The sequence below is a fragment of the Paraburkholderia sp. GAS33 genome (assembly GCF_050436645.1).
Classification (GTDB): domain Bacteria; phylum Pseudomonadota; class Gammaproteobacteria; order Burkholderiales; family Burkholderiaceae; genus Paraburkholderia; species Paraburkholderia phenazinium_B.
Genome location: NZ_JBNDMP010000001.1, coordinates 571,126 through 685,506, shown reverse-complemented (window position 1 = coordinate 685,506; position 114,381 = coordinate 571,126). Strand labels below are relative to the sequence as shown.

Genomic DNA, 114,381 nt, shown 5'->3' with positions numbered 1-114,381 from the left:
AGAATGATTTCGCCCTGCGGCCCGATGGTGCGCTTGCCTAGCTTACCCGCGTCGAACGACTCGCCTTCCTTGCCGGTAATCGTCCCCGATGAGAGCGCCGCAGCGGCATAGGCAGCGAGGTACCCGAGCTGGTTCGGATCCCACAACTGGAACGCTTTCACGGTGCCGTTCTTGACGAACGCGCGCATCTGGTTCGGCGTGCCCAGGCCAGTCACATCCACTTTGCCCTTGCTGGACGACGTCGAGATGTAGCGTGCCGCCGCCGCAATACCCACCGTCGTCGGCGCAACGATCGCCTTCAGATTCGGGTAAGCCTGCAGCAGGCCCTGAGTCTCGACGAACGACTTCTGGTCATCGTCATTGCCGTAGGCAATTTTCACCAGCTTGATCTTCGAGTATTCCGGCTTCTTCAACTCCTCCTGCATCCACTTGATCCAGGTGTTCTGGTTCGTCGCATTGGGCGTGGCCGAGAGAATCGCAAACTCGCCCTCGCCGCCCATCAGCTTCGCGACCAGCTGGACCTGCCCGCGCCCGATGCCTTCCGCGTTGGCCTGATTGACAAACAGTTGCCGCCCTTCCGGCGCCGTATCCGAGTCGAACGTGACGACCTTGATGCCTTGCGACATCGCCTTCTTCAGATAAGGCACGACCGCGTTCGCGTCATTGGCGGCGATCACGATCGCATCCTGACGCTGCGTGATCAGCGTATTGATGTATTGCACCTGGGACGAAGCGCCCGCATCCGACGGCCCCACCACCTTGCCGACGCCACCGAATTCCTTGATCGCGGCCATACCGCCGTTATCGGCGATCACCTCGTACGGGTTGTTGATCTGCTTCGGGATGAATGCAATCTTCAGGCCGCTCTTGAGATCGGCCGCGCCGGCCGCGAGGCTGATGCCCAGCAGCGTGGCGCAGAGCGCGACGGCTCCGGCCTGACGTAGGGGTTTGAACATGAAGTGTCTCCTGGCTAGATAATCGGACGTTAATGCGTCCGGGTTGTTGATATCAGGAACGGCACACCGTACAACAGCCGTACGGCAAAACTAGGACGCCGACGACCTGGCGATAAACCGCCGGTCGCGCATCGCGCGCCAGCGGGCCACCAGATTGGGGATCAGCACCGACGCCAGCAACAGCACGCCGGTGACGATCGTGAGCGTTTCGCTCGAGACGTCATCGAGCGTCAGCGCGTTTTTCAGCACGCCGATAATCAGCAGCGACAGCAACACGCCGACCATCGAGCCGCGCCCCCCAAAAATACTGACACCACCGAACAGCACCGCCGCGATCACGGAAAGCTCGAAGCCCTCGCCGTTGTCGCCACGCGCGCTGGTAAAGCGCAGCGTATAGACCACGCCGGCTAGCGCGCTCATCGCGCCCGACAACACAAACAGGCGCAAGCGGATTTTTGCCACTTCGATACCGGAGAACGTCGCGGCAGTCGGATTGGCCCCGATCGCATAGAGGCTGCGGCCAAATGCCGTGGCCTGCAACAGCACCGTGAAAATCACGGCGCCGACGATCACGATCACAAATGGCAGCGGGATAAACGTCGGGCCAAGGTTGTTCATGCCAAAGGCCGTGTAGCCAGCCGGAAAATCCGCGACCGCCTGATCGCCGAGCAGCACATAAGCGAGGCCGCGAAACAGCGCGAGCGTGCCGATCGTCACAGCAAGCGAAGGCAGGTTCAGCTTGACGATCACGAGACCATTCAGCAGCCCGGCCAGCGCGCCGACGATCAGCACCAGCACGATCACGACCGGCATCGGCAGACCCATATGCCACAGCACGCCCATCAGCGCGCTCGATGCCCCGAGCACCGAAGCCACCGAGAGATCGATTTCAGCGGCGACGATGATCAAGGTCATCGGCAGCGCCATCAGCGCGATTTCGGTGAGATCGGCGAGGACGTTGCTGATATTCGCGCCGGTCAGAAACACCGGCGACAGCACACGGCCCAGGGCCAGCGACAACGCCAGCACAATCACAAGCAGCAGTTCCCAGCGCAACGGCGTCTCGCGTTTGCGGGTTAGCAGCGCGGAATCGGGTTTAGCCATGATCGCGTTTCCTTATCATGCGTTTGGCGACGGAGCGGGCCAGCAAGGTATCGGCTGCGATCGCCACGACGATCAGCGCGCCCTGAATGGCCTGTTCCCAGAATGGCGACACGCGCAATACCACCAGCGCGATACTGATCACGCCCAGCACCAGCGCACCCAGTGTCGCGCCGAGGATGGTGCCGACACCACCCGTAATCGCGACGCTGCCCACCACCGCTGCGGCTACCACCTGCAGTTCGATACCTTTAGCAGTACTGGCATCCACAGTGCCGAAACGCGCGAGCCATAGCGCGCCCGCAAAGCCCGCAATCGCACCGGACAACAGAAAGCCCGACATCACGCGCCGCTCGACATTGACGCCCGCGAGCCGCGCCGCCTCCGGATTCGAACCGATCGCATAGTGCTCACGGCCGGCGCGAAACTGTTTGAGATACACCGACAAGCCGATCAGCACCACAATGGCGATCAGGGCGAGCGTCGGCACGCCGAAGAACACGCCGGTCGCGAGCCGCGAATAGGCATCGGGCAAACTGGTCGCGTTGATCTGTCCGCCATGCACCCACGCATAGTCCGCACCGCGGAAGATATAGAGCGTCGACAGCGTGGCGACCAGCGACGGCACGCGCCCTACCGCCACCAGCAGCGCATTGATGCCACCCGCTACCAGGCCGATCGCGAGACCAGCCGCCAGCGCCACGATCACCGGCATATGCGGAAACGCGACATACAGACTGCCAACCGCATAGGCGCTGATACCGACCGTCGATCCCACCGAGAGATCGATATGCCGCATCAGGATCACGACCGTCATGCCGGCCGTCAGCAGGCTGATAATCGACACATTCAGCAGCACGTCGCGCAGATTCTGCAGATTCAGAAACTGCGGCCGCGCGAGTGCCGTGCCCACGATCAGCAATATCAGCACGACGAACAGCGTGGTTTCGCGGCTTTTTGCCAGTGCGGAAACCAGTCCGCCCGTTTTCGCAGGCGGACCACCGGCGACGGGAGGCCGCACCGGCGCCGGATGAGGATGAGTATGGGAGTGGCGCATCATGCGGCGTGCCCTAGTGGGTTCATAGGCTGGCCTAGCGCGGCGCCCATGATCCGTTCTTCGTTCGCATCGGCGCGTGCAATCTCGGCGCTGATACGTCCTTCGTGCATCACCAGTACGCGGTCGGCCATGCCGAGCACCTCTGGCAATTCGCTAGAGATCATCAGCACGGCCATGCCGTTCGTGACCAGTTCCGCCAGTGCGCTATACACCTCCGCTTTGGCGCCGACGTCGATGCCGCGCGTGGGTTCGTCGATGATCAGGACCTTGGGGTCGGTCGCGAGCCATTTGCCGAGCACGACCTTCTGCTGGTTGCCGCCCGAGAGCGTGCCGACTGGTGCATTGGCGTCACCCGCTTTCAGACGCAGACGCGTGCCCCACTGCGCCGCAAGTTGCGTTTCGCTGCGCGTGGAGATGAGTCCGTGTTTGACGAGGCGCCCGAGCACCGTCATCGACGCATTGCGCGCGATGCTCAGTTCAAGCGCCAAACCTTGCTGACGACGGTCTTCCGGCACCAGCGCTAACCCGGCGCGCACTGCTGCGGCGGGGCGTCCAGTGGCAAGCGGTTTGCCAGCAATCTGCACCTCACCCGCATCGAGCGGATCGATACCGAAGATCGCCCGCGCCACTTCGCTGCGTCCCGCGCCGACCAGACCCGCCAGCGCCACGATTTCACCCGCGCGGACTTCGAACGAGATGTCCTTGAACACACCCAACCGCGTCAGTCCACGCACCGACAAACGCACTTCGCCAGGCGCGACATCCGCCTTCGGGTAGAAGCTCTCCAGATCGCGCCCGACCATCTTGGCCACAATCGCCGCCGTCGTGAGATCCGCGGTAGGCGCGTCGAATACCTTCGCACCGTCGCGCATGATGGTGACGTGCTGCGTCAAGGCAAATACTTCGTCGAGACGGTGGGTAATAAACAGGATCGCGACATCGCGTTCACGCAACTTGCGCACGATCGCAAAGAGCCGCTCTACTTCGGTCAAGGACAACGCCGCGGTCGGCTCATCCATGATCAGCACGTTCGCATTCAGCGATAGCGCCTTGGCAATTTCAATCACCTGCTGGTCGGCGATCGACAACCCGCGCACGAGTTGATCCGCCTGCAGATCGACACCGAGCGATGCGAGCAGGCCATTCACTTCGCTGCGCATCGCGTCGTACTGAATCCGTCCAATACGGTCCACCGGCTGGCGGCCCATGAAGATATTCTCGGCAATCGAGAGATCGAAGAACAGCGTGGGTTCCTGATAGATCACCGCGAGACCGGCATCGCGCGCCGCGGCGGGCGTCGCAAAGCTCTGCGCGACGCCATCGATCAGAATCTCTCCGGTATCGGGTTGATGCACCCCGGCAAGAATCTTCACCAGCGTCGATTTGCCCGCGCCGTTTTCGCCGAGCAGCGCATGCACTTCGCCCGGCAATAGCTTGAGGTCGCCGTCGGATAACGCGCGCACCCGCCCGAACGATTTGCTCGCATGCCGCAGTTCAAGCCGGGGCGTAGCGGTTGTCTGTTGCTGCACTGCCTGTCTCCTCCATCATGCGGCGTCGTAAGCGCGCCGCGTTTCATCGGGGATGCTGTGTTGCCACGTCGCCGGGTGACGACGTCAAATCCGCATCAGATCCGGTACACGCGCTCAGCGTTGCGGCGAAACAGCGCGTCCTTTTCGGCAACGCTTGCATCCGCAACGATCGATGCGTAGGCGCGCCAAAGATCTTCGTACGAGCCAAACAAACGGTCCACCGGGAAATTCGATGCAAACATCGCGCGCTCGACGCCAAACGTATCGATTGTCTCGAGCACATAAGGACGCAGGCTTTCCACCGTCCATTGGTGATCGAACATCGCGAAGCCACTGAGTTTCACGGCCACGTTCGGGCAGCCGGCCAACTTGCGCATGCCGTCGCGCCATGCGCGGTATCCGGCCACGCTACTGCGGTCAACGAACATTCCCGCGTGATTGATGATGAACTGCGTATCCGCGTGGGCCTGGGCCAGCGCCACAGCCTCGTCCATCTGCGACGGATAGATTTGCATATCGAACGACATGTCATAGCGCCGCAACAGCGCGAAATTCTCGCGCCATACGGAATCGCGCATCAGATGGCGCCCGATGTAGTCGAACAGCTTGTTCTCGTGCACGTTCAGGATCTGCCGGATGCCGCGCGTATTCGCAAAGGCCGCGTGCCCTTCTAAAACCTGCGCGGCATTCGGCGCAGAGAGATCAACGCCCGCGACGATGCCATTCGGCATGCCGCGCGACCCAGCCTCATTCGCGAGGCCTTGCAACCAGCGAGTCTCCTCGACCGGATCGGCGGGGTCGTGATTCGCCTCCACGTGCACCACTTTCAGAATCTGGATCTCGCCCGCTTCGCGCAGCAGATCCGCCAGCAGATAGTCGTGCTTGAGTTCGCGCGCGTCCCCAACAAACGACACGCCCGGATTCGCAAGCCACGGGTAATGGTGCGTCTTCAGATCCCACAGATGGATATGCGGGTCGACAACTTGCATGGAATAGCCTCCTCGCTTCAACCCGCCGTCTGCAGATGAAACACCGGCTCCAGCGCCTGCTGCAGCGGCGTGTGATTCGGGGCGGTCTGCATGATGTCGGCCATGTGATCCCACCATTTGCGCATGACTTCGAGCTCGGGCAAACGGTCCATATGATGATCGGGGGTACGTGTCAGGATGGCAAAGAGGTGGTGGGTGCCCGCGTCGAAGAAGATACGGTAGTCGCGCACGCCCGCCTGCTGCAACGCATCAACCAGCTCGGGCCAGATCTGCTGATGCCGGCGCTCGTATTCGTCGCGCATGCCGGGGTTAAGCACCATCCGGAAAGCGATTGTCTCCATTGCGGCCTGTCTCCCGTGTTGGGTTTTGATCTGCCGGGGCGCTTTCTGGGGGAAGCGTCTGAACCGACTATAATTCCTCGATCGATAGCATCTCAATCCGTTGTTGGGATTGGGCGATCCAGAAACCGGATCGCATGCCCGGCGATTGCATTTGCAAGCCGTGTCTTCCGACGCACTTTTCACCGCCTCAGTCACCGCATTTGCCCAATGAGCCAGAACGCTGCCACCGTCGCCCTCGTCAACCGGCTCAAATTCAAGCATCTGGCGCTGCTGGTCGCGCTCGACGACGCCCGCAACCTGCATCAGGCCGCCGATGCGGTCAATGTCGCGCAACCCAGCGCGTCCCGCATGCTGGGCGATATCGAGGAAGCGTTCGGCTTCCTGCTGTTCGAGCGCAACGCGCGCGGCATGCAGCCCACCTCGCTTGGCGTCGTCACCCTCGCCTATGCGCGCCGCGCGCTGGCGGAGCTGACCCGCTTTGCCGAAGACCTCGACGTCAAGCGCAAAGGCGGCCATGGACAGTTGACGGTAGGCGCCATCATGGGCGCCGCGCCCGACCTGCTGGCCATGGCGGTCGCCGCGCTGAAGACGGAACGGCCGCTGCTCAATGTGCGCATCCTCGGTGAAACCAGCGATCAAGTGGTCCAGTTGCTGCACCGCCGCGAAGTGGATCTGGCGCTTGGCCGGCTGACCAGCCCCTTGCAACACAACGACTTCAGCTTCGAACCGCTCGCCCGCGAAACCTTGATGCTGGTGGTGCGCGCCGCTCATCCGCTGGCGCAGCGCTCGGCCATTACCTTGCGCGAACTGATCGACTGGCCGTGGGTCGCACAGCCCGTGACCAGTCCGGCGCGCGTGCTGTTCGAAGAGGAACTGGCCCGCGCGGGGCTCGCCACGCCGGTCAATCTGACCGAATGCGCCTCGATCTTCGCCACCCTGCAATTGCTCGAAAACTACGATGCCGTCGCGATGTTGCCCGAGTCCGTCGTGCGCGATCACGTGCGCGGCAAACTGCTGGTGGCGCTGCCCGTCGAAATCGGCAAAAGCCTGTCCGGCTTCGGCATTCTGACTCGCAAGGAAGAAGCGCTCGCTGAACCCGCGCTGCATTTCATCGACCTGCTGCGTAGCGTCTCGCATCAGCTTGCCCGCGACGCGAATGCGCAACCGGAAAGCAGCAAGGGAGCAGCGGTCGCCGCTCCCGCCGGTCACATTGCGCCGCTGCCCGCCCACTGAGCCTCGCACGTTCACTGCAGGTTGACGAACAGACCGCCGTCTACCAGCAATGCCGCGCCCGTCACATAGCGGGCGTAGTCCGAGGCGAGGAACACCACGCAGTCTGCGACATCCTCCGGACGCCCTAGCCTGCCTAGCGGTATCCGTTTCTCGAAGTAGGCTTTCTTGCTTTCGTCGGCCAGGTCCTCGGCGTTCAGATCCGTTGCGATGGTGCCCGGCATCACCGAGTTGCAGCGGATGCCATACGGTCCCAACGCAATTGCGCACGACTGCATCAGCGAATGCACGCCGGCCTTGGTCGGCGTGTAATGGGTCTGCATGCCGCCGCCCACCAGCGCGCTGATCGAACTGGTCGCGACGATCGCGCCGCCTGTTCCCTGCGCCTTCATCTGCTGTGCCGCGGCCTGCGTCACAAAGAACGCGCCATTCAGGTTGACCCCAACCGTCGTTTCCAGCACCTCCGGCGGCATGTCGAGGAACGCGTGAAACGGACAGATGCCCGCATTGCTCGCCAGCACGTCGACCTTGCCGAACGCTTCCACCGTGCGACGCACCAGTTCCGTGCCGGTTTCATGCGCGGCCACGTTGCCTTCCACTGCCAGCGCGCGCCGGCCCAATGCCTCGATCTCGGCCAGCACTTCTCCGACGGCCGAGCGGCGTCCGTACGACGCGTCGTTGTCGCCCCAGTAGTTGATCGCCACATCGGCGCCTTCGCGAGCGCAAGCCACCGCGATGGCCCGGCCGATGCCGCGCGATCCGCCTGTGACGATCACCACCTTGTCCTTGAGCAGCACTTCTTTCTCCTTGATCGATCGGATTGCACCGTGCGCCTTTCGACGCACGTTTCGACATGCCGTTCAACGTGCCCGGCGCATCTGGCGCATTTCAACGCGGATAAGGCCGCACCAACGCGCATTCCGGATTGAGCCGCACGCCAAAACCCGGGGTGTCCGGCACCTTCATGCGGCCATTCACGGGCACCGGTTCGTCGAGCAGCAGCGGTGTGAACATCGGCACCACCTCATCGGCCTTTGGCGCCATCATCAGAAACTCGGCGAACGGCGAGTTATGACGCGTCACCACGAAGTGATAGCTGTACACCGACGAGCCGTGCGGCACCACCATCACGTTATGCGCATCGGCCAGCGCGGAAATCTTGATCAGCTCGGTAATGCCGCCACACCAGCCAACGTCCGGCTGGATCAGATCGCAGCATTCCATCTCGAGCAGCATGCGAAAGCCCCAGCGCGTCGCCTCGTGTTCGCCCGTGGAGACCATCATGCCGCGCGGGACGTTGCGGCGCAGTTCGGCGTAACCCCAGTAGTCGTCCGGCGGCAGGCATTCTTCCAGCCATTTCAGACCGTACTCGTGCGCCGCGTGTGCGAGTTTGGTAGCGTACGGGACGTCGAGGCTCATCCAGCAATCGAACATCAGCCAGAAGTCGTCGCCGACTTTCGAGCGCATATCGGCGAGTTTCGCGAGATTCTTCTTGAGTCCTTCAGCGCCTTCGGCCGGGCCGTGTTGCAGCGGCAGCTTGCCGCCGATAAAACCCATCTCCTTGGCGAGATCGGGCCGTGCGCCGGTTGCGTAGAACACCAGCTCGTCGCGCACCGGACCGCCCAGCAGTTGATACACCGGCTCCTTGCGGACTTTGGCGAGCAGATCCCACAAGGCCAGGTCGACACCCGAAATCGTATTCAACACCACGCCTTTGCGACCGTAGTAGAGCGTGGAGAAATACATCTGATCCCACATTTTCTCGATGTCGGTGACAAGCTGGCCTTCGAGGAAACGCGCCAGGTGCTTCTCGACGATAAACGCTCCGATCTCGCCACCTGTCGTCACAGCAAAGCCGACGGTGCCGTCGCTCGCTTCGATCTCGACCACCAGCGTGCCCAGCACGTTGATGCCGAACGACTGACGGCTCTGGCGATACTCGGGGTAACGCGCCATAGGCGTCGAGATGTGATCGTCGATCCAGTGGCCGTCGGGCTGGTCGTGATAATCCGCGCCGCCGCCACGGACGATAAAGGCACGCACGTGCTTGATAGTAGGCATGGCCATAAGAGAGGCTCCGTTTGTAGTGCAGTAAAGCGCGGCCGTCGATGCCTGGCGGGCGCGGTGTCTCGGTGATGCGTCAGTGATGTGTCAATGGGGTAAGCGGTTGGGGCGTCGGCGCGCTATCCCGGCGAAACAGCGTGCCGATCAGCAAGGCAGCCAGCAGACTCGCCGCGCCGAGCACCAGCAAGCCCGCTGAGGTCGAAGCGAAGTTGTGTTCCGCCGCGGTGCGCAGCGACGGCGCGATAAAACCGCCCAGGCCGCCAAGCGAGTTGATCAGGGCAATGCCGCCTGCTGCCGCTGCGCCGGTCAGATAGCGCGTGGGGAAGGTCCAGAACAGCGGCTGCGCGGCGATAAAGCCACTGGCCGCGCAACATAGCGAAAGCAGCGCAAACAAGGGGCTATGCGTCAATCCCGATGCACCGATGCCAAGCCCGGCAAGCACCAGCAACGCAACGGCCCAGGCGCGATGTCCGCCGGTGCGGTCAGCGCGGCGCGGCACGAGCCACGTCACAACTAGCGCACACAGCCACGGCAGCGCCGCGACCAGGCCGACGCGCAAACCCACCGTCGTGCCCAAAAGCGCGGCCACCTGTTGCGGCAGGTAGAAGATCACGCCGTAGACGCTCATCTGGATCAGCAGATAGATCGCGGAGAGTCCCAGCACGCGGCGGTCGAGCAGCGCAGCGAGGAGATTGCGAGGCCCATGCGCGGCGGCATCGCGAGCGTTTTCGTCGAGTGCGGCGCGTAAGGCGATACGTTGCGCCCTATCGAGCCAGCGCGCGTCTTCGGGTTGATTGTCTAGATACCAGAACGCCCATACGCCGACAGCCGCGGCCATCGCGCCTTCGATCAGAAACAGCCATTGCCAGCCCGCCAAACCGGCGGTGCCATGCAGTTCGAGCAGCAGGCCCGAGAGCGGACTGCCGAAGATAAACGCGAGCGGCGCGCCGAAATAGAACACACCCACGGCACGCGCCCGCGACGATTGCGGGAACCAGTGCGTAAGGTAATAGATGACACCCGGGAAGAAACCAGCCTCCGCGACGCCGAGCAGAAAACGAATCGTGTAGAACGCGGTGGGCGTGGGTGCAAGACACATCGACGCTGACACAAGGCCCCACGTCACCATGATGCGGCACATCCACAGACGTGCGCCCACCCGATGCAGCAGAATATTGCTTGGCACTTCGAACAATGCATAGCCAATAAAGAACACCCCGGCGCCAAACGCAAACGCAGCGTTCGACAAACCGGTATCGTGCTGCAGCGCTTTTTGCGCGAAGCCGATATTGGCGCGATCGAGGAAAGCCAGCACGTACATCAGCAAAAGAAACGGCAACAAACGCCGCATGACCTTGCTGTTAATCGCCTCGAGGGATGCGGGCGAATTCGGATTCATGTTGTCTCCTGCTCCTGATCCGCTCGTGGGACGTGGCGGCTTGACTGCCGTACGCCCCAGCGACCGGTGTCACTACCCCGTCTACGCGGGCTAGGCTGGCACGACAGCGTGCTGACGGCTTCGCCCTCATGGCGCGCTGCGATGCGCGTCCAGGCTGCCACATACGTTGATGAGCACGCAGCACTCGCGTGCTCAACGTCTGACTGAACATCAGTAAGTCGCGCGCCCACCCGACAAATCGAACACCGCACCGGTGCTGAACGCGCAGTCTTCCGACGACAGCCACAGGATCAGCGAGGCCGCCTCTTCGGGCAGCAGGAAGCGGTTCATGGGGATCTTCGAGAGCATGTAGTCGATATGCTGCTGCGACATCGAATCGAAGATTTCGGTCTTGGCTGCCGCCGGCGTGACGGCGTTGACCAGAATGTTTTTGGTGGCGAGTTCTTTGCCGAGAGATTTGGTGAGGCCGATCAGGCCGGCCTTCGAGGCGCTGTAGTGCGACGCGTTCGGGTTGCCATCCTTGCCGGCTACCGAGGAGATATTGACGATGCGGCCGTAGCCCTGCTTGAGCATCTGCGGTACCACAGCGCGGCAGGTCAGATACGGGCCGATCAGGTTCACGTCGATCACGCGGCGCCAGACATCGGGCTCCAGCTCCCACGTGGTGCCGTTACCGCCGGTGATGCCCGCGCAGTTGATCAGCACGTCGATCGTGCCGTGGGCGGCAAGCGTTTCGCTGACCGCCTTATTCACCGAGGCCTCGTCGGTCAGTTCGACGATCGCCGTCGAGACTTTGCCGAGTTCGGCCAGCTCGCCGCGGCTGCGCTCGAGACGCGCCGCGTCGACGTCCCACAGCGCCACCGAGGCGCCCGAGTTCAGCGCGCGCTGCGCCACTGCATAGCCAATTCCACGCGCCCCGCCAGTAATGACGACGGTACGCCCCTCCAGATCGATTCGGTTCATCGCTTGTCTCGCTCCTATGACACCCAGTCGTACCCGGGTCACAGTGTGGTTGTGTTGGTGTCAGCCAATATACGGCGTGGCCGATACCGGAACAATTCGAGTATTGGAAGATGCGATAACAAAAGTGGATCGCGAGAGCGCGAACGTCAAGCCGCCGCACTCACCCGATTCCGCCCCGCCGACTTCGCGGCATACAACTGCGCATCGGCGGCAGCCATCAACCCGGAAGCACTCGCCCCCTGAGCCGGCACACAAGTGGCGCAGCCCACACTCACCGTTACGCTGCCGTGGCCGCTCTGCCCATAGAACAGGCTCATGCCCTGGACCCTTTTGCGGATCTTCTCAGCGACACTCGTCGCCCCAGCCGCCGGGGTATCCGGCAGCACCACGGCAAACTCCTCGCCGCCATAGCGTGCCACCAGATCCACCGGACGCCGCACCGCCGACGCGATGCATTCGGCCACCGCGGTCAGCACTTCGTCGCCCGCGGCGTGGCCGTAGGTATCGTTAAACTGCTTGAAGTGATCGATGTCGACAAACAGCACCGACATCGGACTGCCATGACGCCGCGCGCGCAACCATTCTTCGTCGAGCCGGCGGTCGAGCACGCGACGGTTGCTCAGGCCGGTCAGCGGGTCCGTCGCCGCGAGCCGGATCAGTTCTGCCTGCGCCGCGACCTTGTCCTGAAGGGTAAATGCAAGCAACCACGACAGCACCACGAACACCGCGCCCAGCGCGAGCGTGAGGCCGCCGGCAATCAGGCTGCGCCGCCGCCATTCGGCAAGCACATCGTCGAGCGACGGCGCCACCACGGCGATCAACGGCGTGTTGCGCACACGCGCATAGGTGAACATGCGCCGTACGCCGTCGACGGCCGAACTCGCGATATACGACCCCTCCGCGTGCGCCGCCATGATCGTGAAAGTGGGAGACTTGGCGATGCTGGTGCCGATATCGCTTTCGGCAAACGGTTTGCGGGCCAGCAAGGTTCCGTCGTCGAGGACGATAAACACAGACCCGGACGTGCCCGTGTTGATCCTGTCGAGCAGGTGCTGAAAATATTCGAGCCGGATAGCCAGCATCGCAACGCCCGCGAAGCTGCCGTCGGGCGCGTTGATACGCCGGGTCAGCCCGATCGACGGATTGCCGCCGCGCCACCGCGAGCGGTACGGATGCGATACGAACAGGCCCAGCGACGGATTGCGCTGCTGAGCGACAAAATAGTCGCGGTCGCTAAGCGGCACCACTGGATTGCGGTCGCCGTTCTGGGAAGCGCGCGGGAGGCCGTCTATGCCCAATACATAGGCGCCACCGAGGTAGGCGGCGGTGGTCGCCCGATCGAACAGCACAGCTTGCCGCAGCGCCGGCGACAGGCGCCAGGTGGCCGGGTCCTGCGCGTTGTCGACCATCGACTGCAACGACAGATCGTAGATCTCGACATTGCGCGCAAGGTCGCTGGAAATCAGCGATACGAGGTTCTCCGAGGTTTCGTGGGCATGGCGCAGCGCGTCGGCCCGGCCATCGTAGAGTGTCAGAAAGGTCAGGCTCGCCATGGCGGTCGCCACCACCGTCCCCGCGAAACCCGCGAGAAACGGGTGGCCGCCCACGCTCTGCGCGACCAGCGCTCCGTACGTGCGGAATGCTTTGCGCCAGCGTCGACGCAGGGAAAGCTTTCGATGCCTCACTCGTCCCCCTTCGTCGTGAGTAGAGCGCGCGTTCGCGGCTCGCGGCTGGCCCGCCGCGCCTTCCCGGCAGACGGTCGCCCTGCCGGGCGCCTGCCGTACCTCGTCTGCGTTACAGCGCACTACTTCGACCGCAGTAGTTCGACCGCAGTAGTTCAACTTTAACCGCTTCGTGTCGCCACGGGAAATCCGCATGTCCCCGGTTCGGACCCGCCTTGCCCGCCCGGCGAGGCCAATGTGAGCGAAGAACACCAGTTGTCGTTAAAATCCAGCCATCCGTCCAAAGACACCGAACACCTAGCAAGGAACCTGTCGATGACCGGCTCAGACTTACCCAGCCAGCTACCGGAGTTGCTGCCGCGCCTGTGGTCGTTCGCGTTACGCATTTCAGGCGACCGGCACGATGCCGAAGACCTGGTGCAGCGCGCCTGCCTGCGCGGGCTCGAACGCGCCCACCAGTTACAGCCCGGCACCTCCACCCTCAGCTGGATGTTCGCCATCGTGCACTCCACCTGGATCGACGAGTTGCGCGCCCGCAGCCGGCGTAACCGCTCCAGCACGGAGTGGGACGACGACATGCTTGAAACCGTCGCCGATCCGGCGGCGCGCACGCCGGAGGAAAACGCGATCAATAACCAGATTGTCAATGCGGTCGGACAGTTGCCGGAAGCGCAGCGCGTCGTCATGCTGCTGGTCGCCGTCGAAGGGCTTAGTTATAGTGAAGCGGCGGAGGTGCTCGAGGTCCCGATCGGCACCGTCATGAGCCGCTTGTCGCGCGCGCGCCAAACCATCGGCACGCTGTTCGGGGTTCGGGACAATCAAAAAACAAAAGTCGCAGTTGCGAGTAAGGACCCGGTCTCATGAAAATGGACTCTGTTTTGTTGATGGCATATGTGGACGGCGAGCTGTCTGCGGAAGAATGCCAGGAGATCGAAAAGGAGATCGCTGTGTCGCCTGATACCGCCGAACTCGTCGCGCAGTTGCGCGCGTCGCAGTTGCCGTATGCGCAAGCGTTCGCCCAGCAAAAGCTGCCGCCGGTGCCGGACAGCCTGACCGAAGCCGTTGCCGCGATGGCGCGCGCCCATGCACAACGCACCGCCACGCCGGGCGCCAACGACGCCGCCGTCACGCGCGACGCCTTTACGGCACCTTCGGCGCCCATCCGCTCGCGCCTGCGTATCGCGCCGCAGTGGCTCGCGGTCGCGTTTGTTGCGGGGGTAGTCTGCTACGGCATTGGAACGCGCTTCCTGCCGGGTTTTGGCGCGACCCCGAACAGCAGTCCCACTGCGACGCTCGCGGCAGCCAATCCCGAAGAGCCAGGCTGGGTCGCCGCAGCAGCGGGATATCAGCAGCTCTATTCGCGCGAGACCGTGGCACAGGTGCCGGTCAATGCCGAACTCACGGCGCAAACCGTCGACGAAATCCAGCATCAGGACGGTCTGAACGTACGGATTCCGGATCTGAGTCAGGCGGGCCTGACCTTCAAGCGAGTGCAACGGTTGCGCTTTAAAGACAAACCCCTGGTGCAGATCGTCTATCTGCCGCAGCAGGGCGCGCCCATCGCGCTATGCGTCATGAAGGAAGGCAAGCCTGACACCACGATCGCAGAACGACGCGTCGAGAGCATGAACGTCGTGACCTGGCGGCACGCCGATCTCAGCTACGCGCTGATCGGCAAGCCCGAAGGGACCGACCTGCCTGCACTGGCCAAACGTATCTCCGATAACGACGTGCAGACGCTGTTCGGCGATGTGGGCATCTCGATGCTGGCGGCTAACTGAACCCGGCAAAAAAATATCGTTGCGGCAGGGAATAAGCCGGAAACAGCGAGCGTTCAATGGAGTAACCGGTGACGCACCGCATGGCCGCAAGGCCACGCGGCGTCGGAGGTTACATCCTGTCCATTTCAAGAGACGTCCATGAAAATGAATCGAACGCTTACCGCACTGGTGTTGTCTCTGAGTCTCGCCGCACCTGCGCTCGCCGTTGCCGACACGCTCAACCTGCAAGCCCACCTGCTTGCCTCCTCCGAAGTGCCGCCCAAAACCAGCGACGGACACGGCGAATTGACGGCAACCTACGACACCGCGTCGAAGGTGTTGCATTACAAGGTCACCTACGCGGACCTCACCGGGCCCGCCAGCATGGCGCATTTCCACGGCCCGGCACCGGTCGGCAAGAACGCGCCGGTGGCGGTTCCGATCCCGATGGACAAACTGGCCAGTCCGATTGATGGCGACGCCACGCTGAGCGCTGCGCAGGAAAGCGATCTGCTGGCCGGCAACTGGTACTTCAACGTCCATACCGCGAAGAACCCCGGCGGCGAGATTCGCGGTCAGGTCGAACAGGTGAAGTAAGGCATTCGCCGCCTGGCGGCCTGAGCGCTGTATCGCTTTGCGGGACACCTAAGGCTTCGTCTGGCTGCTGTTGTCAGGCGCCTTCGTAACCCGCTTGCCGATTCTGTGCAGCGTTGCGCAAACGAGGTGCACCCGCGATTCGTAGTCCTGCGGGTCACCCACTTTCAGCGACTGGTATTGGAGCAAGGTGGGGGTGGCCCGCTGCCATCCGTAGTCCCATTGCGTGTCGAAGCTGGGCGGCGAGGAAAGCGAGCGCTTCAGATTCGCCTTGTAGGTCGCGATTTGCGCGGCCGTGAAGCCGCACAGATCACGTCCAAGGTGCGCGCCGCGGCCGGCCGACTGGATGCGGTCAGCGACGGCCTCGTCATCCGCGTAAGCGCTCGTCGTACCCAGGCTGCCCACAGCCAGGCACAACGCGACGATGACGGAACCTGTATGGGCCATGGGTTACCTCCTTCAGCAATACGCCTGCGCAACCTGCGCCGCCCTCGTTGCCGGTTCGGCTCGCGTTTCAACCGGCCGTCAGAACCGATAGCCCGCACCAGCAAATATCACATCAGAATCGCGGTTGTAACGGGTCACCACCCGATTCCATTCAAGCCGCGCATCCCAGCTTCTGGTGAAACGATAGGAACCTGCAATGGTGACGAGACCGGAGAATTTGCCAGCTCCTGGTCCCGGTGATTCGCTGTTCTCGTTTTCGTTGATCGCGTAGTAGGCGCCGGCGCCCACGCCGAGCGTCACCTTGTCGTTAAAGAACGCACGGGTTGCCCAGAGCTGACTCGTAATGCCATCCCGGCGCGCCAGTTTGCTGCTGCCTTCATGCAGATAGCCGAGCGTCACATCGAGATATCTGGCAAGACCGCGCCGGTACTCGATGGCGCCGCCCAGCGCAGACGGCGAGCTGGTCGAGTTGACGATAGTCTTGCCCAGATACACAGCCACCTCGTTATTGGTCACGTTAGTGCTGCTGCCGGCTGCCCAGTCTCGCGGGCCTGGCGTATCCGGTGCGTCGAGCTGATAGCCTACGCCGAACATAACGCTGGTCGCATCCGGACCACGCTGTACATGCACGCGATTGAGCTGCAGCTGCGTAATCCAGCGACTCGATGCGTAATATGCTGCACGCACGCTATAGACCACGCCCCAGCCGTGGGTGTCGGAATAGCTGCCGCCCTGATCGGCGGTGGTCGTGTCGAAATAGCGATACGGGCCGATACCCGCCTGCAGAACGAACTTAGGATTGCCGACGGGAATGCGGCCCCAGAGCTGAACCAGCTGGCCGTCACGATGATGGTCGGGAATATGGCCTTCGTTCAGCCAGCTAAAGCTGGCTGCAAAGTATTGTCCGAGACCTTCCTGGTAATTGAAGGCCCATGTGTAGGTATTGGTGCTGCCGGCGCGGGAACCCCCACCGAACAGTGAGAACTCCTGTGCATCGGCCGCCGGAGCACCGAGCAATCCACTCGTGACGAGCGCGACGCCTAGCACCGCATTGCGGACTGGGCGTGCCGCGGAACGCGCAGCGGCAGCGGCCTCGAGCGCCTCTTGCGCGTCCGCGGGCAATTCCTCTTTGGCGGCTCGGGCATGCCGGTAGACCTCTTCGCGCGCTTCACGGGCAAAGCGCTGCTTTTCCACGAGTTTGAGTTTGCGGGTGCGGTCTGCGCCGAGCACCGTGTAATAACGCTCGGCGTGCAGACGCTTGAAGCGGGCGTAGAAGTCCGGGCCCGGCAAACCCGAGTCAGTGCAGAGGAGCGATGCGTAATCGGCAAGCTGCAAATCGCAGATGGATGCAGCCGTGCGCTCCAGGGCGGCATAGCGCCTGTTTAGCGCGTAATCCGCGGGGAAAATAGCATGGAACGCGCCGTACGGAACCAGTTTCCTGTGCCGCGCTGCCCGCAAAAGCAACTGTGCGATCCTCGCCTCGAAGTCGATTGGCATCTACAGTCCCTATAAAGACAGCGAGCGTGAGCAGGCACCGCTGCAGCGCGCGGCCTGGACCTGGCCGGCGCGCGGGTTCAGCGTTTATCGGGGCGGCGTGACCACCACGTATTTCACCGTCGGGCCCACGTATTGCGGCTGATACCAGTTCGGCCCGCACTGCTGATACAACACACCGCCGACCATCACGCTATTGCAGCTCGGCGGTAAAGCCGCGACGGTCGTTCCGACTACGACTGCGGTCGTCACGCCCACTGCCACGCCGACCGCCACCGGGTCGACGTACCAGCCGTCGTCGTGATGATGGTGATCGTAGTCATCGTCGTGATGATCGTGGTCGTCGTCGTGGTGTCCGTCGTCGTGGTGTCCATCGTCGTGGTGATCGCTGCCGCCGTTGTGGTCGCTGCCGCCGTTGTGATCGCTACCACCGTTGTGATCGCTACCGCCATTGTGGTCGCTACCACCGTTATGGTCGCTACCACCGTTATGATCGCTACCGCCGCCGTTGTGGTCACTGCCACCGCCGTTGTGGCTGCTGCCACCGCCGCCGCTGTGTTCGCTGCTGCCAACGCCGTGCGAGTTCTGGCCGCCCCCTCCGCCGTTGCTGCCGCCACCGCCTCCGTGCGCAGATTGACCGCCGCCACCATGAGACGGACCACCGCCCTGCGCCCCCCCGAAATTACCGCCACCATGAAAGCCGCCTCCGCCTCCTCCACCACCGCCCTGAAATCCGCCACCGCCAGCGCCACCGCCAGCACCTCCATGGAAACCACCGCCACCGCCGCCATGAATGCTGGTCCGCGCGCCACCACGAAAACCAAAGGCAAACGTCGAGGTTGAGGTTGCCGAAAACATCACGGCGAGCGCAATACCGGTCAATCGCGTCAGTGGTTTCATTGCGCGTCTCCCTGTTGGTCGTCGCCCGTCGTGGTCGGTGGCCGCATCGGAATCTCCCTCGCGCCAGGGCTCGGATGGAACGTGAAGGTGCCCGCTTCGAAGGTGGGGTTCAACGTCCACTGATAGTTGACCGCATGCTGCGGCCGCGATGGCTGGGTCGTATCCGTCACGACAAACCGGCACGGCAATGGCCGCGCGCCGGTCTGGATCCAGAGCTCCCAGTCGAGGCCCGGCTGTTGATAGGCATAGTGGTTGCACCATTTGCCGTCGACCTTGTCGAGGCCGATAAAGAGCGCGCTCGTCAGCGACTTTTCGTCGTCCGACTGCTCGCCCCAGTAGAACAGGTCGACGAGCGGAAGCTGGACGCCGTACTTGTCGTCGGCGTCGGCAATGAGTTCGCGAATGGTGGGTGGCGCCGGCACCCGGCTGTAGTAGTGATGGGTGTCGTTGAACAGCACGAACGTGTGACCGTCGTAGATCAGGCCCTTCGGCGCGCGGCTCCCTGTGACCACGACCCTGACCTTGTCCGGACGCTGCACCGACATCTCCGTGCGATGCAGGAAGCCGACGTTTTGGCCCGTTGTCAGCACGGCGTCCGTCACGCTATCGGCCTCGATACGGAAGCTCTTCAGGGTGCGCAAGTAGTTGCCGAGCTTGTTCAGCGCATCGACGGCCTGCTGCTGCATCTCGGGTTGCGCCTGCGCCGGCGCGTTGCTCCCGGACGCAGGCGCCTGGGCGAGCACCACGGGGGCACCGGCCAGCGCCGCCAGCGCGGAGCCCATCAGGACCATGCGCCGCACCCGCAAGGCAGTCTCGCCGCCATCACGCGAAATAAACAGGTTCACTATGCTCTCCTAACTCATTGAAACGTTGCACTGACCCGGCATTCCGGCAGACAAACCCCTATACGGCGCTCCGCCCGCGCCTGCGCTTAAGCGCGAATTGCCATTTCCGACTCCGCAGTCGCTCAGGAGTCAAGCGATGGCCAAACGGATAAATCTGTTTATATCGAATCTCAAAACAATTGATGTTTTCTGTCAGAGAATGACGGTGAAACCGAAATTCGCGATGGGAAGAATAGATAAAACCGCGATATCTCATGTTCTTCCATCAGTCGCGCATTAAAATAGGAGAATGCGGTGATGAAGCGCCGCACAACGTTTCTCAACGAGACGTGGCAGACAGACGGTGAGCCCGGTGTGGATTGAGTTTCTGCGACATTCTGCAGACCATGTAAAAGTGTTACTGGATGCTAGCAAACGTCTTGCCGAACATCAAGCACCATTAAGGTGATATCGAAATCAGAAATAATCAGGAGGATTGTTTCAATCCGACTGAACCGCCAATTCCCCACACACCTCTTCATAGGAAAAATGGAAAAATCACGACCGCAATTATTTTTATCCCATTCCAACACATTCAATAAAAAATCATTTATTAGTAATGCTATCCGCCCCTGCGCGGCCGTTTCTGGGTTCAATGACAACGGCTGGGCATGGTTTTCCAGATGGAACGCTCGCATTGCCTATGCGCCCGGACTTTGACGGACGGTCAATCTATGCCATCCCGAACCGAAGAGCTTCCCACTGTTGTCCGGCGCATGAGCGCGGGCCAGATGCTGATGGCGGGTTCTTCGGTCAGCGCAGTGGCCGATGCCCTTCATCTGTCTAGCGCCACCGTCAAACGCTATAAGGCCATGCTGGAGAGCGGCGGCCTCGACGCGTTGAAGAAGATGAGCGTCGGTGGCCGGTCGTCCGCGCTCGACGCCGCGGCGCTCGAGTGGGTCGCCGCCGCGCTGCGCGGCTCCGCGCGCGAGCACGGCTTTCCGAGCGATGCATGGACCAACGTGCGCTTGCGCGAGTTGATCGCCGCGCGCTTCGGGGTGCAGTACTCGCGGGTCTACGCCTGGCAGATCGCGACCAATCTGGGACTCGGCCACCGGCTGTCGAAATCGAGCCGTTGACCGAACCCGTTATCCTCCTCTGCTCGCGCTCCTCACAACCGCCAGATGTCCTTCAACCTGCCGAATTCCGCGGGCCGGGTAAAGGAACGGTACAACTCGCCCACCGTGCCGATTGCGTGGGCCGGCTTGAGCGTCGCGCCGGGTAGCGCCTGGGTGATCCAGTCGTAGGCATTCATATCGCGCTGTTCGGCATGTACAGCGTCGGTCAGTGCGATCAGCGCCTTGTCGGCCGAATGGCTTCCAAGGTCCATGAAGCAACTCTCGAACGGGTGTTTCGCAGCAATCGTGGGGCGTACATCGGTAGTTCGGATGCTCACATCGGTCTCCTACGAGGGTTGTCCCTTTCCATGTACCAGATCGATGTGACAACGGATCGAATCTCTACAGGAATTCGCCCTGATTTTATGGGCGGGTTGCCGGCGCGCCACAGGTTTAAGGCCATTCGAGCCAGCGCGGCGGAGCGCCGTATTCTGGAGTTCCATAAAAATGCATGCCGCATGCGAAACCGTCCTTATTATTCGAGCGATTATGTCAGCACGTTGACACAGCACACCTGCCTCACCCTATCGGACGGCCCGGAAGCACACGCCGCAAGCGATTCGAATATTTTCGACCCGGAATGCATGATTCCAAATAGTTAAATCGAACCGATGATTACCCGTCATTCCCGCAAGGGCTCGGGATCTCCTTACGATTATTTTCCCGCTGACTTTTAAAAATCAAAAAATTAAATCAATATGAGAGCGAGCGCATATAAAATCGCGACTCAAAATCCAGCAAGTCTGTGAGTTTTACTCAAGATGAATAAAAGAAAGCATCCGGCCCTGCGAGGTTCCAGAGGGAAATCGGCAGCGAAAGCCATGCTCCTGCCGCTTACAGTCCAGTCGATCCGAGAACGGTCGTTACGCAGCCATCTCGCACTGGAAGCGTTGCGTGCCGGCTCGGGAAACGGCCATCTGCTGAGCGAACTGATTCATGTCCTGTATGTGGCCTGGTATCTGCAGGAAGCGGGTTTCGGCACGGCTGACGCCACGCTCTATACGCATGCGGAGCAGGCACTCGAGCGCAGTGCGGCGCGGGCCACCGGGGCAGATATCTGGCACCTGGAAGACGCCGAGGCGCATGCGCTGGAACGGTTGCTGGCGCTGCACGACCAGCAGTTGCAGGAGACCCCCGTCAAGGTGATACAGGACGTGCACAAACGTCTCGCCCGCTTTGCGCAAAGCGACCGGGTTGCACCGTGGCAAAAAAATGGCCCCGTCATCTCGCGATAGCGGGGCCGAGACCCATGTCAAGGAGTTAGTCATGGAGGAGACGGGCCAATCATAGCGGCGCCCCCAGCCGACAGCCAACGAAGCGTTTTCGCTTTGCTTATCCATGCCCGCTTCAGGTGCATTTCACGGCAGCCCTGCGTCGATAACCCTCCCGGCGTATATCGTTAGAACGAAAAGTCGCTTCGTGCTGCTAGTATCGATCACTAAGATGGCGGTTTAAGTCCCGCGGGCCAAGTCCCGTTTGCCGGGCGAGTTTGCGCGCAGCCCTGCGCCGCGCCCCCGGCAGCCGCTACCGAAGGAGCATTTCGTTGACCAGTTTCGATCACCAACGCCGGCCGCTCGTCATCGGCATCGGCGGCACCACGCGTGCGGCATCGTCGACCGAGCGTGCCCTCGGTTTTGCACTGCGCGGCGCAGAAGCAGCCGGTGCACGTACCCGGCTGTTCGGCGGCACGTTCCTGCATAGCCTGCCGCACTACGCCCCTGAAGATCCGCAACGCACCGACGCCCAGCTCGAGCTGATCGAAGCCGTGCGCGAAGCCGACGCGCTGATCATCGCCACCCCCGGCTACCACGGCGGTGTCTCCGGTCTCGTGAAGAATGCGCTCGATACGCTCGAAGAACTGCGTGGCGACGAGCGTCCTTACCTCGACGGCCGTGCGGTGGGCTGCGTGGTCACGGCCTATGGCTGGCAGGCCGCCGGTTCGGTACTGACGTCTCTGCGCTCGATCGTGCACGCCTTGCGCGGCTGGCCCACGCCGTTCGGCGCCGGTATCAATACGCTCGAGACGCGCTTCGAAACCGTCGATACCTGCTCTGACCCGAAAGTGGTCGACCAGCTTGCTACAGTCGGCCAGCAGGCCGCACAGTTTGCCCTCGCGTTCAGCACGCAGCACACATCGGTGCCTCGCGGCGCGGCGCCCGAAGGCCGCACGGCCAAGGTGTTCACGCTCGCCAGCTGACTGGCAGGCGAAGGTACGCGGCGCCCCGGCGCCACGCGGCCGGTCAAACGGCGCCGCTACCTGCATCGGCATACGCCGCCAAAGCCACAGCACGCCCGAATCAACCCTAAAAAGCACCCCTACGCTGCGTGTGCCAAGTAACAGACAGGCGGCACGACGCGCCGGATAGTGGTCTCGACGCATCCGGGGTCGCCTCATCCGAAATTGCGAAGACAGTTCCAGGTCGAGCGTAATTTGCTTGCGACGAATGATTGGTTCACTGGCGAGGCTACCGCGCCTACGCTTGTTCCTGCCCGCCGACCCTCCGGTCGACACTATGCGTCTGGCTTCCCTTGCAACGCACATGGGCAGAATCATCGCCAAAATCATGAATCGACAAGCTATCCAATACAAAGGTTACGAGGTCGCTCCGGTCGCGCAACAGTTGCCCAACGGGCTGTTCGCCGCGAATCTGACCATCGGCAAAACCACTGCAGATCCGAGCCGGGCGCATTCGTTCGATGCGCTCGATTATTTCTTCGACGAAGAACATGCGGTGGCCTACGCGTATCGTTGGGGACGTATGTGGATCGACAATCATCAATGACCAATACGTGACACGCACCAGTGGGAGCTGGTGTACCGGTTGGGTTTGACCTGAACAGAACGGCTTGCGCCGGTCTGCTCGATGACGCGCCTGGAATGGCTGTGACAGAATAGGCGTCATTCGAGGAGATCTCACGCATGACATGGACCGTCGACGAACAGTTGGCCCTAACGGCAACGCAAGCGGTGACTGCGATCCAGACCGGCCGGCTGAAAGCCACGGACTATGTCGCCACACTACTCGCTCGCGCTGCGGCGCTTTCGACCCTCAACGCCCTCACTGCGCTCAACATGGAGGGCGCACTCGATGCGGCCAGGCGGATCGACGCCATGACACCTGAAGCGCGCTCGGCATTGCCGCTTGCGGGTCTGCCAATCGTTGTCAAAGACAACATCAATACGGAAGGGCTTGTCACTTCGGCCGGCACGCCCGCGCTGGAGAACTTCGTGCCGCGCGCGAACGCGCCCACCGTGCAGCGCCTGCTCGACGCGGGCGCAATCGTGCTCGGCAAGGCCAACATGCACGAACTGGCGTGCGGCATCACCAGCACGAACTTCGCGCCGCATGCCGGTCACGTTCGCAACCCTTACGATCCGGGCCTGATTCCGGGCGGCTCCTCGGGCGGCACCGCCGCTGCCATTGCGGCGCGCATCGTACCAGCCGGACTCGGCACCGATACGAGCGGGTCCATCCGCATTCCTGCAGCGCTAACCGGTACTGCGGGCCTTCGTCCATCGGTAGGCGACGGAGGCGCAGAGCGCCGCTATCACGATCCGGACGCCGTGGTGCCGATCTGCCATACACGCGACACCGTCGGGCCTATGGCGCGCGACGTCGCCGACATTGCGCTGCTGGACGGCATCGTGACCGGCGCAGGGCCGTTGCCTGAGGTTGCGCTGAGCGGTCTGCGCATCGGCTTGCCGGCGCCGCTATGGGACGGCCTGGAGTACGCGCTGGAAGACGTCGTGCGGGACGCGCTGACGCGGCTCGAAGCGGCCGGTGTGACGCTGGTGCCGGTCGAAATGGACGAGTTGTTGCCACTGAGCAGCAAGGTCAGCTCGGCGGTGGCGATTCACGAAGCTCATCTGGATGTGCCGGCATGGCTCGTCGCCAACGATGCGCCGGTCAAAACGCTGGCCGAGCTGGCGGCACGCATTGCCAGTCCGGATGTACGCGACATCTACGATGCGGTGCTTGCCGACCCGCTCGCCCATGAGTATCAGGATGCCCTGACCATGTGGCGGCCGCAGCTTCAGCAACTGTATGCCCAGACCTTCGCCACGCAACAGCTCGATGCGCTGTTGTTCCCAACCACCCGCCTCGCCGCGGTGCCGATCGATGACCTCGCAGGTTCGTCGGCCGTGTCGATCAACGGCGGAGTACCCATCGACGAAATGGACGCTTATCTGCGCAATGTTCAGCCTGCCAGCAACGCAGGCATTCCGGGCCTGTCGCTGGCTGCAGGCTTGACCGCTGAAGGTCTGCCGGTCGGTCTTGCACTGGACGGACCGCTTGGAAGCGACCGGCGGCTGCTGGCTATCGGCGTAGCGTTCGAGCAGTTGCTCGGCGCGCTACCGGCGCCGACCCTTTGATGCGCGCGCGGAAAGTTTCAGCGGCCGCTGACGGCCGCTTGCGCGAGTCAGCTCGCGTGGTAAGGACCGCAAGCAGATTCAGCGGCCGCGCACCTCTCGTGATGGCCAGGGCAGCCGCTCTGGTGGCTGTCGCCGTCGTAGCGAGCAGTTGCGCCGAGCTTGCTGCGGCCGATCCCGACGCGCTATGGAAAATCGTCGGCGGACAATGCGTGCCCGAAGCGCGCGCCAGCGGTCATCCCGGCCAATGCACGAGCGTGGATCTGGCCGACCACTACGCGATTCTGAAAGACATCAGCGGACGCAGCCAGCATCTGCTGATTCCGACTGAGCGTGTCACCGGAATCGAAAGCCCGAGCATCGTGGCGCCCGATGCGCCGGACTACTGGGCCGACGGCTGGAGTTCACGCAATACCGTGGAAGCATCGCTCAAGAAGCCGCTCGCCGCCGATCAGTTCGGACTGGAAATCAATTCGGAGTTCCGCCGATCGCAACAGCAATTGCATATTCATATGGATTGCATGCGGACGGATATCATCGACGCGTTGGCGCCTTACCGCCGCGATCAACCTGGCCAGTGGCACTGGGAGACGATAGACGGCGTTCGCTACCGGATCATGCGCGTCACCAGTCTGTCGCAGGACAACGACCCGTTCCGCATCGTGGCGCGCGATCACCCGGACTCGCAGTCGATGGCGACGCAGACGATCCTCGTCACCGGCGCGGGGCCTTCCGCCGATCAGGACGGCTGGCTCGTGCTCAATAGCGGACTGGATGTGGACAACGGCACGGGCACGGCAGAGGGGTTGCTCGATCATGAGTGCCATCTGGCCGACGCACATTAGTGCGCAGTCGGCTGCTGGGCGGTTGGCTGCCGCGAGGCTGACGGCCACCTGGTCAGTCACGCGCCAGCCACGCTAATAAGCCGCGCTCGTCAGCCACGTTTACTCGGCCACGTTCGAGCCGCCCTCAACAGCAACGCTCACTAGCCAGCGGCGAATCACACGCTCCTCATCGGCGCTGAAGCCCGCGAGAATCTGCTGCTCGATCGCTTTCACGCGTGAGCGGCATTGCTTGAGCAGCGCCTTGCCGGCCTCGGTGACATCGATATGCTGAATGCGGCCGTGAACCGCATGAGGCCGCCGGGCGATCGCGCCACTGCGCAGCAGATTCGCGACGATCACGCTGACGGTTTGCGGCGTGAGCATGGCAAGGCGGGCGACGTCCGCATTTGACAGCCCGGGGTACGCCACCAGCATCGTCAGCACCGTGAACTGCGGCGGCGTCACGCCGAGGTCGGCGAGCGCCCGCTCCATGCGTAACCGGTGGGCGCCCCCCGCCTGACGCAGCAGGTAGCCGATATACCCCTCCTCACCGCGCTTGCCCTCGCCGATGCGGGGTATGTCAGGTCGATCGTGTGTGGTGGCCGGTTTGTGCATGGGTATCAGAGGTTTGGAAAGTATCAGAACTCGAATATTTTAACGTTCGTGCTCTGATATTAACCGGTAACGCCGTGCGCTGACAGCGGGCTCCGACAACCGCCCTACCGCCCTAAGCGCTTTTTTGCAGATGCTTTGCGCAACAAATTGGTTCGTCACCGGCGCAGGTCCCCGTACGATCGGTTTTAACGCGTCTGCTGACGCTCCCTGCATCCCGATCCGGTCCGACCCGTACTCTGCCGATGGCGATTTACCTCGACGACAAGCAACGCGAAGCCCTGACGCGCATGAGCGCGAGCTGGACATGGCGCACAGAATGGCCGACCTGGGTGTTGATCGTCACGATTTACGGGGGATGGTTCAGCGTCGCGACGCACGCGCGCAGCCTGGGACTGCCGCTCACCACCGGTCTGCTGGCGCTGCTGAGCGCCTGGTACATGTCGCTGCAGCATGAACTGCTACACGGCCACCCTACCCGCTCGCGCCTCGTCAATGGTCTTCTCGGTTTCGCTCCGCTCGCTGTCTGGTTCCCGTATGGCATCTACCGCAATTCGCATCTGCGGCATCACGACGACGTGCATTTGACACGGCCCGAGCACGACCCGGAAAGCTACTTCGTCACCGGCGAAACGTGGCAACGTGCAGGCACCGCGACACGCGCGCTGCTAATGTTACGCAATACCTTTGTTGGGCGCCTGCTGGTAGGGCCGGCCTTCGCGATTGCCGCGACGACCATCGACGCGATGCGCAAGGTCGGTCGTGGCGACTGGCGCGAGGTTCCGTTGTGGCTTGCGCATGGCGCGTCACTCGGTGGCCTTGCGTGGTGGCTGCACACAGCCTGCGGAATACCTGTGTGGCTGTTTATGCTCGGCATCGGCTACGGCGCGCTGTCGTTGAGTTCGATCCGCTCGTTCTACGAGCATCGTGTCGCCGAGGCTGTCGAGCACCGCACCGTGCTCAACGAAGCTGCGTGGTTTTGGCGTCTGCTGTTTCTGAATAACAACTTTCATCTGGTGCATCATGATCTGCCGCAGGTGCCGTGGTTTGCGCTTCGGGAAGTTTATGAAGCGGCCCGGCAGCAATATGTGGAGCGCTCCGGAGGCTTTCTGGTAAAGGGTTATAGCGAGTGGTCCAGGCGATATGGACTAACTACGGTGGCACATCCAGTAGCTGGCGTTAGCTCCGATCGCTTCCGAGGAAATCCGCCAGCTTCCGTCGGCTTTGCAGGTAAATCGCAGGCAAAATACATGGTAGTTGCCCGTGACGGAACCCGCCATGAAGCTCACCTATCCGCTCCTGCTGAACGCGAAACCACAAGTCAAGCCCTATAAGCTCACCGATCGCGATTCGATGTATTTATACGTATCGATCAAGGATACGAATACGTGGAAATTCGACTACCGACTGGACGGCAACGCTTGCCGTACACTCTGGGGCACCTCCCCGATCTATCGCTTCATGACGCACGAGAGTTGTGAAGCAATGCCGCCACGCTGGTCGCGGCCGGCATCCATCCCAGGGCTCATGAAAGCCGACTTCAGCAGCAAACCATCACCCATCACAAGAACACGCGTTGGCCTATCCGTGAGGAATAGCTGAACAACAACCGCGGAAACTGGGCTGCCTACTATCACGGTCAAGCCACGCGTTTCCTCACACGCTACGTAAAGAGTTCACCACTTGGCACCACGCCGGTCCATGTCATCAAGGTGACGCACATCTATGACCTGCGGCAGTCGATTGCAAAGCGCAAAGCCCTTGCAGGCGATGAACGCTCTCCACGCAGTCTCGGTTTCCGTTTGCATCTTTGGTGGGTTCGCTCCTGGCAATCCTTGCACTGCTACCGTCGCCACCAACTCATCAGCAGTCATCCTGCCATCGTCGGTCTCAACGATGTACTTCGGTGCAACAAGCGCCAACACCGTCGAACACGGGGGCGACCGCGGAATAAATCGCGGTGTGCACGTGTTGTTTGGTCATCTAGCGTCGCGATGTCCTTCCCACCCACCTTGACACGGAAATTCCTGATGCAGAACAGCCCTTCCAACCCCTCCGCCTACCTCGCACAACTGCTTAAAAAACCTGATGGAGTGAAAATTGGAGTCGGCGTGACATCGCCTTCTCCGGAACTTGTGCAGATGTTCGCCAACTCGGGATTCGACTACATCCTGATCGACATGGAGCATGGCCCAATCTCGATCGAGACGGCCTACCGAATGATCACGGCGATGATCGGTACACCCGCACAACCGTGGATTCGCGTCTCGCACAATGACCCGGCCCAGTTCAAACTGGCGCTGGACGCCGGCGCCAAAAACATCGTCGTACCTATGATCACAAGCCGTGAAGAGGCGCAGAAGGCGGTGTCATACGCAAAGTATCCGCCTCAAGGCGTCCGCGGCTGGGGGCCGTTTCGCACACAATACCAATGGCAAACCAACATGCTCGACTATGCGAAGCGAGCCAACGCCGAGACCGGCGTCATTGCGCTAATTGAACATCCCGACGCGGTTCGCGACATAGACGCCATCCTGGATGTCGACGGGCTTGCCGGCGCGATCCCAGCACCGTTCGACTTATCGGTCAACATGGGCTTCAGCGATGGTCCCAACCACGATAAGGTGCGACATGCCATCGAGTTCGTGATAAGCAGGATCAAAGCAAAAGGCATGGAAGTCACCTCGTTTGCGGTGACTCCCGCGCAGGCTGTAGAAGCGATGCGGTTAGGGGTGAAGAATCTGTTTCTAGGCTTTGATCCCATGTATATCCAGGCTTCGCTGCAATTGTTTCTGTCGACGGTAAGCGACCTGAACGTTGCGCGCTGACTGAGGGACTGCTCTTCTGTCGTCGACCATCTTGTGGGCGCGGCGGCGACCCAGGGGATCGATCAAGGGACGTCCCCTGATCGGTCGCTTACCTTTCTAATAATGGCATCCCGGCGAATACATCGCTAGCGGTACATACAGCTTCGCGATCGCTCGCACAATTTTCAACCACGAATCCACGTTCAAACGCAATAGCCCCGGTGAGGGCCGCACCAATATCCTTTAATGCGCCAGCATTAAATGGCAACCTTTCTGGAATTTCGTTTCATTTGTAATTATTCCGTTTTACGTAATTTAATAAGTAATCCGACACAACGTCAGATTTAAAATTTCGCCCCTGGAATTTTCTCGATGCGTCCGCTGTTTACCTAGGAAATTCGAAATGCATGGGTCGGCTACTCGAATCGCAACCGATGCAGTTAGTGTCGAGGCAAACACAGCATGAAGTGAAAACATCGCGACAGCCTCGCCGCAGTCTGCCTAACCGATAGATTCAGTCATTCCTTTCATAACGATATGCCTCTACTTTCCAAGATTCCCGGACTGTTCGCCAAAAGCACCGATGTGGATATGACGCTTACTCGCGCCGGTCGATCAAGTCTGACCGCATCGATCGTGTGGGCATTTTTCGAACTACCGTTCGAATTGTCTTCTGCACAGACCTCAACCGCGACCGCCTTGCTTCTGATGGAGACGCTCCTGTCGGCATGCGTCGCCTTGCTGACGCTCCAGGGCGTTGCGTGGGCAAGGTTGGTATTTCTCTTCCTCTGCGGCACAACCATTATGGTCATCGCGTCTGACCTCGCAACGGAGACCGCGTTCTACCCAGTCTGGTCCACGTTATCGTTGATTGAATTGATCACGAAGGTTGGCTCGTTCATTCTGGTTACTCGCAGCGGATCCAGATCAACGTGATCTGTTCCCTTTCCCCCGTTGCATGCAAAGCGACCGCAATGCCGCGCTCCTATACAGAAGGCCTCGTACGGAAAAATTGGTCCTGCCACATCGCATCGCCGCCGAGTGACGGTAGCCAACAGACGGGCGAGAAATCATGCAGATGACCGCCGCAGACGACTTACCTCAGTTGCTGCCACGCTTGCGGCCGAAGCTCTGGGCATTCGCATTGCGTTTGTGCAGCGATCGTCATGACGCTGAAGACCTGTTGCAACGCACCTGCCTGCGAGCCCTCGAACGCCCGCACCAGATTCGCCCGAATACTACACCGCTGAGTTGGATGTTTTGCATCATGCACACTACCTGGATCAATGAGTTGCGAGCTCGCAAGATCCGTGGTCGCTGCCGCGTCGAATGGAATGACGTGCTTCTCGATACAGTCGCAGACCCAGTCACACCTACGCCTGAACAAAATATGATGACTGGGCAGGTCATCGAAGCAGTCGAGCGGCTGCCCGAAACGCAACGGATTGTCATGATTCTGATCGTCTTCGAGGGTCTGAGCTACAGCGATGCTGCAGAGGAGCTAGGCGTACCGATCGGGACCGTCATGAGTCGGCTATCGCGCGCACGTCAAACCTTGGCGAACGCTTGTAATCCCTTGAGAAGCCTTCGAACGGTGGTGGGGAAATGAGCCTCCTAGAACAACCGATCAATGCCGGGAAGGTGCGAGCATGCGCTCTATTCATCGTGGCCGATTTATCGGCAGCCAAAGCGACCGTCGCCACGCGATTCAATGCAGTTAGCGTCACAAATCCGTTCATGTTGCTGAACGTAAAACAGCCTACCAAAGGATAAAAATGAAAGTTCTTTTTGCCTCAACCCCTGCTTCCGGACATGTCAATCCATTGCTGGTGCTCGCACGTATGTTGCGAAATTCGGGCCACGAAACGGCAATTTTCACGGGCTCGGTGTTTCGTAAAAAAGTGCGGGCGGCGGGGATTGACTTCTATCCACTCCCTGCGGACGTCGATTTCGATCTCACCAATGTCGACGCAGCCTTTCCGGAGTTACTGCAATACGCCCCTGGTCCGCAGCAGGCGCTTTACGCCATGCAACATGTATTTGCCAACCCCATCCCGTCCCAATTCCATCGGCTCAAGGCTATCCTGAACAGGTTCCCAGCTGACCTGATAGTGCACGAGACTGCTTTCTTCGGAGTGCTACCGCTATTGCTCGGCGCGCGCTCTTCTCGTCCCGCCAGCGCCTGTCTCAGCATCTCTACCCTGCCACTGCCTCGTGAAGACGGCGCGCCGTCCGGTCCAGGCTTGCCACCGGCCACCGATGCAGCTCAACGCGAACAGTACCGGTCAACCGCCGAGCAAATAACCAAAATACTGACGGATCCGGTGCGCCAACATACGAATCGGATTCTTCACAAGCTCGGTGCACAAAGGCTCCAAAGGCCGGTCCTTGAGTCGTCAGCTCTCCTCTCCGATCTGATTCTTCAACCGTGCGGTCCCAGTTTCGAATTTCCTTACCGCGAACCGTCTGGCAAGAAGGTGCAATTCATTGGTCCACTTTTTCCGGAAGGTTCTGGGGCCGTACCTCCGCAGGTGAGCGAAGCGCGTAAAGCAAAACGTAGCATCGTTCTTGTCAGTCAGGGAACTGTCGCCAACTACAATCTTGGGCGACTGGTCGCGCCTGTCATAGAGGCGTTCGGAGCCGACGCAGACAAGCTGATTCTGATTACGACAGGGGGCAGGCCGATTGACAGCATACCGTGCCCGCTAAGCCCGAATTCGGTAGCCGTGCCATTTCTGAATTTTGCAGAGGTGTTCCCGCACGTCGACGTGCTCGTGGCGTTGGGTGGCTATGGAACAGTGACGCAGGCACTCAGTTGCGGTGTTCCCATGGTGCTGGCGGGCAGCAGTCAGGACAAGCCTGAGATTGCAGCACGCGTAGCATGGACCGGCAGCGGCGTCCGACTTGACACGGAAACACCTGGGGTTGCCCAGTTGCGCGAATCGGTTGAGCAAGTGTTGTCGAATCCCGCATATCGCGCTAACGCGAAAAAGCTTGCACTTGAATTCGCAGCCTTCGACGCTGAGCGTGAAGTGCCGCGTCTCTTCGAAAAACTGGTCGCCAAGCGGCTGTCCGTGGCCGATTGAGTTTCGACGAGAACCTCTCGGTTATCCGAGCGCATCGAAACACCTGGGGTAACCGCTGGGTCGCGCAATATTCGAGGCCGACGCTGCGTTACCCTCGCAAAAACCGTAGCAACTCGGCCGCGAATTTCTCGGGTTCCTCGATCCATGGAAAGTGGCCGCTTTCCTCGAACGTCACCAGCCGGGCGCTGCGGATCCCCGCATGCAAGCGCTCCGCGACCGGCACCGGGCAGAGCCAATCATGCCTACCCACCATGACAAGTGCAGGGGCGCGTACCTGATCAAAGAGCGTTGTCTGATCGTCTTCAGCCGCCTGGTCTGCTGCGTTCTGCGCCTCGAATGCATAAAGGGAGATTTGCTCGACCAGCAACTGCTCCTTGGCTAATGCAAGATTCTTTTCCGGATTCTTCAAGAATAGCGGCAAAGTCTCCGCGACGAAACCCGATAGATCTGCATCGCTCATAAAGGATTTGCCTTTACCGGAAAAATGGCCAATCGCCGCCTGAACCGCCGCCCTATAGCGGGGATCTTCAGCTCTCGCCTCCAAAAATGCCTGAGTATGACCGCCCGCACTGATGCCACGCACTTCGCTGTCGATGAGTACCAGTTTGTCGACGCGATCCTGATACCGTCCAGCGTAAAAGAGTGCGATGGATCCGGAGTTCGAATGACCCAGCAGTTGAAGAGCAGATAGCCCCAGATACTCGCGTAGTGCCTCGAGATCATCCGCCATATCGTTGCTGCTCATCTTCGTGTGGTCAGCCGGGCGGCCAGACAGGCCACTTCCCCGGGTGTCAACGAAAACCAGGCGGAACCTCTCCCGCAGAAAGCTGAAGCCCCTTTGCAAGTAACCGCTACCCACTCCCCAGCCTGGAGAAATCAGAAACAACAGCGGCCCGTCGCCACACACGCGGTAATGGAGATCGACACCATTGAGATTGACCGTGTGGTCGCCCGGTTCGAGTGAACTTTTCAGATTATCCGGTCCCGCAGCCTGCGTTGTCGTACCCATAATTCACTGCTCCTTGCATTCGTGGTGCTCGCGTTCTAAAGGCACCGGCACCGCCCTACCCTGCATAGCGCCCCGCAACCCCCTTGGATTAGCGGAGCGCGAGTTGATCGCGCGATGGCACGGGCTACTTGCCGAGAACAGTTGAAAGCGGCGAAATATTCCATGCCCGCTCGGGGACGATCGTTGTTGCGCTTACTGCTACAACTTCCCTCTCCTCGCATGTGGTGGCGAAACTTGTTCAGCGCCCTGGGAATAATTCGATTCGCTGGCTGTTTCCCGTGTATGGCCTTGTACGGTAGAGCGCGTCAATGTCGCGTGTTCGCGCTCTCCAAAATGACGAGGCTTACCACTTCGAACGGAATTTTGACGCCACCCCAAGTGTTCTAGTCGGTAATCGTCACGGCTTCTTTCGCCGATACCATTTTCCAGGAGCATGTCATGCGCTATAAGATGTCGATTAACGGCAAGCTGGTTGGCGGTGTCAGTACCATCGGCATTGAAGACCGAGCGAGCGGTACGGTGTTCGAACAATGTCCTATCGCCGACGAAGCTCAGCTCGATCGGGCTGTCGCCGCGGCTAAAGCGGCTTTTCCCGCATGGGCCAGCCGTACGTATGCCGATCGCGGCGTGAGCCTCAACCAATTTGCGGACGCGCTCGAAGAGAACGCCGGCAAGATGGCTACGCTACTCACGCGGGAGCAAGGGAAACCGCTTGCAAAGGCCCATGACGAAATCGCCTGGTCAATCGCTCTCTTGCGCTTTAGCGCGACTCAGGATCTGCCGCACAAAACCGTGCGCGACAATGAAACTGGGTTCATTGTCGAGACGCGGACACCGCTCGGCGTTGTCGCCGCTATCACCCCTTCGAACTACCCGGTGCTGATGCTTGTGATGAAAGTCGCCCCGGCCCTGTTGAGCGGCAACACGGTAGTCGCCAAACCGGCGCCAACTACTCCCCTCACCACACTGCTCCTTGGCGAGCTCGTGTTGCCTGTCTTTCCGGCAGGTGTACTAAACGTTATTACCATTAAAAACGATCTCGCCACCAGATTGACATGCCATCCAGATGTCGCCAAGGTATCGTTCACCGGTTCCACGCGCACCGGCATTGAAGTACTTCAAAGCGCGTCGAGTACACTCAAACGCGTCACACTTGAACTCGGCTGTAACGATGCGGCAATCGTTCTGGACGACGTCGACGTAGATGAGGTCGCGCCGAAGATTTTCATGGCAACAATGGCGAACAGCGGCCAACTCTGCCTTGCAGCGAAGCGAATTTATGCACCGCGCTCCATTTCCGACCGCCTGTGCGACGCGCTTGCTACGCTGGCGAAGCAAGCGCTAATCGACAACGGGATGGGACCTTCAAGTCAATTTGTGCCGATTCAGAACCGTGCGCAGTATGAGCGTGTGAAGGAACTCATCGAGGATTCACAGGACCAAGGAAACATTATCGCCAGCGGCACGCCTGCGGACGGATCCGGTTACTTCATTCCTCCAACAATCGTTCGAGACGTGTCGGACGATGCGCGCCTGGTACGCGAAGAACGGTTTGGACCGACCATGCCCGTGCTCGTGTACGACGGCATCGACGAACTCATAGAAAGGGTGAACAATTCCGGGTACGGGCCCGGTGGCACCATCTGGACCAAGGACACGAAACGCGCATTCGAGATCGCTCAGAGGGTCCAGACGGCCACGACATGGATCAACTGCCACGTGAACTTCAGTTTCGATGTCCCGCCTGGCGGAGCCGGGCAATCGGGCATGGGTGTGCAACTGGGGCAAGAGGGACTCGAGGAGTTCACGCAGTTGAAGGTGATTTCGGCTGTGCGCTAGAGATGGTCAATCCCATACAGCGAGAGTCGGTTACTTGCCCGCGTCCCCCCTGCGATACTCAATGCTGACTTCGTCAAGCTGCGCCTTCACCGCGCTCTCGAGGTGATAATCCGCGGCGGCGAGCGTGTCGGTAAGGTGCTCGAGCCGACTCGCGCCCAGAATGGCCGAAGTGACCGCGGGGTTGGCGAGCACCCAGGCAATCGACAAAGTCGGCAAAGCGATGCGTTGCTGCTCCGCGATCTGCTGGACTTTCCCGACCGTCTCAAACTCGCGCTCGTGCCAATACCGCGCGTGATACATCGCACCAAACCCCCCGAGTTCTGGCGAAAAGCGCCCCTTCTCAGGCGTATCGCCATGCCTGTATCTGGCGCTCAACAAGCCTCCCGCGAGTGGATTGAAAGGGATGACCGCAATGCCGTCTTCCTGCGCCAAGGGGAAAAGCTCACGCTCCACCTCGCGAAACAACAGGTTGTAGCGCGGCTGAGTGGACACGAAACGTGTCAGCCGCAACGTGTCCTGCCGTCCGAGAGCCTTCGCCAAACGGTAGGCGAGCCAGTTCGACACGCCGATATACCGCGCCTTGCCCGAACGCACAATCGTGTCCAGCGCTTCTGCCACTTCGTCTAGTGGCGTGGCGGGATCGTCCATATGCAGTTGATAGAGGTCGACGTAGTCCGTCTTCAGGCGACGTAATGACGCGTCGATAGCGTCGAGCAGGTGCTTTCTCGAGTTGCCCACATCCCAGGCGGCAGGCCCCATGCGACCGCCGCCCTTTGTCCCCAGAATGAAACTCCCTCGCTTGTTGCTGAGCCAGCGTCCTGTTATGACTTCCGCGCCGCCGACCTCCGCTCCCGGCGGATAGATGTCTGCGGTATCAATGAAGTTCACCCCTGCCTCAGCCGCCTTATCGAGCATTCGATGGGCTTCTGCTTCATCTGTCTGCTTGCCAAATGTTCCGGTGCCAAGGCACAGCCGGGATACCATCAAACCGGTTTGGCCGAACTGTTTGAACTGCATGTTGGCTCCATCGTAGAGAAAGAGGACCGAGCCCAACGGCAAGGTCACTGATTATCCGAAATCGTTTCGGTCGATCGTAATGTATCGATCAATACATTATCACATCAAAACCGATCCGGAAAGAAATATAGCGAATGATATAATCTCACCAGATTGTTGAGGAGGCGTACGACTGATGGCACGAACAAGGGTGTTCGAGATTGACCGGGCGATTGAAATTGCAACTGATCTGTTCTGGCGCAACGGGTATGAGCGCACGTCGCTGGCCGACCTGACCGGTGCGATGGGGATCACCCCGCCAAGCTTCTACTTTGCGTTCGGCAGTAAGGAGGGACTCTTCAAGAAAGTCCTCGAACATTACATGCGCACCCGTCTGAGCTATGCCGAAGACGCGTTGAACCAGCCAACCGCACGAGGCGTAGCAGAACAGATGTTGCTCCGGCTCGCGGATCTTTATACGGACCCCAAGTGCCCGCCCGGCTGCCTTGCGGTGAACTGCTCCTTTCCCTGCAGCGACGAAGCGACACCTTTGCGCGATGAGCTTGCCGGCCTTCGCAGTGCGCGCCGAGGAAGACTGCGTGATCGCCTCAAGCGCGCCCAGGCGACAGGCGATCTCCCCGTTGATTGCGATCCAAACGCATTGGCACAATTCCTCATTGTCGTTGGGTGGGGAATGGCTCTCGCGGCGCAATCGGGAGCAACGCGCAACGACCTCCGTCGCACCGTGGCGACAGCACTCAAGGCGTGGCCGAGTTGACCTCGTCCGCGCCTTGAGTGCATCTGACTGCATGACGGCTCCAACCTCGTTCGAGCCGCATGGCGTCGCCTCAGGACCCGCTTGCCGGTAGTGGAATCGTCGAACGGAAGACGTTGCTGGAATCGTATTGCCGCTTGGCCCTGATCAGGCGTTCGGCGTTCGGACCGTAGCTTTGTGCCACGCGATCCGGCTCGCTGTCGAAAAGAATGTTTGGGTACCCGCCGGGAAATGCCATCGCATCGAGTGCCTCGCGGGTGCTCTTCGCCCATTGCTTATGCCGTTGCTGCTCCGACTCGTCGCAACCATCGGCGCAAAGAGCGATGATCTCCACAAGCACGTGATCGCGGCGAAGACCGAAGGCGGTGGCCTCGGCCGGCACCCGGGAAGCGGCACCTTTAAAGTCGTGCGTGAGGATCGCGCATCCTGGCGACACAGCCGCATCGATGGCCTCACGAAGGGCATCAATGCTAGCGCTATCTAGCGCTGGCAGCCAGCACGTCTGCATGAAGACGTGCTGGCCATTCACGATATGCGCGTCGAACGCGGTCAGCGAAGCGCCATAAGTCGTTTTCCCTAGCGTGTCGACAAGCAGCGTTCCCAGTTCGCGGAACGGCGCCAGCCGCCTTTCGCCCTCTTCCGGCCGCCCGCACCAGGTCGGCACGATGAAGACTACGTGAGCACCGTCTGGACCCGCAATAAAGCCTGTCTGAACCGTCAGTTCTTCGGGTCTGAGAGACGCCATCGCGGCACAGCGTCCGAGCACCTCGCCGGCCTCAGACAGCGGATAGATGAGGATGCCTGACCACACACTCGCCAGCTCATGCAGACGATGCCGCATCGCGGTCACGACACCAAAGTTTCCCCCACCGCCACGCAACGCCCAAAAGAGTTCCGCCTCATGCCCGGCGTCCGCAAGCACGATACGTCCATCTGCGAGAACCACCTGGGCGGAAAGCAGATTGTCGAGTGCGAGTCCGAAGCGGCCAATCAACGGTCCGTAGCCACCGCCCAGAGTAAGTCCGGCTATGCCGACGGCTCTGCTCGAACCGGTCACGGCCGCGAGTCCAAGCGGATCTATCGTAGCGAGCAGATCTGCCGCGCGCGCGCCTCCCGAAACCAGCGCGGATTGCTTGTCGGCACTGATCGCTACGCCGTTCATACGGCTCAAGTCAATGACGATGCCATCGCAGAGCGCGCGACCCGCCCAATCGTGTCCTCCACCTCGCACGGACAATGGAACATCACAGTCGCGCGCGGCGCGAATCGCCGACTGAACGTCTTCGGGCGTCAGGCAATGTACGACGGCGCGTGGAACACGACCGACCGGCTTTGGCCAGATTGCCGTCGCGCTGTTGTACCCGGCATCACCAGGCATCGACACGCAGTTGGCAAACCGATCTCCGAACGAGCTCCGGAGAGTCTTGCTGATCAACTCACTCATTTTTTCCCTGCTCCTGTTTGGGTTCGCGGCGTGAGCGCGTTGGTAGCGCGCTTCGGTGAATCCGCGCACTTAACAGAACACCTTTGAACGCTGCTCTATTCCCCACTGAAGGAGGCTACGCTCGCATGCCGCGTTCCGGCCACGGAATAAAGTCGCACTGCGGCGTGTTTAACGTTCTGAGAGGTGTCTCAACCAGTCAAAGGAACGATATGAATGGTGCAGAAAGTCTCGTCCGGTCGCTCGTAGCTAGCGGTGTCAATGTGTGTTTTGGTAATCCGGGGACGTCCGAGATGCAATTCATCGCGTCGCTGGACCAGGTTCCGGCCATGCGCCCAGTGCTGGCGCTTGAGGAAGGTGTAGCGACCGGCGCTGCCGATGGCTATGCACGCATGACAGGAAAGCCTGCGTGCACATTGCTGCATCTCGGCCCGGGACTCGCGAATGGACTTGCTAATCTGCATAACGCGCGGCGCGCGGCTAGCCCTGTCGTTAACATCGTCGGCGATCATCCCGCGTCGCATTCATTGTTCGACAGTCCGATCACGTCCGACATTGCTGGATTCGCGCGACCCGTTTCCAACTGGGTACGTGCATCGAGACGCGCGCTCGATCTCGGGGACGATGCTGCCCAGGCGGTGCAGGCCGCGCGCAAGGCACCGGGCCATATCGCAACCCTGATCGTACCGGCCGACACCGCGTGGGATAGCGCCGACGGCGTGGCGGCCGCGCTGCCGGTAGAAAAGCCGGATATCGTGGCAGGTGACGTGATCGAGCGCGTCGCGGCGCTGTTGCAAAAAGCCACCAAGGCCGCGCTGCTGCTGCGTGGCGAGGCATTGCAGGACATCGGCCTGCGGGCTGCCGGCAGGATCGCACGGCAAACAGGGGCGCGCCTGCTCTGCGACACATTCACTCCGCGCCTCCAGCGTGGCGCCGGTCGTGTTGAAGTCGAACGATTACCGTATTTTGGCGAAGAGATGGTCGAGTTCCTGCGTGGGGTTGATCTGTTGATTCTCGTGTGCGCGCGGCCCCCCGTGAGTTTCTTTGCCTATCCGGGTAAGCCGAGCTGGCCGATACCGCCGTCCTGCCGGATAGCCACGCTAGCGCAATCGCACGAAGACGGCGCAATCGCGCTCGGCGAACTCGCCGATTCCCTGAGCGTACGCGCGCCGGCCGCTGTGATGGCGCCGCGGCCGCACACAAGCTTTGATGCCGCCGCTGTGCTGTCGGCTGAAACCCTCATGCACGTGGTTGCAGCGGCGTTACCCGAAGCGGCGATCATTGCCGACGAATCCGTCTCGGCCGGATTTTCGTGTTACGGACTAACATCCAATGCCGCGCCTCACGATTATCTCAACCTCACCGGTGGCGCGATCGGCAGCATGATGGCGGTATCAACCGGCGCGGCGGTGGCCTGCCCTGATCGCAAGATCGTCACGCTGCAAGGCGATGGCAGCGCGATGTACATACTTCAGTCGCTTTGGACACAGGCGCGGGAACAGCTTGATGTCGTCACGGTGATCTTCGCCAACCGCGGCTACAAGATTCTCAGCCACGAGCTCAAACGCGTCGGCGCGTGCGCCGACGCCGGCCGGGCGGCGTCCATGATCGATCTTGGCGATCCGACTCTTGACTGGGTGAAACTAGCTGGTGGTATGGGCGTAGAGGCCGTGCGTTGCGTATCGCTTCGGGCGTTCGAAGCAGCGTTCGTTTCGGCTATGTCCACACGCGGACCGCGCCTTATCGAAGCTGTTATCTGAGCGGGATCGATCATGAACCGGCGTTCCGCTTTGCGCCTGCTGGGATCAGCCCCCGCGGCAGCAGCCCTGGGGTTGGCCAGTCCCCGCGCCTCGCATGCAAAAACCACCGGGGCGGTTCAGCTCAACATATATAGCTGGCCTGACTATTTTTCGGCAGTTGACCTGCAGGGCTATGCCCGCATGGCCGGCTTCACGCCGACCATATCAACCTATGCATCGAACGAGATGCTCTTTACCAAACTCCACAGCCCGGCTGGAGCCGGCTATGACCTGGTGATCCCATCGTCGAGCTGGATCGGGCAGTTCGCAAATCATGGTCTGCTGGAGGAAATCGACCACCACAGGCTCAATCTTGCCTCGCTCGATCCGAACCTGATGAACCGCGTCTACGATCGCAACAACAGGTACTCGATTCCAAAGGACTGGGGCCTGCTAGGCGTCTTGTACAACCCGGAGGCGGTCAGAGACGAGATCCACACCTGGGAAGATTTCTTCAAGGCCGGCGAAAAGCCGGGCGTGTCCGGCAAGGTACGTCTGTCGGTTTCAGGCTGGGAAACCATCGGCCCGGAACTCTGGCTGCAAGGTAAGGACTGGAACACAGTGGGCGCAGCCGACATCCGGGCGGCAGGCCAGCGCCTCACGCGTTTTGCCCGGCACGTCAAAACGTTTTCCGGACTCGATCCGAATGCTGTCGCGAACGGCTCGATTGTGCTCGCGCAGACGCATCAGAGCGCCGCTCGCGCCGCCATCACGTTGAATCCGAAGCTCAAATGGGTCGTGCCGGGTCCCCGCAGCGAGCTTTGGGTCGACAACTACGCGATAGCCAGATCAGCGCCGAACCTGGACCAGGCCTACGATTTTCTCGCCTATCAACTACGGCCCGACGTGCAGGTTCACGAGACGGAATATCTCGGCTTCCCTGCGGCTTTGGCGGGCCTGCGTGCGCGGATCGGCCCCGCCGTGCCCTACGCCGACCTCATCTTTGGTGGCAAAAATCTCGACTTCCAGAAGCTCACCTCCTTCGTCGTCAATCCCGGGACGATCGGCATCTATCTGCAGATGCAAGCCGAAATCCAGGCAGCGGCGGGTTAAGGCGTGTTATTTGCCGGTTCAACTTCACTCACCAGATCCCGTGTGGAGACCGGCGCCCGTTCCGATCTGATCGCCGATCATCTATTGGCGGCTGTGCCCTCGGTCTGGCTTGCCGCCTTCTTCCTGGCACCGCTGGCGTTCACCGTCGTGTTCTCGCTCGGCCGCTCGACCTTCGGCGGAGTCGACCTCGGCTTCACGTTTGACAACTACACAGCCGCGCTTTCAGGATTTTACGGTGCCACTTTCGCGAGAACCCTGGCCCTGGCGGTGAGCGCCTCGGCGCTCTGCCTTCTGGTGGCCTTCCCCGTCGGCTACTTCATCGCGAGACATGCGCGAAGACGTCTGCTGGCGATCGTGCTTGTCCTTGTTCCCTATTTCTCCAGCTTTCTGATTCGCGTGATGTCACTAAATATGCTGATGTCGCGGGGCGGCTTTTCGCAGGCCATCCTTAATACGCTTCATCTACATCAAGGCCCGCTCGATGTGCTCGATACGCGGACGGCGGTCTTTATCGGCATGGTCTACGCCTATCTGCCGATTGCGATCGTGCCGCTATTCGTTGCGCTCGACCGGATACCTCGAGTACTTCTCGAGGCAAGCAGCGACCTCGGCGCGTCACCCTGGCAGACCTTCTGGCGCGTGACTTTGCCCTTGAGCCGGGCTGGGATCGCGACCGCCGCCCTGTTGACGGCGGTGCCGATGTTCGGCGAGATGGTCATTCCCACACTGCTCGGGGGTGGCCGCGGCCTGTTAGTCGGTCAGGCGATATCGGCGCAGTATATGCAGGCGCAAAATTATCCGCTGGGCTCCGCGATGGCCGTGCTGGTGCTGCTTGTCGTGAGCTTTGCGGTCGCGGTTCTTGCCCGGATGACGAAGGGTTTTGCCGAGGTCGGCCAGTGAGCGCGTGGCGAGATAAAACCGTTCACTGGCAGCAGCGTGCGACCGATGCCGGGCTGGTACTTTGGTATTTCGCGGTGGTTGTCTTTCTGTTCACGCCCCTCGCTGCCGCCGTTGTCTATTCTTTCAATATGGGAGTCCTCAACAAACAAACCGCCGCACTGACTGGCTGGACGTGGAAATGGTATGCGGCTGCCTGGAACGACATGTCGTTGCGCCGCTCGGTTCGGGTGAGCCTTCTTGTAGCACTTTGGAGTGCGCTGCTTTCGGTCATAATCGGCTCGGCGCTCGGCTATGCGCTCGTACGGCACCCCCGAAGCGGCATACGTCGCTTTCTTGCGATGCTGGTCTACAGCTTGCTCATCGTGCCCGAGTCGGTCACCGGCGTCTCACTGCTGCTGTTCTATTCGGTCACACGCGTTCCGCTCGGCTTAGGCACGCTGATCGTTGGGATCACGCCGGTCGCGATCGCGGTTGTTGCGCTGATCGTGCGGGCGCGGATGCTTACGCTCGACCGGCAACTGGAGGAAGCCGCAGCGGATCTCGGTAGCGCGCGTGCGCAGACACTTTGGTTCATCGTCCTGCCCCAGCTTGTCCCGTCCATTGCCGTCGGCGGCGTCATGGCCTACACCCTTTGCTTCGACAATCTGGTGGTGTCGACCTTCCTCACGACGCCGCAGTTCACCACCCTGCCGGTTTACCTTTACGGTAGCCTTCAGTATGGACCTTCACCAGCCGTGTACGCAGCTGCCAGCATCGTGTTCGCTTTATCCGTGCTGATGCTTGCGCTTGTCGTGGCGCTACACCAGCTGACCCGGCCACTCTAACCGACATATAGAACGAGGTTCTCCCTCATGTCGATACTTGTCCAGCAATTCCTTGCCGATGCTCCGATCTTTGCGCGGATCCCTATGTGCCGCTCGCGGATCGTTTGAAGAAACCGTTCGCCGCGACTTCCGACGTTGTCTTCGTCCAGGCAGAGGCCATACCGGCCCTGGAGGCCGCGGCGTCCCGCATCGTGCGGCCAGACATCATGGTGCTCAACATCGTCACCTCTCAATACGGAACCCACTTTGGCGCATGGTTGCGGCGTGGACTGAGACGCCGTCAACTTGGCCAGGCCTTGAGGGCCGTTGCCACCGTGCGATGAAGCTCTTCGCGCGTGGCGCCTGACCGAGCAGCGAGAGCCATGCCCGAATCGAAAAGAAGAATGAATTCCGCCAGTTGATCCGGATCGCAGTCAGCGGGCAGGTCGCCGGCGGCCTGGGCTTTCTCGAGGCGGTCACGTAGTCTCCTCCGCCGCCCTTCCCGAACCTCAGCAAATTCATGCTGCAAAGCCGTCGTACTGGCGTGGCCTGGAAGTGAGCAGTTCACTGCAAGGCAGCCAGGCGGATACCCGGGGTCCGCATAAAGATCCGCGAGCCGGAGCAACATCTGTTCCGCCACGCCCCGTGCGGTCGGCTCGTTCAACGCCTCCTCGGCGTAGCCAAGACGGGTGCGCATGTAATGTTCGAGGACTTTCTTGAAGAGCCCTTCCTTGCTGCCGAATGCAAAGTAGAAACTTGGCGGGGTGATCCCCATCGCCTGAGTCAGGTCGGCCAGCGACGTGCGCTCGTACCCGTTGCGCCAGAACAGATCAGTTGCAATTTCAACCGCCCGTTCAATCTCGAACACCCGTGGTCGTGCCATCAGTCGCACTCCTCTTCTTTGGCCCCATCAACATATATCGATAACTATATATCTATTCAGAGCGGTTTGGCTGTGATAATGTAGTGATCGATACATTATGACGGAACAATGATTACAGTCGCCGGATTGCTGCCTGAAATCGCGCGCGATTCGACGTAGAGACAAGACGTGGCCTGAACCGGCGCTACGAGAAAGCTACGGAGCACAATACTAGGAACGCCCCAATGACCGGCACAGACTTACCCTGCATGCTTCCCACAATGCTACCCAGGCTCTGGGCTTTTTCTTTGCGCCTCTGTCGCGACCACCACGACGCGGAAGACCTCGTACAGAAGGCGTGCTTACGCGCCCTGGAAAGAGGGCATCAACTGCAGCCTGACACGACCCCTTTGAGCTGGATGTTCAGTATTGTCCATTCAATCTGGCTCAACGAGCTTCGCGCACGACGAGTGCGAAGCCGTTCCAGCGTTGAATGGGACGACGATTTCCTCAACCTCGCGGCTGATCGCACCACAGGCACTCCAGAAGAACACGTAATGCATAGCCAAATAATTGCTGCCGTCCAAACGTTGCCGGAAGCCCAACGTTTAGTTATGCTGCTAATTGCGGTTGAGGGCCTCAGCTATAGCGAAGCAGCCGAAACGCTCTGTGTACCGGTCGGCACGGTCATGAGCCGCCTGTCGCGGGCACGTCAGAGAATTGGCAAATTGCTAGGTGAGCGGGAAGACCAGAAAACAAAAAATACCGGAAGCAAAAAGGAATCGCGTTTATGAAAACGGACGATATCCAGCTAATGGCGTATGCGGACGGGAATTTATCGCCGCATGAGCGCGAGGAAATAGAGGCGGAGATCCGCGGGTCGGTCGAGACTGCAATGCGCATAACGCGATTGCAAGCGTCGCGCTTGCCCTACAGGGAAGCGTTCGCGTATCAAAAGTTACCACCAGTCCCACAAAGTCTGATTCGAAAAATCGCGGAGATGGTGCTCGCTGCCGCAGAACCAAGCAAGTGAGATTGTCCCCCTAGTCCATCGGCACGGTGATGACCGCACGTCCAACGGCGCGTTCCACAAGCGCCACATGGCGTGATGTCTTACCCCACCACCTTGCTAATCCACGCGGATTGCGGTGCCCCAGCACAAGCAGGTCCGCGTTGAGCAAGCCTGCATACCTGGCCATGCTATCGACCACGTTACCTGTTGCAACATGTCCGAGCGCGGCGATTCCGCGTTCTTCCAGATGTTCTAACGCGTCGTTTAAGACCCGCCTTGCCTCTCCTTCCATCTGCAAACACGCAATGTTCGAGATGAATCCAACACAGTAGCCGAGGGCCGCCTCGACATCCACGACCGACAGCACGTGAACCGTAGCAGCCAGCGCATATCCCAAACAGGTCACGCGCAGCAATGCCGATCTGGATTCAGGAGATCCATCGTAGTAGAGCAGAAGATCGAAGTGATCAGGCATAGTGGCCTCGAATCGCGTGACGAAGGGGGTGGGACTGAATCTTCAATCTCCATAACACCCGGCCAGACGCGATATTCCAAAGGGCCGCAAATCTCCTTACTCGGCTGCGTGTTTCAACAATAGCGGCACAAAACTGTCTGCCAGTGCGTGCAGCCGATCCCGCTCGCGGTACACCCGCTCGATCACCGCGAGCCCGCGCGTAAACGCGACCATCACTTGCGCTGCCTCGGCTGGAGATGTGCTGATCTGCGTGCGCATTGCTTTGCTCGACAACGCCTTCGTTACTACCGCCTCCAGATCGTCGAGCAGCACTCGCAGGCGTTGCCGGATCTGCGGGCCCGCTGCGTCGCCCTCCGCCGCGGTCTTGGTCGTCAGGCATCCGCGAGCAGGTGAACCGTCCGTCATGTTTGCGATCGCGACATCGAAGAACTGCCGCAGCGCGAGATCGGCTGACGGTGCAACCAGGGCCTTCTGCGCTTCCGCGAGAAAGCGTTTTGCGTATCTTTCGAAAGCAAGCTGGAACAGTTGTTCCTTGCCTCCGTACGCGTGGTACAGCGAGCCGCGCTGGATGTCGGCCGCTTCCGCCAGATCGGCCATTGACGTCGCCTGCCAGCCCTTTTGCCAGAACGTCTCCAGGACTTTGCTCAATACCGTTTCCTCGTCGAACTGTCTGACCATTGCCATGAAAAAGGTGCTCCTGTCGGGATTCATAAAAATCGTTGACATACTAGTCAACATTGACAATACTGACATTGTACTCGCTGAGAGTGCATTTTCACCAGTGAGAGAACTCTACGCGCCGTTGCGCACCGCGAGGAACACATGATCGATCTACATTACTGGACGACGCCGAACGGGCACAAAATCACGATCGCGCTCGAGGAACTGGGCGTGGAGTATCGGATCGTGCCCGTCAATATCTCGGCTGGAGAGCAGTTCCGCCCCGAGTTCCTGCGCATCAGTCCGAACAACCGCATTCCAGCGATCGTCGATCACGATCCACGAATGGGCGGTGATCCACTATCGGTATTTGAGTCTGGCGCCATCCTCGAATATCTGGCCGACAAGACCGGACGACTGCTTCCTTCTGAGACCCGGGCGCGGTTCGAGACGCTTCAGTGGCTGTACTGGCAGATGGCCGGGCTCGGGCCGATGGCCGGGCAAAACCATCACTTCACGCACTATGCCCCTGAACGCATCGCCTACGCGACGGAGCGTTATCAGAAGGAGACTGGCCGGCTGTACCGCGTACTTGACGAACGCCTCCGCGATCGGGAGTACATCACGGACACGTTCTCGATCGCCGATATAGCGTGCTATCCATGGATGCGGATGCACGCACGCCAGGCACAGGACCTCGCAGATTTCCCGCAGGTGCACCGCTGGCTGGACTCGATGTCCAGACGCCCTGCTGTCGTTAGCGCGTACCGGATCGCGGAGACCATCAACACGACGCCGACCGTGACGGAGAGCGCACGCGAGCATCTGTTCGGGCAGCAAACGCCGCGTCGCGCGGGAGGATACGCATGAGCGAACGAAGTCTGGTGCTGTTCGAGTTGGCCGGCGCGGATCAGGCGGTGCGCTTTAGCCCGCACTGCTGGAAGACCAGAATGGCGCTCGCTCACAAAGGACTGACGGCACAGAGCGTGCCGTGGCGATTCACGGATAAGGCAGAGATTGCGTTCTCGGAGCAAACCTGCGTGCCCGTGTTGATCGACAACGGCGTCACGGTTAGTGATTCGTGGCGCATTGCGCAGTACCTGGAGAGGCACTTTCCGCAGATGCCTTCTCTGGCTGGGGACAACGGTGATCTGGCAGCCTGCGCCTTCGTCAACCAATGGGCCGACGCAACACTGCTACCTGCGTTGGCCCGCCTGCTGATTCCCGACGTCTATCACGCACTGCACACGAAAGATCGCCAGTATTTCCGGGCGTCCCGCGAAGCACGTCTTGGCATGGCGATAGAACAACTGCCGCAGCACAGACAAGACTACCTGAACGAGCTAAAGCGCGTGCTCGCTCCGTTGCGGGCAACGCTGAAAAGGCAACCGTTCCTTGCCGGTGATGCGCCGAACTATGCGGACTACTGTGTATTCGGCATGTTCATGTGGAGTCGCTGTGTAAGCGACATCGCGATCGTGGAGCCGGACGATCCGATCCACGCATGGCGCGAGCAGCTGCTCGACCTGTTCGATGGCCTCGCGAGAAAAGCGCCCGTCCACCACTTAACGACTGGCGATAACACGCACGACCAACCGCGCCGCTGACGATTTGTCGAAGGGAACTTCGACATGACGAGCGCCGCTACGGTAGCGACGAGCAACTGGGTAATTTAATTAATCAGGAAACCTTAAGTGTCTGGCTACGACTTTGATCTTTTTACCATCGGTGCCGGTTCTGGAGGAATTCGGGCGAGCCGGCGAGCGGCTGCCTTCGGAGCACGTGTCGCGATAGCGGAACAACGCTTTCTAGGCGGTACCTGTGTAAATATCGGATGTATTCCAAAGAAACTACTTTCTTACGCAGCGCATTTCGCAAAAGAGCTGGAAGACTCCCGCAGCTATGGCTGGTCGTTTGGCGAGCCCGTGTTCAACTGGCGTACCTTGCTGGATGCAAAGAGCCGGGAGATTGACCGTTTGAACGGCGTTTACCGCAATTTGCTAAACCAGTCCGGCGTCGAACTGATCTGGGGTAGAGCGACGGTTACCGGGCCGCACACCGTCGAAGTGGACGGCCGTGCCTTCACGTCGAAATATATTCTGGTCGCGACAGGGAGCCGTCCGACTGTGCCTGACATTGAAGGTGCGCAATATTGCATTACCTCTGACGATGCGTTCTATCTCGACACGCTGCCGCAGCGCGTGGTCGTCGTCGGAGGCGGCTATATAGCGGTCGAGTTTGCATCCATATTCAATGGTCTTGGTGTCGACACGACGTTGGTATACCGCGGCGATCGCCTGCTCAAGAGTTTCGACGCAGACCTCGGCAATTTCCTTGCGGAGCAGATGACAACACGAGGCGTCCACATCCGGTTCAACACGGAACTTCGCAAGATCCAGCGTGACGGCACGACATTGAGTTGCGTGACCAGCGACGGCGAAACGCTGTCGTGTGACACAGTCCTTCATGCAACCGGCCGGGCACCGAATACGGCACGTTTAGGTCTGGAGTCGGTCGGTGTAACGCTTGCGCCAAACGCAGCGATTGTCGTCGACAGTGTCTTCCAGACTACCCAGCCATCGATATATGCGGTTGGAGACGTCATCCATCGAATGCAACTGACACCTGTTGCGCTGGCTGAAGGCATGCTGGTCGCGGATCGACTTTTCAACGGCAGTACTGAGCATATGGATTACAGCGGTGTTCCCACTGCAATCTTTAGTCACCCGAATGTTGCCACCGTTGGGCTAAGCGAGGAACAGGCGATCGAAAGTGGCTACAAGATCGACCTGTACCGTAGCATTTTCACCCCTCTCAAACACACCGTTTCGTCGTCCGGCGACAAGGTGTTGCTTAAGCTGATCGTGGACCGCGAAAGCGATCGCGTCCTCGGTGTCCATATGGTAGGCGACGACGCCGGTGAAATCCTTCAGGGTTTCGCAGTAGCGATCAGATGCAAGGCGACGAAGGCACAGCTTGATGCCACCGTGGGTATCCACCCCACCATTGCCGAAGAATTTGTCACGATGCGTGCCAAGGTTACCGCTTGAATTGTTTTCGGATTGCGTCAGTCCGGTCAGCACTGAGGCAAAAAGCGTTTACAGCTGAATTTATTATCTTAGGAGTGTGACATGCCGACTTACATCGTTTCAGCCGCTAGCGACTTTCTTTCGGAAAGCATCAGGCAATCCATCGCTGAAAAATTCACTCAGGATTATGCTGAGATTACGGGCGGACCGGCGTTTCTGGTGCAAGTGATTTTTAACGCGATCCCCAAGGGAAGCCACTTCGTGGGCGGCAAGCAGCTTAACGCCGATCACATCTTCGTGCACGGATATACGCGCGAGGGGAAAACGCCCGACCAGAAGGCGAGGATGCTGGAGAGCATCGTGGACACCATCGCGCAGGCTGCGTCAGTGGCGAGGCGATCCGTCTGGGCGTATCTCAGCGAGCTGCCATACACGCGGTTGGTCGAATACGGGCACGTCGCGCCTGAACCTGGACAAGACGGGGCATGGCTAGATACGTTGCCGGTTGAAGACGCCGCGTTTATCCGAAGCATTGCCTAGACCTGTTCATCCGCATCGCTCACCGTAGCTGAAATCGAGAGGATCTCATATGCTTTCTTGCCGCTTTTGCGTTACCACCGCCGCCGCTGTCCTGCTCGCCATCGCACCCGCCTTCGGCGAAGAGGCACCCTCCCGGATCCGCGGCACCATCACCGCTATCGGTGACGGCAGCATGACAGTCAAGGAAAAGGACGGCCACACTTTCACGCTAAAGACCGGGCAGTACACGACGTATGCCGACGTCGTTCCATCAAGCCTTGACGAGATCAAGGTCAATGACTTCGTCGGCTCCGCCGTTAAAGGGGCGGCAAGCTCCATGGTCGCCGTCGAGCTCGCCATCATCCCCGATAGCATGCGCGCCGGACGTATTGGTTATTACGGATGGGATCCACTGCCCGACCCAACCGCTGCACAAACGACCAGCCCTAGCGCGACCGACATGACTAACGGCCGGGTGTCGAACGTCTCGCCTGCAGCGCCTAAACTCACCGACACCAACATGACCAACGGCGTCGTCTCCGCCGAGAGCGGCGGCGCGGCTGGTCGCACACTCACGCTCACCTATGACGGCGGTAGCAAAGTCCTTCATATCACCGTGCCGCCTAACGCGCCAATTGTTCGCTACGTGCTGGCCGACCAGTCGGCGGCCTCCATAGGATCTACGGTCTTCATCAAAACCAACCCCGGCGACCAGGCGGGACTTGTTACCATCGGCAAGGGCGTCATTCCTCCCATGTGAGTGCAGCCACGGCAAAAGCGGCTTTATGTAACTTCGCGTTGCCACCGTCGGTCGCGATACGCGCGTAGGGGCGGAAATTCATGTGCCTATCAACCAGCAACCTGAAACGCCAGTGTCGATGGAATAAAAGCGAACCTGGCGCTGTTATCGGCAAAGTAATGCATAGTTGCTCACCAAGCCGGAGGGTGCATGTCGATGGGATGGAAGGGGAAGCAGGCAGTTGTAATTGGCGCCGGAATCAGCGGATTGGTCGCGGCGCGGGCCCTCTCTGATCATTTCGAGCGCGTCGTCGTGCTGGAGCGGGACGAATTGCCCCGCGGCGCGACGCCGCGACCTGGCGTGCCTCAGGGCAAGCATCCGCATAGCCTTTTGGCGGGCGGACTGATCGCTCTTAACGAACTCTTTCCGGGCTTCGTCGACAGCGCAATGCAAGCCGGCGGACAAGCAGCCGATGTAGGCGCGGACGTGCAGGTTGAATATCCGGGCGTGTCTCCATTTCCGCGGCGGCGTCTCGATACGCTGATTGTCTTGATGTCCCGCCCGCAGATAGAGCTTGTGACCCGCACACGGCTTGAAGCGTGCGGTAACGTCAGTTTGATCGGCGGCTGCCAGCATGTCTCGATCCTCGGGAACCCCGACAGCCTCGCCGTCACAGCCGTCTTTTATGAGAATCGCGAGGGCGCCAGACAGAAGATGCTGGCCGATCTGGTGGTCGATGCGTCCGGTCGCGGCACGCCGACGCTCGATTTCTTGAGGAACGTTGGACTGCCCGAGCCCGAGGAAACCGTGATCGGCGTAGACATCAACTACACAACAGCACTCTATGACGTGCCGACCACCCTGGCGCCGGATTTCAAGGCATCGGTTACTCTTGCTGAAGCACCTGAGAAAAGCCGTTGCAGTTGCACAGTATTGCGCGAGGACGGCCTCTGGTTTGTACTCCTTGTGAGCCGGGGGGCGGACCGGTCACCAGCCAATGAAGACGCTTTCGTCGCCTTCTCGCAAGACCTCCCGACAAGCACTACTTACGATCTCATCAGCCGGGGCAAGCGACAGGGTAAACTCTCGCGATACAGTTTCCCGGAAAGCCGCCGTCGACATTTCAACCGGATGACCGCGTTCCCACGCGGGCTTGTTCCCCTCGGCGACTCGGTGTGCAGGTTAAACCCGGTCTATGCCCACGGCATGACGGTCGCGGCCAAGGAGGCGGTTGTGTTGCGCGAGGTGCTCAAGGCGCACGCTTCGAATTACGACCCACTCGACGGCGTCAGCCACGACTATCTACAGCGCATCGAGTCTGTAATCGACGACCCTTGGGCGATGTCGTCGGTTCTCGATTTGATCTATCCGCATACGCGCGGGCAGCGTCCAGAAAATCTGCGACAGATGATCGAATATCAGACCGCGCTCTCGAACGCCGCGACGCGTGACCCCGCGCTCCATAAGCTCTGTGTCGAAGTGCGGGACCTCGTGAAGCCGGCGAGCGTGGTCCATTCGCCAGAGGTGGTGAAGATGGTCAAGGCACTCACCGCTTAGCGATCCTGGAGGCGATGCCAGGTCAGCGTACCGGACATCATGCAGTCTCACTCTCTGCGCTGCCGAATACCGGCTTCACGCCGTACTCATCCGCATAGGGGTGAGCTCCCCCAGAAGTTTGCCGGTCGGCGGCATGCGCGCAAAACGCACGCAACGTGAGCCATAGACGTTCGAGAACAGCATGTACGCGATGTCGCCAGGGCCGCCGGCCGTTTGCGCCGCGGATGAAGACGCGGTCGCCATTGCCGCTTGTCCACCTAAATCCGTGGTATCTGCCCGTCGAGCACCTTGACGAACATATCTGCATCGACATTCGCACCGGTGAGAATCACACCCACCGTCTTGCCAGTGTTACGATTTTTCTCCTGAATAGCCGCAGCAAGTGAAGCCGCGCCTGCGCCTTCCACGACGTTGTGCGTCATCCGGTACAGAAGCAGCATCGCGGACGCGATCTCGCTATCATTGACTGCAACGATCCTGGCTGCGCCGCGTGAGTAGATATCGAAAGCTTCAGCAACGGGCACCCGCACGGCAAGGCCGTCGGCAAAAGTGCGGGCTGTTTCGGTCTCGATCAGTCGCCCCGCCTCGAAGGAAAGTTTTGCCGCCGGCGCTTCTGTCGAAACCACACCCACGATTTCTGTCGTCAAACCCAAGGCTTCGCGCGCCGCGATCATCCCGCATATTCCCGAGCCGCAACCGATCGGAACGTAAATGATGTCAAGAGCCGGCGCAGCCTTGAACAACTCCAGTCCATAGCTTGCGACCCCAAGCATCACCTGACGATCGAAGGGAGGAACCACAAACGCGCCTTTATCCTGTGCGATCCGCGTCGCTTCAGCGCGAGCCGCATCGAAGTCCACACCATGCTCGACCAGGTCAGCTCCGAACGACCGCATGGCGGCGTTCTTCTCACGAGAGTTACCATAGGGAACGACGATGGTTGTGCGCAGACCGGCAAGCGTTGCGGCGCGTGCCTGGCTCTGTCCGTGATTCCCGCGAGTTGCCGTGACGATGGTTCGATAATGCGGCTGATTACGCATCAGCCAGTCGATGAAAGTGATGCCCCCACGAACCTTGAACGCTCCGGTGGGCGTATGGTTCTCGTGCTTTAACCACACGGTGGCGTCGAGATGTTTCGAAATCTGTGGCCAGACGTATTGAGGCGTCGGCTGCATTTGCTGATAAACGAGAGATGCAGCGGCCTCCAATTCATCGAGATTGGGTAGTTTCATCAGTGCCCTCCATAGCTGTGGAGATACTGGCACACTGCTCATCCAGCTGTTTTCAGAATTCTGACCTTTTGGCCTGAAAGAGCAAGCGAAAATGACCCCACAAAAAGCGGAGAATGTCCGGCAGCGAAGCGCGGGACGATGGACCCTGGCCTTACTGCCAAGGCAAGCCTATCTTGCTCGCTACGTCGCCGAGGGCCCCGTGGTGGGATTTGCTTTCGACAGTCAGCAGGGCTTTCACGCCTTCGCCAGCGACAGAGTGTTGCCTTTCCGCGCCTACCCCAACGGACTCGCTTTCGTCCCGACAGGATGCGATGTGTACTCGTGCTCCGGACGGGGTGGAGAATATTTGTCGGTACGTGGCGCGAGCGGCAATGAAGGAACCGAACCCTTCAGCGATCGCATAGATTCTGAGGCCATTGCCTTGGCTCACCGTATCCGTCAGCAGCTTCTCAGACCGGGTTCCGACGATGCGTTGATACTGGAGGAACTCTCAGCCGCTTTGGTCGAACGTGCTCAGACGGTCATTTCAACACGAAGCAATCCCGAGGAAAAAAGGCTCACCAGCAACCGGCTCAAACGCGTTGAGGATTTCATCGAAGCGCATCTCGACTCCAAGCTCAGCATTGGCATGATGGCCGCCGAACTCGGGATGTCCGAAGGCGCGTTTTCGCGTTGTTTCCGCGCATCCACGGGCAAGTCGCCCTATGCCCATGTTCTTGATCAGAGGATCGCACGGGCGAGAGATTTGCTCGCCGGCGAGCTTTCCGATCTCGCACAGATCGCCTTGGCCGCGGGTTTTTCTTCCCATGCACATATGACCAGTGCGTTCCGGCAACGCCTTAACTGCGTCCCATCGCATTTCAGAATGAAACTATGGTCTACGCCACGCGCGGACCAACCTGCTTCTCATCACCGCTAGCGAGCTAGGCCGCTACTTGGCGGCCACTCCCCTTTGGCTAACGTGCGGCCATAGCAGCGTTAGCTTTACGTTGCGAAGGCGCTGTTCAATCAGGCTGCAAGGGATGCTTCCAGATTAGGATGCCGGTGTTCTGTCACCCTCCGGACGACGTCAGGTGAATATAGCGCGCTCACAGGCTTGATCAGATGCGTAACTTCGATCAGCAGTTTGTGGAGATCGGGGTCATGGCATGCCGCACGATTGAGCACGGCCCGATGTTCAAGTGCCCTTTCCAGACCGGCGGGGCGTTCCCCTCTCGCGTCCGGATAGCCAAGATCTGGAAGCGCTGACAAGGACCACGCGCTTTCGATAACCGGTTCTATCGCGCAGAGAAATTGTTGACCCAGCCCTGCGGACGACTCGTCTTGTGTTGCCTGTCCAGCGACCAGATTTCGCAGTACCACCGCCTCTTGTATGGCGACGCTCATTCCCTGTGCGTAAACCGGATTGAAACGACACACTGAGTCGCCGATCGGGATCAGGCCACGCGGGAAATCTCGCATACGGTCAAAGTGCCGCCGCCGGCTTTCAGGGAACCCATACTGAACGATCTCGCCGCGAAGCGTCGCACCTTTGATGGCGTGGTAGAAGGTGGGGGTCTCGAGACCTGAGGCGAACGCGAGGAATTCCTTCTTGCCGGCAGGTGGAAAATCACTGCCACGCCCTCCAAGTACGACAGACCAGTAGCCATCTTCGCGCAGCTGCATCACACCAATGCGGCTGTGCTCGGGCGCGTTCGGCATCGTTGACAGAGCCTTGAAATCGGGCTGAGCTTTAGCCGGTATTTCATAGACAGCGCTCGAATAACCGAAATCGACACCAATGATCGTTTCTTCCGGGGCCGGTCTCTCTATCGACTTAAGGAAGTTCAGTGTGGGTATTCCGCGGCCGGATGCGTCCACCACGACGTCTGTGTGCGCTACCTCCAGTTCCCCTTCGCGGGTCAAGAAAGACACCGACGCGACAGCATCTCCATCGGGCGTAGCGGCTATGCCGACAACACGGCATCCACTGCGAAAAACTACATTCTTCCGCTCCTGCACACAGTGCCGCACCGTGAGTTCAAGCAACGGGCGCGTCATGAGAAAGAACGGCACACCGAGTTCGCGCCGCGGAAGAGTTTGCGGCCCCGGAAACTCAGATCGGACATGAAGACCACAGTCTCCAGCATGAGCTCCCGCTTGCGCAATGCTGGACGCAAAGTCCGGGAACAGATCGCATAGCGCACTCAGGCCACCAGAAAGCAGAGTGTGCGCATGTCTGCCTTGCGGCACGCCAGGGCGTGGAATTGCCCGGGACGGCAGATCGTCCCGGTCCAGTACGATGACCCGCTCGAAGTGATCGGCGAGTGCCTGCGCTGCAGCCAGCCCACTCATTCCTGCGCCGATGATAACGGCGCCTTTAGCTGGAAATATCCGCGACATCCAAACTCCTGAATTAGCAAAGGTGATGTTCCAGTTCGCCGAACCAACGTCGCACAACGGATGCAATTCGTGTCTGAGCCGCTCCGGTGAATCCGCCTACATATGCAAAACATCGCTGATCGCCAATTTATTCCCCACCGACGAGCCCCTCGCCCAAGCGCACGATTTCGCCGAAGGAATAAAGTCGCTCCCCAAAGTGTTTAAAGAAGTTGCCGGGTATCTCAACAGGAAAGGAACATCATGAATGGTGCGGAACGTCTCGTCAGGTCGATCGTCGCAAGCGGTGCCAACGTGTGGAGTAATTGCGGCTGCTATCTCATCCTGCCGCTCTGACGCTCGCTCTTGTCTCGACGCTACACCAGCCGACAAGACCGCTTCAACCCACATATCAAATCAGGTTCTCTCTTATGCCCATACATGCATCGCCACTTCTTCTCGACGCTCCGGTCTATCCTGCCGATCGCTATGCACCACTCGCGGATCGCCTGAAGCAGCTGTTTGCCACCGCCAGCGATGTTGTCTTCGTCCAGGCGGAAGCCATCCTGGCTCTGGAAGCCACCGCATCCAGCATCGCGCGACCGGGCACCGCGGCGCTCAATATTGTCACCAGCCGATACGGAAGGTACTTCGGTTCCTGGTTGCGGCGCGGCGGTACCGTTGTCCACGACGTGTTCGCCAAATCCGGTAAGCCGGTTTCGATTGAAGCCGTAAGGACTGCAGCCGATCGCCTGGGCCATATCGATATCGTCGCTGCAGTTCACGGCGAGAGCTCCATCGGTGCGCTCAATCCGCTAAAGGGAATTGCCGCGTTGGCACGATCGCGCGATGCCTTGTGCGTCGTGGATGCAGTCGCGTCCGTAGGCGGCCATACCCTCGACATGGACTCATTGGGGATCGACATGATGGTGATTGGCGCCCAAAAGGCGCTCGCCGGGCCACCTGGGGTTTCAGTCGTGGCGATAAGCGACCGGGCCTGGGCACATATCGGGGAAACGCCCCATGTTGCCCCGTCGAGTCTTTCTCTCGCCAGCATAAAAGCGGCGTGGCTAGATCAAGGACGAGGTGCCTTGGCCGGCACGCCTCCACCGCTGGAATTCTGGGCCTTGGAAGCCGCTATCGACCGGGTCGAGGCTGAAGGCATCGCAAATTTGATCGAGCGCCATCAGCGTGCCTCAATGGCAAGCCGCGCGGGCCTGCGCGCAATGGGCATCGAACCGTACATCGCCGATGATGGAGCAGCCTCGGCGCTGACCACATCCGCGCCGGTTCCGCCAGGCATCGATGGCGACGCGTTGCTCGAAAGTGCTGCGCGGTTCGGTGTCGCTCTCAGGCGCGGCTTCGGCGATCTCGACGGCCGCATCGTGCTTATCGATCATACCGGCGTCAACGCGACGTTCAGCGCTGTGCTTGCAGCGCTCGTCGCTTACGGCTCGGCGCTACGAAGTCTCGGCGCGCCAGTCGATCCGGGCAAGGCGATCGACGCAGTCTACCGCTCTATTGCGGGAGGGTGAGCGGGACAGGTAAAGTCAGTATGATGCTGATAGACCACGACGGAACCCCGGCCAAGGCATGATAGCCGTCCAACGCGCAGGATGCGTCCGAGGCCGCAACGGGATCAACTCGGCCGGGCACTGTCTCTTTGAACTGGATGTTTTTCATTGTCCATTTCATTCACGTATCAATATCTATCGGCGATCCGCAAGGGCTGATTAGATATTTTCGGATGCTGTGGCGGCGTCAATTGCAAACGGGAGCGATATCGAATTCGAAAACGAAGGAATCCGAGCTTTCGCCGAACGCAAGGAACTCGCGCATCCTCACGCCGAACACCCGCAAGCAATCTCCCTGCAGACTCGGTGGCAACGCGTCACCTCCGACGAGACATGTATGAAGTGACGCGACGTTGCGGGGCGCTTCAACCTGGCGGGCGATCGCCTCCGAATACATGAACGGCAACCCTATCATCATCGTGCAACGGTGCAGTTCTATCAGATCGAGCGCACCCGCTGGTTCGAATTGGTCCATCAGGACACATGTACCACTGGACGCTAGCGCTGCCAGAGCAGTGAAAAGTCCCGCCGCGTGCATCACCGGCGCGGCAACCAGCGCGACCTCGCGCGGTCGCGACGCCATGGCCTGACATGCCTGTGTCATCGCGCACACCATGCGAGGAGTGTGGATGACGAACCTCGAGTCTCGCGTGGTGCCGGACGTCGAGAACAGAAGCGTCGGTTGATCGATGTGGACGGGCGCGAACCGCACCTCGTCAGCCTGCTGCCAGGTCAACTCGCTCCAGGCTCTGGCGCGCGTGCACAGCGGCGAGCCGTCTACCAGAAAGCGCCTGCCCAGGTCGAGAATCGAAGCATCCACGCCCGCGAGCGCGCCGTCTGGATCACTTTGGCCCAGATATAACGAAACCTGCGACTGCCGCAATAGCGGCTCCAGTTCCTCGCGGGTGACCCGGCCAGGCAGCGGCACAGCAATCATGCCTGTCAACATGCACGCGTAAAACGCGGCGACGGTTTCCGGTTTGTTCGTTAGGTGCAGCGCAACGCGATCGCCAGGTCTGAGACCCTGGGCGAACAGACCCTGTGAAAACCGTATGACATACCGTGTCAGACGATCATAGGTCCATTCATCGTCTCCGGCAATCAACGCAATGGCATCAGGCGAGGCTGCGGCAGACGCAATCAGACGCTCGTGCAGCATCAAGGGTTGCCGCGTCCGTCTCAGTTGCAGACGGCTTCGTGCACGTGACATGGCGGTTGCTCCAAAAGATCAATTGGCTGTCGATGAATGGTTCACTCTTCCGGCTAACAGTCAATGCCCGCACTTTATTCTCGAGCGCTTGTTTCGCGGCCTGTTCTCTTCCCGGGTCGAGACGAGGATTTTTATCTGACGCTGTCGTCTAATCCAGTGGCACAGTAATAACGACACGCCCTACGGCGCGCTCCACAAGTGCCGCATGACGGGACAGATTGCTGAACCAGCTTGCTAGTCCCCGCGGATTGCGGTGCCCTAGCACGAGCAGGTCAGCGTTGAGCAGACCTGCGAACCGGGCCATGTTATCGACAACGTTACCGGCCGCTACATGTCCGCGTGCAACAATTCCGCTGTCTCCCAGATGCTGCAGCGCTTCGTTCAAGACCCGATTGGCCTCGTCCTCAAGGTGCCGGCAAGCCATGTCCGATACGAAACCAATGCAGTAGCCGACGACCGAATCGATATCCACAACCGACAGTACATGAACAGTAGCGGCCAATGCATTTCCCAAACGGGTCACGCGCAATAGTGCCGATCTGGATTCCGGCGATCCATCGTAGTAGAGCAGAAGATTGTAGTGGTCAGGCATAAGGACTCTCAAATCGCGCGACGAAGGAGGTTTCGCCAGGCCGTCAATCTTCATAACACCTGGCTCGATGCGGTATTCCGGAGAGGCAAAAATCTCGTTGAGCGATGATCGCGTTCCGGCACCGCTCCACATCCGTGTCTGTCCTACAGCAGCGCTTCGCCGGTCGAGCGACGAATCGCTCAAACGGCGGAAATCTTTCACGAACTCACACCGGACCTTGCAGTAACGTCCGTTGCGAGCGGCGCCCGACAGGCGCGCTCGAGCCACGTACCTAAACAGGAGCAGGGATATGAGAGAGTTGATCAGGAAGGCACTCCGCGGCTCGTTCGGGTGATGAATCTGCTTCGACCCGCAAGCTTCCCGGAGTCTGCCGAAAAGTCCAAAGCGTCCGCGCTCACACTGTGACGTGAGCTTCTCGCCGGTCGTTGCCGGCGCAAGATTTTTCGCGCGCAACACTTGAACTCCGTTCACTCGCTCACGAGGTCGAGCTGGTACGTATTGGTGAGTGTTCCATTGAAATAGAGAATTGCAGGTTCGACATCAGGTGATTGATTGAGGTCGCAGAAAAATATCGCTGTCAGGCCGACATCTACGCACGGCTGCGCATAGCGCAACGCGATGATCACGGAATAATTTCGATATGCCAACTGTTTACGTAGCGACATCGAACATCACGGTTTACGACTCGCAACGCAGATGGCGCGGATGATTCCGAGTCGGATGCAGCGTGCAACGCATCGCAACTCACCCCGTAATCGACCCGACCACTGATTCAGTCATTCATCGCATAACGATATGCTTCGATTCACTACGAAAACTCATTTTGTGCCTCAAAATAGGGGCGATTTTCTCCAAGCTCCGTCGGCCTTCCCGCAGCATCCCTGAATCCGGTGCCGGCAGTTCAACTCTATTCATGACCTTCACGATCTCGCTCGCGCTTTCTAACACCACGACATTGCTGACGCCTCCCTTGTAAAACTGCGCGGCGGTACCTATTGCCGCGATCAGGAAAACCAATTGCGACCAATTTCCCTGGCTTGTAAGTTACCGCGGGGGGCACTAACGGGTGCCTCGAAAATGCTCTCATGGTCACACTGATTTGCGGCCGCAAAGGACTTGGCGAGGAACTATGTAGATGACCGCCGCAGACGACTTACCCAATTTGCTACCCGACTTGCTGCCGAGACTCTGGGCATTTTCACTGCGCCTAAGCGGCAATCAGCATGACGCCGAGGATCTGCTGCAACGTGCCTGCCTTCGAGCGTTGGAGCGCTCCAACCAGCTTCGCCAGGACACCGCACCATTGAGCTGGATGTTTTCGATCATCCAGTCCATATGGATCAATGAACTGCGGGCGCGCAAGATCCGCAGTAACGGTCGTGTCGAGTGGGATGACGCCCTTCTCGATACGATCGCAGACCCCGTCGCATGCACGCCCGAACAAAACATGATGAACCGTCAAATCATCGGAGCGGTCGAGCGGTTGCCCGAAGGGCAACGTACTGTCATGCATCTGGTAGCGGTTGCGGGGCTTAGCTACAGCGAGGCGGCAGAGGTATTAGGCGTGCCCATCGGAACGATCATGAGCCGGTTATCGCGTGCAAGGCAGACCGTGGGGGCGCACTTCAGCGAGCAGGACTGTTCCGCGGGGAAATCTTCAAACGGACGTTAAGAGCCGACATCCTCACGAACAACAGATCGGGAATGGGGATGCTTTCCTCGAAGAACAGCCCGGTTCAGTGTTTTAGCAGCAACGCCACGAGGCTGTCGACGATTGCGTGTAGTCGATCCCGTTCGCGGCACATACGTTGGATCATCGCGAGCCCGAGTGCGACTGGCGGTGCGACGCCCCTGATTCGGATGCCCTCGATACCCTGGTGGCCGCAAAGTTTATTTGCCGTCTCCCCGCCATTCTTCACGTTGCAGCGCTAACCGGCCTTCGGCTTGTCTTGGGTCGAACGGATATTGACCGTTTTCATGCTCTTCATATCTTTGCAAAAGAAATAGGGGGCCAACAGTTTGGCCATCTCTTTCGGCTGAGCCTTTTTACCACTCGGCAACAGCAGGAGGCCCTTCGTTTTGGCGTCTTCGTAGGTTTTATTCAGCATCTTATTTGCACTCTTGTCAGGGCCGAAAGAATTGCTGGATGCCAGGCCCAAACCCCAAGACAAATCGCCAGATTCGGCTTTCCCGCTTTTGTATCCAATACTTCTCATATCTGAGACAAATCCCGGAGCATGAACCTCGAGCAGATGTGTGTAGCCGTTTTTTTCGCTCAGATACTCTTCCGAATACTGTCGGTGACTGGCCCACCCTTGATGCCCATTAATTTGCAAAGCCCTGAGCTCTACATATTTCTTGGCGCGTAGTTCCGGCGTAGTCTGCTTGAAGAGGGTCTGCCAGGCGTCGTATTCATCGCGATGCATGGCGCGATAAAAATAATCCTGCTTTTCCACCAAGCGGAAATGTTCACTGTCCGTGCCGATGATTCGGTCCGCATCGGCGGCGCTATCGATCTGAGCCGGCCGCTCATAGTACCGGTCGCCGTTTCCGCTCTGGCGCTCGAATTTCATTGTGTTGGTTTCCACTTTGTCCAACGGGTTATAGGGCTCCGTGGAAACGCCAGAGGCGTCGGATGTGATGGTGCGGCCGTCTGTATTGTCCATGAATCGTTGCATCCCTCGAGTTGACGTTACGGCAGATGGAGGCTTGCAGCCGGCGCCCTCCATTTGAACCGACTGTCGGGCAGAAACCCCGGCTTGCGAAGCGCGCAATGGCCTTCGCTCTCGCTCGTACAACGCTTGGGCTTCGGGTTCTATTCCAGACGGTTACGGTCAAGGTCGAATACGAGTTGCTCAACATCGGCCGTTTGTCGAACAGGTCGCACGGGAGTTGGAGAATCACTCGGTGCCAGACGCCTGCTTTTACGACAACAACTATCATGCTGTACAGCATGACCTTCCGCACGTGCCATGGTTTGCACTACGGAACGTCTATGCAGCCTGCCGCCAGCAATACATGGAGCGTTCAGGAGGTTTTCTGGTACAGAGTTATAGCGAATGGTTGAGGCTTTTGCACTCCGTGAAGCTAACCCACCCGCTACTGCTGAACGCCAACGCGCAAGACAAGTCCTATAAGATCCGCGCCCGCGACTCCATGTATGAACAGCATGATCGCATCCAGCCATGACCCGCGCCCCTAACTGGTTGTGGCCGCCACATTGGCCCGTGCCTTATGCAATTTTCTGTAGCTGTCGATCAGTCGGTGGTGCCTATCGAGACCCTCCAGTTTCATACTCGTTGGCGTCAATCCGAAGAAGCGCACGCTGCCGTCCACTGCCCCCATTACCGCGTCCATCCGGGCGTTGCCAAACATCCGGCGGAAGTTGACCACGTAGTCGTCCAGTTCGAGGTCGTCATCGAGCAGCACCTCCAGCACTACATTCAACGCCTGGTAAAACAATCCGCGCTCGACCGTGTTGTCGTTGTACTGCAGGAAAGCGCCCACCAGTTCCTGCGCCGCCTCAAATTGCTGCAAGGCGAGATGAATCTGCAGCTTCAACTCGAGAACTGTTAGCTGCCCCCAGTCCGTATTCTCGTCAAATTCGATGCCGATCAAAGTAGCAATATCGGAGTGCTCGTCCAGCTCACTGTTCTCCAACCGATCGAGCAGTGCCGCCAGGGCGGCATCGTCCAGTCGATGCAAATTCAAAATATCGGCGCGGAACAACAGCGCCTTGTTTGTGTTATCCCAGATCAAATCTTCTACCGGGTAAACTTCCGAATAACCGGGCACCAGAATCCGGCAGGCGACGGCACCCAGCTCGTCATACACCGCCATGTAAGATTCTTTGCCCATGTCTTCGAGAATGCCGAACAAGGTTTTTGCTTCGTCGGCGTTGGAGTTTCCGCCCTGGCCAGAAAAATCCCACTCGACAAATTCGAAGTCCGCTTTGGCGCTGAAAAAGTGCCACGACACTATGCCGCTGGAATCAATGAAGTGCTCGACGAAGTTATTTGGTTCGGTCACGGCGTTACTGACGAAGGTGGGCTGAGGTAGATCGTTCAGGCCTTCAAAGCTACGCCCCTGCAGCAATTCCGTCAGACTCCGTTCCAGCGCCACCTCGAAGCTTGGGTGCGCGCCGAACGAAGCAAAGACACCGCCTGTGCGCGGGTTCATCAAGGTGACGCACATTACCGGATAGGTCCCACCCAGCGACGCATCCTTGACCAGCACCGGAAAGCCCTGCTCTTCCAATCCCTGAATCCCCGCCAGAATGCGAGGGTATTTCGCCAGCACTTCGCTCGGCACATCAGGCAAGGCGATTTCACCTTCCAGAATTTCGCGCTTCACCGCTCGTTCGAAAATTTCGGACAAACATTGCACCTGCGCTTCGGCCAGCGTATTACCGGCACTCATGCCATTGCTGACATACAGGTTTTCAATCAGGTTGGACGGAAAGTAAACCACTTCGCCGTCCGACTGCCGCACAAACGGCAGCGAACAGATACCGCGCTGCACGTTGCCGGAGTTGGTGTCGATCAGATGCGAGCCACGCAACTCGCCATCGGGGTTGTAAATCTCCAGGCAGTACGCATCCAGAATCTCAGCCGGCAGCGCGTCCTTACGGCCGGGCTTGAACCAGCGCTCGTTCGGGTAATGGACAAACTCCGCATTGGCGATGTCTTCGCCCCAAAACGCGCCGCCATAGAAATGGTTGCAATTCAGGCGCTCGATAAACTCTCCCAACGCCGACGCCAACGCGCTTTCCTTGGTCGATCCCTTGCCATTGGTAAAACACATCGGCGAGTGTGCATCGCGGATATGCAGCGACCACACATTGGGAATGATATTGCGCCACGAAGCGATTTCAATCTTCATGCCCAAGTCCGCCAAGATACCCGACATATTGGCGATGGTTTGCTCCAACGGCAGGTCTTTGCCTGGAATACTGGTGCGAGCCTCGGAATCGGGATTTAGCGTCAGCAACGCCTGGGCATCGGCATCCAGATTCTCCACCTCTTCAATCACAAACTCGGGTCCGGCTTGTACCACTTTTTTGACCGTGCAACGGTCGATGGAACGCAAAATACCCTGGCGATCTTTGTCAGAAATGTCCGCCGGCAACTCAACCTGAATCTTGAAAATCTGTTGGTACCGGTTTTCCGGATCAACAATATTATTCTGCGACAGACGGATATTTTCGGTAGGAATATTGCGGGTTACGCAGTACAACTTCACGAAGTAAGCTGCGCACAAGGCCGATGAGGCCAGAAAATAATCGAAGGGTCCAGGCGCCGAGCCGTCGCCCTTATAACGGATAGGCTGGTCTGCCACTACCGTGAAGTCATCGAACCTGGCTTCGAGACGTAGCTTATCGAGAAAGTTGACTTTAATTTCCACGGCGAAATTCCAAAAATGGTACTCAAGACAAAATATAAAGCGCCGTAAAAACTGGGCTTTAACAATAGCCAATCAACTAGCGAATGACGTTTCCTAGCGCGAATTCTACTCCCACCCGGCCGTCAATCGCGGGGCTGAGTCCTTGTGGGGGGCGTTCCTCCGCCGACCAAGCTCGTCAAAAACGCAACGCTGCGGTCTATCCCGGCTACCCGCACGGCGTGCTCGCCACTCACGCCGATGTGATCAACCCGGATCTGCTTGCCTTTATCAAGGGCTATTCTCGCGACTTCCGTATATGGGGAACGACTGGAGATTCGTATCACAGAGATATGGAATCGAAACTTTACCTATCAAGCTCGTGACTTCATGATACCCGGCTGAGACATGTGGCATCACGGGGTGCTCCGTTGCGCCATCACCTTGCTTTTTTGGAGAGCATCTATGGTCGACGTAAAGAGAGAAAAGCTTGATCTGCGGGTTCGAGGAGTGGATTTGCGCATCTCGTCTATGCACAGGCAAGGTGTCGGCGAGCCGATTGTCTTTCTCCACGGATTCGGCTCCACCAAAGAAGATTACGCGGACATCGCGAGACTGTCCGCGTTTGATGGACGACCGTTCATCGCCTACGATGCGCCAGGCTGCGGCGAGAGCGAATGTGGCGAACTATCGGCGATATCTGTGCCATTCCTTGTTGACACCGCTCGCGCAGTGTTGAGCCGCTTTGAGATTGAACGACTCCATCTGGTCGGCCATTCAATGGGTGGTCTGACATCGTTGCTGCTCGCACATGAAGAAGGCAATCGTGTGCTGAGCTTTGTCAACATTGAGGGTAACGTCGCGTCTGAGGATTGTTTCCTGAGCCGGCAAATCGTGAGCCATTCTTCCGATGACCCTCACCGGTTCTTTACGGAATTCATCGACCGGAACTGGGGTGGCGTCGATCTTTCAAGCTCGCTGCACGCGGCGAGCCTCAAGCACAAAGTCCGCGCAGAAGCCGTGCGAAGCATCTTCATGTCGATGGTCGAACTATCCGACCACGGCGACTTGCTAGCGAAGTTCGTCGGATTGTCGTGTCGCAAGATGTTCATGTATGGCGAGCAAAACGCCCATCTCTCATACCTTCCGCATCTGGAGAAATCGGGCGTGACTCTCGCGTGCATTTCACAGTCGGGGCATTTCCCGATGTACTCAAATCCCGTTGAAATGTGGAAGCGAATCGCCTGCTTTCTTGGGTACGTCGTCCCCGAATGAGCCGCACTAAAAGGCCATTGTCGACAAAGCGCTTCGCTTCCTTGGGCCTGGAAAAAGCTCAGTCGGCAGGAGCCTAACGGCTGGCGATTGCCCGGGAGGCAGAGCGCTTCCCCCTTGGGGTCTGCATCTTCATCCATGAATCGTATCAGACGTATCCGTCATTGCGATTTTGGATATCAGGGTGAAAACACGAAATCCGGGTTGCACGACATAGGCAGGTCCGACCTATCGTACTGCGCCTCAGCGTCTGGTCTTCGGTTTACGTTCCGGCTCGGGCGGCTGGTTCCACAGATCGGCTCCGAGATCCCGCACAAGCGTTCCGTGCACGTGCCGCAGCCGTGCCAACGCATCGCCTGCCTGCGCGGCCAGTTCCCTGCGGGGGAACCGGAGTGCGCGCGGGCAATCGTCTGCAGCCGGGCGCTCCCAATCCCATTCCAATGTGAATACCGCATCCGGCGTCGTGACCATGCGCAGCGCCCACCCCTGGTCGAGATTGTCGTAGAGCGTGTCCGGCGGCGCGTCGACATCGGCCAAAAGGGCAAGCAGTTCGCCGGCGCCGCATGCCGCACCATTGAACATCTCGAGCCGCAGTTCGTGCTCGCCCTCGATGCATATGACGAGGTCAACATTGAAGCAGCCACGGTGGGCTTCACGCCACTGGCGCCATGAGGGCGCGGCCAGCAGAATGCGACGGTAATGCTCCGCGAGGTTCGCCTCCTGTCCGATCGCGGTTTCGGCGTGGACGTACCCAAAATCATTCGCGAATGGCGTCAATGCGACCGGCGAAGTCTCGCGCGACTCGTCTGCCAGCATCCAGCCCGGCACGTAGTGAGGCGCCTCGAAGCAGGCATCGAGACGGAAAGGTGGTGATGGGCGGCTGGAGGGCATCCAGTCTGTCGTGTCGGCTTCGCCAAGCCTGCTGACGGTCTCGTGGGCGTCCGCTGGTGCGATTGGCGCCAGCGCGCGGGGCCACCAGCGCCGCCAGAGCTGGGCGAGAGATACGGGCATCTCAAGCCTCCAGGCGGTTGGTCGACGTCGTGGCACTCCGTTGCGACGATGATCGTGCCGTCATGTGCCGGTCACCGCCCACGGCGCAACCAACAGGCATTCGGCCAGGTAGTCCAGCAACACCGTCACGCGTGCCGGCCGCAGAATACCCGGTGGAGTCACGAGGTTCACGTTAATGTCCGCTATACGCCATTCAGGCAGAACCTCTTCCAGTTCGCCACGTTTCAGGGCATCCCAGACGATGAACTCGGGCTGCAGCGCGAGGCCCCGTCCGGCGAGAAGCGCGGGACCAATCACGTCCGCATTGTTGCTTCTGATCCTGCCGCTTACCGGCACCGCGCACTCTTCCCCCGACGCGTGACGGAAGCGCCACAGGTCCGGCGTTGGCAGGTTGGTGTAGATCAGGCAGGCATGCCGTTCCAGTTCTCGCGGATGACCAGGGCGCCCGTGATTGTCGAGATAGGCGGGCGAGGCGACCAGCGGCCGGCGCACTGCGCACAACCGCCGCGCACGTAGTGAGGAATCCTCCAGTTCTGCGATGCGGATGGCCACGTCGAGCCCGCTGGCCACCACATCGACCAGATGATCGCTGAGCGAGAGGTCGACGCCAACGTCCGGGTAGCGGTCAAGGAACGCAGGGATCAGCGGAGCCAGATATTTGAGCCCGAACGACATGGGCGCGGTAACACGCACGATGCCCTGCGGCGTGAGCGCCTGGGCGGAAGCCTCGGCTTCCACGGCTTCGCCATCGTTCAGGATGCGGATCGCGCGCTCGCGCGCCATCTCGCCGGTAGGCGTGAGCGAAAGCCGCCGCGAAGTGCGGTAAAGCAGCGCCGTTCCCAGCCGCTGTTCCAGCCGGCCAATGGCTTTCGATACGGTGGGTTGCGACATACCGAGTGCTTCCGCGGCTTTCGCAAACGAACCAGCGTCGGCGACGCGGGCAAAAATTGCCCACGCTTCAAGGTCAGGAAGAGTGTTCATGAAAGATCTGGCATAGGTTCAATTCCATTCATTCTATTTCTTGATTGGCAACGCTCAAATAGTATCAGCGCTACTGAGCACGGTGCAGACGGATCGGACCTAAGGGCGCTTCGCGACGCTTCAATGGAAGCGACACGCCTGCGTCACGGCAGCATGTTTGCGCGCCCGACAGCCAACGATGCTCAGTACGTATGGATGACCGGCTCGCCGATCTCCTGCGGGCGTGCTGCCGCGACCCGACGAGTCGCGGGCCGCTGCGTGTCCACTCCTTCCAATCGAGAGACGATGATGCCCCAAGCTCAAGCCAAACCCGGAAAGTTGCTTTTGTCCCCTTCCGACCACACGCTGATCCTCATCGACCATCAGTCGCAGATGACCTTCGCGACAAAGTCGATCGACCCGGTCGTGCTGCGCAACAACGTAGCGCTAGTGGCGAAGGCGGCGAAGGAGTTCTCCGTTTCGACGATTGTCACAACCGTTGCTGCGAAGACGTTCTCCGGTCCGATCTTCGACGAGATCCGTTCGGTGTTTCCCGGCGAGGAGTTCATCGACCGCACTTCGATGAACACCTGGGAAGACGCGCGCATCACCGACCGCGTGAATGCCATTGGCAAGTCGCGCATCGTGATTGCGGGCCTGTGGACGACCGTGTGCGTCGTCGGCCCGGCGCTGTCCGCGCTCGACCAGGGTTTCGAAGTGTACGTGATCGCTGACGCGAGCGGCGACGTCACCGACGAAGCTCACGAGCGCGCGATGCAGCGCGTGATCCAGGCAGGCGCGCGCCCGATGACCTCACTGCAGTATCTGCTCGAGTTGCAACGCGACTGGGCTCGCAGCGAGACCTACAACCAGACCGTTGCCACCGCGATCCAGCATGGCGGCGGCTATGGACTCGGCCTGGTCTACGCGAAGACGATGTTCGGCGGCAGCGAGGGTCACTGATCCTCACACGCACCGCACGCACTATAAAAATTGCGGCCCTCGGCCCGGCGCAAAGCGCGGGCCGCCGTCCGCTTTCCGACCCAACTCCGACGAAGCGAAGTCAGCCCACCCATGAAGGTCTATCTGCTCTCCCTGGGAGCCGGCGTCCTCGTCGGCGTCATCTATAGCCTGATCAACGTGCGCTCGCCGGCACCACCGCTCATCGCACTGCTTGGCCTGCTAGGCATGCTCGGCGGCGAGCAGGTGATACCGGTCGCGAAGCGCCTCCTGTCAGGAACCACCCTGTCGGCCGCGTGGCACGACTCTCATTGCACGAGCCACGTCTTCGGCATGCTGCCGGGCCGCCAGGCTTCAGAGCAGGCGCGACGCGCGACGACCGACACTGAGGAGAACCGTTCATGACTACCTCTCACACCACTCCCGATCTCGTACTGCGCAACGCCCGCTTCACGACGCTCGATCGCGCGAAGCCGATAGCGAACGCCGTTGCAATCCGGGAGGGCAAGTTCGTTGCCGTCGGCGACGATGCCGAGGTTGTGCCGCTTGCCGGCGCGACGACTCGTGTGATCGACCTGAAGGGCCGGCTGGTTCTGCCTGGTCTCATCGATAACCACACGCACGTCGTACGCGGCGGGTTGAACTTCAACATGGAACTGCGCTGGGACGGCGTGCGCTCGCTCGCCGACGCAATGAACATGCTCAGGCGCCAGGTTGCTGTCACGCCGCCACCGCAGTGGGTGCGTGTGGTTGGCGGCTTCACCGAGCAGCAGTTCGTAGAGAAGCGACTGCCGACCATCGAGGAGTTGAACGCCGTTGCGCCGGATACGCCGGTCTTCATCCTTCACCTTTACGACCGGGCGTTGCTGAATGCGGCCGCGCTGCGCGTCGTCGGCTATACAAAGGACACGCCCGAGCCGCCGGGCGGCCAGATCATGCGCGATAGCCAAGGCACCCCGACCGGGTTGTTGCTCGCGAAGCCCAACGCGTCGATTCTCTACGCGACGCTCGCGCGAGGGCCGAAGCTGCCGTTCGACTATCAACTGAATTCGACGCGTCACTTCATGCGCGAGCTGAACCGGCTCGGCATCACGGGCGTCATCGACGCAGGCGGCGGCTTTCAGAACTACCCGGACGACTACGAGGTCGTCCAGAAGCTGGCTGACGAAGGACAGATGACCATCCGTCTCGCCTACAACCTCTTTACGCAAAAGCCCAAAGCGGAGAAGCAGGACTTCCTCGACTGGACCAGGACGTCGAAATACAAGCAGGGCGACGATTACTTCCGGCACAACGGCGCGGGAGAAATGCTTGTCTACTCCGCCGCCGACTTCGAAGACTTCCGCGAGCCGCGTCCGGACATGCCGCCCCAGATGGAGGGCGAACTCGAGGAAGTGGTGCGCGTGCTGGCCGAAAACCGCTGGCCGTGGCGCCTGCACGCCACCTACGACGAGACGATCAGCCGGGCGCTCGATGTCTTCGAGAAGGTCAACCGCGATATTCCACTAACCGGCATCAACTGGTTCTTCGATCACGCGGAGACGATCTCGGAACGTTCGATAGACCGTATCGCCGCGCTTGGCGGCGGCGTTGCTGTGCAGCACCGTATGGCGTATCAGGGCGAGTACTTCGTCGAGCGTTATGGAGCGCCAGCAGCGGAGGCCACGCCGCCGGTCGCGAAGCTGCTCGAAAAGGGCGTGAAGACTTCAGCCGGTACCGACGCGACACGAGTCGCTTCGTACAACCCCTGGGTCTCGCTTGCGTGGCTGGTGACCGGCATGACGGTAGCCGGTCTGCGTCTCTATCCGCGGCGCAACTGCCTCGATCGCGAGACGGCGCTGCGCATGTGGACCGAGAAGGTCGCCTGGTTCTCCAACGAGCATGGCAAGAAAGGCCAGATTGCGGTCGGCCAGTTCGCCGATCTGATCGTGCCAGACCGCGACTTCTTCGCCTGCGCGGAGGACGAGATTGCGCAGACGACATCGGAACTGACGATCGTCGGCGGACGCGTGGTGTACGGCGCGGGAGAATTCGGCCCTCTCGACGACAGCGCGCCGCCGCCCGCGATGCCCGACTGGTCGCCGGTGCGCCGGTTCGGCGGCTTCGCGGCGTGGAAGGACACTGCCGGCTCGCGCAGCGAAGGCGAATCCACGTTGCAACAGGTCGCCGCCGCGGCGTGTGGTTGCTCCACTGCCTGCTCGGTGCACGGCCACAGTCACGCGCGTGCGTGGTCGGGCAATGCTCCGACCTCCGACTTGAACGCATTCTGGGGCGCGCTCGGGTGCGCGTGCTGGGCGGTCTGACGTGAGCACCCTCAAAGCAGGCAACCCCGGCTGGGTGAGCGCGATCCTCGAATGGCGCTGGCTCCTGCCGGTGGCGCGCGCGGCGCTGGTGTCGGCGTACGTCCTCGGCGGCGTGACCAAGCTCGTGCATTTTCCCGCGGCCATCGCCGAGCAGGAACATTTCGGGCTTCGTCCGGGATGGCTCTGGGCGGCGCTTGCGATCGCCGTCGAGCTTGGCGGGTCGGTCTGCGTGATCGCGAACCGGCTGGTCTGGCTGGGCGCGGGTGGACTGGCCTGTCTGACGGCCATTGCCATGCTCGTCGCCAACGACTTCTGGAACGCGGCGGGCAACGTGCGCTTTTCGGCGACCAACAGTTTTTTCGAACACCTGGGACTGATCGCCGCCCTCATCATGGTGGCACGGCTCTCCGATCTGGATGGCCGGCGCGGCGATGCCCGCTCCCAGCAAAAACACTAAAGGAACTCCAATACCATGCGAATGATCCGTTCCCTGATCGCGACCGCTCTGGTTTCAGCCAGCGTCGCGATGTCGTTTCCCGCTATCGCGACGCCTCCGGCGAACAGCGGCGTGCTTGCTGCACTGCATCCCGCGACGCCGTCCATTGCCGTCGGACCACAATACGATACAACGCACGTCTATGTCGCCCCCGAGGACTTCGACCGCTTCACGGACAGCCTCGTCGCAACCTTCGGCGGCCACAAGTCACAGCAAGGCGTGTTTCAGGTGACGCCCACGCCGAGCCAGACCATGTCGCAGCTTGTCTTCACACCGGCCGGCACGGTTTCGGTATTCGGCTTCAAGACGCCTGTTCCCTGGCCGTTCGGCGACGAGCGTACAGGCTATCTCGTCACCGACATGGACGCCGCGGTCAAATCCGCGAAACTCCACGGCGCCGACGTGAAGGTCGCGACGTTCCCCGACCCTATCGGCCGCGACGCGATCGTCGAATGGCCGGGCGGTGTGCACATGCAACTGTACTGGCACACGCAGGCGCCGCACTACGACCCGCTGCAGACCGTGCCGGAGAACCGCGTCTATGTGTCGCCGCAGCGCGCCGATTCGCTGATCCACAACTTCGTCGCGTTCTCGCACGGCAAGGTTGTCTCCGATGAGCGCAATGCGCCGGGCGTCGAAATCGGTCGGCCGGACGACACGTATCGGCGCGTGCGCATCGAGTCGGGCTTCGGCAAGATGACCGTGCTGGTAACGGACGGCCATCTGCCTTGGCCGTTCGGCCGGGAGACGACCGGCTACGAAGTGACTGACCTCGCCGACACGCTGAAAAAGGCCGATGCCGCGGGCGCGAAGGTACTGGTCCCGCCGTTCTCGGCCGACCAGCGCGAAGCGGCACTCGTGCAATTCCCGGGTGGCTATATCGCCGAGATTCACTCGGTGGCCCATTAACAGCAACGTGCGCCGTGGGTACTTCTTGCACGACATCCATTTAACCGGACACCGGCGATGAAACCGGAAGACAACATACTCGCGGCGATTGCCGGCTATGTGGATACGCTCAGCTTCGTGGCCCTCTTCGGTCTGTTCACGGCGCATGTGACCGGCAACTTCGTGCTGATCGGCGCGGACGTTGCGGGTTTCGGACAGGGCGTATTCATGAAGCTGATGGCGTTCCCCGCGTTCATCGCTGGGGTGGGGTTGAGCAGCGCGCTCGTGAAGGTCGCGCGACCGCAGGGAGCGAACTGCAGCGCAGCGTTGCTGTATGCCGCTCAGGCGTTGCTGCTGCTGGCTTTCTGCCTCTCTGGAGTCGGCGCTGAGCCGGTTATCAGCGCAGGCAGCCTGCCGGTCGTCGCGTGCGGGATGCTGGGCGCTGCAGCGATGGGTGTACAGAATGCGCACGGACGTCTGATTGTCCGTGGCGGCGTACCGAATACCGTCATGACAGGAAACGTCACCCAGGCTGTGCTCGACGCGATCGAACTCGTTTCTTCCGAGATGGCGGCCGACGCGAAGACGGCCGTCCGCACACGCTTTGGCAAGACGCTGCAGGCAGTAGCATGTTTCGGTGTGGGCGCCATTGCCGGCGCGCTTGCATACCGGCATGTTTCGTTCTGGGCGCTGCTGTTGCCCTTTGCGTTGCTCGTCTGGCTGGCACTCGCCGCGCGCCGCGACGGGGCGGACACGGCCGATCGCGAAGCGATGCCGGATTCGCCCCGATGATCGGGAGATTGCGTATGCGCAATGTCCCGCCGCTGTTTCGGTATTCGCCGTACATCGTCGCGATCACGCTTGTCCTGAATGCCGGGTCATACGCGAACGCCGATGAGCTGGCGTCGGATTGTACGGTTCCGCGGCCGTCGGTATTGTTCAACCGGTGGCAGGAAGACTGGTCGGTTCTGGCGAATCCGTGCGTGCCGGCAAAGCCGCTGGATGGACTCAAATACATGCCCCTTGGCGGCGATCCGGATTCGTACCTGTCTCTTGGCGCGAATCTGCGGGAGCGCGTCGAGGTCAACGATGCGCCGCTTTTCGGCATCGGCGCGGGACATTCGGATACGTATCTGATTCAACGGGCTCAGGTCAGTGCCGATGCATATATAGCGCAGCATTTCCAGTTCTTTGTCCAACTGGAGGATGCGCGAGCGTTCGGCAAGGACACCGTCTCGCCGGTCGACAAGAACCCGCTGGATCTGGAGCAGGCCTTCGTCGCGTGGGTTGGGCAACTGGCAGGCGGAACGGTAAAACTTCGCCTCGGCCGTCAGGAAATGGCGTTCGACCTGCAGCGATTCATCTCCGTTCGCGATGGCCCGAACGTGCGGCAGACCTACGATGCCGTCTGGGCCGACTATGAAAACGGCAAGTGGCGCTTCATCGGCTACGCGACGCAGCCGGTGCAGAACCGCGACGTCTCGGCGTTCGACGATGTATCGAACCAGCACCTCACGTTCAGCGGCGTACGCTTCGAGCGTCAGGATGCCGGGCCGGGCGATCTCTCCGGATACTACTCGCTGTACAGCCGGAGCAATGCGCAGTTTCTCGACGCAACCGGCGATGAGCATCGGAACGTGTTCGACCTCAGATATGCGGGGAAAACCGGACGTGCCGACTGGGACGTGGAATCGATGTGGCAGACCGGCCATGTCGGCAGCAAGACGATCGGCGCGTGGGCGGTCGGCTCGCTTGCCGGCTACACGCTCGACGCACCGTGGACACCGCGCCTCGGCATCCAGATCGACGCGGCATCCGGTGACCGGCATCCCAACGACGGACGAGTGGAAACGTTCAATCCGCTCTTTCCGAACGGTTACTACTTCACGCTGGCGGGTTATACGGGCTATGCGAACATCATCCACATCAAGCCATCGATTACGCTGAAGCCGTCGAGCCGTCTCGCGTTGCTGGCCGCACTCGGTTTCCAGTGGCGCGAGACGACGGGCGACGCCGTGTACCAGCAGGGTAACGCCATCGTGCCCGGTACCGCGGGGCACGGCACCCGGTGGACGGGCATGTACGCGCAGCTACGGGCAGACTGGACGATCGCTGACAACCTGATCGGCTCGGTCGAAGCGGTCCATTTCCAGGTCGGCAATTCCATCCGGAGCGTGGGCGGCAGCAATGCCGATTACGTCGGTGTCGAACTCAAATATGGCTGGTAATCCTTAATCAACCCAGTGATCTGGGAATAGAATCGACGTCCCATCTGTTTACGAAGTTGTATTCGCTTCTCTGCATCTCGGTTGGCACAGTCCTGAGCCACCTGTCGTAGGCACATCGAAGAATTGGCAAATTTTTCAGGCGAGCGGGAAGACCAGAAAACAAAAAATACCGGAAGCAAAAAAGGAATCGCGTTCATGAAAACCGACGATATCCAGCTCATGGCGTATGCGGACGGCACTTTGTCGCCGCATGAGCGCGAGCAAATCAACGCCAGGATCCATCGGTCAGTCAAGACCGCGATCCAGGTAATGCGACTGCAGGCATCCCGCCTGCCCTACAGGGAAGCGTTCGCGCATCAAAAGTTGCCATCTGTCCCGCAAAGACTGATTGAGAAAATCACGGAGATGGTGGCAGCTGCCGCAGAGACGGGCAAGTGAGGCATGGCCCCCGCACACGACGAGGGGCCTCCCCGTTCGAAAACGCTGCAGTCTCTTAGCTCAAAGCTGCCGGATCGGCGCCCCGTCAATCCATGCGCGAATCGCCTCCACAATCTGCGGATAAGCCACACGGTAGGTATTCTCCGTGACATAGCCAATGTGAGGCGTAGCCAGTACGTTCGGCAGAAACCGGAACGGATGCCCCGCGGCTAGCGGCTCTTCGTCGAATACATCAAGCGCGGCACCACCAATACGGCGTTCCTGCAGCGCTTCGATCAGCGCGTCTTCCGAGACGATAGGCCCGCGAGAGGTGTTCACCAGGTACGCGCCCGGCTTCATCAGTCCAAGCTCTCTCGCACCCACAAGCCCCTTTGTGCGATCGCCAAGCTTGAGGTGAATCGTAAGCACGTCCGCCTCACGAAAGAGCTCATCCTTCTCGACACGTTGCACGCCCACTTCCGCGGCCCGTTCGGAGCTCAGGTTCTGACTCCACGCAATAACCCGCATTCCGAATGCGACGCCGATGCGAGCGACGGCCTCGCCGATACGTCCAAGCCCGAGCACTCCTAGCGTTTTGCCATTTACATCCATCCCCACACGGGTCTGCCAGCCACCGGCCCGCAATGACGCAGCCTCGCCGTACAGATTCCGCGTGGCCGCGAGTATCAGACTCCAGGTCAGGGCCGGGGTGGCGGCCGCATCGCCGCCTGTGGTGCCCGATACGACAATGCCGCGCGACTTCGCGGCATCGAGATCGATGGCGGCATTCCACATGCCGACGCTGACAATCAACTTGAGACGCGGCAGACGTGCGAGGAGATTCGCGTCGAAGCGGGTCCGCTCGCGCATCAGCACGACAGCGTCAAACGGTGCGAGCCGGGCCGCAAGCGCATCCGCGTCGCTGACATGATCATGAAAGAATACGGTGTTCGCCTGGGGCTGCAGGCTCGCCCAGTCCGCGAGCGAAGGGGCGACATGCTGGTAATCGTCAAGGACGGCGACATTCAAGGCAGCGGAACCGGACATGCAGTTTGTCTCCTACACAGGTGATATTCGTGGATGCGCTCAGATGGGCAGTCTAATGCGGCTGCTGTTTTTCTGCTGGCGGGCCCTCCGGTCAGCGAGCCGTTGGAATAACCGGGTCGGCTCAAGCGTTTCCATTTCCAGAGACCCTGCGTGAAAGTCATGCGCCGACTCACCTGCGTCAGGCGAAATCCTTGACGGGTTTCACTTTCCCGCAACCCTTCCCCTAACCTCAGATCTCCACGATGCAACTCGACCTCGACCGCTTCCTGGCCCCAATCGATGACAGCGCGCCAACGGGGCAAAACCTCGAATACGACCCTGCGTTCGCGGAACTGGAGCGTATCGCCACGCCGGTTTCCGAACGCGCGATGGGCGACAGCATCAAAGCCGCCGTCGAACCCGACTGGGACAAAGTGGCCGATGCGGCCGACGCACTGCTCGCTCGCACCAAGGACCTGCGCGTCGCGCTCCATCTGAGCGCAGCGTGGACACGCAAAGCGGGACTTGATGGCTGGGCTGCGGGCCTCGGTCTGGTTCGCGGGTTGCTTGAGCGCTACTGGGACGACGTCCACCCTCAACTGGACGCCGACGACGACAACGATGCCACTGCGCGTGCCAACGCACTCATGGCCCTTGGCAATCCGCAGAGCGTGCTGGGCTACTTCCGTACCGCGACGTTCGTGCAGTCGGTGAGGCTCGGCTGTTTCTCGCTGCGAGATCTGCGCGTCGCGACGGGCATGGCGGCCGCCACACCGTCCGCGGACGGCACATCTGCTCCCAGCCTTGTCGATCTCGAGGCGGCCTGCATGGATTGTCCGGAGGACGAGCTACCCCGTACTGCTGCGTTGCTTGCCGACGCACTGAAACATGCAGAATCGATCGATGCGCTTCTGGGCGAAAAGCTGGGAACGTCGAGCCCGGACCTAAGCAATCTGCCGGCCGATATCAGGGATCTGAAGAAATTCGTCGATGCGCAACGCACCCGGCGATTTCCGGATCAGCAAAACACGGTTACTAACGGCCGCGAGCCACAGATGCAGTCAGAAGGTACAGACCCGATCGACCCGCCCCGCCCGCGAGGCATCGCAGGACCTGACGATGTCAGGCTGCGCATCGACGAAATCTGTGAGTACTACGAACGCAACGAACCCTCCAGTCCGCTGCCCATCCTGCTCAAGCGGGCCCGCCGTCTGGTAGGCAAGAATTTTGTCGAGATCATGCAGGACATCACGCCCGGCGGTCTGTCGGAACTGCAAACGCTGTCCGGTTCCGAGGTCGACTGACACGCTTGCGAGCCTTGCTCATAGCGCGCTCGACCCCGGTACCGTCTTCGCCCATACCTGGTACACCACCTCACGTGCATGTAAGCCAATAGCACAGCAAAACACCCGAGCAGAGGGCGATCGCGCAAAGCAGTGCGGCTCTTTCAATGAGCCCCGCTGCGTCGAAGGCGGTGCCTGAAGTGTTTAGCTTTCGCTCCGCTTTGCCGTTGCGCGCCTTTCCCAACTCGCCTGGCGTCGACATGTCGTAAGCCGGGACCGCGCGACGCACCGTTTCGCGCTCCGCCTGAGCAATCTCGTCACCCAGCGATTCGAGCAAGGCGCGCCGGCGGTGCCGGTATTCGTCGCGCGCAATGCGGCCCAGCCGATGATCTTCGTCGAGCGTGCGCAGTGCTTCGTTAACCTGGCGTTCGCGGACCTTCATTGCGGCCCGCGCGGCGCTCTCGACCAGGCCACGCGGGCTGTCGCCTGCCGCAACCGACCACTGTTCCATCATGCCGTTCCTCATCAGTTATCGACACCGCTGGCGGGGAGCGCAGAGCCGCCCAACGTGGAGGCAGCATCTCCGCCGGCATCGCCAGACGTGTCCGGGTTCTGCGTCTTGATCTGATCGAGCAACGCACGCAGGCCGCCTTGAGGCAATGTCACGCGGGCGCCAAGGTCGCCCTCCAGTTGCTGCATGCCGTCCGGATCGGCAGCGGCTGCGCTTGCGTAGCGCGCGCGTAGGGTCTGGTAGTCGGGGTCCGCCATCGGCTGACTACGGGCCGCGAGGATGCTCGCAGCCACCTGGTAGCGTTGCGCCGCGTTGCTCAGTCTGGCGTCGTCGTCGAGCACGCCGGCACCCTGCGCCGCAGTCTTCGCGGCATCCGCGAGCAAGCCCTGCTGACACAAGGCACGTGCATTGCCAAGAAAGGCGGCGGCCACCAGTTGCCTCCCTTCTGCGCTCACGAACGGATCCGATGGCTGCAGCGTGCGCAACCGCTCGAACGCGGTCAGCGCACGTGGCCCATCGTTAGCACTCGCGGCAAGGCGCACCGCGTCCATCAGCGACGCCGGGTCTCCGCTCGCAATCTGCTGGTCGATCTTCTGCTGCTGCAACAGGTCCTGCATACGGTCGCGCTGTGCAGCCAGTGCCGTCGAGCGCGGTGCGTAGCGTAGCCCTGCCTGGACCAGATCGAGATATTGCTGCGCCTGGCCTGGGTCGTTCACCTTCTCCGCCGCAGTGATGATGCCGTCAACCAGCATTTCGATCGCCTGCTCGGTCTCGGGTGCGTCGTCGCCTCGCAGCGACGACATCGCACTGGTCACTGCGTCAAGCCACTCGCTGCTCGCCGCAGGCCTGGCGGCGAGTTGCGTCAGCGCGCGGCGCGCGTCGGCCACGCTCGCGCGATTCGCGTGCGCGTCCGGATGTGCGGCCGCATCCGCCACTGCGGCATCCAGCTGCGCGTGACGTTGCTGCAGGAGCATCGAGTCCGGGAATAGCTGCAACGCCAGCGTCATTCTCGAGCGCGCCTTGTCGAGTTGACCCAGATCGATCGACTGCCCGATCGCCGCGTCGTATTTCGACTCCAGCTGGCTGTTTTTCAGCAGCGCGCTACCCGGGTCGAGCGCGCGGATGCGCTCGAGAATTTCGGCGGCGCTGCCGGGCTGATCTTCGAACAATGCGTCGCGCTCGCTCGCCTGATCGAGGTCACCGCCCAGTCTGCCGAGCAGATCGTTGCGCTCGTCTTCGATCCGCTTACGGCGCCCGTCGAAGGTCGGTGAAAACAGCTTAAGCCGATCGCGCAGCTCGAACACGTGCCGCACCGCGCCATAGTCGAAGCGGCCAAGCGTCGGACTCCAGTATGCGTCGAGGCGCTCCAGCAAAAAGGCCTGGATAGCCTCGCTCTGGTCGAGCACCGCGCGTTCGCGTTCGTTTTCGCCGAGCGCATCGAGTGCCGTCATCATCTGATTTTCGTTCACGTAGTGCTGCGGATTCGCTGCCGCAAGGCGCTCGATCGCCGTTTCCAGTTGCCGATGACGCATCTGGGTATGCAACATCGCCCCACCCGCCGCCAGCGCCGCAACGGCGAGCGCCGTGCCGACGTACGGCGCGAGGCGCTCGCTCGTGCTCCTGCGGCGCAGTCCGTCGATCAGCGCCTCGACACTATGCGGCCGCTCCTCGCCATGAAACGCAACTGCGTCGCACAGCGCCTTCCGCTGACGTCGGGACAGACCGGGTACGACGGGCGGTTGCCGCCCTTCCTTCATCGCCACATCGGCGCTGTGACGATCGAACGGGTGGCTGCCGGTCAGCAATTCGAAGATCACGCAACCGAGCGCGTAAACGTCGTCACGGACGGCAGGATGCGCGCCTTCGATCATTTCCAGACTCGCATAGGCTGGCGTAAGCGCACCAAGCGTGCCCGCGTCGAACACCGTTTGCTCGCCCACCGCGCCGGCGCCGGACATACCCGCGCGGGCGATGCCGAAGTCGAAAACCTTGGCGACGTAATCGCGCGTGACCATCACGTTACCGGGCTTGAAATCCGAGTGCACGATGCCGCTCGTGTGGGCCCGCTGCAACGCGTGCGCCATGCCTTCGATCAACGGCCATGCCTCGTCGAACGGCATGCCCCCGGAGGCCCGTTCGCGGATCAGCGTGCGCAGATCGGTGCCGTCGATGTACTCCATCGTCATGTAGACGATCGTGCCGTCCTTGTCGAAGTCGTAGACGTGCACGATGTGGTCGTCGGCGAGCCGTTGCGCGCGGCGCGCTTCGCGTTGCAGCGCAATCAGCGCATCGGGATGGCGGCGGAACTCGTCGTTGAGCACCTTGACCGCCACGTAAGGATCGCGGTCGCGCGCTTCCACCTTGCGCTCGTCCTTCGCGAGATAGACCACACCCATGCCGCCGCGGCCCAGTTCACGCTCGAGCAGAAAGCGGCCTTTCAGCAGCATGCCGACGCTCGCGTGCTCCACGCTCTGCACCTCTGCGAGACTCTGCCAGCTGGCGCGGTTCAGGCTGCCGTCAGCGGCCGAGTTGCCTGTGCCGGTGCGACGACTGTTGGCGCTGCTCGCAGGCTTCACGACGGTCGCGTCAGCGTCCGCCTCGTGGACGGATGCGAGGGCATGCTGATGTCCGCTGCGTGCGGACTGCACCCTGGTCGGCTCGAAGTCATCGGCGTCGGTTTCGGCCTCTGATCCGGCATCGGAATCGGATAGCGAACTCGCGGATGACGAAGCGTGCTCCGGCGGAGTATGCGATTCGACGTCGGCCGTCCGGTGCGTGCGCGGTGGCAACGCAGGGACGGCATGCTTCGATGCAATCAACCGTCCATACCCGGCCTTGACCGAATCGAACAGCGTCGCGAGCGTTGAAGTGCGTTCGCGGCATGCGGCCAGAAAGTCGTTGAAGTTGTTCATGACGAGAAGTTCACGATGCGTCGAGCCGCACGAAAACGGCCGAAATGTTGTCCCGTGCGCGTCCCGCGAGCGCGAGCGCAAACAGGCGCCTGACCTGCTGCTGCGGATCGTCCGGCGTGCAGCATGCGTTCGCCAGTTCCGCGTCGTTCAATTCCTTGTTGACGCCGTCCGTGCACAGCAGAAACTGCATCCCCGGCCGGCTGCCGGCCACGACCCAGTCGACGTAGAGCGTCTCGTCGACGCCCACCGCCCGCGTCAGCACACCCGCTCCCGCGCCGGGCGGCGCGCGGCGTCCGAAATGCGTCACATCGACCGGCTGACCGTGCACGTGGTCTTGCGTGAGCAACGTGAACGTGCCGTGATCGTCGACATAGACGCGGCTGTCGCCCACCCAGCCGCACAGTACGAACTGCGGGTCGTGCACCAGCAACGCGACCGTCGAGCCAATTACATCGACCTGTTGCTCGATAGCGGCGGCGCGCAGTTCGTCGTTGACCTGCTGCAGGCTGTCCTCGATCGCTGCGACGAACTCGTAGACATCCCCTTCGCGTCTGAGCGAGCCGAGCCGCTCGACGATCAGCGCGCTCGCAAGGTCGCCTGCCGCGTGACCGCCCATGCCATCAGCGACCACCCACAATCCGAGGTCGTCACGCAGCAGGATCGCGTCCTCGTTGCGGCGTCGCACCTTGCCGGTCTCGGTGTGGCCAGCGGAACGGCAACAAGTCGTCATGCGCCCACTCCGATGACCGCGAGCGGCCACAGTTCGGACCGGCCGCTGAGCCCCGCGCAGACGGCCAGATGAATGCGAGCGTCTTCGTGACTGGACAAGCCAAGCGCTTCGGCAAGACGGGTGCGCGGGAGTTGAACCAGCCCACGCGTGACAAGCAGCAACAGACGATCGCCATGCTCCAGCACGATGTGCGCCTCGTCGCAATCCGGTTCACCTGCCGCGCCGATGCCGGGCATGTCGATCCACGTGTCGCCGAACAGCAGATCGTCGAATTCGCCGCCCGCGCCCGCTGCCCGTTCGACAAACAGCGGATGCAACTCACCGTACCGCCAGAGCCACGCGGATGCCGCACCGAAGCGCAGCAGGCGCACCGCAGCACCTTCGAAGCGGGCGATCAGCGCGGCGCCGTTTTCCGGTGTCTCATCGCGCGACGCCTCGTCATGCACGCGCAATTGCGCGTGCAACTCCATGAGCGACGATCGCAGGCGTTCGAGATCCCCCTCGACCGTACGCGCGGCTTCGCGGATGCGGTATGCAGCGAGACGACCCGGCATATCGGGACCATCGTCAGCGCACAGCACCAGCATGCGGCCGTCATCGAGACTCGGCATCGCCGGTTGTATATCCACGGCAACATCGACATCACGGACCGGTTGCAGACCCCGCTCGCTGCCGGAATCAGGAATGCTTAACGAGGCAGTCTCGCCGGGCTGCTCCGCACGTTGCTCCAGCAGAGTCGCATAACTGCGCGGCAAGCCACGCGTCGCGAGCAGAGTGCTCGCGCTCGCAGTCCACCACAGGCACCACGGACCCGGGCGCAAGCTCAACTGCGTCCACGTTTGCGCCAGCATGATCCCCGTAGCCGCACCGGCACGCGGCGTCATCATCCATTGCCCACTGTCCCAAGGCAGCGCCCGCCAGATTGCGCCAATACCCACCTCGTATGTCGAAGGGCCGGCCAACGCGGCGACCCGCGCATCGAAGGTCTCGACGCTCACAGCGTCGTAGAGCGCGCCGCGATAGACACGTTCGAGTGCATCGAACCACGCATCGTTACTGAGGATCGCGGTGACATCGCCACTACAGGGCGCCGCGAGCACGAGCGGAAACGCGCGACCGAGCCGGTCTACCGCCGGCCCGACTAATCCGCACCACGCGCCCTGGCCACACACCTGTGCAGGCAATATGAAGCGCCACGCCGCACCTTGCTTCCAGGCCTGCGTCCACTGGTCACCCAGTTCGCGCCGTCCGGTTTCGACAGCGCGCTGGAAATGCCGGTCCCAGTCATCGATGAAAGCCGGGGCCAGCCGTCGCTGGACAAAATCGCCTGCCCCCGGCAGCTTGCCGTAAAAGCCGACGCCGCCCGTCATCGCGGACACCTGAATTCCCGTACCTCGCCATTGAGGAACGGGTTCTCGAGGCTCGCCGGCTGGATCGGCAGTTTCGCCGTGTGCCCGTCGAAATCAAAACTGGCGAGATAGCGCAGATCGCCCTGCTTCTGCAGATGCGCAGCATCGAGGGCATGGAAAAAGGCCCAATCGCCGTCGTACTTCAACGGCGCACCGACCGGCTGGCCAGATGTATCGAACGCCGTCACGACCACGTGCCCAGGCTGCGGACCGGGCCACGTCATCGTCATGCTGGCCGTACCGTTGGCGGAGTAGTCGTACTTCTGCCCGTCGATCTCGATCGAAAGCTTCGCGATGGACGGATCCAGTTGCGGCGCGAGCAGCGTGAAGCCAACCGCAAGCTGTGCACCGTTGCGGAAATAGATCTGGCGGATCGCGTCAGCAGCCTGCGCTTCGCTCAGCACCGAAGCGGGACCCGCCGGCACGCCGGGTTTCCAGCGCCATGCCCGCCCGCTCGTATCGACGAATTTCGCCAGCGTCGATTTGAAGAAGCCGTCGAAGCGGCCGCCATTGCCGAACAGATCGGTGAAATTCTGCAACGGAATGTCCGATGCGCCGTTCGCCGCGAACGGATAGCGCCCGTCCACCATGCGCGTGCAGTCGTTGCCGGCCGCTGCGCGGAACTGGTCGGCGAGCGCCGCACTGTTGCCGCTCGCAACAAGCGACGCGCTCTTCGTCGCCACACCCGATACCAGCGAGGCGACCTGCGGTGGCAGTTCGCCCGTCTCCTGGCGCGCTGCTAGGACTGCAGGGTTGTTCTGCGTGGCGGGGTCGCTCAGATCGGACATCGATAGCAAGCTCTTGCTCAACTGGTCGAGCACGCCGATCGTGTGGTCGAGCGGTGTCGAACCGGGCGTACCGGCGCTCAACTGGTTCAGCTGCGCGAAGTGCGCCTCGATGGCGGCGCCCGGCCGGGTGCCGCTTGTCCCGCTCGCCGTGTCCACGCCGTTCGCCGCGACAGCAGCCATGCCATTGGGCAGCGTGGCGCCAGCGCCGCGCAACTCGCTGCCGAGGCGCGTATTGAGCGCCCTTCGCGCCGCGAGGTTCTCGCCCACCGTCTTCGCCTGCGAAGCGGCTGCGGCCTCGGCTGCGCCCGATGCGGCCTCATCATGCGCCGGACTCCGCAGCATGTCGCTGGTGTTATCGCGCACCAGCTGCAGCAACGCCTTCAGCGGCGAGCCAGGACCAGACAGTTTCGCGGCCACGGCACTTGCGCTCTGGATATCGCTGACCGGTTGCAGTTGCAGGTCGTCAAGCAAGGCATCCCATGCCTTGATGTAGTCCTGCTCGTACAACGCCAGCACCTGCTGGGCATAACGCGAGCGCGCCAGCGGCTCGACGCGGCCCGCATTGAATACCCAGTAGTCCTTGACGAAGCGATCTACCGACTGATCGATCCCGCCGTTCACTTCGGCCGCGAAATACGGCTGAGTGAAAAGCGCCGGAAACGGCTGCGCTAGCGGCGCACCGCTCTTGCGGCGAAACACGTTGCCGAGCAATCCGAGCGTCTGATCGAGCCGCACCGGCGGCACGCCGGAACGCGCAGCATCGAGCTGGACGCTGCCGTACACGAGGGTCGCCAGATCGGCGGTCTTGAGCGTCGCACGCGCCTGATCGATCAGTGCATTGTCGAGCGTCAACGCGCGCGGCTTCTGCGAATCGTCGACTAATGCCGAGAAGTGCCGGTCGAGTGCGCTCTGGATCGCGGGGTCCTGCGGGAACAGACGCCGCCATTCGATGCTCGCAAGCGCCGCAAGCTCGCCCGGATCCAGATGCTGCGGCTGACCCAGCATCAGATAGCCCTTCAGATAGTCGTAAAGCGACTGCGGGTCGTTGGCGCTGGCACTGAGACCTTCGCGGAACCGGACGCCGACACCTGGCAGCAGCGTGCCGTTCAGCTCGCGCAGATACGCACTGTGAACCTGCGCATACAACGCATGCCCTTCGAACAGACCGAAGCGCATCAGCAGCGGAACGTGCCCCTGGTACTGACCCGCGACGTCCTGCGCGTCTGCAATGACCTCGAGACGGCCGAGCGCACGGGCAAACCAGGCCTTCAGATCCGGCGCGCCAGCAAGGCTATTGCCGGGCGGCAGGTCCTTCAGCTGATCCTGCACCTCGTCGACGTAGAGGCGGTTGCGTTCGTAGCTGGTCGCGAAACCTGTCACCAGCAGCGCGGTCAGCAACGCGATGCCGGCATAGATGGCCGCCTGCATCGCGATCTTCTGCCGCTCCAGCCGCGGATTGGTACCGGCGAGACCCGACTCTCGGAACAGCACATCCTTGAGCAGCCGTTCGACAAAGAAGGTGCGGCGCTGCGTCGAGCGGCCCTGCACGCGGCCAGCGTCCACGCCGAAGGTACGTGCGACGGCGCTCAGCATGCGGTCGATCGGCGCACCCTCCTGGGTGCCCGAAGTCAGATACGCGCCGCGCAGCAGCGGCGTCGCGCCGTATTGAGAATTGCCGAATGCGCCTTCGACGAACTGCCTGGCAATCTCGCGAAACGCGCCGAGCTGCTGCGGAAAACTGAGCACAGCGGCGCGGCGGCTACGGTCGCGCTGGGCGTGCAGACGCTCGATCACGCGTGTGTTCAACTGCTCCAGCAACAGGTCGAATTCGCCCGTAAAGCGTGTGCTGGCGGTGCCGTCGAAACTCGAATCGACCGGGAAGGTCATGCCCCAGACCTGGCGGCGCAGGTCTGGTCCGAGGTCGTCGAAGAACTCGCCAAATCCCGCGACCAGGTCACACTTGGTGAACACCAGATACACCGGAAACGCCACTTTCAGATGCTCCGACAACTCATCGAGACGGCGGCGTACCGCGCGGATGTGCTGTTGGCGCGCGTCGTCGTCGAGTGTCAACAGATCCGATACGCTCATCGTCACGATCACGCCGTTCAGCGGCCGGCGCTTGCGATATCGGCGTAACAGCCCGAGGAACGACTGCCATGCCGAGCCGTCGGTGAGCGCATCGGAGTCCTGAGTTGTGTAACGGCCAGCCGTATCGAGAAACACCGCTTCATCGGTGAACCACCAGTCGCAGTTGCGCGTGCCGCCAATACCGCGTATCGCGTCCTTGCCAAAGCGTTCGGCGAGGGGGAAGTCCAGTCCGGAATTCTGCAGGAGGGTGCTCTTACCCGAACCAGGCGGCCCGATCACGACATACCATGGCAACGCGTACAGGTTGCCGCCATTGCGCCGTGTTTTGCGCAAGGTATCGACCGCCTCGCGAAAGCGCTGCTGCAGTTGCGTGCTCTCGGCGAAATTGCGCTCCTCAGCAGCAGACGATGTGTTCTGTCCGGCAAGTTCGCCCGGCAGTTGCGCAGTCTTGCGCTGCATCCGCCACTGCATCACCTGCATGCACAACAGCCAGATCAGCACGAGCGCAAGGATCAGGGCGACGCGCGATGCGGCGCTCGCGAGCGGCTGCCGGTCGCCGATGCCGAGATACGGACCAGCCAGCCAGATCAGTGCTGCGATCAGCAACATGCCGGCTGCGATCGCAAACCATCGGGACGTCGCCCAGGTTTTTAGCGAATTCATGGGCTCAGTTCTCCGGGATGTAGAGGATTTCGACGCGCCGGTTGCGCGCCCGGTTGGCGGGCAGATCGGCCGGCGTGGCGATCGGCTGCGACGAACCTGCGCCGTTCGACTCGAGCCTGCGCGGATCGTCGAGGCCCTGCGCGAGGATTTGCGCGGTGTTCTGCGCACGCGCCGTCGACAATTCGAAGTTGTCCTTGAATTTCAGGGAGCGCACGGGCTGGTCGTCGGTATGGCCGACCACGACAACCCGGCCTTGCACCTGATTCAACGCCCACGTGATACGGTGCAGGAGCGGCACAACCTCGGGGGCGATATCGGCACCGCCGGACGGGAATAGCTCCGCCGCAGCCAGACGCACGGTGTCGCGGCCGTCGGCCTGCTCGTCGACGCTTAGCTGCCCCGCCTGCTCCTGTGGCGCAAGCAGTTGCTTGAGCGTCAGATGCGCGGCCTTGGGCGTCGCGACCGTTTGTGGCGGCGCGGCCTCCTCGAGGCCTATCGTGGCAAGCTGCGCGCTGACGGGTGCCGTAAGTGCGTTGAGCCGCGTGAAGAAGAACAGGAACGTCCCCAGCACGATCAGGAGCGCAGCGGCGCTCGCCACCCACAGCGGCACGTGGCGCATCACCGGATTGCGCCGGTCTTCGACACCGCGCCAGTGCGGCGCCAGTTCGTCAGCGGGCGCTTCGCGAAGCCCGCGGATGCGGCGGTACAGGTCGTCCTGAATGTCGGCCAGCCGCGCGAGGCCGCCCTGCTCCACCAGATAGCGACCGCCGAAACCCAACGCCAGGCAGATGTACATCATTTCGATCAGGTCCAGATGACGCGAGAAGTCCACGCTCAGTCGATCGAGGATCTGGAAGAACTTGGCGCCGCCGTAGGTTTCGCCGTGGAAGGTTACGAGCAATGTTTTCTGGGTCCAGCCACTCTGGTCGCTCCATGGCGCGTTGTTCACAGACTCGTCGAGCATCGTGCACAGCACGTAGCGCGCGGCCATGATCGTCTGCGTGTTGATTCCCGCATCTTGCGTATAACGCTCAAAGCTTCGCACGTGCGCTACGGCCTGCTCGCGCAGACGGCCGATGTCGACCGGTGGCGCCACGCTGTGCCGCAACTGCACCGCCAGCAGCAGTAGCGGATTGGCGGCGCGAACGAGCGGATTAGCGACGCCGCTAAGGAAGTCGCCCAGTTCGGCGCGCAGTGCGGCCCGCCTGGACGGCTGGGCGAATTGACCGGGTTGCGTGGTTTGTGTGGTTTGTGTGCTTTGTGCGGCACGCACGGTCTGCGGGCGCGGCGACATGATGCGTGTCGCGTCGTCGGCGTTGCCTGTAGCCGTCGCACCCGTCATGTCCAGCGAGTCACGCGGACGCACGAGGGTCGCGTCGGCGCGCACCGAGTCATTGGAGCGGTTGCCGGGATTCATGCGCGCACCGCCCACAGTTGCAGATCGAGTCCGGCAAAACCGCTGCCGAAGTGCATCGCGATGCCTCCGGATGTCTTCAGCATGCGCCACATCGGCGAGTTCCGGTCGCACTCGAAGTACAGGAAGCCAGACGTGTACGGCAGTTGGCGCGGCGCCACTGCCATCGGCGATACGCCGATGCCTGGAAGTTGCAGATTGACCAGGTCGCGGATCTTTTCGACCGGGCCGATCTTCGACTGCGTCGGTAACTGCCGGCGCATGTCCTCGGACTTCAGATCTGCTTTCGCCGCCAGCACAAAGGTTGCCGTATCGAGCAGCGTCAGATCAGGCACGACACCCACCCAGACACCGTACTTGCGTTGCTGCAGCGGAATCGCCACGGCGTTTTGCTCGAGCACCGCGCTCAGCGCGAGGCGCAACGCCGCGATCACCGGCTCGAAGCTCTCGCGCAGCGCCTCGTGGCGGTACGGCGGAAAGGCTTGTACGCGCTTTCCGGGCGACGTGAAGGTGGCAAGTTCTCCAGCCAGTTCGAGCAGCAGGCCGAATAATGCTTCAGGGTGCAACAGCGGCGCTTCGGCCAGATGCGCAACGAGTGGCTGATAACGGTTGATGACCTGCAGCATCAGGAAGTCGGCGATCTCGGCGGCGCCGCCACGATCGGTTTCGGCGACACGGCCCGCGAGTGCCTCGCCGCGCTGATGCAACAAGCCGAGCAGTTCGGAGAGGAACGTCACCAGCCGCCTCGCCGCCTCGGTGTTGAGAGCGCTCGGCATAAAGCCGTCATCGAGAATCACGCGCCGGTCGGCCCGGCATTCGACCACCCGGGCGAGGGGAATGCTCATCAGGCCTTCGGCGGGCTGCGACTCCGGCAACAGACGCGTGCTCATCCCCGCCACTTCGAGCGCCGTGACCCCTTCCATGCTGCCGGAAGCATCGAGCACTTCGGTTTCGCGCACCCGATAGCGAAACAGCTGGTCGGAGCCCGCGTCAAGCCCCGCGCTGTCAGGTTGGGTTGGCGAGCGCAGCGGCAACGTCAGATGCACGACCTGGTCGCGCCAGTTCGCGTCGATGTCGAGCGGTGGCGGCAACGGATCGTCTCCAGGCATCGCGAACGGCGTGCCATCGGGAAACACGCCTCGCGCACGCTTGATGCCGAGCTTGCCGATCGCGAGCAGCTCGCTTTCCAGCTCGAGCTCCTGAAAGCCCCAGCCGTGCGGACGCAGCGCGCCGGTGCGCAGTTGCACGTAGCGTTCGAAGTAGCGCTCCTGCTGCTGCATGTGCTGCGGCCTGAGAAACAGGCCTTCGCTCCATACCACCTTGTTGTTCTGAGTCATGTCGGAATGCCGGGTAATGGTTCTTCAAGCGTCGTGCGCGATCGGTCGCTCACGACGGCGGGTGATAGCCTGGAATGCTTCGTGTCGCGATAGGCCCGCGGACGGCCTTCAGTTGCGCCGCTTTTTCAGGCGCCCTAGCTGCTCTTCATAGGCGCGAGCGAATTCGTCGCCAAACAGTCTTCGAAAGCATTCGTCAGGATTCCTTGTGACTGCTTCGAACTCTTCCTTGTAACGTTCCCAATGTCGCGGCCGGCCGCCAAACGGCAGCCGCCGCGTGCTGCCTTCGTCGAACTGCTCGATTCGTGCGGGGTCGAAGTGCGCAAGCATCGAATCGAAAGCGGAACGTACGCCGGCTAGCATCGCCATCTGGTGATTGCGGATGTCCTCGGCGGCATCGGCGAGAGCGGCGCTACCCGAGAGAAATCCGCCGTCGGGCGGCGCGAGCAGCCGTTTGACCGCCTCCTTCGCGGTCGGCGCGAACTTCAGCGGGTTGTTTTCCGAGCGCTGGATCAGCGTTGCGGGTAGCCGGAAGCTGTTTTTCAGTTCTGCCCGGGCGCGTAATACGTCCATCATCGCGTCCACGGCGATCTCGAACATTGCGTCAAGTCCGGATGAGTTTGGCTCAGCGACAGGCGCCTGTACTGGAGGCGTGGGGGGCGCTGCAAGTGGGACGGCGAGCTCGGCCGACGGCACGCCTGCGTCCGCCATACCCGTGCCTGGCATCGGCGCGGCCGGGGTTTCCGGCGCTGACGGTGCGCGCTCGGGTGGCTCCGTCACCGTCTGCAATGCATCTGCGCCGGCGTCGGTAGCAGGCGCTTTATCCGGCGACTCGAATGCCATCCCCGTCGACACCTCACCTTGACCCACGTTCGCCGCCTCAGCATGCACGGCAGCCCGATAGCCGGTTGCGTCCCAGTCGTCCGGGAGCATCGGCGCATCGACGCGCGCGGCCTGCGGTTGCGGCGGCCGATAGCGGTCGGTAACCGAGGGCGTGTGGTTCCAGTCCTGAGCCGGCGGCGCGAGCGGCGGCGGTTCATCCTGATACGAAGACGGCGCGTCGAACAGCGCCAGCGGATCGAGGCTGGAGTCGGGAGCAGGCGACGTAGCGCCCGGTATCAAGCCTTCAGCTTCGCCTCCAGCGTCTGACCCGCCATCCCGCGCCGGGCGAAGCAGCAGACTCAGGTCCAGCGGATTCCTGTTTTCATCCGCAGCAAACGAGGGGCGCGCGAGCGCCGCGGACGCGGGTGCAGGTGCGGGCGTGGCTGCCGGGAGGGGCGCCGCTACGGGCGTTGCGACAGCACTCTCGCCCAGGCCACCGAAGCGCGTTTCATCTTCCCGGCTCAACCGCACGCTCACCTCGAAGGTATCGATCTGCAACCGGTCACCCTCCTTCAGTGCAGCCGGCTCCCCCTTGCGCAACGGCGCGCCGTTCAGCAGCATGCCGTTGGTACTCCGATCCTCGATGAAGTAAATGCCATTCAGGTAACGCACGACAGCATGGAGGCGCGATACGCCTTCCGAGCCGAGCATCCAGTCGCACTCCTCGGAGCGCCCAATGCTGCCATCGCGGCAGTCGAACAGCTGTTCACGGCGACCGTCGAAACGCTGCGCGCGTTCGCCTTCCAGCGCGAGGATCAAGCCAGGCGCGACACTCATTGCAACCCTCCATCGATTCCATCAGGAATGCTCAGCAGATTCAGGGCGTCGCGCACAAATGCCGTGCGGCGCGCATCGAACTGCGCCGGTTCCAGCACAGCCATGTAGGCGACTGCGGCACTCGCCGCAATCGCGCTCAGATGTGCAGGCGGCGGAGTCGGCCGCTCATGGTCGGGATTCAGATTGCCGCCCGACCAGCCTGCGGCAGCGGCGATCCACGCCCCGATCGTCTGATAACGATGCGTTTTTGCGAAGGCGAGCGCGGCAGCCTGTTGAGATTCCGCGGGCTCGCGCAGCCATGCCTCCGCCAGCGCGAGACCAGCCTGATCGTGCTCGGTCAGCGGCTGCCGGCGCCCACACTGGCAGGCCCACGCCACCGCATACCGGCGTGGCAACACACGGGCCAGCAGCCGCAGCGCATCGCTCCGGTGCCCGCCGTCGAGGAGTGCCTGCACGGCCGCACGCGCAGACGCGACCGGTCTCACGCAGGCGATCGCCTGTTCGGAAAGCCGCATCTGCCGGGCTGCATCGAGGATCGCGATCATGATTACAGGATCATCGGAGCAGCACCGCCGAGCACCGCGGTCGCAGTCCCGATCAGTTGCAGATTGGTGGACTGAACGAGGCAATCGGCTTCCGACATGATTTCCATCGCCGCGACCGAACTCATGTTCAGGTTCGCCTTGGAGTTGATCTCCATGGCGAGGTCCGAGGTCATCGTGACGTTCATGTCGCCGTTCAGGGTGAGATTCGTGCCCGAGATCACGATCTCGCCGGAGCTGTTCATCGTGATGCTCGCAAGCCCGGTGACAAGCCTGATCTGGCTGGCCGCAGTGAGCGTGTAGTCGTTGCCTACCTGTACGTCATGGTCGTGTTCCGATTCTTCGCGCAGATCCTTCTGTGCATGGATGAGCACCTGCTCGCTGCCCATCCGGTCCTCGAAGCGGATCTCGTTGTAGTCCTCACTACCGCCGCCCTGATGACTGCGGCTCTTCACACCGCTCTGCGTCTTGTTGTCGGGCAAGCCATACGGCGGCATGTTGTCGGCGTTATAGACACTGCCGATGATGAGCGGGCGGTCCGGATTGCCGTCGAGGAAACTCACCACGACTTCCTGCCCGACGCGTGGAATGAACTGCGCCCCCCAGCGCTTGCCGGCCCACATCTGTGCGACCCGCACGGGACATGAGTTTTGCGCATTGGGCTTGGCCGGGCGGTTCCAGAAGAACGTCACCTGCACGCGGCCGTATTTGTCCACGGAGATGTCCTCGGGCGTATCCCCATAGACCACCGCCGTCTGCAGGCCTGCAATCACTGGGCGTGGCGTCGACGGGGCCGTGCGAAACGGCTGGCGGCTGCGGATTACCTTGAAGTCGCACTGGAACGGCTCTTCGCCGTCGTCCCCTCCGCCACCCGACGCATAGTCCGGTTCCACAAGACGCGTCGTGGTGTCGATCACGAGGTATTCCTGGTTGGCTTGCGTAAGCGGAAAGTCCTGGAGCGTGAAAAGCACGCCGGTCGCGAGACCGCACGCATCGGTGCTGCCCACACTCATCGCGAGCGGCACGTTTAGCGCGTCGGCTCGCACCTGGGCGTAGCGCTGTCCATCGGAGAGACGCTCGTCGTAACCGACGTAGTCGTATGCGTAGTCGTAGATGTCGAGGCCGCTCACGTTGTGCACGTCCTCCGTGTCGGTCAACTCTTCGGTGGCGAGCAGCGACGCCTTCGGCTTGAGGTAGTCGTAGTCGTCGAGCTGTACCTTCGTCGTGTTCACCGCATGGGCAGTTTCCCAGTCGCTGATCGACGCTTTCATCCGCTTGCCACGCTCGATCGGCGGCGCATACGGTATCTGCTCGAAGCCGGGCACCGTCGAGTGCGCGCCGAGCGCGTCCGCTAGCACCATCGTGTGCGTGCTCTGCGTGTGCGTGAAGTAGTAGTAGATGCCTTCCTGCTCCATCAGGCGGCTGATGAAGTCGAAGTCGCTTTCGCGGTACTGCACGCAGTAGTCGCGCGCCGGATAGCTGCCGCTCAGACTCTGCTTCAGATCGCTATAGCCGACATCGCCAAGTACCGACTGGATGATCTGCGGCACACTCATGCTTCGGTAGATGCGGCAGTCGCGCCGGCGCGTGGCGAGCCAGGGCTTCGGCACGAGCCTGAACGTGTAGACCGCATAGCGCACGTTTTCGACGTTGACGAAGCCGCCCTGCTCGCCTTCGCAGACAATCCCGTTGAAGTAGCGCGTATAGCCCTGCGGAGAGACGAGTTTCACTGTCATCGGCGTGCCCAGCAGCGAGCGCAGATCCACTTCGACGTTCTTGCTGATCGCTTCCAACCGGTACGAAAACAGCTTGCCGAGCGACTCGCTAGCCGTCATGTTCGCGAACAGAAGGCTCGAGCCGAGCGTGGAGGTGAGCGTGGTTGCGTGTGCCATGAGATGAGTTGCATGCCGAGGCGCATGAGTCGTCGTGTTGTTACTTAGAACGACTGGGCTCCGCGTTTATTCCGTCGCTACGCACTTCGATGTCGGAACACGCCAGACCCGTTCAAGATGCACGCGGTCGTATCATTCGGCGCCTACCCCCGCTTGCACTCCGGAGATCAGTCTGGCAAGGCCTGATGCCTGAGCGCGCTTTGCGGGTTGCAGGTAAATTTCAAACTCCGGCACGGTGCTGGAAATTTCAAATCCCGTTTGCTCGAGGTATTCCGACGAGAATTCAATTAACGTTTGCAGGTGCGCTACCGCTGCATCAAAGACAGACTGATCGACTACGGCATCGTCCTTGATCAACTGGTAGAAGGAGACCTTGTCTACCAGGATGCCACTGTTGAGAATGACCGCCGCCACAGCCGGAGTCCTGCCAATACTGTCTGCAAACCAGGAATTGAAATCTCCCAGTGTCAGCACGTCCTTCTTCTGATACAACGCCTGGGCATCCCTGAACATCTGGTTCATCCGCTGGATCTGGAAATGCCGCCTGATCATTTGCCACAGAATCTCCAACGCCGACAAAATAATCGAATAGACAGGGGACGCAAGCGCCGCTGATTTTGCGTCAACCGCCAGTTTTCCTGAAGTTTTGGCAATGTTGTACACCCCTTCCGCAATGTCACTTGTCATCTCCTTGCGGAGAGTGCTGGCGAGCATCTGGCTGATGCCGGGTTTTATTGAAATTTTTCTCTCGCGAGCCCGTTGCTCGATTTTCACCAGCGACGCCGCCGCTGTATCGAGCAAGCTATCGAGCACATCGAAAGAATCGGTCACCACTGCCCCGACAATGGGACACAAAAAAGTCACCAGACTTTTAGTCAGATTGCGCTGGACTTGCCCGGCCTTCTCAAACCGTTCATCGAGATCGATAGTCCGTAGGCGGACAGGCTGACCAAACTCGGCGCGAAAGAATTCCTCGATCGATTTGGCTCTGGCCTCAACAAACTGGGTAACCTTGGTGACCAGCGCCTGGTTCATGGCCGGCAGGGGGCGCGAAGCAAGTTGCAGCACATCTTTTGCCGACATCGACTTCGTACGCTCGACCAGCCGGTCCAGTACGCGCTCCTTGAGGTTCAGGTTATTGAAAGTGCGTCCCGCTGCATCGATAGACGAGGCCACCGTCTGTGCCTGCAACGAGGCAGCATTGTTGGCAAAATCGAATAAATTATCTATCACGCCGTCCGTTATGAACTGGTAACTTGACTCGGAGCATTCCAGCTTGGAGAGAAACATCAGAATGGTTTCCCGCGTCTTCTTTTCGTATTTAAGATAATTGCTCTCTCCAAATATCTCCTGCATGACCGAAACGAGGCTGCCTTTCTTTGAAATATTCCGCCTCGATTTACTCCAGTTCTCGTAGCTTTGCTCCTTCAGCCTTTTCCATTTCTCAAAGGCCGCAATCAAACGGTCGTAGCGATCCCTCGCAACCACAAAGGTATAATTCTCGATGCATAGATTCAGCGCGACCAGCTCAGGACTAGCGGGACGCGCCATTGCCAGTATTTTTTGCGTCCGGTTCGCGTCTTCCGCAGGTTGGCCCGTTTGCTCCAACCATTGCGCGTATGTGAAAGGCAGTACGGGAAGTGTTTTGTCGAGTATTTGCATTATTTCCTCAGAAGCGTCTTCGCACGAGGGATTAAAAAAAATTGGCGCTTGCGGAATGCCCCATCACGACGTTGCGGCGGCCATGTCGATAGCAACCTGCTCAAGAGCATCGAAGCGATAGGCAAATTCACCGTCCTCCACGCTGACGTCCACGCACTCGACTTCCTCGCCTCGCATCGTCCGCGCCAAAAACTCACGGCTGATTTCCGGCAGCAGGGTATTGGTCAGAATCGCATCGATCATCCGCCCGCCTGATTCGCTCTCGGTGCAACGGCTCACCACCAGTCCTACTACTGCGTCGTCATACTCGAACGGCACGCGATAGCGATCTTCCACACGCCGCTTGATGCGCTCCAGTTGCAGCCTCACGATCTTCGCAAGCATGTCGCCGCTCAGCGGGAAATAAGGCACCGTCACAAGCCGCCCCAGCAATGCAGGTGGGAACACGTCCAGCAATGGCTCTCGCAAGGCCTTCGTGAGGTCTTCAACGTCCGGCAACCGTTGCGGATCCCTGCACAGCGCGGCAATCAGATCCGTGCCCACATTCGTGGTGAGCAGGATCAACGTGTTCCTGAAACTGATCGAGCGCCCTTCGCCGTCCTCCATCACGCCCTTGTCGAAGACCTGGAAAAAGATCTCGTGCACATCGGGATGCGCCTTTTCGATCTCGTCGAGCAGCACCACCGAGTACGGCTTGCGACGCACGGCTTCGGTCAGCACGCCGCCTTCGCCATAACCGACGTATCCCGGCGGCGCGCCCTTCAAAGTCGAGACCGTATGCGCTTCCTGAAACTCGCTCATGTTGATGGTGATCAGATTGTGCTCGCCGCCGTACAGCGCTTCGGCCAGCGCCAGTGCGGTCTCGGTCTTGCCCACCCCCGACGTGCCGGCGAGCATGAACACACCGATCGGTCTCCCGGGATTGTCGAGACCGGCACGAGACGTCTGGATGCGCCTCGCGATCATCTCCATCGCATGGTCCTGACCGATCACACGCTCGCACATCACGGACGCGAGATTCATTACAGTCTGCAGTTCGCTGCGCAGCATCCGGCCCACCGGGATGCCGGTCCAGTCCGCGGTCACCGCAGCGACGGCCTGGTAGTCGACGTTGGGCAGGATCAGTGGGCTTTCGCCCTGCAATTCGACCAGTTGCGCCTGGAGTTGCCTGAGTCCGGCGAGTGCGGCGGCTTTTGCGTCGTCGTCCATCTCAGGGTCTTCGCTTCTCAAGCGCGCGCGCAAGGCCAGAATCTGCTCAACCAGAGCTTTCTCTTCCGCCCACCCGGCTTCGAGATGCCGCAAACGCTCACGCTCACTCGCGAGCATCGCGGCAGCTTGCGGCTCGCGCTCTCCAACGTCGACTCCGACCGTCTTCTCGCGTGCAATGATGGCTTGCTGCGTTTCCAGTGCCTCGATGCGCTTCATCGCATCGTCGATCTCCGCGGGTACCGCATGCTGGCTGATCGCGACGCGCGCACAAGCCGTATCGAGCAGGCTCACGGCCTTGTCCGGCAATTGCCGCGCCGGGATGTAGCGATGCGACAGCTTGACGGCCGCTTCGAGTGCCTCGTCGAGGATCTGCACGCGATGGTGCTGTTCCATCACGTTCGCGACGCCGCGCAACATCAGGATCGCCTTGTCCTCGCCTGGCTCGTCGACCTGCACGGGTTGGAAGCGGCGCGTTAGCGCCGGATCCTTTTCGATGTGCTTACGATATTCGGCCCAGGTGGTCGCACCGATCGTGCGCAGGTTGCCGCGCGCCAGCGCGGGCTTCAACAGATTCGCCGCGTCGCCAGTGCCCGCGGCACCGCCCGCGCCCACCAGCGTATGCGCCTCGTCGATGAAAAGGATGATCGGCCTGGGCGAGGCCTGCACTTCGTCGATCACCTGACGCAGCCGGTTTTCGAATTCGCCCTTCATGCTTGCCCCGGCCTGCAGCAGACCGATATCGAGCACGCGCACCTGCACCGCTTGCAACGGCGGCGGCACGTCGCCACGCGCGATGCGCAACGCGAAGCCCTCGACTACCGCCGTCTTGCCGACGCCGGCCTCGCCGACCAGCATCGGGTTGTTTTGACGCCGGCGCATCAGCACGTCGACCAGTTGACGAATCTCGCCATCGCGGCCCACTACCGGATCGATCTTGCCGTCGCGGGCCTGCGCGGTCAGATCGACGGTGAACTGGGCAAGCGCCTGCTGCTTGCCCAGTTGCGCGGGTGCCAGCGCACCGCTGCTCTCACCGGGCGCGACCTGATCGGCACGAAAACCGTCAGCGGCATGCTGACCGTCTTCCGGCGACCCCGAGACAATGCCTGCGAATTCATCCGCAAGGGTCTCGGCGCGCACCTTCTCGAACTCGCTGGACACGTTAAGAAGTGCATGGCGCAGATGGCGCGTTCTCAGCAGCCCAACAATCAGATAGCCGCTGCGCACCTGGCTTTCGCCAAACATCAGCGTGGCGAAGACCCAGCCGCGCTCGACGGCCTCTTCCACTTCGGCGGACAGATCGGAAATGCTGGTGCTGCCACGCGGCAGCCGTTCGAGCGCGCCGGTCACGTCGCGCGCAAGATGCGCAGGATTCAGTCCGAAGTGACTCACAATGCGATGCAGATCCGAATCCTGCAACTGCAGGATCTGGTGAATCCAGTGCGCCAGTTCGACATACGGGTTGCCACGCAGCTTGCAAAACACGGTGGCACTTTCGATAGAGCGGTAGGCAAGCGGATTGAGCTTGCCGAACAGCGCGCCGCGACTGATTTCAGCCATGGTTTCCGATCCTGTATAACGTGAGGCAGCCGACGTGCGGCCGCCGTTGGGTTGAACGATGCGCCCGCCAGTGCGGCGCGGACTTCATTTCACAGGCCTCAGTACGACCTCGTCCGCATCGGCGAGCTTCGGATAACGGCCCATCCAGGTGTTGAAGCCCATGCGGCCGGCCTTGCCGAGGTACGTCAGCGGTACGTCCTCTTTCTTCAGGACGAGTTGCAGATCCCATCCCTTCTCGTCGCCGACATACATCCTCACCGCGGCCACCAGTTGCCGTAGCGCGTCGCTGCCGGGCAGGAAGCGGTTGAATTCGTTGCGCTCCAGCGGCCCGATACGCAGCCGGAAACGCTCTTGCGCGCCTCGCACATGTGCGCCAAGGAGTGCGTCTCTGCCCAACGAAGCCATGCCGCGCCCCATGTGCAGACAGGCATCGCGCGGCAGCTTCATCCAGCCCGCGACAAACTCGATCACACGCACAGGCACGCCGAAGTAATGCTCGAGAAAGCTCATGAGTCCCTCGGCGTTGCGCGACTGCGCGACAAGGCGCCCAGCGAAGAAGCGCTTGTACTCATCGGGCAATGCATCGCGTTTCTCCAGATGCGGTGTAGCGATGCCGATCAGCGCACCGATATAGGTGCGAAAGCGGTCCTCTTCCGGACGATCCATCTGCACGGTCGGTTGCGCATCGGCCCACGCGCGATAGAAGAGACTCAGCATCCGGTGATGAAACACGTCGGCAAACGCGACCAGCGTGCGATCTTTCGCGTTGCGCTCGCGGTCCACGGCATGTTCGGTCAGATGCAACGGCAGGGGTCCATGCGGACCGAACAGGCCGAGAAACAGCCCATAAAGCCGTCCAGGCCGATCAGCGGTGCGTGTTTCGAAACGCTCGATGCTGCGCGACGGAAATTCCAGCGAAACCGCATGACCCAGGCGCACCGGATCTTCGGCAGGCCGCGTGGAGTGTCCGAGCCTGGGCAACGCCGGGTACGCACATTCGAGAAGCCGCATGGCCTCGAAGAACTCGAATGCTTCGGGCCGCGCGCGCAGCGCCGCCTCGAGCGCTAGAGGATCGGCCGTTTGCCGGGATTCGCGTGCCATCGGGCAACCTCGTTTCGTTCGAGTGTGCGCAACACTGTCTCGACAAACGAATTCAGCGAAACGTAGCGCGCAAAGAAGTGCTGCAGAACCGACGCAAGCAGAAATGCGCCGCTGCCCTCGAAGGCCGCATCGTCGCAGGTCAGCGTGACCTCCAGGCCGCGGCCATAAGTGACCGGTCCCGGCACGGGAATGCGGCGCGTGACCGGCACGGCCGCAACGTGTTTGATGCCTTCGATCTGGCGGCGCGTGGCGGCATCGAACTGGTCGTGATACAGACTGAGCATTTCGCGCAAGGCAGTTGCACCCGCTTCGCCCTCCTCATCGAGCAGCGACAGGTAGTTCAACTGCAGATGGCTGATCAGACGCCAGGCGGATTCGCCTGTCGCGGTGGGCGCACGCGGCCGGGTCGGCCCGGCCACGCAGCGGATCGACGCCACCGGCGCATCCGTATCCAGCGTGAAGTCCGTGTACGACTTGCCCACTGGCATATGCAACGGCAGATCGCGATTCGTGCACAGCAGGCGCAAGCCCAATTGACGCAACGAGGTCGCATAGGGCGCGTCGGTCGCGTCCACCAGCGCGATAAAGGTCTCGCTGCCGACATAGCTGGAGCGCGCGCCCCGCTGCTTCTGACGGCTCGATAGCACGCGCGGCTCGCGACGTAGCGTATAGAACGCGGACTGCGGACTGTGCCATGTCCGCGCGGTGCTGTCGTAGAACGGCCGGAAACTTTGCTCGGGCTCCTGACGATCGCCGTAACCCTGCACGTCCAGCACGCTATGCACTTCGAAGTCCATCGGGCGCGTCCGGTCCCCCAGCACGTGATATTCCGTGGCCCCCTGCTGAAGATGGATACGGTCTGCGCGGCGTTCGAACAGATTGACTGCCGGTGTGCAGAAGAGCCGGAAATTGCTGGCATGGATGGCGTTATGCAGACGAGCGACGCTGCGGTCGAGCCACACCACGATCTCGAACTCGTTGCCGGCGGCACGCGCAAGCAGCGTGCGCAGGCCGGTGAACTCGACGAACAGGAAGCGCTCCGGACAGGCAAAGTATTCCTGCAGCAGACGATAACCGCTGAACGAACGGCCTCCGTACGGCAGCAACGCCTCATCCTCGTCGAAGCCCGCCGCGCGCAGCGCAGACGCCTCGCGATGCACCTCGACGGCCGTCCCGTCCTGCGCAGCCGCACGCACCGTATATCCGGCGCCATTGGCCAGAAGTTGCTCATAAACCAGACGCGGCAAATCGTCGGCTCCGCCGAGAAAGACGGGCAAGCGATCGAGCGCGAGGGCCTTCGCCGGCACACCCGAGAGCGTCCTGAACTTCAACCGCAAACCCGCGCGCGCCTGCGTGCCGGGTGGCGGCGCGAGCCCTGCGGCGGCCAGCGCCGCGGGTGTGTCGAAGTATCTCGCCTCGGCAATCGCGAGTGGCCACAGCCTGACCTCGTGCGCGGTACGGTACTCGCAGGCTGTCCGCTCGCCGAAGCCAGTGAGGCTGCGCATCACGGTATGCCGCGCGATCGGGTGGCCGGCCGCCGGCAAGTCTTCAGCCTCATCCGGATGAAACTGCACTACTGCCATCGAAGGTACCGGCGTCAGGTAGTGCGGGTAGATCATCTCCAGCAGATGTTGCGTGAACACCGGGAACTGCGCGTCGATCTTCAACTGCACGCGTGCAGCCATAAACGCGAATCCTTCGAGCAAACGCTCGACATACGGGTCCGCGCATTCGAACCCTTCCAGCCCGAGTCGCCCTGCGATTTTGGGGTGCTCGCTCGCGAATTCCGCACCCATTTCCCGGACATGCTGGAGCTCGCGGTTGTAATAGCGTAAGAGTCGTGGATCCATTACATTCAGCCGAAAAGTTGCGAGACGTGAAACTCGCCGGTCTCGAGATCGACGTCGGTGCGCAGATACAGGCCAAGCGGCATCGGCTGCGCCCACATGTCCGCTTCGATCCGGAAACGCAGCGAACGGCTGTCCATGCGGGCATGGTCCGGCTCGACACTGACCTGCACCGTACCGGCGATCAGACGCGGCTCGAAATCGCGCAGCGCCGAGCGGATACGCTCCTGCAACAGCGCGATGTCGATGCCCGACAAGGCCGTACCGGTAAGATCAGGAATCCCGAAGTTCAGAACCGACTTACCCGCGTGCGTGAAACCTGCGGATTCTTCGCTGCTCCATTGGCGTGTGCAGTTGAGCAACCAGGCGATATCGCGAGTCACGTACTCGCGAAGACGCAGCGCGGTGATGACACGCTCCTCCCGACTCTCTTCACGCTGTGCAGGAGCAAGGTCGGTCAACCGGTCGAGCAGCGAAGGCTGCAGACGCTCCTGGGGTGTCAGCTCTGCCATGCGGCGGGCTCCGTAACATTAGGGGATCCGGACGGACCCCCGGTATCGCGCCGGCTGGCTTATTCCTTGGTGACCTGCTGGATGTCGTAGGTGAAATCCTTGGTGCCACCGCTCGCCTTGCCCGTATCGTCCTGGGGCTGGAACGAATACTTGAACTTGCCGAAGTGCAAGGTGATGTTTTCGGTCAGCCGCTCGTCGCCGCCGCTGCCACCGGTCGACACCGACGTGACCAATACACCTTCGCTGAGCTCGATGGTCACGTAGTCGGTCTGCTGACCGGTTGCGTTCGTCACGTATAGATAGGCGGTATCGATTCGCGCACCCGTGCAGCACGCCTGCAACAGCGCGTTAGAGCAGGCGTCGACGTACTTGGTGACGGTAATGTCCTGGATGTTTGCCTTGCCGCCCGACGCATAGCCGGCGCCGGTGTGCAGGTTGCCGGTATTGCTGCAGCCCCAGGACCAGGCGATGATGGGTACCTGGTTCTTGTGCTTCGAATGGGCGGAGGCGCCCTGGATCGTCACCGCGCCAGAGCCGAATTTCAGGTGCATGTCGAATGCCATATATTCCTCTACTTGTGTGCTGTAAAAGTTTGCCTGCCAGGCTGACAGGCCTTTGGACCCGGAGCATTGCCCTCCGGGTAGCGACTAAAAGCGACTTACGTTTGAGCTCAGGCCGCCTGCGCAGACGGCAAGCGCGAGACGAGGCGCAGTGAAACGGTCAACCCTTCGAGCTGGTAGTGCGGCTTGAGGAAAAACTTCGAGGTGTAATAGCCGGGGTTGCCCTCCACTTCTTCCACCACGACTTCCGCGGCAGCGAGCGGCTTGCGGGCCTTCGTCTCTTCACTGGAGTTCTTGGGGTCGCCATCCACGTAATTCATGACCCAGTTGGAAAGCCAGCTTTCCATCTGCTCCCGCGTGCTGAACGAGCCGATCTTGTCGCGCACAATGCACTTCAGGTAATGCGCGAAACGGCAGCAGGCAAACATGTAGGGCAAGCGGGCCGAAAGATTCGAGTTGGCCGTGGCCGAGGGATCGTCGTACTCTTCCGGCTTCGCGACCGATTGCGCCCCGATGAACGCCGCGATGTCCGTGTTTTTGCGGTGCACGAGCGGCATCAGGCCCATCTTGTCGAGTTCTGCCGAACGTCGATCGGTAATCGCGATCTCCGTGGGACACTTCATGTCCACGCCGCCATCGTCACTGGGGAAGGTATGAACCGGCAGGTTCTCGACTGCACCACCCGACTCGACGCCGCGGATCCGCGTACACCATCCGTAGTATTTGAACGAGCGGTTAATGTTCACCGCCATTGCATATGCTGCGTTCTGCCATGTGTACTTCGACGAATCCGCACCTTCCGTGTCTTCTTCGAAATCGAATTCTTCGACCGGATCGGTCTTCGCACCATATGGCAAGCGAGCCAGGGTACGGGGCATCGTCAGCGCGAGATAGCGTGCATCGTCCGTTTCCCGCAGTGAACGCCAGGCGGCGTAGTCGGGCGTCGTGAAAATCATCGACAGGTCACGCGGGTTGGCGAGTTCGTTCCAGTTCTCCATACCCAGCAAAGAAGAGCCGGCCGCCGATATAAACGGGGCATGCGCTGCCGCCGCGACCTGCGCGATGCCGCGCAGCAACTCCACGTCCTGCGGACCGTGGTCGAAATAGTAGTCGCCGATCAGACAGCCATACGGCTCGCCGCCTAACTGGCCGTATTCCTCTTCGTAAATGCGCTTGAAAACAGGACTCTGGTCCCACGCGACACCCTTGAAGCGTTTGAGATTTTTTGCAAGCTCTTTCTTCGACACGTTCATCACCCGGATCTTCAGCAGCGGATCCGTTTCGGTGTTGGTGACGAGATGATGCAGCCCGCGCCACGCGCCTTCCAGTTGCTGAAACCCGGCGTCGTGCAGAATCTGGTTCAACTGCTCGCTGAGCTTGCGATCGATTTCGGCGACGTACGCATTGATAGTCTGCGTCAAATCGTCGGATACGACGTTCGAATCCTGAAGCACATGCTCAGCCAGCGTGCGTACCGCGGCTTCGACCTCTTCCCTCGCGCGCTCATTCTTGGGCCTGAATTCCTTGCTGAGCAGTGCCGAGAATTCGCTGACCTCGGTGAGGGCGCCCTGTACACCTTGCTCGATCTGGTTCTGGCTTTCCATGACTTTCCCTCACTCCTTCCCGGATTCATCAGCGGCTTTCGGTACCGCGCCCAGTGCCTGCAGCAGTGCCGGATCCTTGATCGCCTGGGCAATCAGCTTTTCTGCGCCCGACTTGCCGTCGAGATACGTGCCCAGATTGGCTAGCTGCGTGCGTGCCTCTAGCAACTTCCTGAGCGGTTCAACCTTGCGCGCCACCTCGGCAGGCGAGAAGTCATCCATGCTTTCGAAGGTCATGTCGACTGCGAGATGGCCTTCGCCCGTCAACGTGTTGGGCACACTCAGGCTCACCCGCGGCTTCATCGACTGCATGCGGCTATCGAAGTTGCTGACATCGAACTCCAGTGCCTTGCGTGCTTCAATCGCAGGAAGATCGGCGGCATTGGCACCGGACAAATCCGACATCACGCCCATCACGAACGGGAGCTGTACCTTCTTCTGCGCCCCATACAGTTCGACGTCGTACTCGATCTGCACGCGCGGCGCCCGGTTGCGCCCAATAAATTTCTGACTGTTCTGTCTCGTTGACATTGGCTGCTTCCTTTCAGTGTTGACCATGTGATGGATTCGACGATGCGCTCGATCTGTACGGTGAACGCTGTCCGCACCTACAAAACGCTCAGCGTCGCGATCTATTCCGTCTAAATTTTTCCGCGTTCGTCAGATGCTGTGCTTGCCGGCGTGATCCCCGCCCGCTGGCTACACAACGCCCCAGAGTTGGGGGATATTCCGCAACCACTTTAAATTTGCGCGCTTTGTCATTCGCGGCGGCCACGGAATAAACCGCTCGTTCGAGCGTTTTATGGGGACGCCTTCTCCGTACTTCGTCGATGTCATGGCGCTTCAGGACATGAAACTCTCAACTCAACCCATCAGCGCATTGCGTGGCAAACAGACCTTGTTGGCCCTGCTCGTCCTCGTCGCGATTACGTCACGGGCGCAAGCGGCGTGGCAACTCGTGCGTGCCGATGCACGCCCGGTCGCCATCCACGACACGGGGCTGTATCAGCCGGACATCGGGCAACGCTTCGGGACGGACGACATCGTCGAGACACCGGCAAGCGGCGGCATACAGATTCAGGACGAAGCGGGGAACATCGTTGCGCTGGGTCACGACACGCGTGTGATGTTGTCGCGCGACGCGCATATCGCGTTGCTGCAGGGATGGATGAAGGTGCGCAATGCGTGCAACACGAATGATTGCGCCGTACCGGTTATCGAAACAGAGCGCAGCCGATTTTTGCCGGCAGCCGATACGGCGCTCGTGATTGCGGCGAAAGCCACGGGCTATCAGAACACCGACGCGGTGTTCTGCGAGAGCGGCACGGCAAGCGTCAGCGCAATTGCAGGTTCGCACGGCAAGCCGGCGCCGTTACGCGTCGACGCGCACGGCTTCGCCACTCACTCCATGGCACAGGAACCCGTCACTCTCGCGACGCGGCCCGATTCCGCATTTGTCGCGTCGATGCCGGTCGCCTTTCGCGACGCATTGCGCACCATCCCCGCGCTAACCACCGTGCACAACGATCCGCCCAAAGACATGCGTCCCGTCGTTTATGACGATGTCTCGGACTGGCTCGCAAGCAGCCTGGCAGTGCGTACTGCGCCGCCCACACGTTTTACGGCGCGGTTCCGCGCACGTCTTTCCGATGGGGCGTTTCAACACGCCATCAAGCAGAACATCCGTGAGCTGCCCGACTGGCGTCCGCTCGTTTATCCGCCGCCGCGTGTCCTCGCGCGCAGCACAGCGTTCCAGCCGCGATCACCCTATTCTTCCGACTCCGTACACCCATGAAGATCTCGCTCGCCATCAAGTTCAATCTCGTGTTTATCGCGATCTTCGCGATCGGGCTCACTGCTATCGGTCTCGTTGCCGATCGGGTTTTGCAACAGCAGGCGCTGGAAGAAACACGTCACGATGCCGATGTGCTGTTGAGCGCCGCCGGCGCCGTGCAAAACTACACCGCCCAGCACATCACGCCATTGCTCGCAACGCAGATCCAGTATTCATTCGTGCCAGAATCGGTGCCGGCGTACTCTGCAATCGAGATGTTGAATACGCTGCAAAGCGCGTTTCCAAACTTTTCGTACCGCTCAACCATGGTCAACCCGACCAATCCGCGCGACCGGCCCACTGACTGGGAAACCGAGGTGATCAACCACCTTCACGACCATCCCGAACTGAAGGAAATCACGGGGCAACGCCGCACGCCTGGGGGCGAACAGTTGCTGTTCCTCGCGCACCCCAGCAGCATCACCGATTCGAGCTGCATGCAATGCCACAGCACGCCCTCCGCGGCCCCGCGCACGATGCTCGACAAGTATGGTCCGGCGAACGGCTTCGGCTGGACCATGAACGAGGTCATTGGCGCGGAGTTCGTCTCGGTGCCGATGTCGGAGTCGATCGCTCGCGGTCACGCGGTGTGGCGCAGCCTGATGGTGTCATTGAGCGCGGTGTTCGCGGTTGTGCTCGTCGTGCTCAACCTCATGGTGCACTTTCTGGTGACGCGCCGTCTGCAGATGCTGTCACGCGCGGCTGACGAAGTGAGTCTTGGCAAGTTAGGAGACGTTGCGTTGCCGGCAGGCGGGCGCGATGAAATCGCATCGTTGGCCGTTTCGTTCGGACGGATGCGCACGAGCCTCATCGCAGCCTTTGAGATTCTCGAGGAAGGTCAACGGTAACCGGGCGACGCGTCATGGACCACGAAGATACTTCGCGCACGGCCAGCTTGCCACGGCAGATAGGCCGCTATCAGGTCGAACGGGTGCTCGGCCGCGGCGCAATGGGCACGGTATATCTCGCCACAGATCCGCATATCCAGCGGCAAGTGGCGTTGAAAACCATTCGCTCTGCACTGCTTGACGACACAGGAACCGGCGACGATCGGCCTTCCGGCAGCGAATTGACCGAACGCTTTCTCAACGAAGCGCGCGCCGCCGGGCGTCTCGTGCATCCGCACATCGTCAGCGTATTCGACTACGGGGAGACCCATGGCGTCGCATTCATTGCGCTGGAATACGTGCCCGGCGAAACGCTCGCGCAACGTCTCGCCCGGCGTGTCCGCAGCGGGAGTGCAATACCGGTGCTCGAGGCGCTGAGCTGGTTCGCGCAACTGCTGGATGCGCTCTCATATGCCCATGAGCTTGGGGTCATCCATCGTGACATCAAGCCCGCCAATCTTCTGATTACGCCGCGCGGCGACTGCAAGGTGACGGATTTCGGCATCGCCCAGCTCGATACCGGGCGTCTGACCCAGGCAGGCATGATGATCGGCACGCCGAACTACATGTCGCCTGAACAGTATGCAGGCGGGAATATCGACGCGCGTAGCGATCTCTTCTCCGCCGGCGTCGTTCTCTACGAAATGTTGACGGGTAAGTGCCCGTTCAGCGGAACGTCAGCGGCAATGATGCACCAGGTCATCAACGAGATGCCACCGCCCCCGTCCAGCCACGTGGCTGATCTTCCTGCTGAACTCGACGCCATGATGATGAAGGCGATCACCAAGCGCCCCGAGCAGCGCTTCGCGACTGCTCTGAGCTGGCGGAACGCATTGCTTGTCCTGCACGACACCTTGAAGGACAGGCTCGATCCTGACCATACCGTGATCGCTGCGAAGCTGCCGCGCAAGGCGCTCGAACCCCTGCCGGTAGCCGCGTCCGACCTGTCAGGCAGCTTTCTCGCCACATTAGAGGAGCGGCTTGCCAGCCACGTTGGGCCGATCGCCTCGCTGCTGGTGCGGCGCGCCGCATCGCAGGCGACCGATTCACGAGCGCTCGCCGCGCAGTTGGCCCGACATCTGCCCGACGAAGCGGCTCGCCGCGAATGGGGCACCATGCTCAAGCAGCATCTGATGGAGTCGGGGCAAGGCTCTTCGTTTCAAGTTGTGAGCGAGACACTGGCCTTCGAAGGCCCGCACGCAGCGACCGCGACGCTCGATCCCGCTCATATCGAAGCCGCCACGCGACAACTGGCGGTGCACGTGGGCCCTATTGCGCGGATTGTCGCAGGACGCGCAGCACGAGGCGCGGACACAGCCACCTTCCATGCGCGTCTCGCCGATGCGCTTCCATCGTCAGTGGATAGAGAGGCTTTCCTGCGTGCACTTGGCGAGTCGGCCACGTGACCTTCATCGACTTACATGAAGCTAGTGCTCCTCGTCAGTTCTTCCCATGTATCAAGCTCGCGACCCAGGTCGTCGAGCTTGCTGCGAATCAGATCGAGCGCGTCGCCACCGAGCACCAGATGCAATGGCGGCTTATCTGCTTCGAGCGCGGCTATGATCGCCTTGCCGCCGAGCACGGGATCGCCCTGCTGCTTGCCGTGCGCAGCCGTCACGCCGTCCCGCGCCTTGCCGACGGTGTCCGCATAGGCCGCAAGACGCACGTTCGATTGCTTCATCGAGCCGCCGCGGAAATCGGTGCGAAAAGCACCTGGCTCAACGACGGTCACCCCCAGGCCAAAGGGAGCGAGCTCTTTGGCCAGTGTCTCTGACAGCCCCTCCACTGCGAACTTTGCCATGTGGTAAAACCCGACGCCCGGGAAGGTTGTCAGTCCACCTACCGAACTGATGTTGACAACATGTCCACGGCCACGCTCGCGCATACCTGGCAGGACGGCCTTTATCATGTTCCAGGTGCCGTACACGTTCGTCTCGAACATCGCCCGGACGTCGGCATCCTCGCCTTCCTCGATCGCGCCGAGGTATCCATACCCGGCATTGTTGACCAGCACGTCCACCGCGCCAAACTGGCGCTCAGCGGCACGGACGGCGGCTTTCGCCTCGTCGGGTTTCGTGACGTCGAGCTGGACAGCCAGCGCGACGGCCGGATGCTCCTTGACGATGTCTTCGACAGCGGACACATCCCGTGCACTCACGACGACCCGATAGCCCGACTCCAAAGCCTGTCGCGCAAGTGCACGGCCCAAACCCTTCGAGCATCCAGTAATCAGCCAGACCGCGTTCCTTCCGAGCATTGTCAATCTCCTACGTTATCAGTTCATCGTCGCTTGACCCGCAAGCCACATCGGCTCGCTCGCGCCTAAACCCGGCACCTCTGGGCTGAGTATAGAAAGGGTTTCGCTTCTTATCAGGCTGGATAACCAGGATGAATCATGCGATCTGATCGAACAATCGCAGCCGCGCTGCCGCTATTACTTCGGAGGTAGTTGGCGCATTGCCCGCACAAACTTAATCTACGTCTGTCGTGCGATCACTACCTAACGTACGCGCTTAACTCTCAAGGAAAAAACCATGGCTAAGTTTCCCGTTTATACGCTTGAATCCGCACCCGAACAGTCGAAGCCGTCGTTGCAGGCACTCGCGCAAGCGTTTGGCATGGTGCCCAATATTGCCGGCGCGATCGCCGGATCGCCGAAGCTGATCAACGGTCTGGTCGGCGTGTTCCAGCAGGTTCATACCGGCAGCTTTACGGAAGCACAGATCCAGACGCTTCTGCTGACGAATGCCGTCACGAACGGCTCCACCTGGGCGGTCGCCTTCCATACGTTCCTGGCACTCAAGGAAGGCCTTCATGAAGCAGACGTCCAGGCGATCCGTACGCGCGGCTTGCCGCAAGACAGCAAGCTCGCCGCGCTTTCGCGTCTTGCACGTACGTTGATCGAAAAGCGTGGTCGTCTCGACGATCGCGATGTCGCCTCGTTCACGGCTGCCGGATTCGACCAGTCTCTGGTGCTCGAAGTCATCCTGGTCGTGGCCGCATCGACCATCACCAACTATGCCGGCAGCGTCGCCAATCCTCCGCTGGAGGAAATGTTCGGCGAATACGCCTGGACTGCCTGACTATCAGTGGATCGTCGAACCTGTTGTTGAGTGGTGAGGCATTCGTCAATTCGGATGCCTTACTAGCTCCTTGATTGACGAAGTCACTCTGAAATCCGCGCGGTGAACGGTCTAACGACCGGCCGCGCTATCGATACCGATGCGGTTCACGCCAGAGGCAACTTATAAAAGAGCGTATCGATCTCGGCCGCAAACCGTTCAGTGGGAAGCTCACTACGTGGCACTCTCTGGAAACCATTTTTTTCGTAAAACCGCTGCGCAGCGACGGTTAGTTCGATGGTACCGAGGCATAGAGTTGTTGCGCCACTCTGACGAGCATGCTGCACGAGATGGTCCAGAAGACGTTGCGCCGTGCCTATCGTGGTGCCCCGGAATTCCTTGAGGACATAGAACCTTTTCACCGCAATCAACCCGTCGCCGAGGTCTTTCAAGGAAGCGGTACCGACCACCCGGCTGTCGCTGATCGCAATCCAGAACCCGCTGGCACCCTCTTGATAAGCGTGAGCCAGATCGCCAAGATCACTCTCCGCGCGCGGGTCGTCGTGAATGCCGAATTCCGCCCAGACTTGCGAAATGAGCGACCAGACATCGCTCTCCCAGGACTGGGAGAATCGTTCGATCTGAACAACGGCGATGTCTGATCTCATGGTTTGAGCCCGATCTGATACAACACATCTAGCTGCCAGCGAAGTGATCGTTCAAGCCGGCAAACTGTTTTGCATAACCTTCACTTCCCTGCTCGGCCGCAAAGCGCAGCGGGAGCACACGCTTGACCAGCACTTCGTGCGCGTCAGGCTGCGACTCCAGAATCGACATGACTTCGTCAATATACTCCGTAAGCGGCATCGCGTTGGGGTCGCTGGCCTGTTGCTCGCCCATCAGTTCGGTCTGCACGTAAGGCGGCGCGATTTCCACAACATCCACATTCGTGCCCTTAAACTGATAGCGCAGCGACTCGCTAAACGAGTGGATTGCTGCCTTGGTGGCGCTGTACGTCGGCGTGATGGCGAGCGGCAGGAATGCCAGTCCCGACGACACGGTCAGCACCGTCGACTTCGCCTGCTTACGCAGCAGTGGCAACAATGCAGCAGTGAGACGGATAGGGGCGAGCAGGTTCGTGGCGATCGTCGCCTCGGCGATACTCGTATTCACATCGGCTGCACGCCAGTCTTCCGGCTGCATGATGCCAGCATTGTTGAGGAGCGCGTTCAGCGTGGGATAGTCGCGAGCGATCTGCGCCGCGAAGCGGGCAATGTCTTGCGGATCCGTGAGGTCCAGCGTGGCTGTCTCGATGCCTGGATTGGCCTCGCGCACGGCATCGAGTGCGGACTGGCGGCGCCCCGCGACGATGACCTTGTTGCCACGACGATGAAATGCTTCCGCGAGCGCGCGCCCAATGCCCGAACCGCCGCCGGTGATCAGAATCGTGTTTCCGCTAATTTGCATGGCTGTTCTCCTGTATGAGGTTGTGCTAGCGTATGGCAAGCACTCTCATTCGGGAAGTAGGCACCGGTTTGTGTGGTACGAACATCAATGTGCGTAATGCGGATTCTCAATGGCGAACGGCAAAAAAGAAAATCGACGGGTCGTATTCAAATCGACGACCGGGCACTCGTCCTCAGCGGAACTCGATGCACTTGTGCTCGACGTGCTCGGCCGCGTCGCGGACAAATGGACGATGTGCGTCCTTGAGGTGCTCAATCAGAACGGCGTAGTGCGCTTTACGCGCGTCGGCGAACTGGTCGGCTCGATCAGCCAAAGAATGTTGACGAAGACGTTGCGACAAATGGAGGCCGACGGACTCGTGTTGCGTACCGTGCATCCCGAGGTTCCTCCGCGCGTCGAATACTCGTTGACTGAACTGGGAACGAGCCTGTGTGCAGCATTCTGCGAAGTGTGGCAATGGGCCGAAAGACACGAACCGGAACTACGCGAATTGCGCAAGAAAAGAGAACCCTCATGAACCGCGTGGCCGCCCTTCCGATGTACAACGTCACGCCGGCGCTCGCCGCCGTGTGGCGCGCGTTGCTTGCTGACGTCTTAAAGGCAGTGGACCCGCATGCCGCCCTGATCGATCCGGGTGAAGACCTGCATGCGCTGTGGCGCCGCCCCGACCTCCTGATATCGCAGACCTGCGGTTATCCGCTTGTCAGCGGTTTGCAGCGTCACGTTCAATTGATTGCGACGCCGCAATTCGACGCGCCAGGCTGTGCGGGCGCGAACTATTCGAGCGTGCTGATCACCCGAGCGAATGCACCGTTCGACTCTCTGGACGCATGCCGCGGCACACGCGCTGCCTATAACCAGGACGATTCGAATAGTGGCATGAATGTATTCCGACATGCGGTGGCGCCGCTTGCAAAGGATGAGCGATTCTTTAGCGAAGTCATCCGCACCGGTTCGCACCTCGGCTCGCTGCGAGCGGTGGTGGAGAACCGCGCGGATGTCGCCGCAATCGACTGTGTCACGTTTGCGTTCATGTGCGACGAGTTGCCCGACCTCGCGCAGCAGGTGCGAGTGCCAGGCTGGACAGCGGCATCGCCGGGCTTACCGCTGATTGCCGCGAGCGATGTGCCGCAGAGCACCGTCGAATCGATGCGCGCGGCGCTGGACGACGCCCTCGCTTCACAACCCATGCGTGCGAAGCGACTGCGTCTCAAGGGATTTTCACGCCTGTCGCTGAGCGACTATGCGCACATCAACCAGATGGAAAACGAGGCGCGGGCCCTGGGGTATCCGCACCTTGCCTGAGCGGTCTGGACTACGCGCAATCAACCGACATCCAGCACCAGCAACTGCGCACCGTCCGCTACCTGATCGCCCACCGCGTACAGCACCTCCGATACCGTGCCGGCCGCCGGCGCTCCGATGGTGTGCTCCATCTTCATGGCTTCTATGACGATCAGCGGCGTGCCTTTCTCGACAACCGCACCCGGTTCGACAAGAACCGCGATCACCTTGCCGGGCATCGGCGCGGTGAGTCGCCCTTCGCCGTGTTCGGCATCGGCCGCATGCGCGAGCAGGTTTTGCCATTCGAAAGCCAACGCCTCGCCCAGACAGAACACATGGAACACGTCGCCATCCACGAAGACGCGCCCGGTGACGTGCGAGTCGCCGATCGTCGCGCCGAACTCATGTGCACCTGTTCCACTCCACCACGTAAAGCCGTCGCGCTGACCATCATGTTCCAGTGTCTGCACGCCGCCATCGCGAGCAAACGTCACCGCAAAGGCGCTTTCGTTTTCGACGTCGCGCCATGCGAGGGTCTGCGTATAACCGCTATTTAACCGCCAATGCGACAGCGCATCCCACGGCGATGCGCCATGGGCCGTACCGCCTTCACGCGTCAGCAAGGCCGCACAGGCCAGCGCCACGGCTTCGCGAAATGGCTTTTGCACCGGCGCAAACAACGCAGCGTGATGCCGCTCGATCAGGCCGGTATCGAGATCGCCACTGGAAAACGGCTCGCTCGTGACGATACGCTGCAAAAACTCGACATTGGTATGCGGACCCACCACCTCGCAAGCGCGTAACGCCCGGCTCATCCGCGCCAGCGCCTCGGCACGCGTCGCACCGTGGACGATCAGCTTCGCAATCATCGGATCGTAGTACGGCGTAATCGTGTCGCCTTCGCGCACGCCGCTATCGATCCGCACCGCAGCGCGCGAACCGGGTACCCCTGGCGAACCGATCGCAAACTCCACGCCCTCAGGCATGCGCAGATGCTTGAGCGTGCCCGTCGACGGCAGGAAGCCGCGTGCCGGATGCTCGGCGTAGATACGCGCTTCGATGGCATGACCATCGAGTTTCAGTTGCGTTTGTGTTAGCGGCAACGGCTCGCCTGACGCCACGCGCAATTGCCATTCCACCAGATCGAGGCCCGTTACCATTTCAGTGACCGGGTGCTCGACCTGCAGGCGCGTATTCATCTCCATGAAGTAGAAGTCGCTCGCACCGGTCATGATGAATTCAACCGTGCCCGCGCCGACATAGTTCACCGCACGCGCCGCCGCGACCGCCGCTTCGCCCATCGCACGCCGCAACTCGGCGCTAAGGCCAGGCGCTGGGGCCTCTTCCAACACCTTCTGATGGCGACGCTGCACCGAACAATCGCGGTCGAACAGATATACGGTGCCGCCCTGCTGATCGGCGAACACCTGCACTTCGACATGGCGCGGCCGCGTCAGGTACTTTTCGATCAGCACACGATCATTGCCGAAGCTGCTTGCGGCTTCGCGCTTGCACGATGCAAGCGCCGCCGCGAAGTCTTCGCTGCGCTCGACCACGCGCATGCCTTTGCCGCCACCACCTGCGCTCGCTTTGAGCAGCACCGGATAGCCGATTGCATCTGCTTCACGTTGCAGCAGTTTGGCATCCTGATCGTCGCCATGGTAGCCCGGCACCAGCGGCACGGCAGCAGCATGCATCAACGCTTTGGCAGCCGCTTTCGAGCCCATTGCCGCAATCGCTTCGACCGGCGGTCCGATGAACGCAATGCCTGCGGCTGCGCACGCCTGGGCGAAGTCTTCGTTTTCCGACAGGAAACCGTAGCCCGGATGCACCGCCTGTGCGCCGGTTGCGAGCGCCGCCGCGATGATGCGTTCGTAGCGCAGATAGCTCTCCGCCGCAGTCGCGCCGCCGATATGCACCGCCTCATCGCACGCCGCGACATGCTTCGCGTTGGCGTCCGCATCGGAATACACCGCTACGCTCGCGATGCCGAGACGCTTGCAGGTTGCGGCGACCCGGCAGGCAATCTCGCCGCGGTTAGCGATCAGAATCTTGTTGAACATGAGGTGTCTCGATGAAGTGTCCCGTTCAGGACCGTTGTTCTGCGGGTAATCGTGGCGTCCGGCGGCATCATGCCCAAGGCCTTATGTGCGCCACGACGGCGTGCGCTTTTCGAGGAACGACGCCACTCCTTCGCGACCTTCCGCACTGGCGCGCACGCGCGCGATACGCGAGGCCGTGTCCGCGATCAGCGCTTCATCCAGTTCGCGCCCCGCGATGTCCTGCACGAGTTGCTTGCAGGCTCGCACGGCGTGCGGGCCGTTGGCGCACAGCGTGTCGGCCAGTTGCTGCACGGTGGCGTCGAGTTGCTCTTCACTGACCGATTCGCTGACGAGGCCCAGGCGCAGCGCCGTTGCGCAGTCGAACAATTCCGCGGTGGTGAAGTAGCGACGCGAGGCCTGTTCGCCCAGCGCGCGGATCACATACGGCGCGATGGTGGCGGGAATCAGACCGAGGCGCGCTTCGGAGAGGCAGAAGCGCGCGGTATCCAGCGCCACTACGATGTCGCACGCGCAGATCAGGCCCATGCCGCCCGCGTAGGCGTCACCACTGACGCGAGCGATCACCGGCTTGTTGCAGCGGTAAATCGCCGACAGCATGGCGGCGAGGCGCATCGCGTCGGCACGGTTCTCCTCGTCGGAGTAACCGGCCATCTTTTTCATCCAGTTCAGATCCGCGCCCGCGCAAAACGCCTTGCCGTTTGCCGCCAGCACGACCGCTCGCACGTCGTCGCGCACGTCGAGCGACTGGAATGCCGCGGTCACTTCGGCAATCATCGTTTCGTTGAATGCGTTGCGTACATCGGGTCGGTTCAGCGTGACTGTCGCAACCTGACCGGCTGTCGTCAGGATCAATGTTTCGTATTGCATATCGATTCGCTCCTTCCGTCGAGCTGCCGCGTTACATCCTGAACACGCCGAAACGCG

107 protein-coding genes (2 of these 107 cut by a window edge) are annotated in these 114,381 nt (G+C 61.0%); 50 read left to right on the top strand and 57 right to left on the bottom strand.

Annotated elements, in window-relative coordinates; genetic code table 11:
- The 6 genes from rhaS to rhaM all read right to left on the bottom strand — a co-directional run.
- Positions 1–956, bottom strand: partial view of a rhamnose ABC transporter substrate-binding protein gene (rhaS, locus tag P3T24_RS03160; protein ID WP_122158912.1) — the 5' portion only. Its footprint begins 52 nt before the window's first position; the window shows 956 of its 1,008 coding nt (coding positions 1–956); the start codon lies at positions 954–956; its stop codon lies beyond the left edge, outside the window.
- A gap of 90 nt (positions 957–1,046) precedes the next feature.
- Entirely contained in the window at positions 1,047–2,060 is a 1,014-nt protein-coding gene (locus P3T24_RS03155) for an ABC transporter permease (RefSeq protein ID WP_429432366.1), read from the bottom strand.
- Positions 2,053–3,117, bottom strand: a complete 1,065-nt coding sequence (locus tag P3T24_RS03150) for an ABC transporter permease (protein ID WP_074268758.1) — start codon at positions 3,115–3,117, stop codon at positions 2,053–2,055. Before P3T24_RS03150 ends, P3T24_RS03155 begins: the two co-directional genes overlap by 8 nt.
- A complete protein-coding gene (locus P3T24_RS03145; protein ID WP_429432363.1) occupies positions 3,114–4,643 on the bottom strand; it encodes a sugar ABC transporter ATP-binding protein in 1,530 nt (509 codons plus the stop codon). Before P3T24_RS03145 ends, P3T24_RS03150 begins: the two co-directional genes overlap by 4 nt.
- Positions 4,644–4,738: 95 nt before the next feature.
- The gene (locus tag P3T24_RS03140; RefSeq protein WP_429432360.1) at positions 4,739–5,632 is read right to left on the bottom strand and encodes an amidohydrolase family protein; all 894 of its coding nucleotides are present in this window, start codon (positions 5,630–5,632) and stop codon (positions 4,739–4,741) included.
- Positions 5,633–5,649: 17 nt separating this feature from the next.
- Positions 5,650–5,973: an L-rhamnose mutarotase gene (gene rhaM / locus P3T24_RS03135; RefSeq protein WP_429432357.1), complete on the bottom strand. Its 324-nt coding sequence runs from the start codon at positions 5,971–5,973 to the stop codon at positions 5,650–5,652.
- Positions 5,974–6,180: 207 nt separating this feature from the next.
- Between rhaM and P3T24_RS03130 the strand changes: the two genes are divergently transcribed.
- Positions 6,181–7,206, top strand: a complete 1,026-nt coding sequence (locus P3T24_RS03130; protein WP_429285732.1) for a LysR family transcriptional regulator — start codon at positions 6,181–6,183, stop codon at positions 7,204–7,206.
- 11 nt (positions 7,207–7,217) lie between these two features.
- Here the strand turns inward: P3T24_RS03130 and P3T24_RS03125 are convergent, their stop codons facing one another.
- The 5 genes from P3T24_RS03125 to P3T24_RS03105 all read right to left on the bottom strand — a co-directional run bounded on the left by P3T24_RS03125 (position 7,218) and on the right by P3T24_RS03105 (position 13,314).
- Positions 7,218–8,000, bottom strand: coding sequence for an SDR family NAD(P)-dependent oxidoreductase (locus P3T24_RS03125; RefSeq protein ID WP_429285733.1), 783 nt, complete (start codon positions 7,998–8,000; stop codon positions 7,218–7,220).
- Between the two features lie 91 nt (positions 8,001–8,091).
- Entirely contained in the window at positions 8,092–9,270 is a 1,179-nt protein-coding gene (gene rhmD, locus P3T24_RS03120; RefSeq protein WP_074268764.1) for an L-rhamnonate dehydratase, read from the bottom strand.
- Between the two features lie 73 nt (positions 9,271–9,343).
- Positions 9,344–10,666: an MFS transporter gene (locus tag P3T24_RS03115; protein WP_429432354.1), complete on the bottom strand. Its 1,323-nt coding sequence runs from the start codon at positions 10,664–10,666 to the stop codon at positions 9,344–9,346.
- 210 nt (positions 10,667–10,876) lie between these two features.
- Entirely contained in the window at positions 10,877–11,629 is a 753-nt protein-coding gene (locus P3T24_RS03110) for an SDR family NAD(P)-dependent oxidoreductase (protein WP_074268766.1), read from the bottom strand.
- Between the two features lie 146 nt (positions 11,630–11,775).
- A complete protein-coding gene (locus P3T24_RS03105; protein WP_429410205.1) occupies positions 11,776–13,314 on the bottom strand; it encodes a sensor domain-containing diguanylate cyclase in 1,539 nt (512 codons plus the stop codon).
- 312 nt (positions 13,315–13,626) lie between these two features.
- Between P3T24_RS03105 and P3T24_RS03100 the strand changes: the two genes are divergently transcribed.
- The 3 genes from P3T24_RS03100 to P3T24_RS03090 all read left to right on the top strand — a co-directional run bounded on the left by P3T24_RS03100 (position 13,627) and on the right by P3T24_RS03090 (position 15,668).
- The gene (locus tag P3T24_RS03100; RefSeq protein ID WP_429286175.1) at positions 13,627–14,175 is read left to right on the top strand and encodes an RNA polymerase sigma factor; all 549 of its coding nucleotides are present in this window, start codon (positions 13,627–13,629) and stop codon (positions 14,173–14,175) included.
- Positions 14,172–15,092: an anti-sigma factor family protein gene (locus P3T24_RS03095; RefSeq protein ID WP_429432351.1), complete on the top strand. Its 921-nt coding sequence runs from the start codon at positions 14,172–14,174 to the stop codon at positions 15,090–15,092. The genes P3T24_RS03100 and P3T24_RS03095 overlap by 4 nt, the downstream gene beginning before the upstream one ends.
- Before the next feature lie 138 nt (positions 15,093–15,230).
- A complete protein-coding gene (locus P3T24_RS03090) occupies positions 15,231–15,668 on the top strand; it encodes a CHRD domain-containing protein (protein WP_074268770.1) in 438 nt (145 codons plus the stop codon).
- Positions 15,669–15,716: 48 nt separating this feature from the next.
- Here the strand turns inward: P3T24_RS03090 and P3T24_RS03085 are convergent, their stop codons facing one another.
- The 4 genes from P3T24_RS03085 to P3T24_RS03070 all read right to left on the bottom strand — a co-directional run bounded on the left by P3T24_RS03085 (position 15,717) and on the right by P3T24_RS03070 (position 19,351).
- Complete coding sequence (locus P3T24_RS03085) at positions 15,717–16,112, bottom strand: hypothetical protein (RefSeq protein WP_429432348.1); 396 nt, start codon at positions 16,110–16,112, stop codon at positions 15,717–15,719.
- A 78-nt stretch (positions 16,113–16,190) separates the two neighbouring features.
- Positions 16,191–17,159 carry a hypothetical protein gene (locus P3T24_RS03080; RefSeq protein WP_429410379.1) on the bottom strand — a complete coding sequence of 323 codons (969 nt, stop codon included), beginning with the start codon at positions 17,157–17,159 and terminating at the stop codon, positions 16,191–16,193.
- A gap of 534 nt (positions 17,160–17,693) precedes the next feature.
- A complete protein-coding gene (locus P3T24_RS03075) occupies positions 17,694–18,506 on the bottom strand; it encodes a hypothetical protein (RefSeq protein ID WP_429432345.1) in 813 nt (270 codons plus the stop codon).
- Positions 18,503–19,351, bottom strand: a complete 849-nt coding sequence (locus P3T24_RS03070) for a DUF2092 domain-containing protein (RefSeq protein WP_429432342.1) — start codon at positions 19,349–19,351, stop codon at positions 18,503–18,505. Before P3T24_RS03070 ends, P3T24_RS03075 begins: the two co-directional genes overlap by 4 nt.
- A 713-nt stretch (positions 19,352–20,064) precedes the next feature.
- Here P3T24_RS03070 and P3T24_RS03065 point away from each other — a divergent pair.
- Entirely contained in the window at positions 20,065–20,469 is a 405-nt protein-coding gene (locus P3T24_RS03065) for a helix-turn-helix domain-containing protein (protein ID WP_429432339.1), read from the top strand.
- Between the two features lie 32 nt (positions 20,470–20,501).
- On the opposite strand, the gene P3T24_RS03060 is transcribed toward P3T24_RS03065, so the two are convergent.
- Entirely contained in the window at positions 20,502–20,786 is a 285-nt protein-coding gene (locus P3T24_RS03060; RefSeq protein WP_429432336.1) for a hypothetical protein, read from the bottom strand.
- Positions 20,787–20,816: 30 nt separating this feature from the next.
- On the opposite strand from P3T24_RS03060, the gene P3T24_RS03055 reads away from it, so the two are divergent.
- From P3T24_RS03055 to P3T24_RS03030, 6 genes are all read left to right on the top strand, one after another.
- Positions 20,817–21,110, top strand: coding sequence for a hypothetical protein (locus P3T24_RS03055; RefSeq protein ID WP_429432333.1), 294 nt, complete (start codon positions 20,817–20,819; stop codon positions 21,108–21,110).
- Positions 21,111–21,329: 219 nt separating this feature from the next.
- Complete coding sequence (locus tag P3T24_RS03050; protein WP_429432330.1) at positions 21,330–21,743, top strand: hypothetical protein; 414 nt, start codon at positions 21,330–21,332, stop codon at positions 21,741–21,743.
- A gap of 308 nt (positions 21,744–22,051) precedes the next feature.
- Positions 22,052–22,705: an NADPH-dependent FMN reductase gene (locus P3T24_RS03045; RefSeq protein WP_074268776.1), complete on the top strand. Its 654-nt coding sequence runs from the start codon at positions 22,052–22,054 to the stop codon at positions 22,703–22,705.
- A gap of 367 nt (positions 22,706–23,072) precedes the next feature.
- Positions 23,073–23,291, top strand: coding sequence for a transcriptional regulator (locus P3T24_RS03040; RefSeq protein WP_074269490.1), 219 nt, complete (start codon positions 23,073–23,075; stop codon positions 23,289–23,291).
- A gap of 137 nt (positions 23,292–23,428) precedes the next feature.
- Positions 23,429–24,883, top strand: a complete 1,455-nt coding sequence (gene iaaH / locus P3T24_RS03035) for an indoleacetamide hydrolase (RefSeq protein WP_429432327.1) — start codon at positions 23,429–23,431, stop codon at positions 24,881–24,883.
- 101 nt (positions 24,884–24,984) lie between these two features.
- The gene (locus tag P3T24_RS03030) at positions 24,985–25,725 is read left to right on the top strand and encodes a CDP-diacylglycerol diphosphatase (RefSeq protein ID WP_429433232.1); all 741 of its coding nucleotides are present in this window, start codon (positions 24,985–24,987) and stop codon (positions 25,723–25,725) included.
- A gap of 99 nt (positions 25,726–25,824) precedes the next feature.
- Here the strand turns inward: P3T24_RS03030 and P3T24_RS03025 are convergent, their stop codons facing one another.
- Complete coding sequence (locus P3T24_RS03025) at positions 25,825–26,319, bottom strand: MarR family winged helix-turn-helix transcriptional regulator (protein ID WP_429432324.1); 495 nt, start codon at positions 26,317–26,319, stop codon at positions 25,825–25,827.
- 242 nt (positions 26,320–26,561) lie between these two features.
- On the opposite strand from P3T24_RS03025, the gene P3T24_RS03020 reads away from it, so the two are divergent.
- The 6 genes from P3T24_RS03020 (at position 26,562) to P3T24_RS02995 (ending at position 32,209) form a co-directional block, all read left to right on the top strand.
- Positions 26,562–27,650, top strand: a complete 1,089-nt coding sequence (locus P3T24_RS03020) for a fatty acid desaturase (protein WP_429432321.1) — start codon at positions 26,562–26,564, stop codon at positions 27,648–27,650.
- Positions 27,595–27,918: a hypothetical protein gene (locus P3T24_RS03015; RefSeq protein ID WP_429432318.1), complete on the top strand. Its 324-nt coding sequence runs from the start codon at positions 27,595–27,597 to the stop codon at positions 27,916–27,918. The genes P3T24_RS03020 and P3T24_RS03015 overlap by 56 nt, the downstream gene beginning before the upstream one ends.
- Before the next feature lie 428 nt (positions 27,919–28,346).
- Positions 28,347–29,144 carry an HpcH/HpaI aldolase family protein gene (locus P3T24_RS03010; RefSeq protein WP_429432315.1) on the top strand — a complete coding sequence of 266 codons (798 nt, stop codon included), beginning with the start codon at positions 28,347–28,349 and terminating at the stop codon, positions 29,142–29,144.
- 516 nt (positions 29,145–29,660) lie between these two features.
- On the top strand, positions 29,661–30,059 hold the full coding sequence (locus tag P3T24_RS03005; RefSeq protein WP_429432312.1) for a hypothetical protein: 399 nt from the start codon (positions 29,661–29,663) through the stop codon (positions 30,057–30,059).
- Positions 30,060–30,201: 142 nt separating this feature from the next.
- The gene (locus P3T24_RS03000; RefSeq protein WP_429433230.1) at positions 30,202–30,732 is read left to right on the top strand and encodes an RNA polymerase sigma factor; all 531 of its coding nucleotides are present in this window, start codon (positions 30,202–30,204) and stop codon (positions 30,730–30,732) included.
- Positions 30,733–30,898: 166 nt separating this feature from the next.
- Entirely contained in the window at positions 30,899–32,209 is a 1,311-nt protein-coding gene (locus P3T24_RS02995; protein WP_429432309.1) for a nucleotide disphospho-sugar-binding domain-containing protein, read from the top strand.
- Between the two features lie 88 nt (positions 32,210–32,297).
- On the opposite strand, the gene P3T24_RS02990 is transcribed toward P3T24_RS02995, so the two are convergent.
- A complete protein-coding gene (locus tag P3T24_RS02990; protein ID WP_429432306.1) occupies positions 32,298–33,218 on the bottom strand; it encodes an alpha/beta fold hydrolase in 921 nt (306 codons plus the stop codon).
- A gap of 438 nt (positions 33,219–33,656) precedes the next feature.
- Between P3T24_RS02990 and P3T24_RS02985 the strand changes: the two genes are divergently transcribed.
- A complete protein-coding gene (locus P3T24_RS02985) occupies positions 33,657–35,057 on the top strand; it encodes an aldehyde dehydrogenase family protein (protein ID WP_429432303.1) in 1,401 nt (466 codons plus the stop codon).
- 30 nt (positions 35,058–35,087) lie between these two features.
- On the opposite strand, the gene P3T24_RS02980 is transcribed toward P3T24_RS02985, so the two are convergent.
- Positions 35,088–36,074 carry an aldo/keto reductase gene (locus tag P3T24_RS02980; RefSeq protein ID WP_429432300.1) on the bottom strand — a complete coding sequence of 329 codons (987 nt, stop codon included), beginning with the start codon at positions 36,072–36,074 and terminating at the stop codon, positions 35,088–35,090.
- A 175-nt stretch (positions 36,075–36,249) separates the two neighbouring features.
- On the opposite strand from P3T24_RS02980, the gene P3T24_RS02975 reads away from it, so the two are divergent.
- Complete coding sequence (locus P3T24_RS02975) at positions 36,250–36,831, top strand: TetR/AcrR family transcriptional regulator (RefSeq protein WP_429432297.1); 582 nt, start codon at positions 36,250–36,252, stop codon at positions 36,829–36,831.
- Between the two features lie 70 nt (positions 36,832–36,901).
- Here the strand turns inward: P3T24_RS02975 and P3T24_RS02970 are convergent, their stop codons facing one another.
- Positions 36,902–38,272 carry an FAD-binding oxidoreductase gene (locus tag P3T24_RS02970; RefSeq protein WP_429432294.1) on the bottom strand — a complete coding sequence of 457 codons (1,371 nt, stop codon included), beginning with the start codon at positions 38,270–38,272 and terminating at the stop codon, positions 36,902–36,904.
- Positions 38,273–38,481: 209 nt separating this feature from the next.
- Here P3T24_RS02970 and P3T24_RS02965 point away from each other — a divergent pair, with 209 nt between their 5' ends.
- Genes P3T24_RS02965 through P3T24_RS02950 form a run of 4 tightly spaced genes read left to right on the top strand, consistent with a single transcriptional unit; the run spans position 38,482 to position 42,845 of the window.
- Positions 38,482–40,029 carry an acetolactate synthase large subunit gene (locus P3T24_RS02965; RefSeq protein WP_429432292.1) on the top strand — a complete coding sequence of 516 codons (1,548 nt, stop codon included), beginning with the start codon at positions 38,482–38,484 and terminating at the stop codon, positions 40,027–40,029.
- Positions 40,030–40,041: 12 nt separating this feature from the next.
- The gene (locus P3T24_RS02960) at positions 40,042–41,121 is read left to right on the top strand and encodes a polyamine ABC transporter substrate-binding protein (protein ID WP_429432289.1); all 1,080 of its coding nucleotides are present in this window, start codon (positions 40,042–40,044) and stop codon (positions 41,119–41,121) included.
- A 42-nt stretch (positions 41,122–41,163) separates the two neighbouring features.
- Complete coding sequence (locus P3T24_RS02955) at positions 41,164–42,021, top strand: ABC transporter permease (RefSeq protein ID WP_429432286.1); 858 nt, start codon at positions 41,164–41,166, stop codon at positions 42,019–42,021.
- The gene (locus P3T24_RS02950) at positions 42,018–42,845 is read left to right on the top strand and encodes an ABC transporter permease (protein WP_429432283.1); all 828 of its coding nucleotides are present in this window, start codon (positions 42,018–42,020) and stop codon (positions 42,843–42,845) included. The genes P3T24_RS02955 and P3T24_RS02950 overlap by 4 nt, the downstream gene beginning before the upstream one ends.
- Before the next feature lie 280 nt (positions 42,846–43,125).
- Here P3T24_RS02950 and P3T24_RS02945 read toward each other — a convergent pair whose 3' ends face one another.
- Positions 43,126–43,707 (bottom strand): TetR/AcrR family transcriptional regulator, encoded by a 582-nt coding sequence (locus P3T24_RS02945; protein WP_429432280.1) that lies wholly within the window; start codon positions 43,705–43,707, stop codon positions 43,126–43,128.
- Positions 43,708–43,931: 224 nt separating this feature from the next.
- On the opposite strand from P3T24_RS02945, the gene P3T24_RS02940 reads away from it, so the two are divergent.
- Together P3T24_RS02940 and P3T24_RS02935 are read left to right on the top strand one after the other, a co-directional pair.
- A complete protein-coding gene (locus P3T24_RS02940) occupies positions 43,932–44,480 on the top strand; it encodes an RNA polymerase sigma factor (protein ID WP_429432277.1) in 549 nt (182 codons plus the stop codon).
- Entirely contained in the window at positions 44,477–44,719 is a 243-nt protein-coding gene (locus P3T24_RS02935) for a hypothetical protein (protein ID WP_429432274.1), read from the top strand. The genes P3T24_RS02940 and P3T24_RS02935 overlap by 4 nt, the downstream gene beginning before the upstream one ends.
- Positions 44,720–44,729: 10 nt before the next feature.
- Here P3T24_RS02935 and P3T24_RS02930 read toward each other — a convergent pair whose 3' ends face one another.
- Together P3T24_RS02930 and P3T24_RS02925 are read right to left on the bottom strand one after the other, a co-directional pair.
- Positions 44,730–45,173 carry a universal stress protein gene (locus tag P3T24_RS02930; RefSeq protein WP_429432271.1) on the bottom strand — a complete coding sequence of 148 codons (444 nt, stop codon included), beginning with the start codon at positions 45,171–45,173 and terminating at the stop codon, positions 44,730–44,732.
- Between the two features lie 96 nt (positions 45,174–45,269).
- Positions 45,270–45,857 (bottom strand): TetR/AcrR family transcriptional regulator, encoded by a 588-nt coding sequence (locus P3T24_RS02925; RefSeq protein WP_429432268.1) that lies wholly within the window; start codon positions 45,855–45,857, stop codon positions 45,270–45,272.
- A gap of 138 nt (positions 45,858–45,995) precedes the next feature.
- Between P3T24_RS02925 and P3T24_RS02920 the strand changes: the two genes are divergently transcribed.
- The 6 genes from P3T24_RS02920 to P3T24_RS02895 all read left to right on the top strand — a co-directional run bounded on the left by P3T24_RS02920 (position 45,996) and on the right by P3T24_RS02895 (position 51,677).
- On the top strand, positions 45,996–46,703 hold the full coding sequence (locus P3T24_RS02920) for a glutathione S-transferase N-terminal domain-containing protein (RefSeq protein ID WP_429432265.1): 708 nt from the start codon (positions 45,996–45,998) through the stop codon (positions 46,701–46,703).
- The gene (locus P3T24_RS02915; RefSeq protein ID WP_429432262.1) at positions 46,700–47,440 is read left to right on the top strand and encodes a glutathione S-transferase family protein; all 741 of its coding nucleotides are present in this window, start codon (positions 46,700–46,702) and stop codon (positions 47,438–47,440) included. The genes P3T24_RS02920 and P3T24_RS02915 overlap by 4 nt, the downstream gene beginning before the upstream one ends.
- 87 nt (positions 47,441–47,527) lie before the next feature.
- Positions 47,528–48,883, top strand: coding sequence for a glutathione-disulfide reductase (gene gorA / locus P3T24_RS02910; protein ID WP_429432259.1), 1,356 nt, complete (start codon positions 47,528–47,530; stop codon positions 48,881–48,883).
- Positions 48,884–48,964: 81 nt separating this feature from the next.
- Entirely contained in the window at positions 48,965–49,402 is a 438-nt protein-coding gene (locus P3T24_RS02905; RefSeq protein WP_429432257.1) for a tautomerase family protein, read from the top strand.
- A 49-nt stretch (positions 49,403–49,451) separates the two neighbouring features.
- On the top strand, positions 49,452–50,141 hold the full coding sequence (locus P3T24_RS02900) for a hypothetical protein (protein ID WP_429432254.1): 690 nt from the start codon (positions 49,452–49,454) through the stop codon (positions 50,139–50,141).
- Between the two features lie 189 nt (positions 50,142–50,330).
- Entirely contained in the window at positions 50,331–51,677 is a 1,347-nt protein-coding gene (locus tag P3T24_RS02895; protein ID WP_429432252.1) for an FAD-dependent oxidoreductase, read from the top strand.
- Positions 51,678–51,934: 257 nt separating this feature from the next.
- Here P3T24_RS02895 and P3T24_RS02890 read toward each other — a convergent pair whose 3' ends face one another.
- The gene (locus P3T24_RS02890) at positions 51,935–52,909 is read right to left on the bottom strand and encodes a threonine dehydratase (protein ID WP_429432249.1); all 975 of its coding nucleotides are present in this window, start codon (positions 52,907–52,909) and stop codon (positions 51,935–51,937) included.
- Positions 52,910–53,000: 91 nt separating this feature from the next.
- Here P3T24_RS02890 and P3T24_RS02885 point away from each other — a divergent pair, with 91 nt between their 5' ends.
- Entirely contained in the window at positions 53,001–53,828 is an 828-nt protein-coding gene (locus P3T24_RS02885) for a helix-turn-helix domain-containing protein (RefSeq protein ID WP_429432247.1), read from the top strand.
- An 89-nt stretch (positions 53,829–53,917) separates the two neighbouring features.
- On the opposite strand, the gene P3T24_RS02880 is transcribed toward P3T24_RS02885, so the two are convergent.
- Positions 53,918–55,291, bottom strand: coding sequence for an FAD-dependent oxidoreductase (locus tag P3T24_RS02880; RefSeq protein WP_429432244.1), 1,374 nt, complete (start codon positions 55,289–55,291; stop codon positions 53,918–53,920).
- Between the two features lie 302 nt (positions 55,292–55,593).
- On the opposite strand from P3T24_RS02880, the gene P3T24_RS02875 reads away from it, so the two are divergent.
- Positions 55,594–56,802 carry a pyridoxal-phosphate-dependent aminotransferase family protein gene (locus tag P3T24_RS02875; protein WP_429432242.1) on the top strand — a complete coding sequence of 403 codons (1,209 nt, stop codon included), beginning with the start codon at positions 55,594–55,596 and terminating at the stop codon, positions 56,800–56,802.
- Positions 56,803–57,028: 226 nt separating this feature from the next.
- Here P3T24_RS02875 and P3T24_RS02870 read toward each other — a convergent pair whose 3' ends face one another.
- The 3 genes from P3T24_RS02870 to P3T24_RS02860 all read right to left on the bottom strand — a co-directional run bounded on the left by P3T24_RS02870 (position 57,029) and on the right by P3T24_RS02860 (position 59,269).
- Positions 57,029–58,051 carry a class I adenylate-forming enzyme family protein gene (locus P3T24_RS02870; RefSeq protein ID WP_429432239.1) on the bottom strand — a complete coding sequence of 341 codons (1,023 nt, stop codon included), beginning with the start codon at positions 58,049–58,051 and terminating at the stop codon, positions 57,029–57,031.
- A 148-nt stretch (positions 58,052–58,199) separates the two neighbouring features.
- The gene (locus tag P3T24_RS02865) at positions 58,200–58,844 is read right to left on the bottom strand and encodes a universal stress protein (RefSeq protein WP_429432236.1); all 645 of its coding nucleotides are present in this window, start codon (positions 58,842–58,844) and stop codon (positions 58,200–58,202) included.
- A 266-nt stretch (positions 58,845–59,110) separates the two neighbouring features.
- The gene (locus P3T24_RS02860; protein ID WP_429432233.1) at positions 59,111–59,269 is read right to left on the bottom strand and encodes a hypothetical protein; all 159 of its coding nucleotides are present in this window, start codon (positions 59,267–59,269) and stop codon (positions 59,111–59,113) included.
- 509 nt (positions 59,270–59,778) lie between these two features.
- Here P3T24_RS02860 and P3T24_RS02855 point away from each other — a divergent pair.
- Positions 59,779–60,315, top strand: a complete 537-nt coding sequence (locus P3T24_RS02855; RefSeq protein ID WP_429432230.1) for an RNA polymerase sigma factor — start codon at positions 59,779–59,781, stop codon at positions 60,313–60,315.
- A 256-nt stretch (positions 60,316–60,571) separates the two neighbouring features.
- Here the strand turns inward: P3T24_RS02855 and P3T24_RS02850 are convergent, their stop codons facing one another.
- Both P3T24_RS02850 and P3T24_RS02845 read right to left on the bottom strand, forming a co-directional pair.
- Positions 60,572–61,309, bottom strand: a complete 738-nt coding sequence (locus P3T24_RS02850; protein ID WP_429432227.1) for a hypothetical protein — start codon at positions 61,307–61,309, stop codon at positions 60,572–60,574.
- 532 nt (positions 61,310–61,841) lie between these two features.
- Positions 61,842–64,046 carry an OsmC domain/YcaO domain-containing protein gene (locus P3T24_RS02845; RefSeq protein WP_429432224.1) on the bottom strand — a complete coding sequence of 735 codons (2,205 nt, stop codon included), beginning with the start codon at positions 64,044–64,046 and terminating at the stop codon, positions 61,842–61,844.
- A 441-nt stretch (positions 64,047–64,487) separates the two neighbouring features.
- Between P3T24_RS02845 and P3T24_RS02840 the strand changes: the two genes are divergently transcribed.
- The gene (locus P3T24_RS02840; protein WP_429432221.1) at positions 64,488–65,297 is read left to right on the top strand and encodes an alpha/beta fold hydrolase; all 810 of its coding nucleotides are present in this window, start codon (positions 64,488–64,490) and stop codon (positions 65,295–65,297) included.
- 240 nt (positions 65,298–65,537) lie between these two features.
- Here the strand turns inward: P3T24_RS02840 and P3T24_RS02835 are convergent, their stop codons facing one another.
- Positions 65,538–66,305 carry a hypothetical protein gene (locus P3T24_RS02835; protein WP_429432218.1) on the bottom strand — a complete coding sequence of 256 codons (768 nt, stop codon included), beginning with the start codon at positions 66,303–66,305 and terminating at the stop codon, positions 65,538–65,540.
- Positions 66,306–66,365: 60 nt separating this feature from the next.
- Complete coding sequence (locus tag P3T24_RS02830; RefSeq protein WP_074268784.1) at positions 66,366–67,286, bottom strand: LysR family transcriptional regulator; 921 nt, start codon at positions 67,284–67,286, stop codon at positions 66,366–66,368.
- Positions 67,287–67,574: 288 nt separating this feature from the next.
- Between P3T24_RS02830 and P3T24_RS02825 the strand changes: the two genes are divergently transcribed.
- The 8 genes from P3T24_RS02825 to P3T24_RS02790 all read left to right on the top strand — a co-directional run bounded on the left by P3T24_RS02825 (position 67,575) and on the right by P3T24_RS02790 (position 74,578).
- The gene (locus P3T24_RS02825; protein ID WP_074269491.1) at positions 67,575–68,228 is read left to right on the top strand and encodes a hydrolase; all 654 of its coding nucleotides are present in this window, start codon (positions 67,575–67,577) and stop codon (positions 68,226–68,228) included.
- A 111-nt stretch (positions 68,229–68,339) separates the two neighbouring features.
- Positions 68,340–68,630, top strand: a complete 291-nt coding sequence (locus P3T24_RS02820) for a XapX domain-containing protein (protein ID WP_429432216.1) — start codon at positions 68,340–68,342, stop codon at positions 68,628–68,630.
- A complete protein-coding gene (locus P3T24_RS02815; RefSeq protein ID WP_429432213.1) occupies positions 68,627–70,528 on the top strand; it encodes an amidohydrolase in 1,902 nt (633 codons plus the stop codon). The genes P3T24_RS02820 and P3T24_RS02815 overlap by 4 nt, the downstream gene beginning before the upstream one ends.
- Position 70,529: 1 nt before the next feature.
- Positions 70,530–70,985, top strand: coding sequence for a DoxX family protein (locus P3T24_RS02810; protein ID WP_429410236.1), 456 nt, complete (start codon positions 70,530–70,532; stop codon positions 70,983–70,985).
- A 15-nt stretch (positions 70,986–71,000) separates the two neighbouring features.
- A complete protein-coding gene (locus P3T24_RS02805; protein ID WP_429432210.1) occupies positions 71,001–71,933 on the top strand; it encodes a glyoxalase in 933 nt (310 codons plus the stop codon).
- A gap of 57 nt (positions 71,934–71,990) precedes the next feature.
- A complete protein-coding gene (locus P3T24_RS02800; protein WP_429285747.1) occupies positions 71,991–72,704 on the top strand; it encodes a YoaK family protein in 714 nt (237 codons plus the stop codon).
- A 14-nt stretch (positions 72,705–72,718) separates the two neighbouring features.
- Positions 72,719–74,140, top strand: coding sequence for an alginate export family protein (locus tag P3T24_RS02795; RefSeq protein ID WP_429432207.1), 1,422 nt, complete (start codon positions 72,719–72,721; stop codon positions 74,138–74,140).
- Positions 74,141–74,335: 195 nt separating this feature from the next.
- Positions 74,336–74,578 (top strand): anti-sigma factor family protein, encoded by a 243-nt coding sequence (locus tag P3T24_RS02790; protein ID WP_429432205.1) that lies wholly within the window; start codon positions 74,336–74,338, stop codon positions 74,576–74,578.
- 60 nt (positions 74,579–74,638) lie between these two features.
- Here P3T24_RS02790 and P3T24_RS02785 read toward each other — a convergent pair whose 3' ends face one another.
- Positions 74,639–75,604 (bottom strand): D-2-hydroxyacid dehydrogenase family protein, encoded by a 966-nt coding sequence (locus tag P3T24_RS02785; RefSeq protein ID WP_429432203.1) that lies wholly within the window; start codon positions 75,602–75,604, stop codon positions 74,639–74,641.
- Positions 75,605–75,846: 242 nt separating this feature from the next.
- On the opposite strand from P3T24_RS02785, the gene tssA reads away from it, so the two are divergent.
- Positions 75,847–76,887, top strand: a complete 1,041-nt coding sequence (gene tssA, locus P3T24_RS02780) for a type VI secretion system protein TssA (RefSeq protein ID WP_429432200.1) — start codon at positions 75,847–75,849, stop codon at positions 76,885–76,887.
- A gap of 70 nt (positions 76,888–76,957) precedes the next feature.
- Here tssA and P3T24_RS02775 read toward each other — a convergent pair whose 3' ends face one another.
- The 18 genes from P3T24_RS02775 to tssB all read right to left on the bottom strand — a co-directional run bounded on the left by P3T24_RS02775 (position 76,958) and on the right by tssB (position 103,391).
- The gene (locus P3T24_RS02775; RefSeq protein WP_429432197.1) at positions 76,958–77,380 is read right to left on the bottom strand and encodes a hypothetical protein; all 423 of its coding nucleotides are present in this window, start codon (positions 77,378–77,380) and stop codon (positions 76,958–76,960) included.
- Between the two features lie 11 nt (positions 77,381–77,391).
- On the bottom strand, positions 77,392–80,289 hold the full coding sequence (locus P3T24_RS02770; RefSeq protein WP_429432194.1) for a serine/threonine-protein kinase: 2,898 nt from the start codon (positions 80,287–80,289) through the stop codon (positions 77,392–77,394).
- Positions 80,290–80,299: 10 nt separating this feature from the next.
- Positions 80,300–81,019: a PP2C family protein-serine/threonine phosphatase gene (locus P3T24_RS02765; RefSeq protein ID WP_429432191.1), complete on the bottom strand. Its 720-nt coding sequence runs from the start codon at positions 81,017–81,019 to the stop codon at positions 80,300–80,302.
- Positions 81,016–82,389: a type VI secretion system-associated protein TagF gene (gene tagF / locus P3T24_RS02760; RefSeq protein ID WP_429433228.1), complete on the bottom strand. Its 1,374-nt coding sequence runs from the start codon at positions 82,387–82,389 to the stop codon at positions 81,016–81,018. The genes P3T24_RS02765 and tagF overlap by 4 nt, the downstream gene beginning before the upstream one ends.
- Positions 82,386–85,970: a type VI secretion system membrane subunit TssM gene (gene tssM / locus P3T24_RS02755; protein WP_429432188.1), complete on the bottom strand. Its 3,585-nt coding sequence runs from the start codon at positions 85,968–85,970 to the stop codon at positions 82,386–82,388. Before tssM ends, tagF begins: the two co-directional genes overlap by 4 nt.
- A 4-nt stretch (positions 85,971–85,974) precedes the next feature.
- A complete protein-coding gene (gene icmH / locus P3T24_RS02750) occupies positions 85,975–87,387 on the bottom strand; it encodes a type IVB secretion system protein IcmH/DotU (RefSeq protein ID WP_429432186.1) in 1,413 nt (470 codons plus the stop codon).
- Entirely contained in the window at positions 87,384–88,721 is a 1,338-nt protein-coding gene (tssK, locus tag P3T24_RS02745) for a type VI secretion system baseplate subunit TssK (protein WP_429432183.1), read from the bottom strand. Before tssK ends, icmH begins: the two co-directional genes overlap by 4 nt.
- Positions 88,722–88,829: 108 nt before the next feature.
- Positions 88,830–90,377, bottom strand: coding sequence for a type VI secretion system-associated FHA domain protein TagH (gene tagH / locus P3T24_RS02740; RefSeq protein WP_429432180.1), 1,548 nt, complete (start codon positions 90,375–90,377; stop codon positions 88,830–88,832).
- Positions 90,374–90,922 (bottom strand): DUF6931 family protein, encoded by a 549-nt coding sequence (locus P3T24_RS02735; protein ID WP_429432177.1) that lies wholly within the window; start codon positions 90,920–90,922, stop codon positions 90,374–90,376. Before P3T24_RS02735 ends, tagH begins: the two co-directional genes overlap by 4 nt.
- Positions 90,923–90,924: 2 nt before the next feature.
- Positions 90,925–92,811, bottom strand: coding sequence for a type VI secretion system tip protein TssI/VgrG (gene tssI / locus P3T24_RS02730; RefSeq protein WP_429432174.1), 1,887 nt, complete (start codon positions 92,809–92,811; stop codon positions 90,925–90,927).
- A 132-nt stretch (positions 92,812–92,943) separates the two neighbouring features.
- Positions 92,944–94,473 (bottom strand): hypothetical protein, encoded by a 1,530-nt coding sequence (locus P3T24_RS02725; RefSeq protein ID WP_429432171.1) that lies wholly within the window; start codon positions 94,471–94,473, stop codon positions 92,944–92,946.
- 63 nt (positions 94,474–94,536) lie between these two features.
- A complete protein-coding gene (gene tssH, locus P3T24_RS02720; protein ID WP_429432168.1) occupies positions 94,537–97,239 on the bottom strand; it encodes a type VI secretion system ATPase TssH in 2,703 nt (900 codons plus the stop codon).
- 84 nt (positions 97,240–97,323) lie between these two features.
- The gene (gene tssG, locus P3T24_RS02715) at positions 97,324–98,340 is read right to left on the bottom strand and encodes a type VI secretion system baseplate subunit TssG (RefSeq protein ID WP_429432165.1); all 1,017 of its coding nucleotides are present in this window, start codon (positions 98,338–98,340) and stop codon (positions 97,324–97,326) included.
- A complete protein-coding gene (tssF, locus tag P3T24_RS02710) occupies positions 98,304–100,190 on the bottom strand; it encodes a type VI secretion system baseplate subunit TssF (protein WP_429432162.1) in 1,887 nt (628 codons plus the stop codon). Before tssF ends, tssG begins: the two co-directional genes overlap by 37 nt.
- A gap of 5 nt (positions 100,191–100,195) precedes the next feature.
- Positions 100,196–100,699 carry a type VI secretion system baseplate subunit TssE gene (tssE, locus tag P3T24_RS02705; RefSeq protein WP_429432159.1) on the bottom strand — a complete coding sequence of 168 codons (504 nt, stop codon included), beginning with the start codon at positions 100,697–100,699 and terminating at the stop codon, positions 100,196–100,198.
- 59 nt (positions 100,700–100,758) lie between these two features.
- Positions 100,759–101,262 carry an Hcp family type VI secretion system effector gene (locus P3T24_RS02700; protein WP_074268807.1) on the bottom strand — a complete coding sequence of 168 codons (504 nt, stop codon included), beginning with the start codon at positions 101,260–101,262 and terminating at the stop codon, positions 100,759–100,761.
- Positions 101,263–101,369: 107 nt separating this feature from the next.
- Positions 101,370–102,863 (bottom strand): type VI secretion system contractile sheath large subunit, encoded by a 1,494-nt coding sequence (gene tssC / locus P3T24_RS02695; protein WP_429285782.1) that lies wholly within the window; start codon positions 102,861–102,863, stop codon positions 101,370–101,372.
- Positions 102,864–102,872: 9 nt separating this feature from the next.
- Positions 102,873–103,391: a type VI secretion system contractile sheath small subunit gene (gene tssB, locus P3T24_RS02690; protein WP_429432156.1), complete on the bottom strand. Its 519-nt coding sequence runs from the start codon at positions 103,389–103,391 to the stop codon at positions 102,873–102,875.
- Between the two features lie 319 nt (positions 103,392–103,710).
- Between tssB and P3T24_RS02685 the strand changes: the two genes are divergently transcribed.
- From P3T24_RS02685 to P3T24_RS02675, 3 genes are read left to right on the top strand one after another with little or no spacing between them, the layout of a single operon-like run.
- Positions 103,711–104,655 carry a hypothetical protein gene (locus P3T24_RS02685; protein ID WP_429432154.1) on the top strand — a complete coding sequence of 315 codons (945 nt, stop codon included), beginning with the start codon at positions 103,711–103,713 and terminating at the stop codon, positions 104,653–104,655.
- Positions 104,652–105,542: a c-type heme family protein gene (locus tag P3T24_RS02680; RefSeq protein WP_429285784.1), complete on the top strand. Its 891-nt coding sequence runs from the start codon at positions 104,652–104,654 to the stop codon at positions 105,540–105,542. Before P3T24_RS02685 ends, P3T24_RS02680 begins: the two co-directional genes overlap by 4 nt.
- Positions 105,543–105,556: 14 nt before the next feature.
- Positions 105,557–106,987: a serine/threonine-protein kinase gene (locus P3T24_RS02675; RefSeq protein WP_429432151.1), complete on the top strand. Its 1,431-nt coding sequence runs from the start codon at positions 105,557–105,559 to the stop codon at positions 106,985–106,987.
- A gap of 11 nt (positions 106,988–106,998) precedes the next feature.
- On the opposite strand, the gene P3T24_RS02670 is transcribed toward P3T24_RS02675, so the two are convergent.
- Positions 106,999–107,838, bottom strand: coding sequence for an oxidoreductase (locus P3T24_RS02670; protein ID WP_429432148.1), 840 nt, complete (start codon positions 107,836–107,838; stop codon positions 106,999–107,001).
- Positions 107,839–108,115: 277 nt separating this feature from the next.
- Here P3T24_RS02670 and P3T24_RS02665 point away from each other — a divergent pair, with 277 nt between their 5' ends.
- Positions 108,116–108,664, top strand: coding sequence for a carboxymuconolactone decarboxylase family protein (locus tag P3T24_RS02665; RefSeq protein ID WP_074268813.1), 549 nt, complete (start codon positions 108,116–108,118; stop codon positions 108,662–108,664).
- A 146-nt stretch (positions 108,665–108,810) separates the two neighbouring features.
- Here P3T24_RS02665 and P3T24_RS02660 read toward each other — a convergent pair whose 3' ends face one another.
- Together P3T24_RS02660 and P3T24_RS02655 are read right to left on the bottom strand one after the other, a co-directional pair.
- Positions 108,811–109,311: a GNAT family N-acetyltransferase gene (locus tag P3T24_RS02660; protein ID WP_429285788.1), complete on the bottom strand. Its 501-nt coding sequence runs from the start codon at positions 109,309–109,311 to the stop codon at positions 108,811–108,813.
- 28 nt (positions 109,312–109,339) lie between these two features.
- The gene (locus P3T24_RS02655) at positions 109,340–110,110 is read right to left on the bottom strand and encodes an SDR family oxidoreductase (protein WP_429432145.1); all 771 of its coding nucleotides are present in this window, start codon (positions 110,108–110,110) and stop codon (positions 109,340–109,342) included.
- 109 nt (positions 110,111–110,219) lie between these two features.
- On the opposite strand from P3T24_RS02655, the gene P3T24_RS02650 reads away from it, so the two are divergent.
- A complete protein-coding gene (locus P3T24_RS02650) occupies positions 110,220–110,627 on the top strand; it encodes a winged helix-turn-helix transcriptional regulator (protein ID WP_074268815.1) in 408 nt (135 codons plus the stop codon).
- Complete coding sequence (locus P3T24_RS02645; RefSeq protein ID WP_429432142.1) at positions 110,624–111,415, top strand: phosphate/phosphite/phosphonate ABC transporter substrate-binding protein; 792 nt, start codon at positions 110,624–110,626, stop codon at positions 111,413–111,415. Before P3T24_RS02650 ends, P3T24_RS02645 begins: the two co-directional genes overlap by 4 nt.
- A gap of 20 nt (positions 111,416–111,435) precedes the next feature.
- On the opposite strand, the gene P3T24_RS02640 is transcribed toward P3T24_RS02645, so the two are convergent.
- The 3 genes from P3T24_RS02640 to P3T24_RS02630 form a co-directional block, all read right to left on the bottom strand.
- Positions 111,436–113,457: an acetyl/propionyl/methylcrotonyl-CoA carboxylase subunit alpha gene (locus tag P3T24_RS02640; protein ID WP_429432139.1), complete on the bottom strand. Its 2,022-nt coding sequence runs from the start codon at positions 113,455–113,457 to the stop codon at positions 111,436–111,438.
- Positions 113,458–113,538: 81 nt separating this feature from the next.
- A complete protein-coding gene (locus P3T24_RS02635; protein WP_429432137.1) occupies positions 113,539–114,324 on the bottom strand; it encodes an enoyl-CoA hydratase/isomerase family protein in 786 nt (261 codons plus the stop codon).
- Positions 114,325–114,355: 31 nt separating this feature from the next.
- A protein-coding gene (locus P3T24_RS02630) for a carboxyl transferase domain-containing protein (RefSeq protein WP_429432134.1) crosses the window boundary here: on the bottom strand, positions 114,356–114,381 show its end. It continues 1,582 nt past the right edge of the window; 26 of the gene's 1,608 nt are visible here — the last part of the coding sequence; its start codon lies beyond the right edge, outside the window — the gene reads right to left on this strand; its stop codon occupies positions 114,356–114,358.

Excerpts from the sequence above, each read along its gene's own strand:
- P3T24_RS02775 (WP_429432197.1), bottom strand. The coding sequence starts at position 77,380 with ATGATGGAACAGTGGTCGGTTGCGGCAGGCGACAGCCCGCGTGGCCTG.
- P3T24_RS03030 (WP_429433232.1), top strand. The coding sequence starts at position 24,985 with ATGGCCAGGGCAGCCGCTCTGGTGGCTGTCGCCGTCGTAGCGAGCAGT.
- P3T24_RS02635 (WP_429432137.1), bottom strand. The coding sequence starts at position 114,324 with ATGCAATACGAAACATTGATCCTGACGACAGCCGGTCAGGTTGCGACA.
- P3T24_RS02850 (WP_429432227.1), bottom strand. The coding sequence starts at position 61,309 with ATGGACAATACAGACGGCCGCACCATCACATCCGACGCCTCTGGCGTT.
- P3T24_RS02660 (WP_429285788.1), bottom strand. The coding sequence starts at position 109,311 with ATGAGATCAGACATCGCCGTTGTTCAGATCGAACGATTCTCCCAGTCC.
- rhmD (WP_074268764.1), bottom strand. The coding sequence starts at position 9,270 with ATGGCCATGCCTACTATCAAGCACGTGCGTGCCTTTATCGTCCGTGGC.
- P3T24_RS03110 (WP_074268766.1), bottom strand. The coding sequence starts at position 11,629 with ATGAACCGAATCGATCTGGAGGGGCGTACCGTCGTCATTACTGGCGGG.
- P3T24_RS03000 (WP_429433230.1), top strand. The coding sequence starts at position 30,202 with ATGACCGCCGCAGACGACTTACCTCAGTTGCTGCCACGCTTGCGGCCG.
- P3T24_RS02965 (WP_429432292.1), top strand. The coding sequence starts at position 38,482 with ATGAATGGTGCAGAAAGTCTCGTCCGGTCGCTCGTAGCTAGCGGTGTC.
- P3T24_RS02790 (WP_429432205.1), top strand. The coding sequence starts at position 74,336 with ATGAAAACCGACGATATCCAGCTCATGGCGTATGCGGACGGCACTTTG.
- P3T24_RS02945 (WP_429432280.1), bottom strand. The coding sequence starts at position 43,707 with ATGGCACGACCACGGGTGTTCGAGATTGAACGGGCGGTTGAAATTGCA.
- P3T24_RS02885 (WP_429432247.1), top strand. The coding sequence starts at position 53,001 with ATGACCCCACAAAAAGCGGAGAATGTCCGGCAGCGAAGCGCGGGACGA.
- P3T24_RS02980 (WP_429432300.1), bottom strand. The coding sequence starts at position 36,074 with ATGCAGTTCAAACAGTTCGGCCAAACCGGTTTGATGGTATCCCGGCTG.
- P3T24_RS03140 (WP_429432360.1), bottom strand. The coding sequence starts at position 5,632 with ATGCAAGTTGTCGACCCGCATATCCATCTGTGGGATCTGAAGACGCAC.
- P3T24_RS02960 (WP_429432289.1), top strand. The coding sequence starts at position 40,042 with ATGAACCGGCGTTCCGCTTTGCGCCTGCTGGGATCAGCCCCCGCGGCA.
- icmH (WP_429432186.1), bottom strand. The coding sequence starts at position 87,387 with ATGAATCCCGGCAACCGCTCCAATGACTCGGTGCGCGCCGACGCGACC.
- tssF (WP_429432162.1), bottom strand. The coding sequence starts at position 100,190 with ATGGATCCACGACTCTTACGCTATTACAACCGCGAGCTCCAGCATGTC.
- P3T24_RS03055 (WP_429432333.1), top strand. The coding sequence starts at position 20,817 with ATGTACCAGATCGATGTGACAACGGATCGAATCTCTACAGGAATTCGC.
- P3T24_RS02820 (WP_429432216.1), top strand. The coding sequence starts at position 68,340 with ATGAAGGTCTATCTGCTCTCCCTGGGAGCCGGCGTCCTCGTCGGCGTC.
- P3T24_RS03015 (WP_429432318.1), top strand. The coding sequence starts at position 27,595 with ATGAAGCTCACCTATCCGCTCCTGCTGAACGCGAAACCACAAGTCAAG.
- P3T24_RS02655 (WP_429432145.1), bottom strand. The coding sequence starts at position 110,110 with ATGCAAATTAGCGGAAACACGATTCTGATCACCGGCGGCGGTTCGGGC.
- tssE (WP_429432159.1), bottom strand. The coding sequence starts at position 100,699 with ATGGCAGAGCTGACACCCCAGGAGCGTCTGCAGCCTTCGCTGCTCGAC.
- P3T24_RS02665 (WP_074268813.1), top strand. The coding sequence starts at position 108,116 with ATGGCTAAGTTTCCCGTTTATACGCTTGAATCCGCACCCGAACAGTCG.
- P3T24_RS02805 (WP_429432210.1), top strand. The coding sequence starts at position 71,001 with ATGCGAATGATCCGTTCCCTGATCGCGACCGCTCTGGTTTCAGCCAGC.
- P3T24_RS02785 (WP_429432203.1), bottom strand. The coding sequence starts at position 75,604 with ATGTCCGGTTCCGCTGCCTTGAATGTCGCCGTCCTTGACGATTACCAG.
- P3T24_RS02900 (WP_429432254.1), top strand. The coding sequence starts at position 49,452 with ATGCTTTCTTGCCGCTTTTGCGTTACCACCGCCGCCGCTGTCCTGCTC.
- P3T24_RS02975 (WP_429432297.1), top strand. The coding sequence starts at position 36,250 with ATGGCACGAACAAGGGTGTTCGAGATTGACCGGGCGATTGAAATTGCA.
- tssM (WP_429432188.1), bottom strand. The coding sequence starts at position 85,970 with ATGAATTCGCTAAAAACCTGGGCGACGTCCCGATGGTTTGCGATCGCA.
- P3T24_RS02700 (WP_074268807.1), bottom strand. The coding sequence starts at position 101,262 with ATGGCATTCGACATGCACCTGAAATTCGGCTCTGGCGCGGTGACGATC.
- P3T24_RS02815 (WP_429432213.1), top strand. The coding sequence starts at position 68,627 with ATGACTACCTCTCACACCACTCCCGATCTCGTACTGCGCAACGCCCGC.
- P3T24_RS03095 (WP_429432351.1), top strand. The coding sequence starts at position 14,172 with ATGAAAATGGACTCTGTTTTGTTGATGGCATATGTGGACGGCGAGCTG.
- P3T24_RS02840 (WP_429432221.1), top strand. The coding sequence starts at position 64,488 with ATGGTCGACGTAAAGAGAGAAAAGCTTGATCTGCGGGTTCGAGGAGTG.
- tssC (WP_429285782.1), bottom strand. The coding sequence starts at position 102,863 with ATGGAAAGCCAGAACCAGATCGAGCAAGGTGTACAGGGCGCCCTCACC.
- P3T24_RS02765 (WP_429432191.1), bottom strand. The coding sequence starts at position 81,019 with ATGACGACTTGTTGCCGTTCCGCTGGCCACACCGAGACCGGCAAGGTG.
- P3T24_RS02870 (WP_429432239.1), bottom strand. The coding sequence starts at position 58,051 with ATGTCACGTGCACGAAGCCGTCTGCAACTGAGACGGACGCGGCAACCC.
- P3T24_RS03040 (WP_074269490.1), top strand. The coding sequence starts at position 23,073 with ATGAATCGACAAGCTATCCAATACAAAGGTTACGAGGTCGCTCCGGTC.
- P3T24_RS03050 (WP_429432330.1), top strand. The coding sequence starts at position 21,330 with ATGCTCCTGCCGCTTACAGTCCAGTCGATCCGAGAACGGTCGTTACGC.
- P3T24_RS02835 (WP_429432218.1), bottom strand. The coding sequence starts at position 66,305 with ATGCCCGTATCTCTCGCCCAGCTCTGGCGGCGCTGGTGGCCCCGCGCG.
- P3T24_RS02685 (WP_429432154.1), top strand. The coding sequence starts at position 103,711 with ATGAAACTCTCAACTCAACCCATCAGCGCATTGCGTGGCAAACAGACC.
- P3T24_RS03155 (WP_429432366.1), bottom strand. The coding sequence starts at position 2,060 with ATGGCTAAACCCGATTCCGCGCTGCTAACCCGCAAACGCGAGACGCCG.
- P3T24_RS02915 (WP_429432262.1), top strand. The coding sequence starts at position 46,700 with ATGAGCGAACGAAGTCTGGTGCTGTTCGAGTTGGCCGGCGCGGATCAG.
- P3T24_RS02680 (WP_429285784.1), top strand. The coding sequence starts at position 104,652 with ATGAAGATCTCGCTCGCCATCAAGTTCAATCTCGTGTTTATCGCGATC.
- P3T24_RS02800 (WP_429285747.1), top strand. The coding sequence starts at position 71,991 with ATGAAACCGGAAGACAACATACTCGCGGCGATTGCCGGCTATGTGGAT.
- tssK (WP_429432183.1), bottom strand. The coding sequence starts at position 88,721 with ATGACTCAGAACAACAAGGTGGTATGGAGCGAAGGCCTGTTTCTCAGG.
- tssB (WP_429432156.1), bottom strand. The coding sequence starts at position 103,391 with ATGTCAACGAGACAGAACAGTCAGAAATTTATTGGGCGCAACCGGGCG.
- P3T24_RS02890 (WP_429432249.1), bottom strand. The coding sequence starts at position 52,909 with ATGAAACTACCCAATCTCGATGAATTGGAGGCCGCTGCATCTCTCGTT.
- P3T24_RS02880 (WP_429432244.1), bottom strand. The coding sequence starts at position 55,291 with ATGTCGCGGATATTTCCAGCTAAAGGCGCCGTTATCATCGGCGCAGGA.
- P3T24_RS03025 (WP_429432324.1), bottom strand. The coding sequence starts at position 26,319 with ATGCACAAACCGGCCACCACACACGATCGACCTGACATACCCCGCATC.
- P3T24_RS02985 (WP_429432303.1), top strand. The coding sequence starts at position 33,657 with ATGCGCTATAAGATGTCGATTAACGGCAAGCTGGTTGGCGGTGTCAGT.
- P3T24_RS02930 (WP_429432271.1), bottom strand. The coding sequence starts at position 45,173 with ATGCCTGATCACTTCGATCTTCTGCTCTACTACGATGGATCTCCTGAA.
- P3T24_RS03090 (WP_074268770.1), top strand. The coding sequence starts at position 15,231 with ATGAAAATGAATCGAACGCTTACCGCACTGGTGTTGTCTCTGAGTCTC.
- P3T24_RS02905 (WP_429432257.1), top strand. The coding sequence starts at position 48,965 with ATGCCGACTTACATCGTTTCAGCCGCTAGCGACTTTCTTTCGGAAAGC.
- P3T24_RS03005 (WP_429432312.1), top strand. The coding sequence starts at position 29,661 with ATGCCTCTACTTTCCAAGATTCCCGGACTGTTCGCCAAAAGCACCGAT.
- P3T24_RS02725 (WP_429432171.1), bottom strand. The coding sequence starts at position 94,473 with ATGCAAATACTCGACAAAACACTTCCCGTACTGCCTTTCACATACGCG.
- P3T24_RS02795 (WP_429432207.1), top strand. The coding sequence starts at position 72,719 with ATGCGCAATGTCCCGCCGCTGTTTCGGTATTCGCCGTACATCGTCGCG.
- P3T24_RS03010 (WP_429432315.1), top strand. The coding sequence starts at position 28,347 with ATGCAGAACAGCCCTTCCAACCCCTCCGCCTACCTCGCACAACTGCTT.
- P3T24_RS02735 (WP_429432177.1), bottom strand. The coding sequence starts at position 90,922 with ATGATCGCGATCCTCGATGCAGCCCGGCAGATGCGGCTTTCCGAACAG.
- P3T24_RS02830 (WP_074268784.1), bottom strand. The coding sequence starts at position 67,286 with ATGAACACTCTTCCTGACCTTGAAGCGTGGGCAATTTTTGCCCGCGTC.
- tssG (WP_429432165.1), bottom strand. The coding sequence starts at position 98,340 with ATGGCACGCGAATCCCGGCAAACGGCCGATCCTCTAGCGCTCGAGGCG.
- P3T24_RS02645 (WP_429432142.1), top strand. The coding sequence starts at position 110,624 with ATGAACCGCGTGGCCGCCCTTCCGATGTACAACGTCACGCCGGCGCTC.
- P3T24_RS02895 (WP_429432252.1), top strand. The coding sequence starts at position 50,331 with ATGTCGATGGGATGGAAGGGGAAGCAGGCAGTTGTAATTGGCGCCGGA.
- P3T24_RS02925 (WP_429432268.1), bottom strand. The coding sequence starts at position 45,857 with ATGGCAATGGTCAGACAGTTCGACGAGGAAACGGTATTGAGCAAAGTC.
- P3T24_RS02825 (WP_074269491.1), top strand. The coding sequence starts at position 67,575 with ATGCCCCAAGCTCAAGCCAAACCCGGAAAGTTGCTTTTGTCCCCTTCC.
- P3T24_RS02940 (WP_429432277.1), top strand. The coding sequence starts at position 43,932 with ATGACCGGCACAGACTTACCCTGCATGCTTCCCACAATGCTACCCAGG.
- tssA (WP_429432200.1), top strand. The coding sequence starts at position 75,847 with ATGCAACTCGACCTCGACCGCTTCCTGGCCCCAATCGATGACAGCGCG.
- P3T24_RS03020 (WP_429432321.1), top strand. The coding sequence starts at position 26,562 with ATGGCGATTTACCTCGACGACAAGCAACGCGAAGCCCTGACGCGCATG.
- tssH (WP_429432168.1), bottom strand. The coding sequence starts at position 97,239 with ATGGCTGAAATCAGTCGCGGCGCGCTGTTCGGCAAGCTCAATCCGCTT.
- P3T24_RS02920 (WP_429432265.1), top strand. The coding sequence starts at position 45,996 with ATGATCGATCTACATTACTGGACGACGCCGAACGGGCACAAAATCACG.
- P3T24_RS02640 (WP_429432139.1), bottom strand. The coding sequence starts at position 113,457 with ATGTTCAACAAGATTCTGATCGCTAACCGCGGCGAGATTGCCTGCCGG.
- P3T24_RS02650 (WP_074268815.1), top strand. The coding sequence starts at position 110,220 with ATGGCGAACGGCAAAAAAGAAAATCGACGGGTCGTATTCAAATCGACG.
- P3T24_RS02995 (WP_429432309.1), top strand. The coding sequence starts at position 30,899 with ATGAAAGTTCTTTTTGCCTCAACCCCTGCTTCCGGACATGTCAATCCA.
- P3T24_RS03150 (WP_074268758.1), bottom strand. The coding sequence starts at position 3,117 with ATGATGCGCCACTCCCATACTCATCCTCATCCGGCGCCGGTGCGGCCT.
- P3T24_RS03075 (WP_429432345.1), bottom strand. The coding sequence starts at position 18,506 with ATGAAACCACTGACGCGATTGACCGGTATTGCGCTCGCCGTGATGTTT.
- rhaM (WP_429432357.1), bottom strand. The coding sequence starts at position 5,973 with ATGGAGACAATCGCTTTCCGGATGGTGCTTAACCCCGGCATGCGCGAC.
- P3T24_RS02970 (WP_429432294.1), bottom strand. The coding sequence starts at position 38,272 with ATGAGTGAGTTGATCAGCAAGACTCTCCGGAGCTCGTTCGGAGATCGG.
- P3T24_RS02770 (WP_429432194.1), bottom strand. The coding sequence starts at position 80,289 with ATGAACAACTTCAACGACTTTCTGGCCGCATGCCGCGAACGCACTTCA.
- tssI (WP_429432174.1), bottom strand. The coding sequence starts at position 92,811 with ATGGCACACGCAACCACGCTCACCTCCACGCTCGGCTCGAGCCTTCTG.
- P3T24_RS02855 (WP_429432230.1), top strand. The coding sequence starts at position 59,779 with ATGACCGCCGCAGACGACTTACCCAATTTGCTACCCGACTTGCTGCCG.
- P3T24_RS03100 (WP_429286175.1), top strand. The coding sequence starts at position 13,627 with ATGACCGGCTCAGACTTACCCAGCCAGCTACCGGAGTTGCTGCCGCGC.
- tagH (WP_429432180.1), bottom strand. The coding sequence starts at position 90,377 with ATGAGTGTCGCGCCTGGCTTGATCCTCGCGCTGGAAGGCGAACGCGCG.
- P3T24_RS03065 (WP_429432339.1), top strand. The coding sequence starts at position 20,065 with ATGCCATCCCGAACCGAAGAGCTTCCCACTGTTGTCCGGCGCATGAGC.
- P3T24_RS03130 (WP_429285732.1), top strand. The coding sequence starts at position 6,181 with ATGAGCCAGAACGCTGCCACCGTCGCCCTCGTCAACCGGCTCAAATTC.
- P3T24_RS03115 (WP_429432354.1), bottom strand. The coding sequence starts at position 10,666 with ATGAATCCGAATTCGCCCGCATCCCTCGAGGCGATTAACAGCAAGGTC.
- P3T24_RS03085 (WP_429432348.1), bottom strand. The coding sequence starts at position 16,112 with ATGGCCCATACAGGTTCCGTCATCGTCGCGTTGTGCCTGGCTGTGGGC.
- P3T24_RS02670 (WP_429432148.1), bottom strand. The coding sequence starts at position 107,838 with ATGCTCGGAAGGAACGCGGTCTGGCTGATTACTGGATGCTCGAAGGGT.
- tagF (WP_429433228.1), bottom strand. The coding sequence starts at position 82,389 with ATGACGGGCGGCGTCGGCTTTTACGGCAAGCTGCCGGGGGCAGGCGAT.
- iaaH (WP_429432327.1), top strand. The coding sequence starts at position 23,429 with ATGACATGGACCGTCGACGAACAGTTGGCCCTAACGGCAACGCAAGCG.
- P3T24_RS02990 (WP_429432306.1), bottom strand. The coding sequence starts at position 33,218 with ATGGGTACGACAACGCAGGCTGCGGGACCGGATAATCTGAAAAGTTCA.
- P3T24_RS02675 (WP_429432151.1), top strand. The coding sequence starts at position 105,557 with ATGGACCACGAAGATACTTCGCGCACGGCCAGCTTGCCACGGCAGATA.
- P3T24_RS02935 (WP_429432274.1), top strand. The coding sequence starts at position 44,477 with ATGAAAACGGACGATATCCAGCTAATGGCGTATGCGGACGGGAATTTA.